Source organism: Vreelandella zhanjiangensis DSM 21076, from assembly GCF_000377665.1.
Lineage (GTDB): Bacteria > Pseudomonadota > Gammaproteobacteria > Pseudomonadales > Halomonadaceae > Vreelandella > Vreelandella zhanjiangensis.
On sequence record NZ_KB898653.1, the window covers coordinates 56,756 to 171,424 of the forward strand.

Sequence of the window (114,669 nt, forward strand, 5' to 3'; positions counted from 1 at the left end):
CCGCGGGGCGACTTATCAGGATCTTGTGTCATTGCCACCACCTTCCGGAAAGATTTTTGTATCGGTGTATGACTTTAGAGATCAAACCGGTCAATACCGACCCGCGCCTGCCAGCACGTTCTCAACAGCGGTTACTCAAGGTGCCGCGGCAATGTTAACCGGTGCGCTGGCCGACTCAGGCTGGTTTATTCCCCTTGAACGGGTAGGGTTGCAGAATCTGCTCACGGAGCGACGCATTATCCGTGCAGAGTTTGAGCGCTTTGGCCAACCTGATACGCTTCCTTCACTACGCGCGGCCTCGGTAATGTTGGAAGGCGGTATTATTGCCTATGAATCCAACGTGCGTACCGGAGGGGCTGGTGCTGAGTATTTTGGTATTGGCGCATCAGGGCAGTACCAGGTTGACCAAGTGACGGTTAACTTGCGTGCCGTTGAGATATCCACAGGCGAAGTACTGGCTAACGTTACTACAACAAAAACTATTTACTCCAAAGAAGTAAGAGCAGGCGTCTATCGATTTATTGATTTCCGACGCTTATTGGAAGCCGAAGTAGGCATCACCACCAATGAACCTGTCCAAATGGCGGTTATGTCGGCCATTGAATCCGCGGTTATTCACTTAGTGGCCCGTGGTGTTGAAAACAATCTTTGGAACCTTTCCAACGGCGTTAACTTCCAGGATACTATTTTATCCGAATATTTAAGCGCGCCGACCCCAATGCTATAAACAGCATCTCGATTTATAAATATTACGCCCTATAACGCAGTTTTTTAAAACATCAAGCGGCTATGCCTTAGGCATAGCCGCTTTTTTATTATTAAGTATAAATTGCCATTTAATAAGTATGAGCAGGCTCATCAATAAGGCGTATAAAAACATTAAAAAATGCGCCATCAAAATAACAAAACTACTGATAGCGTAAAACTTTAAATAGTCCAAACTCAACCCATGAAATAAAATTCACATTAGCATTTGAGAGTAAAAAATATGAAACGTAAATCAGCAGACGTTCAAAACTTACCGGTGCTACTCAAAAAACAATTAATGAACACTTTGCTATTAACGGCAGCACTCGTATCTTTTACTGGAAATGCTAATGCGGACGCAAATCGTATTGAACAGTACTTTAACCAAGTTGATACACAGGCCTATCAAGGTAACTACAGCGTTATTTCGCAGATAGGTAACAATAACCGAGCTGACGTTAAACAATCTTATTCCGCCGCTTATCAATCCGGTAACTTCTCAAATATCGCTCAACGCGGTAATGGGAATACTGCCTCAATTACGCAGGCTGGCGGTAAGAACTATGGCGTTATTCTTCAAGCCGGTAATCATCATATTGCAAATATCAATCAGTCTGGAAGTCAGCAAGAACTGGCAACGTATGTTTCTCAGACTGGATTAAGAAGCGATATACAAGTTTCACAATCGGGGAGTGGCTATCGCAACATAGGCATAGAGCAACAAGCATTCTCTGGCTATACACGACCAGTCACCGTCGAAACCTACTGAGCAATACTTCTTTTGTCTCAGTAACAACCAAAGCAAGCATAAAAGGATGGGGAAACACTAATGAAAACACAAATGACCGCTATCGCCGCCGCCGTTACTTTCGCTATGAGCACTGCTGCTTTTGCACAGTCTGCAGGTAGCGAATCAACGATCCTTCAGGATGGTTATAAAAACACCAACAACATCACTCAGTGGGGCTCGCAAACATCGCGTGTTTATCAAGAAGGCGGCTTTAACTCCACCACCGTATCACAGGATGACGTTGCAGGTGTTGCCACTACACGGCCTGGCTATAACAACTCAGCTATTGATCAGATCGGTGAAGGCAACTCAGCGGGCGTTACTCAGTTAGGCGCCTGGAACGACTCAACCGTCTATCAAGAAGGTGTTAACAACGCAGCCGCCGTCGACCAAGACGGTTCGAGAAACCTTTCTGTTACAACGCAGGTTGGTTATGGCAATGATGTCAGCGTGACCCAGGATGGCCGGTCTAACGATAGCTATGCCTACCAGCAAGGCTATAACAATACCGCGGCTGTTGACCAAGAAGGTTTTGAAAACCGTTCTGTAGCAACACAAACAGGTCGTTTCAATAACATCGACGTGGCTCAGGATGGCTGGTCTAACAATAGCTATGCCTATCAGCAAGGTGACAACAATACCGCGACCGTTAGTCAGGAAGGCTTCGCCAACAAATCCGTCGTTGAAGAAATTGGCGGCTTCAATAACGCAACCATTACTCAGATTGGCAGCAAGAACGATAGCTACGCTCACCTGAATGGTTACCATAACGTGGCTAACGTTAGCCAAAACGGTAACTCGCTGGAAAGCACCATTCTAGCCAGCGGCAACCACAATACCCATAACGTTACTCAGTCTGGCTATGCGCACGACTCCTATATCAATACTGTCGGCAACTATAACGACCATACCGTTGCCCAAAGCGGCGGTTTCTGGGGTGGCCAGCACACTTCCAGCATCGTGACCTACGGCAACGGCAACGTTAATACCGTAAGCCAAGGCCAATAAGCCATACGGCCTAGCTTCATCAAACCGCCCCATTCGGGGCGGTTTTTTTATACCTTCTATTTAGACAATCAACGAACGCCCACGGTTAACGTCCCACCTGCGCCTTGGGTGGATGAGCGCGAGCGGTTGCTGCCTTTCTGAATATCCACTTCCAGGCGCTGATGATCGCTTAACAGTTTAACGGTGCCCTCAAGCGCCGATCCGGTAAACGTATATTCAGTGGGTACCGTGCCACGCTCTTCGATATGCTCGATGGTTTGGCCGTTCTGGTTAATACGCCAGTGAGCAGAAAATATAGCACCTGGCGTGCCTTCCATCGTGATGTGGATATTATCCATTTCCTGCTCCTCGAAAGCGTGAGTACTCAAAGGCAAGCCGATGGCAAGTGCGGCGATCAAAGCCATCGGAATGGGCGTCATTATTGGCATGGTGGCGACCTCGCTAACCACAAAAGCCGCTCGGTATGAGCGGCTTTTGAAGTTTAGCAGGCGTTACGTTCTGTTACATTATGCTAAAGGCTTTTTCCGCCGCATTCAGCGTGAACTGAATATCTTCTGGCGTATGGGCACTCGACATAAATCCGGCTTCAAACGCGGAAGGGGCTAGATACACGCCGTGATCCAGCATTGCGCCGAAGAAACGGCGGAAGGCTTCAGGGTCGCAGGCGGTTGCCTGGGCAAAGTTATCCACTCGGCTTTGTGAGGTGAAAAAAATGCCGAACATCCCACCGGCCGACTGCGTCATCATGGGTACGCCAGCCGCGTTGGCACGCTCCTGCAAACCGTTGCACAGCGTCTCCACTCGCTGAGTGAGCGCATCATGAAAGCCGGGTACCTGAAGCTTGGTCAGAAGCGCAACCCCTGCCGCCATGGCTAGTGGGTTACCTGACAGTGTACCCGCCTGGTAGACCGGTCCCATCGGCGAGATGTTTTGCATGATGTCGCGCTTGCCGCCAAAGGCGCCTACCGGCATACCGCCACCCACGATTTTACCCAGGCAGGTTAAATCAGGAACAATTGAGTAATGTGCCTGCGCGCCACCCAAGGCAACTCGAAACCCGGTCATCACTTCGTCAAAAATCAGGATGCTGCCGTGCTCGTTACACACCCGACGCAGGGTTTCCAGAAAGCCCGGCTGGGGGGGAATACAGTTCATGTTGCCGGCGACAGGCTCAACGATGATGCAGGCAATCTGATCCCCGATTTCTGCAAAGCACTCTTCAACGCCTTCAATATCGTTATAAGACAGCGTAATGGTATGTTCGGCAAGCGACGCCGGAACGCCTGGCGAACTGGGTTCACCGTGGGTAAGCGCGCCTGAACCGGCTTTCACCAGCAGCGAATCTGAATGGCCGTGATAATTGCCTTCAAACTTGACGATTTTATCGCGCCCGGTAGTGCCTCGCGCCAGCCGAATGGCTGACATCGTCGCCTCGGTGCCGGAACTCGTCATACGCACCATTTCCATGGAGGGGATCATCTCGCAGATCAGATCCGCCATGGTGGTTTCAACCGCCGTGGGGGTACCAAACGAAAGACCGTTATCCAGGCGGGCGCGTACGGCAGCCAAAACGTCCTGATCAGCGTGACCGGTAATCATTGGCCCCCAGGAACCCACATAATCCACGTAGCGATTACCTTCCACATCAAACAGGTAGGCGCCTTGAGCGCGCTCCATAAACACCGGCGGACGATGCAGGCCTTTAAAAGCACGCACCGGTGAATTTACGCCACCTGGAATATGGCGGCTAGCAAGCTCAAATAGTTCAGCAGATGTGGTCATGACGTCCTCAATATTCGTGGCTTTGCGCTAATGAGATCAAAAGCGAACCGGTCGTGGCAAGCGGTTAGGCAAACACTGGCCACTGGGTGGCTGGTACCCATGAGACAAGCTCTCCCAGGTAAAGTGCTGGGCCTGCTCACAGGCGGTTGGTAAGCGCTCACCTACCGCTAAGCGTGCCGCAATCGCCGATGCCAACGTGCAGCCTGAGCCGTGAAACTGCTCGGGTAAACGCGGCCACTGCCATTGACGTGTGGTATCGGGTGAATGCAGCGTATGTACCACCTGCTGCTCATTGCCTGGAATAGGCTCGTCGGTCGCGGTAACTAATACTGCCTGGCAGCCTTGTGATAAAAGCGCGACGGCGCGCGCCGTATCATCCAATGGGTCAGTAATCTCTGGGACTAGCTGCGCCAGCTCGTAACGATTGGGCGTTAAGATATCCACAAGCGGTAGCAAGCGCTCACTATAGAGCTTTATCAACTGGGGTGTGGATAACTCAGTTCCACCCCCCGCTTTAAGCACCGGGTCGGCGACCACCGGAATACCGGGAAAACGGCGAATAATCTGCTCAGCCGCTCTCAATGTCGCTTCATCCGCCAATAAGCCTAGCTTAATGGCGGCTATTTGCATGCCGCTTAACGCTTCCGCCATGTGCCGCATCAAGACAGGGTCGGTCGGTACAACGTGAGTAACGTTGTGACAGTTCTGTACCGTCAAGGCAGTCGGGATAGTAACGGCCCAACCGCCACAGGCGGCAATGGTTTCACTGTCCGCCACCAAGCCTGCGCCCCCCGTGGGATCATGGCCTGCCAACACTAAAACAACCGGTGAAAGAGGCTGGCGCATCAAAAGGGTTTCACAACGGCGAGCAAAATAATCACGACGAGTGCAATCACTGGCGCTTCATTAAACCAGCGAAAGAACGTGTGGCTTTTCGTGCAACGATCCTGGGCGAACTGCTTTAAATAAATCAGGCAGACATGGTGATAAGCAATCAACAGCACAATAAACGTAAGCTTGACGTGCATCCATCCCTGGCTTAACCAGCCAGGCACCAAGTAAAGCATCCACCCGCCAAAAATCAGTACCAGTATCATCGAAGGCGTCATGATGCCGCGATACAGCTTGCGCTCCATGGTCTTGAAATACGCCATGGATTGCTCATCACCTTTATCGCGTGCCATTGCGTGATAGACATAAAGCCGCGGTAAATAAAATAGCGCGGCAAACCAGGTCACCATGGCCATCAAGTGCAAGGCCTTTACCCATAGGTACATTGTCTCTCCTTATACAGGTGGATCATTATCTTTCGGGTCGGCGTAGTAATAGTAACGCTCTATGGCGCCGCGGGTGATGATACCTGAAATCCGTTGCTGCTTTGGTCGATAACCATGCACAACATAAAGTGCTCCCAAGGCATCATCCTGGAGTTTTAAAAACGCCTCAGAAAGCGTCGCCTGCAGGCCAATTGGCGCAAGCTCCAGGCGCTGACCAGGAATTTCCAGCAAATCTACCAGCTCATCATCAGGTGGCGCTTTCCCGTCTAACGCTTCATCGTGCTCCAGCAGCCAGCGCGCCAGCGTTGCGGCTTTCAGGGCAAGCACGGTTTTTTCGTCACTTGAGCGCTCAATGATAAGCCAGACAGGATTGTTTTCCAGAAGCTTTCGCGCCTGGTCGGGCGTTATCATACGTTCTGTGCGCACCAGGCTGCGCTCCATCACTGCCGGTACCGATACGCGTGACAGCGCCTGCATCAGCGGCTGTTGCAGTGGGTGTAATCCATAACGCACGGCGCTGATAAAAAAGCCTTCGCAGCCAGTAAGCTGGCGCGACGTCAAGCAGGCAACGACAACCACCAGCATGCCCGGAAGTATAATATTGGAAGTATGGGTAAGCTCTAGCAGGGCCATTAGCGCTGCCAGCGGCGCCTGCAAAACGGCCCCCATCATAGCGGCCATGCCTAACATGGCGTAAATGCCCGGGTCCGCCGCTTTGTCGGGCCAGAGAAATCCTCCCAGCATGCCGCCTAAAGCACCGGTCGCGGCACCTATCACCAGCGTAGGCCCAATAATCCCGATGGGTACCCCGCCTGCAACAGTGAGCGCCGTAATCAATAGCTTGGCAATTATGAGCGCTATCAGTACATTGATTTCCAACTGATTATTCAGGGCAGCAGCCACGCTGTCATAGCCGATTCCCTGAATTTGCGGAAACCACCACGCCACTATCGCGGTCGACACTCCAACGGCGCCCAGACGAAGCCATAAAGGCAACGCTTGTAAGCGCTGATGACGCGAAATATGAATAAACAGCCCGGCCAGCAGGCCCACGACCAGCCCGAGGATGATCACCCAAGGCAAATTCATCAGCGAACCTAGCGCCATTTCAGGGATACGGAAAGCCGGTTCATTGCCGTAGACCACCTGAGCGACCAGTGCGCCCATGGTGGAGGCTAGAATCACCGGCATAAAGCTCATCAAGGTGTATTCCATCATCACCACTTCCATGGCAAAGATGACGCCGGCAACTGGCGTATTGAATGAGGCAGAGATTCCCGCGGCGGTACCACAGGCGACCAGTACACGCAGGCTGTTATTGGGTAAGCGAAGCTTGACCCCTAACCCGCTTGAAGCCGCTGCCCCCAGATGAATGGCCGGGCCCTCCCGGCCTGCAGAAAGCCCACCCAGAACCGATACCACGCCCACCCACCACTGGTTTAACCAGTTGCGAAGTGGAAAACGCCCCTGATGGTACGAAAGGCGTTCAATAACGTGGCCTACTCCCATTTTCTGGGCGGTAGCTTTTTGTCGGTAAAGCAGCACGCCAATCAAGCTGACTGCCACAAGCGGCAGCAGGGAACGTAACCAGGGGGGCAGCCCCTCGAACGCTTCTGGATTACCTCCCGGCATATAAAGTACGGCGCCCGCTTCAAGCAACAGCCGAAAGGCAACCATCACGGCGCCCGTAATCACCCCGGATGCTAACCCCAGTACGCACAGCTGTGGCAACGCATCGACATTGGCCAACTGGCGGCGAAAACTCTCTAGGGTAAAATCAGACCGGGAAAAACGCGCCACGACGACCTTCCTTTGCTCTTGTGTTGTAGTCCTCTTGTGTATCATAGCCGGATACACTTCGACAGCCTGCAGCAATCTGTTTAGGCTGTTAATAATTAACATGTCCCAAATGCGAAACTCGCAAGGAGCGATTTGTGATTAAGGTCGGCATTGTCGGCGGTACGGGTTACACCGGCGTTGAACTACTGCGGTTACTCGCCCAGCACCCTAACGTCAGCGTTGAAGCAATTACCTCACGCTCAGAAGCAGGGGTAAAAGTGTGCGATATGTACCCCAACCTGCGCGGCCACTACGACACGTTGGCCTTTAGCGAACCGGATGCTAAGCAGCTGGGCGCTCTGGATGCGGTATTTTTCGCTACTCCTCACGGCGTTGCCCACGCGTTAGCCGGTGAGCTTTTAGAAAAAGGCACGCGGATTATCGATTTATCCGCCGATTTCCGGCTGCGCGATGCTGACGTATGGAGCCAGTGGTACGGCCAGCCCCATGGCGCGCCTTCACTGCTTGAAGAGGCGGTCTACGGCTTGCCCGAAATGCACCGTGAACAAATCAAGACGGCGCGCTTGATTGCCGTTCCCGGCTGCTACCCAACCGCCGTACAGCTGGGCTACCTGCCGCTGCTGGAAGCGGGCCTGATTGATCCTCAGCAGTTGATTGCCGACTGTAAATCCGGCGTTACGGGTGCAGGACGCGGAGCCAAAGTGCCTTCGCTACTCGCGGAAGCCAGCGAGTCATTCAAAGCCTACGGCGCTTCAGGGCATCGTCACTTGCCTGAGATTCGCCAGGGCCTTAGTGATATGCAGGCAAGCCCAGTGGGCTTGACCTTTGTGCCGCATCTAACCCCCATGATTCGGGGCATTCATGCCACGCTTTATAGTCAGCTTACGACCACGGCAGATGATCTTCAGGCGCTTTTTGAGCAGCGCTATGCCAACGAACCCTTCGTTGACGTAATGCCTGCGGGTAGCCACCCCGAAACGCGTAGCGTAAAAGGCATCAATACCTGCCGCTTAGCCGTCCATCGTCCGGAAAACAGCAAAACGGTGGTGGTACTGTCAGTTATCGATAACCTGGTAAAAGGCGCCTCAGGTCAGGCCATCCAAAACCTCAACCTGATGTTTGGTTTCGATGAAACCATGGGCCTCACGGCCCCCGCGCTGATGCCTTAAACGCTAGAGCTCATGTCTTATGAGCTGGCGACCCTTGCAGAGGGCAACATCCGGTTGTCCTCTGTTGATATGCCAACACAATAGTTGACCATTTTGCTGGGAATTACCCATAATTACCCCCCAATGCCGATTATTCGTTCTTTAAGCTCGCGGGAGGTACCCATGAGCGGTGCAGAAGCTTTTGTTCCAACCCCTTTAATGTTGTCCGATAGTGCACGTAAGCGTATTAGTGCTCTGATGGATGAAGAAAACAATCCCGCTCTGAAACTGCGTGTCTACGTAACTGGCGGCGGCTGCTCAGGTTTTCAGTACGGATTCGATTTCGCTGATAATGTCGCCGAAGACGACACGCTCATCGAATTTGGCAAGGCCACCCTGGTGGTTGACCCTCTGTCCTACCAGTATCTGGTGGGCTCCACGGTGGATTACGAAGAAGGTCTGGCTGGCGCTCGTTTTCGTATTCAAAACCCCAATGCCACGACAACTTGCGGCTGCGGCGCCTCGTTTATGGTGTAGCAATCGCCTGCTTGCGTTGGTAGCAAGGGCTCCTCGTGACTTGACGCCTTGTCGGTTTCTCGCCAAGGTTGATAGGTCAACAACCGCTCATATGGCGTTATAAAGAGAGCGCAATCTCTTTAAAACGTTGCATAGAAGCTATAAAACACGGGGAAACAAATGAAATCCATACTAACGAAAACAGCGATTGCTTCCGCCATAGCCTTGGGTTTAAGCAGTGCTACTGTCGCCATGGCCCAAACGCCATCCGTCAATGTAGCGACCGACCCAAGCTTCGTTCCGTTTGAAATGATGGACCCAGAAACCGGTGAGATGATCGGTTTCGATATGGATATCATCAACGAAATCGCCGATCGGGCCGGTTTTGAAGTGAATCTGACCACCATGGAATTCTCCGGCATTATTCCGGCCGTACAGACCGGTAGCCAAGAGATAGCCATTGCCGGTATCACGATTACCGATGAACGCGCGCAAATTGTCGATTTCACAGACCCCTACTATGACTCCGGCCTGCAGATCATTGTCCGTGCTGATAACGAAGAGGTCTCCTCACTTGAGGACCTTCAGGATTTGACCATTGGCACCAAGATCGGCTCCACCAGTTACGACTTCCTGCAACAGGAACTGGGTGAAAACGCCGACATTACGCCTTACCCCGGCACTGCCGATATGTACATGGCGCTACTGGGTCGCAACGTTGACGCCGTGCTTTATGATGCCCCCAACGTTGCCTACTTCTCGCAAACCCGTGGCGAAGGCCGTACCAAAGTCGTTGGCCCCCTTTATGAAGGCCAGCAGTACGGCATCGTCTTTCATAAGGGCAGTGAATGGGTAGCACCGGCTAACGAAGCGCTAGCCGCCATGCGTGAAGACGGTACTTACGACGAAATCTACGCCAAGTGGTTCGGCGAAGCACCCAGCGAAGACTAAGTGGGCTGCTAATCGCATTTGTAATCACTCATCACAGGGCCGGGCGGCCATTCCCCCGGCCCTGTGCCGTTGTAATGTCGCTTTTTCCTTTTTGGAGATAACGCGTGGACTTCGATTTTCAGTTTGATTGGTCGGCAGCGTTTGCGTCGATCCCCTACCTGCTACCCGGCATCCCCTGGACGCTGCTGATTTCGTTTGGCGGTCTCGCCTTTGGCTTTTTTATCGGCATCTTCTTTGGCCTGCTGCGGATTAGCCCGATTCGCTGGTTACGCTGGCTTGCGATTTGTTATATAGAGATATTTCGCGGCACGCCTATTCTCGTGCAGGTGCTGTTTATCTTTTACGGTCTTCCCCAGCTGCTGGGTAGTCCCATCAATGCGCTGGTCGCAGGTATCGCGGCCATTGCGGTCAACTCGGGCGCGTATATTTCCGAAATCGTGCGCGGCGGTGTGCAGTCAATTGAGCGCGGCCAGCGTGAAGCCTCGCTGTCGCTCGGGCTTTCCCGCACCCAGGCATTTCGCTACGTGATCTGGCCACAGGCGTTTCGGCGCATGATTCCACCGCTGGGTAATCAGGGCATCATCAGTATCAAGGATACGTCACTGTTTTCCGTAATCGGGGTAGGCGAGCTGGTGCGTCAGGGGCAGATCTATATTGCCACGACGTTTACCGCCCTTGAGGTCTACTTTATGGTCGCGCTGATGTATCTGGCGATCACCTGGACCCTTTCCATTATTCTGCGCCAGCTTGAGAGCCGCGGCATTGCCGGCCAATAAGGACACGTACAATGACCGATACAATGTCACCTACAGTGCCACCCATTGTGCGTATGCAGAAGCTGAACAAACACTTTGGCAGCCTGCATGTACTCAATGATATTGACCTTGAGATTGTTCCTGGCGAAGTCGTTGTGGTGATTGGCGCCAGCGGGTCAGGTAAATCAACGCTGATTCGCTGTATTAATGGCCTGGAAGAGTTTCAATCAGGCACCTTAAGCGTTGATGGCAATACGCTGAAACCTGACGGTAAAAGCAGTAAAGCGCTGCAAACCATCCGTACGGAAGTCGGCATGGTGTTCCAGCAGTTCAATCTGTTTCCTCATCTAAGCGTTATCGACAATATCACCCTGGCGCCGATGAAAGTGCGTGGCTGGAGCCGAAGCGATGCGGTGGCTACCGCAAACCGCCTGCTTGATCGGGTGGGTATTGCCGACCAGGCGGATAAGTATCCCAGCCAGCTCTCAGGCGGCCAGCAACAGCGCGTAGCGCTTGCTCGAGCTCTGGCCATGGAACCCCGGCTAATGCTGTTTGACGAGCCTACCTCGGCGCTTGACCCCGAGATGATTGGTGAGGTACTCGATGCCATGCGCGAGCTTGCCAAAGAAGGTATGACCATGGTGATTGTTACCCATGAAATGGGCTTCGCACGCGAAGTGGCCGACCGGATTATCTTTATTCATAAAGGCGTTATTGCAGAGCAGGGAACGCCTGAACAGCTCTTTGATACCCCTCAGCATGAACGCACCCAATCGTTTCTAGCCCGGGTGCTCAAGCACTAAATCTGAATAAATTATCGACTCAAACGTGCTTTTTAATGGCCTGTCCTTGCGACAGGCCATTTTTTTGCCCTGTGGATAAACTTTTTATTTTAATTGTCCCTATGACGCTGTAACGCTGATAAACAGCGTTTCTCATCGCTTTACCATGTGGTTGAGTGACATGTTCACAGGTACGGTAACAAGCCCGGTATGGGTAGGTGGATAACCCGTGTTTTTGGCAGGCTGTGGGTAAGTAGCTATTTCATCCACAGGCGAGACACCGTTTCTACTCAGGCAATACGCTGCTTAACCACGTAAAGGTCAACATTTTAAGTACATGATACTAATAACTATAAGTTAGTTATGCACAGAAACTGTCCACACTAGTAGTTACAACATTAACAGAACTTCTCTTATTTTATTTTTATATTGTTATTAATAGAGGTCAGTTAATGAATTGAGGTGTGGAAAAACCTGACGGTTACCCACAGGGGGTTTATACTGCCCGGCTTATTGAACTACCGTGGCTATGTCGGAAAAAACTGACGACATTGGTCACATCATTCGTGCCAACAGGCGCAAGACGAGGTGTCTCTTGAATTACCCCGACCGCTTTGACGTGATTGTCATCGGCGGTGGCCATGCGGGAACCGAAGCCGCATTGGCCTCTGCTCGTATGGGCTGTCAGACCCTACTGCTCACTCACAACATCGAGACCTTGGGTCAGATGTCGTGTAACCCTGCCATTGGCGGCATTGGCAAAAGCCATTTGGTCAAAGAAATCGATGCGCTAGGCGGGGCGATGGGGCTTGCCACGGATTTGGGCGGTATTCAGTTTCGGGTGCTTAACGCTCGAAAAGGGCCTGCAGTGCGTGCCACACGTGCTCAAGCAGATCGTGTACGCTACAAAGCAGCGATCCGCGGTATGTTGGAAAACCAGCCAAACTTAACGATTTTTCAGCAAGCGGCTGGCGATCTGGTTGTGGATAACGACACGGTACGTGGCGTGGTTACCGAAACCGGCATTCGTTTTTATGCCGAATCGGTAGTGCTATCCACCGGGACGTTTTTAGGCGGTGTGATCCATATTGGTTTGGATCAGAGTCGCGGCGGCCGGGCAGGTGACCCGCCCTCGAACGCTCTGGCCGAGCGTCTACGTGCTTTACCGTTTCGCGTTGACCGGTTGAAAACCGGCACGCCACCGCGAATTGACGCCAAGAGCGTGGATTTTTCCCAGCTTGAAGAACAGCCAGGTGATACGCCAACGCCGATAATGTCGTATCTTGGCTCGCGGGACATGCATCCTCAGCAGGTCAGTTGCCATATTGCGCACACCAATGAGCGCACTCATGAAATCATTTTGGCAAACCTTGACCGCTCACCCATGTATTCCGGCGTGATCGAAGGGGTTGGCCCGCGCTACTGCCCGTCGATTGAAGACAAGGTTCACCGGTTTGCCGATAAATCCAGCCATCAGGTATTTATTGAGCCGGAAGGCCTGGATACTCACGAGCTCTACCCCAACGGTATCTCGACCTCGCTGCCGTTTGATGTGCAGCTGCAGGTGGTTCGCTCGATCAAAGGCTTGGAAAACGCGCATATTACGCGCCCTGGCTACGCCATTGAGTACGATTTCTTTGATCCGCGGGATCTGAAACACTCGCTGGAAACCAAATTTATCCACAACCTGTTTTTTGCCGGCCAGATTAACGGCACAACGGGTTACGAAGAAGCGGGCGCGCAAGGGCTTCTTGCCGGGCTAAACGCCGCACGCCGTGCCAAGCAGCTGGAAACCTGGTACCCACGCCGCGACGAAGCGTACCTTGGCGTGCTGGTGGATGATTTGATCACCATGGGTACCAAAGAGCCCTATCGCATGTTTACATCGCGGGCGGAATATCGCCTGTTGCTACGTGAAGATAACGCCGATTTACGTCTGACGGAAAAAGGCCGCGAACTCGGCTTGGTCGATGACAAGCGCTGGAGCGCGTTTAGTCAAAAGCGTGAAGCGATTGCGTTGGAAACGGCTCGTTTAGCCAGCACTTGGGTGCAACCAAGTAGCCCGGCCGCGGCAAAAATAGCCGAAAAAACCGGCAAGCCACTTTCACGGGAATACCGTTTGAGTGATCTTCTCAAACGCCCGGAGTTAAATTACGCGGACCTGGCCGATCTGCCGGGCCTGGAAAATGCGCTTATTCATGATGAAGCTGTGGCCGAGCAGGTGCAGATTCAGGCCAAGTACGACGGCTATATCGGACGCCAGCAGGATGAGATTGATAAGCTTAAGCGCCATGAAGCAATGCCGCTGCCTGCCGATCTGGATTATCAGCGGGTGGAAGGGCTTTCCAACGAGATTCGTCAGAAGCTGACCGATGTTCGGCCCGAGACGCTTGCCCAGGCGGCGCGTATTTCCGGCGTAACGCCGGCTGCCGTCTCTATCCTGCTGGTGCATCTTAAAAAGCGTCGCCTCATAGCATCACCCGAGGTAGCTAACGGATGAGTGGGTTAACGGGATTGCTGAATAGCCTGCCAGCAAGTGCTGCCAAGCGGTTAGACGATGGGTTAGCGCAGCTTGGTTTAACCGTCACGACGCACCAGCGCGAGCAGCTGTTGGGGTTTGTCGCGCTATTGCACAAGTGGAACAAGGCTTATAACCTCACGGCAGTCCGTGAGGTTGACGAGATGGTTTCGCGTCACGTGCTGGATAGCGCCGCCGTAGCACCCTATGTACAGGGCCCGGCGCTGCTTGATGTTGGTGCTGGACCTGGCCTTCCGGGTATCGTATTGGCCATTCTTAACCCGGCCTTAGCGGTTACCCTGGTGGACAGCAATGGCAAAAAAGTCCGTTTTCAGCGTCAAGCCATAATGGAGCTTGCCCTGGAAAACGTGACCGCGAGCCAGGCACGCGTGGAGCAGTTTAAAGACCAAGCGTTTGATCAAGTGATTTCCCGGGCGTTTGCAAGCTTAGTAGACTTTGTGACGTTGACCCGCGAGTTGCCTGCCGCCAATGGGCAGTGGCTGGCCATGAAAGGCCCCGGCGCTGACGACGAACTGCGAGAACTACCCAGCGGAATTAGGTTGCAAACGCGCCATCTGCTGAAAGTCCCTTTTGAAACGGCCGAGCGACAGCTGTTGATTCTGAACCCCAGGAAGGAGTTGAGTAAGTGAGCCAGATCATTGCCCTGACCAACCAAAAAGGCGGCGTGGGCAAGACCACCTCGGCCGTTAACCTGGCTGCCAGTCTTGCCGCGCTTGACCGTCGGGTACTGCTGGTGGATCTTGATCCGCAAGGTCACGCCAGTATGGGCAGTGGGATCGACAAGCACGAACTCGATAAAAGCGTCCTGGATGTCCTGCTGGGTGAAGCGACGGCTGCCGATACTATCGTGCGGCAACTACCGGTTCACTATGATGTTCTACCCGGAAACGGTGATCTGACCGCGGCTGAAGTCGAACTGCTGGATCTGGATAAGCGCGAAAGCTGCCTTACCACGGCACTGGCTTCAGTGGCCGATAATTACGATGTGGTACTGATCGACTGCCCGCCTTCGCTGAACATGCTCACCGTCAATGCACTCACGGCGGCGGACAGCGTGCTGATTCCGCTCCAGTGCGAGTTCTATGCGTTGGAAGGCCTCTCGGCGCTGCTGGATACCGTTGAGCAGATCAAGCAAAGCGTGAACCCTGACTTGGCGGTCGCTGGCATATTGCGCACCATGTACGATAAGCGCACAAGCCTAACGCGGGAAGTGGATAAGCAGCTGCGTGATTTCTTTGGCGATGCGCTGCTTAAAACGACGATCCCGCGCAATGTGAAAGTGGCAGAAGCGCCAAGTCACGGGGTGCCCGTCACGCAATATGCCCGCTTTTCACGGGGCAGCCAGGCGTACCGTGTACTGGCAAAAGAAATGATTCGTCGGTTATCGCTATAACGTATTGATAAGTACGAGGGAAAGCGAATGACGCGTAAACGCGCGCTAGGACGTGGCCTGGATGCCCTAATTGGTGCGGGCGCCCGTCGCCGTGACAGTTTAGAACTTACTGGAGGCTCCACTTTAGAGGCTCATGACGATGTTACTGTTGTGGCTGCAGCCACAGAGGTGGCACCTGAGCGTTTGGAGCGGCTGCCGCTTGGTCAGCTAACGCGCGGCAAATACCAGCCGCGGCGGGACATTCAGCCAGAAGCGCTTGAAGAGCTTGCCGATTCTATTCGTGCCCAGGGCGTAATGCAGCCTATTGTGGTGCGTCCGATCGGCGAAAACCGTTATGAGATTATTGCCGGTGAACGGCGTTGGCGCGCCGCCCAGCTAGCCGAGCTTGATGTGATCCCTGCGGTTATCCGTGAGGTGAGCGATGAAGTTGCCCTGGCGCTGGCGCTTATTGAAAACATTCAGCGCGAAAACCTTAACGCAATTGAGGAAGCGCTGGCGCTTAAACGCCTGGGTGATGAGTTCGAACTAACGCAACAGCAAATCGCTGACGCGGTAGGTAAGTCACGCACTCAGGTGGCCAACCTGCTACGTCTGCTGGCGCTGGATGGTGAGGTGCAAACGCTGCTCGAGCGCGGCGATCTGGATATGGGCCATGCCCGCGCGCTGCTTTCCTTGACCAGTGCGCAGCAGCGTCAGGTGGCTCATGAAGTGGTGAATAACGACCTGACCGTAAGGGCAACCGAAGCGCTGGTTAAAAAAGTCCAAACCAGCCAAAGCGTTCCTAAAACGCCCAGCCGAGCCAACAAAACATCTGACGTTGCGCGTCTGGAGACTCAGCTAGGCGAATTGCTCGGTGCGCCGGTATCCATTGATCACGGCAATAAAGGCAAAGGCAAGGTGACCATCCGCTATACAAGCCTTGATGAGCTGGATGGAATTCTGGCGCATATTAAGTAGCAGGTTAAATAGCAGGCTTATTAAAGAAAGCGTCTAAAAGCGGCTATTTTTCACCCTTTGGTAGCAAGTCTGTACCTAAACGCGTTAAATACGCGCAACTTCGGTTGAAGGTGTGATAGCGCTTCCCTATAATCGCGCAAGATTTGTGCAGGTTGCTTAGAACGTTAAGGGCAACTGTTCGCTAGCAGGGTGCTGGGCAATGGTACAACGTGTTGAAACCCAGCGACGGAAGGCTTACGTCATCCGGCTTACTACCGCACAGCTTATGGTAGCGCTTGTCGGAATATTGATGGCTTACCCAGTAGCGCGCATGCCGGGCGTCTTCTCCGTAGCAACAGGCGCTTTGGTGGCCTTGCTACCCCAGGCTTTTTTTATACAGCGAATGGGCATCCTGCACAGCAAGCGAACATCGCGAAGCGGTGTTGATTTATTTCGTGCCGAAGCAGGCAAGTTTGGTTTGACGGTGGCACTGTTTAGCGCAGTGTTTGTGGTAGCGCCCCCCTCAAACCCCGCTTTCTTCTTTAGTGCTTATGTGGCGGTCGTTCTGATGCATGGGCTAACGCCGTTGTTTATGCGCAGACATCGCACACTTGATTGAGGTGATATCTCTATGGCCGCAGGAAACGAAGTCTCGACGACTTATTATATCCAGCACCACTTGCAGAACCTGACCTTTGGACATCACCCGGTGAATGGTTGGTCGTTGGCTCACTCGTCTGAAGAAGCCGTTGAAATGGGTTTCTGGGCGATCCATCTGGATACCATGGGCTGGTCAATTGCCATGGGGCTGCTGTTTATCTGGATATTCCGTAAAGCAGGTAAAGCAGCAACAACCGGCGTGCCGGGTGGCCTGCAAAACGCCGTCGAAATGGTCGTTGAGTTCATTGAAAACCTTACACGCTCTACCTTCCATGGGCGTAACCCCCACATTGCTCCGCTGGCGCTGACGCTGTTCGTGTGGATACTGCTCATGAACTCGCTCAAGATCCTGCCGGTCGACTATGGCCCGGTACTGTTCAGCAAGCTCGGTGTGGATTACATGAAGATCGTGCCAACCACCGATGTGAACGCCACATTGGGCATGGCGCTGGGCGTTTTCGGCCTGATTCTTTACTACAACTTCAAGGTGAAAGGTGTTGGCGGTTTTGCTCGGGAGCTTTCCCTTACGCCGTTCAACCATTGGGCGCTGATCCCCTTTAACCTGGTGCTTGAAATTGTCTCCTTGCTGGTCAAGCCGTTCAGCCTGGCGATGCGTCTGTTCGGCAACATGTTCGCAGGCGAAGTAATCTTCATCCTGATCGCGATGCTGCCGTTCTGGGCCATCTGGGTACTGGATGTGCCGTGGGCGATCTTCCACATTCTGGTAGTAACACTACAGGCGTTTATTTTCACCGTATTGACGGTGGTGTACCTGAGCGCGGCTCACGAACACCACTAATGTGATTGATATCACGTGATAAGCACGTGATTTCAAAAACTAAGGTTTTAAAAACTAAGATTTCAAAAACCCGTTTCATTAACCCTCAACCCTTAACCAAAACTTAAACTCAGGAGCAACATCATGGAAATGGTTTATCTTTCTGCTGCTATCATCATCGGTCTAGGCGCACTGGCTACTGGTATTGGCTTCGCTATTTTGGGCGGCAAACTGCTTGAGTCTACTGCACGTCAGCCGGAGCTGGGTGACCAGCTGCAGACAAAAACCTTCATCATGGCAGGTCTGCTTGACGCTGTACCGATGATCGGTGTTGGTATTGCGATGTACCTGATCTTCGTTGTTGCCGGTTAATGATAGCTTTACCGGGCGGTTAACCGCTCGGTCTTGTTTGACACCGGTCGCCACGAACTTGTCAGAGGTACATCCCTGTGAATATCAACATGACGCTTATCGGGCAGACGATCGCCTTCGCGATCTTTGTCTGGTTTTGCATAAAGTACGTGTGGCCTCCGATCAGCAACGCGCTTAACGAGCGTCAGAAAAAAATTGCTGATGGCTTGGATGCAGCCAGCCGTGCTACCCGTGATCTTGAGCTAGCTCAAGAGCGGGCAGAACAGACGCTGCGTGAGAGCAAGGAACAAGCTTCTCAGATTCTTGAACAGGCCAACAAGCGCTCTGCTCAGATGATTGAAGAAGCCCGCGAGCAGGCCCGCGCTGAAGGCGAGCGCCTGACGGCGAACGCACGTTCTGAGATCGAGCTTGAAGTGAACCGCGCGAAAGAAGAGCTGCGTGCCCAGGTGTCTCATCTGGCAATCGTAGGCGCTGAGCGTGTTCTAGAAGCCTCCGTCGACGAGAAAGCGCATCGCGAGCTGCTTGATAAGCTAGCCGCTGAACTGTAAGGAGGTGAATCATGGCGGAATTACTTACCGTCGCTCGTCCTTACGCTAAGGCGGCGTTTGAACACGCACGTGATAATGACGCGCTTGATAGCTGGTCGCAGGCGCTAGGTTTTCTAGGCGCCGCTGTGGCTGATAGCGACGTTCGTCGTCTGCTGAGCAGTCCGAAAGTTGAGAACGAAAAGAAAGTTGCTCTGTTGGTGGATCTTTTTCCAGAACGGCAAAGCGACACGTTAACTCGTTTTTTGGACGCTTTGGCCGACCAGGGTCGCTTGATGTCACTGGCCTCAATTGCTGAGCAGTTCGAGCGCTTACGCGCAGAACATGAGCAGCGTGTTGAGGTAATGGTAACGTCAGCCTATAAGCTGACGGCCGCACAGCAGACCAAGCTCGCAAACGCGCTCAAGAAACGTCTGAATCGCGAAATCTCCATTACTACTCAGGTAGACAAGTCGCTTATTGGCGGTGTCATCCTGCGTGCCGGTGATACCGTCATTGACGGTTCGGTGCGTGGTCGATTGAACCGCCTTTCCGAAGCGCTGACCGCTTGAGTCTGAGGGACATGGCATGCAGCAACTGAATCCTTCCGAGATCAGCGACATCATCAAGCAGCGTATTGAAAAGCTTGACGTCGCATCTGAAGCCCGTAATCAGGGCACCATTGTTAGCGTTTCTGACGGTATCGTGAAAATTCACGGCCTCGAAGACGCAATGTTTGGTGAAATGATTGAATTTCCTAACAGCGTCTTTGGCATGGTACTTAACCTGGAGCGCGACTCCGTAGGTGCCGTTGTCCTGGGTGACTACCTGCTGCTTGAAGAAGGCATGACCGCGAAATGCACCGGTCGTATTCTTGAAGTGCCGGTAGGTCCTGAGCTGATTGGCCGCGTTGTCGATGCGCTGGGTAACCCCATCGATGGCAAAGGCGACATCAATGCCAAGATGACCGACGCCGTCGAAAAAGTGGCGCCGGGCGTTATTACCCGTCAGTCGGTTGATGAACCGATTCAAACGGGTCTGAAATCTATCGATGCCATGGTGCCAATCGGTCGTGGTCAGCGTGAGCTGATCATTGGTGACCGCCAGATTGGTAAATCGGCCATTGCTATCGATGCGATTATCAACCAGAAAGGCAAGGGCGTTACCTGTGTGTACGTGGCGATTGGTCAGAAGCAGTCGACCATTGCCAACATCGTGCGCAAGCTTGAAGAGCATGGCGCGATGGAACATACCATCGTCGTCGCTGCTGGTGCTGCCGATCCGGCACCCATGCAGTTCCTCTCCGCGTATTCCGGTTGCACCATGGGTGAGTACTTCCGTGACCGTGGCGAAGACGCGATGATCGTCTATGACGATCTCTCCAAGCAGGCTGTGGCTTACCGCCAGGTATCTCTGCTGCTGCGTCGTCCGCCGGGTCGTGAAGCCTACCCGGGTGACGTGTTCTATCTCCACTCGCGTCTTTTGGAGCGTGCGGCACGCGTCAACGTCGACTACGTCGAGAAATTCACCAATGGTGAAGTGACAGGCAAAACCGGTTCCTTGACCGCGCTGCCGATCATCGAAACCCAGGGTGGCGACGTGTCTGCGTTCGTTCCGACCAACGTGATCTCGATCACCGATGGTCAGATCTTCCTGGAAACCAACCTGTTTAACTCCGGTGTTCGTCCGGCGATTAACGCAGGCCTGTCGGTTTCCCGTGTTGGTGGTGCAGCGCAGACCAAGATCATCAAGAAGCTGGGTGGTAGCGTACGTCTGGCCCTGGCTCAGTATCGTGAACTGGCGGCGTTCTCGCAGTTTGCTTCTGACCTTGATGAAGCCACGCGCAAGCAGCTTGAACACGGTCAGCGTGTTACCGAGCTGATGAAGCAGAACCAGTACTCGCCGATGTCTGTGGCAGAAATGGCTCTCTCGCTGTATGCCGCCAATGAAGGCTACCTGGATGACGTGAGCGTCGACAAGGTGCTGGACTTCGAACGTGCCCTGCACGGTTACATGAAGTCCGAGCATGGCGATCTGCTCGACAAGATCAACCAGACCGGTGACTACAACGACGAGATTAAAGACGGCATGAAGTCGGGTCTCGAGAAGTTCAAGGCGACTCAGAGCTGGTAATGTCTGGCCCGCCTGCGGGCGGGCTTGCCTACTTTCTGAGAGCCACGAACGAAGGGTAGATCGCTATGGCAGCTGCAAAAGAGATACGCACCCAGATTGGGAGCATCAAAAATACGCAGAAGATCACCAGCGCCATGGAAATGGTGGCTGCATCGAAAATGCGTAAAGCACAAGATCTAATGAAGGCCAGCCAGCCTTACGCCAAGCAGATTCGTAACGTGGTAGGCCACCTGGCTAACGCCAATCCTGAGTACACGCACGACTATATGGTCGAGCGTAACGAGGTGAAGCGCGTTGGTTATATTGTGGTTTCCACTGACCGTGGGTTGTGTGGCGGGTTGAACGTCAACCTGTTCAAAGCCGTGGTGAAAGACGCCGTGGCCTGGAAACAGGAAGGCGCTGAGCTGGACTTCTGTGCCCTCGGCTCCAAGGCCGGTGCTTTCTTCCGTAACTATGGCGGCAACCTGATTGCAGCCAAGAGTGGCATGGGAGAGAAGCCGACCGTCGAGGGTTTGATCGGAAGTATCAAGGTCATGCTCGAAGCGTACGACGAAGGACGACTCGATCGCCTGTTCGTGGTGTATAACGAATTCGTTAACACCATGACCCAGAGGCCGGTGGTTCGTCAGCTTCTTCCGCTGTCGCCCGATATGGGTGTCGGTGAGCACGACGAAGAAGACGCCCGTCCCGGAAGTTGGGACTACCTGTATGAACCGGATGCCAAGGCGTTGCTTGATAGCCTGCTAGTTCGTTTCGTCGAATCACAGGTGTATCAGGCGGTAGTCGAAAACGGTGCTTGCGAACAGGCAGCCCGTATGATCGCTATGAAGAGTGCCACCGATAACGCAGGCAACCTGATTGATGATCTGGAGATGGTCTATAACAAGGCTCGCCAGGCTGCTATCACCCAGGAAATTTCCGAGATCGTCGGCGGCGCTTCAGCCGTATAACGCCTAGGAAGCCCGATATTCAAGTGGCTTCCGGCAGACAGGTTTCATTTGCAGGTTTTTGAGAGGAACCAAGATGAGCGGACGTATCGTACAGATCATCGGCGCGGTGATTGACGTAGAGTTTCCGCGGGACTCAGTGCCCAAGGTCTACGACGCGCTGAAGGTCTCCGAGAAAGAGACTATTCTCGAAGTCCAGCAGCAGCTGGGCGACGGCGTGGTTCGTGCTATTGCAATGGGCTCCACTGAGGGCTTGAAGCGTAGCATGGACGTGATCAATACCGGTGCCGCGATTTCCGTACCCGTGGGTAAGGAAACGCTGGGCCGTATCATGAACGTACTTGGCGAACCGATCGATGAAGCAGGACCGATCGGCGAGCAAGAGCGTATGCCGATTCACCGTAAAGCACCGAGTTATGCCGATCAGGCAGCTTCCAACGAGCTGCTGGAAACCGGTATCAAGGTTATCGACCTGGTCTGCCCGTTTGCCAAGGGTGGTAAAGTCGGCCTGTTCGGCGGCGCCGGTGTAGGTAAAACCGTTAACATGATGGAGCTTATCCGCAACATCGCCACCGAGCACAGCGGCTATTCCGTATTTGCCGGTGTTGGTGAGCGTACGCGTGAGGGTAACGACTTCTATCATGAAATGACCGAATCCAACGTTATCGATAAGGTATCGCTGGTTTATGGTCAGATGAACGAGCCGCCGGGAAACCGTCTGCGCGTAGCATTGACCGGTCTGACCATTGCTGAAAAATTCCGTGATGAAGGCCGTGACGTTCTACTGTTCGTCGATAACATTTACCGTTACACCCTGGCCGGTACCGAAGTATCGGCACTGCTTGGCCGTATGCCGTCAGCGGTAGGTTACCAGCCGACATTGGCCGAAGAGATGGGTGTTCTGCAGGAACGTATCACCTCAACTAAAACAGGCTCTATCACGTCTGTTCAGGCCGTATACGTACCGGCCGATGACTTGACGGATCCGTCGCCTGCGACCACCTTCGCGCACCTTGATGCGACCGTGGTACTGGCACGTTCTATCGCTGAGCTAGGTATCTATCCGGCCATCGATCCGCTGGATTCTACCTCGCGTCAGCTGGATCCGCTGGTTGTTGGTGAAGAGCACTACGCTACCGCTCGCGGTGTGCAGAACGTTCTTCAGCGCTACAAGGAACTCAAGGATATTATCGCTATTCTGGGTATGGACGAGCTGTCTGATGAAGACAAGCTGGCCGTTTCCCGGGCGCGTAAAATCCAGCGTTTCCTGTCGCAGCCGTTCTTCGTGGCTGAGGTCTTCACCGGTTCGCCCGGCAAGTATGTTTCACTGAAAGACACGATTAGTGGCTTCCAGGGCATTCTCGCCGGTGAATACGACGATATGCCGGAACAGGCCTTCTACATGGTTGGCTCCATCGACGAAGCGGTCGAAAAAGCTAACCAGATGAAGAAGTAATCCCGTCCATTAGGGGGATTCGCTATGGCGAATAGCTTCACTTGCAATATCGTCAGCGCTGAAGCATCTATCTTCTCAGGCACTGTTGAGCAGGTAGTGGCTTCCGGGATGATGGGTGACCTGGGCATCTTGCCAGGTCACGCTCCGCTGCTGACCGAGCTTCAGCCGGGTCCGATCCGTGTGATCCACGATGGCGGCAAGGAAGAAAACTTCTTTGTCTCAGGCGGCTTTATGGAAGTCCAGCCTGATGTCGTGACGATCCTGGCTGATGCGGCTGCGCGTGCCAGCGACCTCAATGAGGCCGCTGCTGAAGAAGCGCGCAAAGAAGCCCTGAAAGCCTTTAACGAGAAGTCAGCTGAGCTTGACTATACTCGTGCGGCGGCAGAACTTGCCGAAGCTGTTGCCCAGTTGCGTACGATTCAGCAACTGCGTAAAAAGGCGGGTAAAGGCTAAAAAAACGCACTTAGCGTTCATAAAACGCTCCTTGAACCCGTGTTAGGGTTTAAGGAGCGTTTTTTTTGTCTGGTAGAATGATGGTTGTCAGCAACGTAGGAGGATGGCGATGGCATTGAGTGATGAAACCTTGCAGGAACTAAAAGCCGAGCTGCTCGACGAGCTGGTCAAAGATGAACCCAGTAAGGAACTGCTTTCTGAACGATTAGCTGAAATTCGCTCCGCCGATATTGGTGAAGTGCTCGAAGAGCTGATTGAAGAAGACGAAGAGCTGCAGGCGGCGCTATCGATTCTGGATGTGCTTTCCACCGAGCGTGCGGCAAATGTACTGGGCTACCTGCCTGGAGAAAGCCAGCTTGAAGTCGTTGGCGAATTAGGCGATACCCAGGTACTCAAGCTATTAGAGGAAATGGGCTCTGATGAGCGGGCCGATTTATTTAACCTGCTGGGCGATGACCGACGCGAAGCGCTGTTGCGGCGTATGGCCCACCAGGAGCGTGAAGACCTCAAACGGTTAGCCAGCTACGAAGAAGGAACGGCCGGCGCCATTATGACCTCTGACTATGTCGCCATAGCCAGTGGCATGACGGTGTCTCAAGCGCTGATGCGCGTGCGTCAAACGGCCCCAGACGCTGAAACGGTGTATCAGCTGTATATATTGGACAGTGACGGTGAGTTGATTGGCACGATGTCACTGCGCCAGCTGATGGTTGCACGTCCTGGGGCGGTGGTTGATGACATCATGATCAAGGATGTGATCAGCACCACGGTGGATGAAGAGCAGGAAGAAGTGGCGCGTATCGTGGCGCGTTATGATTTGCTTGCACTACCGGTGATTGATAACGATGGCAGGATGGTGGGTATTGTTACCCACGATGACGCTATGGACGTTGCCGAGTCTGAGGCCACCGAGGATTTCCATAAAGGGATGTCGATCGGTCAGCTAGAAGATGGTGTAAGCCGTGTACGGCTGTGGAGCCTTTATCGCAAGCGGGTTTTTTGGCTGGTATTACTGGTATTTGCCAATCTGTTTTCCGGTGCGGGTATTGCCTACTTTGAAGATATTATTGCCGCCCAGGTGGCGCTGGTGTTCTTCCTGCCTTTATTGATTGGCAGCGGCGGTAACGCGGGTGCTCAGGCCGCTACGCTGATGGTACGCGGGATGGCAACCGGCGATGTAGGGGTTAAAGACTGGAGTAAAATGCTTGGGCGAGAACTGTTGGTCGCAGGCTCGTTAGGGCTCACCATGGCGATTGCCGTGACCCCGATCGGTATTTTACGCGGTGGCAATGAAGTGGCCATGATTGTGGCGCTAAGCATGGTAACGATCGTACTGTTTGGCAGTCTGATCGGGATGTGCTTACCCTTCGTGCTTGAGCGCTTCAAGGTCGACCCGGCCACCGCCTCCGCACCTTTGGTAACCACGTTGATCGATGCCACGGGCGTATTGATTTACTTCACCATTGCGACATCGATTCTCTCCCATACCTAGCGCTTGACGTGGGTACGGCCCTAGCGCCGTACCCAACCGCGGTTGATCAGCGGCGAAAACACCAGGTGATAGCAGCGCATGACAACGCGCTCATAAAGCGGCAGAACCAACCAGGCGCGACCAAGGCCGGTCAGTGCAGCCGCCACCGGTGCAAGCATCAACGCGCCTATCATGTCCTGAGGAAAGTGAATTCCCAGAAAGATTCTGGCCCAGGCGACCGGCAGGGCAAGTAATAACAGACAGTGCCCGATACGCCGGGTGGCATCAAAAAGAGTCAGGCTGAAAGCCATGGTCAGCATGATCGTCAGGTGGTTGCTGGGAAAGGCGGGCGTGGCCGCATGTACCTGAAGGTATTCGCCCACAGGCACCATGAAAGGACGTGGCATGGGCCACAGCACGCCGATGGCCCAGCTTGCCGCTAACGCCATCACCGTTGCAATGAATGCTTCCAGTAGCGGACGTTTAAGCGTTTCATCGCCGAACAGCCAGCCGATGATAAGAAGCGCCGGTACCAGCAAGATAATATCCGAGGCGCACCAGTGGGCAATCAGCACAAGCCAGGCAGGCGAGTCGGGGGGCGAATTGAGCAGTTCGAAAAGAGCCAGATTGAGCGCGTCCATGTCTTCCAGAGCATCATGGTTAATATAGAAGCAGGCTTTTTTGGCCCGCCGCGTACGCTTGCTTTAGTAAGCAGCGCGACGCTCTAGGACCGCGTTTATCGTTGATTGTTCTAAGATGCTCAACGCATTGAGCTACTGGCGGCTCGGGTGATGAACATGACCTCTACGTGGCCCAGCCATTCGATGTCACTGGCCAGGGCCTTCAGCTGGCTGGCCAGGCACTGGGGGGGCTGGTGAACCGCATCGTCAATGATCAGTGATACCGATACCTTGTCGTCCAGATAGTGCAGCTGCAGCTCATTCAGCGTGCGCCACACCGGATGTCGGTACCAACGCTCGTTAAGCGCAGCTTCTACTTCAGGGCGTAAGGGCAGGCCGGGCAAGCGGCTTGGATCGCCTTCTCCAGCATCATCTTCCGGGTCGACGTGGAAAATAACGTCGGTGAGCAGGGGGAATTCATGGCGCAGGCGGCGGCTGACTTCATTGCCGATTTCGTGGGCTTCAGACACGGTAATCTTGGGCCTAACCACCACATGCAGATCGACCATGACCCAGCCCGCCGATTGACGGGTACGCAGGTCGTGAACGCTATCTACTCCTGGCACGCTACAGGCAACGTCGTGCATCTGGTGTTGAATGTCCTCGGGTAGGGCGGTATCGACTAATTCTCGAGCTGACTCCCAGAGTAAATCCCAGCCCACTTTACCGACCAATAAACCCACCACGATAGCCGCTACCGCATCCAGCCAGCCCAGACCAAACTGAGCGCCAATCAGTGCAATGAGAACGACTGCCGTGGAGAGGGCATCGCTGCGCGAATGCCAGGCATTGGCTTCAAGTAAGCGCGACTGGATACGCTTGGCCACCCGCATGGTATAGCGAAATATCCACTCTTTGCTCAACAGCGCAATAAACGTAATGACAATGGCCCAAAGGCCAGGAGCGGTTACTTCTGCGCCACTGAATAAGCGGCTCAGGCTGGACCAGGCAATGCCGCCTGCGACGAAAATCAGCACGCTGCCCAGCAGTAATGTGGTCAAGGTTTCTATGCGGCCATGGCCATAATGGTGGTCATCGTCGGGCTCCTGACGACCATAATGAATAGCCGCCAGCACGAAGCCATCGGTCACCAGATCAGACAGTGAATGGATGCCATCGGCAATCAGTGCTGCCGACCCAACAAGAAACCCCACTGCCACTTTGACAATGCTAAGCAAGCCATCTAACCAGGCGCCGATGTAGGTGACGCGCTTGGCAATTTGACTATCTAGCTCGCGGCTGGGAACCACTGGCGTTTCAACGGTCTGAGTCATGTAATACCTGACGGGGGCGCACTTTCAATAAAATAGGATTGTAGCGCAAAGCATAGCTACCTCTTAAGCCCTTTACAGGGAAGTATTCACTAACGCGTAACGTCATACGACGGTGGCCATGGCGGACATTCGCCTGATGGAGGTGTATCCTTATGCGCCATTGTCATTCAATAAACGTTTTGATGTACAGGATGACCCATGGAGTGGTTACAAATACTGGTGCTTGCCGCGGTGCAAGGCCTGACTGAATTTTTGCCTGTTTCAAGCTCCGCGCATTTGATTTTAGTACCGGTACTTACCACATGGGAGGATCAAGGGCTCGCCTTTGACGTAGCGCTTCATGTGGGAAGCCTAACCGCGGTTATGGTTTATTTTCGTAATGAAATTCTGCAAATAGTGCGCAGCAGTTTAGCGGTCGTCAAAGGTGGTGCCATTAACGAGGATGCTCGGCTAGGCCTCTGGATCGTCGTCGCTACTTTGCCCGTCTGTATCATTGGCTTCTTGCTCCAGGACATTATTTCAACCTATATGCGCTCGACGCTGATCATTGGTATCAGCCTTATAGGATTCGGGTTATTGCTGGGTTATGCAGACTATTTTAAACGCGGCACTAAAAGTGAATATCAGATGGGCTGGAAAGAAGTGATGATTATTGGCTTCTCGCAGGCACTGGCTCTGATTCCCGGAACTTCACGCTCAGGCATCAGCATGACGGCGGCACTGATGGTGGGGATGAGCCGTGAAGGCGCTGCCCGCTTCTCCTTTTTACTCTCTATACCCGTTATCTTATTGGCCGGTGGGCTTGAGGCCATCAAGCTGTTACGTCAGCCTCAGGCTATCGACTGGCTGTCCCTGACGGCTGGCACGTTGCTATCGGGTGTGATCGCCTATTTGTGTATCCACTTTTTTCTGTTGGTGATTAAAAAAATAGGCATGCAGCCCTTTGTCGTTTATCGCGTACTGTTCGGTGCGTGGCTTATCTGGTTTTTCCACTTTTAGAGCAAGCTCATGATGTCATTACTCCCTGGATCGACACGGTTAATAGAAAAAGCAGCGCTGGCAATGGTGCTTTTGCTCTTGGTCGGCTGTTCAGAAAAGGATCGCCCGCTTGAATCGCCAGTACGTTTGGAAGGTGGCATATTTGGTACTTTCTATCAGGTATCCATTAGCGACCCCCTCACGCAAGGAGAGGCTGAGGCGCTGGAAGCCGGCTTCCTGGCAGAGCTTGAAAGCGTCGATGCGGCCATGTCGACCTATCGTGATGACTCTGAGCTAAGCGTATTTAACCAGGCACCGCTCAACGAGTGGCAGCCGCTTTCCAATGCGCTTATTGAAGTGCTGGCGATTAGCCGCTCAATCGCGGAAGCCAGCAGCGGTGCGTTTGATATCACCATCGGTGATCTGGTCAACCTATGGAGCTTTGGCCCTGAAGCGCGCCCTAAAGAGGTTCCTTCCGAGCAAATGCTCGCCCAGCGCTTGGCCCAAGTCGGCTTTGATGCTGTACAGGTGGATACCCAGGCCATGCAGGCGCGCCGTGAGCGCGATGTCTATGTAGATCTCTCCGGTGTCGCCAAAGGTCATGGCACCGATCGCGTAGCGGCGTATCTGGACCAGCAGGGCATAGAGGGTTATTTAATCAACCTGGGCGGGGATATGCTGGCACATGGCTACCGCGATGATAATGAAACGCCCTGGCGAGTGGGTATTGAAACCCCACAGGATGGCGCGCCTCAGGCACAGCATATTTTACCGCTGCATGACATGTCCGTTGCGACCTCAGGTGATTACCGCAATTATTTTGAGATGGACGGCAGGCGCTTTGCCCATACCATTGACCCGCGCACCGGTCAGCCGGTCACGCATAACCTTGCATCGGTATCGGTTTTTCACCCCTCCAACGCTTGGGCCGATGCCTGGGCGACGGCATTACTAGTCTTGGGTAGTGAGACCGGTATGGAAATGGCATTAGCCAATAATCTTAGTGTTTTGATGTTGATACGCGAGGGTGATCATTGGCAGAGTATCGTAAGCCCTGCCTTTGTAGATTATTTCGGTGAAGCGCTGGTCGATGAGCTAGGCATCGAGCAATGGACGGCCCCTAACGAGAAGCTAGAACAAGGTAACTAGGATGCAAAAAGAACTCGATGTTGTGATTCTCGCGGCGGGTAAAGGCACGCGAATGCGCTCACAAATGCCCAAGGTGCTCCACACTCTGGCGGGCAAACCCATGGTGACGCACGTGCTGGAGACGGCTGCGGGCTTGCGTCCAGAGCGTACCCACGTGGTCATCGGCCATGGCGCGGATCAGCTGCGTCAGGCATTGGCGGATGCAAACGTCACGTTTGCCGTACAGGAAGAGCAGAAGGGTACAGGACACGCGGCTGCTCAGGCAGTAAGCCAGCTTGGCAGCGGAACCGTTTTGATTCTTTATGGTGATGTGCCGCTCATCCAGCGCGAAACGCTGTCAGCGCTTTTGGCCCATGTCGATGAGCAGCATATGGGGCTTTTAACCGTCACCCTAGATGATCCAACAGGCTATGGCCGCATCGTGCGTAATGACGCAGGCGAGGCAGTGGCTATCGTTGAGCAAAAAGACGCCAGTGATGCCGAGCGCGCTATTTCTGAATGCAACACCGGCATTATGGCGATGACCAGTGACCAACTAAAACGCTGGCTACCCAAACTCTCCGCTGATAATGCACAGGGCGAGTACTATCTGACCGATGTTATCGCGATGGCTGCGGCAGAAGGTATCAAGGTATGCACCGAGCAGCCTGGCAGCGCCGTTGAAGTCGAGGGTGTGAATAATCGCGCGCAAATGGCGCGGCTGGAGCGTGCCTATCAAACGCACTTGGCTAATCATCTAATGGAGCAGGGCGTAGCTCTAGCGGACCCGGCAAGGCTGGATGTACGCGGTAGCTTAACCTGCGGTCACGACGTATTTATCGACGTGGGCTGTATTTTTGAAGGCAAGGTAGAGCTTGGTGAAGGCGTACGTGTGGGCCCTTACTGCGTCATCAAAAACAGCACTATCGGCGCCGAAAGCACCGTTGATAGCCATAGCGTGATTGATCATACGGTAGCTGCCGGACATAACCAGATCGGCCCCTACGCGCGGCTACGCCCCGGTACACGCCTGGCGGTCAATGCCAAGGTGGGTAATTTTGTGGAAACCAAAAATGCTGACGTTGGCGAAGGCAGCAAGATAAACCACTTAAGCTACGTGGGTGATGCACGCCTGGGGCGCAACGTTAATGTTGGCGCGGGTACGATTACCTGTAACTACGACGGCGCCAATAAGCACCATACCGAGATAGGCGACCACGTTTTTGTTGGCTCCAATAGCGCGTTGGTGGCACCGGTCACCATTGGTCGCGGGGCGACGGTGGGAGCAGGGTCGACCATTGCCAAAGATGTCAGTGAGCATGCCCTTGCGGTGACGCGTAGTAAGCAGCTGGAAAAAGCCGATTGGCCGCGGCCCGTCAAGACTGCCAAGTAAGGTATTCGTCCAACAATCGCTGGTTAATAAGTCCTAGGAGAACTGCTTATGTGTGGCATCGTCGCGGCGGTTGCGCAACGTAATGTGCAAGAAATACTGTTAGAAGGGCTTAAACGCCTGGAGTATCGCGGCTATGACTCATCCGGCATGACGGTGTTAGACGCTAAGAATGAACTCACGCGCCATCGTGCGCTAGGCAAGGTTGCAGCGCTTGAGCAAGCGCTGGAACAACAGACACTGCCGGGCACCTCGGGCATTGCACATACGCGCTGGGCAACCCACGGCAAACCCTCAGAAGCCAATGCCCATCCGCACCACAGTGGCCAGCAGGTGGCCGTCGTACATAACGGCATTATTGAAAACTACGAATATATTAAAGAGACCCTGCAAGCCAGCGGCTACACGTTTAGCTCAGAAACCGATACTGAAGTAATCGCTCACTTGCTTTCCGATAAGCTGCAAAGTGGTTTCAGCCTGTTTGACGCCACCCAGGAAATTGTCAATGGTCTGGGCGGCGCCTATGCCTTGGGGGTCATGAGCAACAAGGAACCGGGCGTAGTGGTGGGTGCTCGTCAGGGCAGTCCTCTGGTGGTGGGTGTGGGAATCGATGAGGCATTTTTAGCCTCAGACCCGCTCGCTTTGTTGCAGGTGACCGATCGGTTTATTTACCTGGAAGAGGGCGACCTGGTCGAACTGCGCGAGAAAGGCGTTATTCGCATCGTGGATCGTGACGGCCATTCGGTAACCCGGCCCGTACACATCTTCGAGCATGGCGATGGGGCTGCCAGTAAAGGCGACTATCGCCACTATATGCTCAAAGAAATCTATGAGCAGCCCACGGTCATTCAAGCCGTTCTGGAAGGTCGGCTGAGCGGCAACAGCGTACTGATCGAGAGCTTTGGCCCTGATGCCCAGGTGCTGTTCCAGAAAACGCGCCAAATACATATCATCGCCTGTGGCACCAGCTATCATGCGGCCATGGTGGCGCGCTACTGGCTTGAACGTTATGCCTGCGTACCGGTACAGGTTGAAGTGGCATCAGAATACCGTTATCGCCATCCGGTCGTAGCGGAAGGCAGCCTGTTTGTGACGCTTTCCCAGTCTGGTGAAACGGCCGATACGCTGGCGGCTCTTCGGTTTGCCAAAACCTTGGGCTACGTAGGCACACTGGCAATCTGCAACGTGCCGGGAAGCTCTTTGGTGCGCGAGTCCGACATGACGTTGATGACCCGTGCAGGCCCCGAAATCGGTGTTGCTTCGACTAAGGCCTTCACTACCCAGCTGGTCGCGCTCATGCTGCTGACCCTATCGGTCAGCAAGGCCAAAGGCCAGGAAGAGCACGTGGGTATTGTGGAAGCGCTACACACGCTTTCCAGCGTCTGTGAGCAGGTACTGGCGCTAGATGGCCAGATAGAAAAGCTTTCCCAAGCCTTCGCTGAAAAGCACCATGCGCTGTTTTTGGGCCGCGGTGCTCACTACCCGATTGCGCTGGAAGGTGCTCTCAAGCTGAAGGAAATTTCTTATATCCATGCTGAAGCCTACCCGGCAGGCGAGTTAAAGCATGGGCCGCTGGCGCTGGTGGATAGCGAGATGCCGGTGATTTCGGTTGCACCCAACGACGACCTGCTGGAGAAGCTAAAATCCAACCTGCAGGAAGTCCGTGCCCGCGGCGGTCAGCTGTTTGTATTTGCGGATGAAAACGTCGGTATTAAACCGCAAGACAATATTCAAGTGATTGAATTGCCGCATATCCACGAAGCTTTAGCGCCACTGCTGTATACCCTTCCCCTGCAGCTTTTGAGTTACCACGTAGCGGTACTCAAAGGCACCGATGTGGACCAACCGCGCAACCTGGCAAAAAGTGTCACGGTCGAGTAAACGCTGAGTAATAAAAGTTAAGGCGGTATGTTAAGATTGCGTTGTACAGGGTGTGGCAATAAGCCGCACCCTGTATGCGTTAGCTGCGTTGCAGCACTTAGTTAGTGTGCTTATCATCGTAGCGTTCTCTTTCCTCAATCTGCCAGGATCACGCTGTCATGAAACCACCAAACGCCCTTGCTGCCCGGCTCTCAGCTCGTCGGGCCGCTTGGTTGTTGATTGCTCTCTGCGCTGTTGTCTTTCCTTCCCTGTCTTACGCTGATGCTGGTCCACTTGATTTAACCCTCTCCTTTGCCGGTATTACCTGTGTTGCTATCTTCATACTTGCCTACGCCTTGGTAATGTCTGAAGAAATCCTGCATATGCGCAAATCAAAGCCTGTGCTGGTGGCTGCTGGCCTTATCTGGGCTATTGTTGCTTGGGTGTATGTGCAAGCGGGCATGCCGGAAGCGGCCGAAACCGCGTTTCGTGAGACGCTGCTGGAATATACTGAGCTGCTGCTGTTCTTGCTGGTCGCCATGACCTACATCAACGCGATGGAGGAGCGACGTACCTTTGATGCACTGCGTGCCTGGCTTGTGCGCAAGGGGTTCAGCTACCGCAGCCTTTTCTGGATCACCGGTTTTCTTGCGTTTGGTATTTCGGCCATTGCCAACAACATGACCACGGCCATGTTGATGTGTGCGGTGGTGCTCAAGGTAGCGGAAGGCGATAAAAAGTTTATCGGCTTATGCTGCGTTAACGTGGTGGTGGCCTCCAACGCAGGCGGTGCGTTTAGCCCATTTGGGGATATCACTACGCTGATGGTTTGGCAGGCCGGCCAAGTGCCGTTTGGCGGTTTTTTTGTACTGCTGCTGCCCGCGATCGTTAACTTCATAGTGCCCGCGGTGATCATGAATTTCTTCATCGTTAATCGCCAGCCTGCAGCACTTACTGAAACCGTTTGGCTCAAGCGGGGCGCACGGCGGATTATCGTGCTGTTTTTAATTACCGTTGCCATTTCGGTACTCTGCCACTCAGTTCTGCATCTGCCGCCGGCCATGGGCATGATGTTTGGCTTGGGATTACTTCAGTTCTTTGGCTACTATCTGCGCCGCAGCCTGCCACGTTCGCTGGAGCGCAAGCGGGAGCGCTATTCGCGCCGTGGCGACTGGAAGAAACTTGAGCAGCTAGGTAGCGTGGTACCGTTTGATATCTTTAGCCGTATTGCCCGTTCAGAGTGGGACACCCTGCTGTTTTTCTACGGGGTTGTGCTTAGCGTGGGCGGTCTTGGCTTTATGGGTTACTTAGCTCTGCTGTCTGAAACCCTTTACGGCGGCTGGAACCCGGTATGGGCTAACGTGGTGCTAGGGCTTATCTCCGCGGTAGTCGATAACATCCCGGTCATGTTTGCGGTGCTCTCCATGGCGCCGGATATGTCGGAAGGCAACTGGCTGCTGATTACCTTAACCGCTGGCGTAGGGGGCAGTCTGCTCTCAATGGGATCAGCGGCAGGCGTGGCCTTGATGGGCCAGGCGCGCGGTATCTATACGTTTGCGGTTCACCTGCGCTGGGTGCCGGCTATTTTGCTGGGCTATGCGGCAAGTATCGTGACACACCTGTGGATCAACGCGTCGCTTTTCTAAGTAATCAATTAGTACGGCATTAAAAACGCCCCTTACCGGTAACGGTAAGGGGCGTTTTAGTAATAAAGCTAACTGTCAGACCAACCTTAAAAGCGTTTCACTAAACGACAAGTTCAGTCTTACAGGTCGTGGCCGGTAATAACCTGACAGATATCCGCAAAGCTGCGTGCCATGGGTACCACGGTGTTCACTTCCTTGCCGACTGCGTTTTGAATATCGGTTGCTGAGATTAAGCCACGGATGGTCAGCTCATGCTGGGCATCGTACTGGGTAATCAGTAGGTGCTGTTCGGTCGCGTCTTCCATGATGAGCACGAGATCTTCAATTGTCAGGGCGGAAAGCTGCTCATACGTCATGGCGCTAAGTTTGTTCCAGGGCGTCATGATCATGTCAGCGGTAATCTCGTTACGATCAAGATTACGCTGCTGCATGGCCAGGTTAATGCGCCGTGTGCCGATCACTTCTTTAGACGTCAGAATACCGATGCAGTGGTCTTGTTTATCGGTGACGAATAAAAGACGCACACCGCTGTAGCGCATTTTAAGATGCGCTTCATCAATTGGGGTATCTGCCGCTACCGATTGGGGCTTCAAGCTTTGAAAATCGGTAAGTACTTCTATCGCTGAGCTTTCAGTCGTTAAACGCTTGGCGCTAGGAGATGTCAGGCGCGGTGTTGAGCTGAATTGAATTAATGATTTAGGTGAAAAAGCCACTTGGTTCATCAGGGTACTCCCGTTTTAAGTGGCCAACGGCTTTCTAACCATTGGCCTAGTACCTTCAGAGTCACAGCTAATTCTTATCAGAACCTTAAGGCGTGAAAACTATTCTGAGGGCCCGTGGCGTTTAAGCGTTACGTTAACGCGCAACCCGCCGCCTGGCGCGTCATCGAATGCCAGCGTACCGTCATGTTGGGCGACGACCCGTTCAACGATGGATAGGCCCAGCCCTGAGCCTGCACCAGGGCCTGCGCGATGAAAGCGCTCTGTTACCGCCTTACGCTCGCTTAGTGGAATTCCTGGCCCCTGGTCATCGACGATCAACGTGATGCTCTCCTCGGCAGCGTTAAGATATACCTGTATGGCACCCTGGGGCGGGGAGTGCTGTATGGCATTACCTACCAGATTCTGGATTAACGTACCCAGCGCGCCAGGCACCTCGTCCAATGTCCATTGAGCCGTTTCATCGGCTTCTAGCTGCAGCGTCTGTTGCTGTTGCCGAGCCAGGGGAAGCAGTTTGGCAAGCGCATCGCGAACCTCAAATAATGCGTCCACCGAGCGTAGAGGTGGGCTTTCCTCATCGGGGTCAAGGCGTGCCAAGGTGAGGAGCTGGCTGACCAAGTGCGTCGCCCGGGCGACCCCCTGGCGCAAGTAAACCAGCGATTCCTCACGGTCCAGCGGGCTTTCAGCGGTTAACGCGTTTTGAGCATGTAGATCAAGCACGGCAAGCGGGGTGCGCAGCTCATGCGCGGCATCGGCAATAAAGCGCTTTTCACGTTCACGCAGGCGCTGAATCCGCATCAATAACCGGTTAAGCGCGCCGGAAATAGTGGCCAGCTCATAAGGTAGTGGCGAGAGTTTAAGCGGCTGAAGGTTATGCGGATCCCGATTGCGAATCTGTTCCGCCATACGCGACAGCGGTGAAAGCCCCCAACCGATACTCCACCACAGCAGCGTGGCTAGAACGATCAAACCGATAAATTCAGGCAGCAGCGTGCGCAGCGCCACCCGCCTGACCAAGCTCAAACGTACGTCATCTCGTTCGGCAACGATCACCCGCCGCGTGCTCTCATCAAGCGGTAGCGTATAGGTTTGCCAGGTTTGTTCATGGTATTGCTGCCTGGAATAGCCTTTCTGGGCGGCGGCAAGAGGCACTAGCGGCGCATCGGCTGAGCGAAGCAGCAGCGTGTCTCCCTCCCAAAGCTGAAACACTAGTGCATCGGGGGTGCGCGGCTCGGTCTGTAAGGTATTTTCCACACTTTGCAGCAGCGCCTGCTGATAGGCGGGTGGAATCGGCGCCTGCATAAGCTCACCTAAAAGGTTGGCGTGCCGGGCGAGGCTAGCATCGTGTAGCTGCTGGATTTCATGGGTTGCATAGCGATAGCTGACCACGCTGATCACCATGATACTGAGCAGAAACAGCAGCAGCGTAAGGCCTAGCGTGCGCCGACGAATAGAGTTCACCGATCGCCTCCGTGCGGCGTTTTATCCATCACATAACCAATCCCGCGTAGCGTGCGGATCACTTCGGGAAATAGCTTGCGCCGCAAATGATGGATATGAACCTCAATGGCGTTGCTTTCCACATCCTCATCCCAGCCATAAATCAGGCTGGTCAGCGTATCTCGGGTAAACACCCGGTCAGGGTGGCCCATGAATTCTTGCAGCAGGGTAAATTCACGCCGCGAAAGGACAATTGTTTTGCCCTGATAGCTGACGCTCAGTGTTAAAGGATCCAACCGAATGCCCCTACACTCCAGATGGCTATCCAACTGCCCCTGGCTGCGGCGTAGCAGGGCGCGAAGGCGCGCCTTTAGCTCCTCCACTTCAAAGGGCTTGACCAGATAGTCGTCGGCCCCGGCATCAAGCCCGGCAATACGGTCGTTAATACCGTCGCGAGCGGTCAGCACCAAAATAGGGATCTGGCTTCCGTGGCGGCGCACGGCCTTGATAATTTGCAAGCCATCCAGGCCCGGCAAGCCTAAATCGAGTATCACGGCATCAAACGGCTCGGACTCTTTAAGTGCTATAAGAGCACTGTTGCCATTATCTAATTGATCAACCGTATAGTGCTCCGGCTTGAGCGCCAAGCGAATGCCCGAAGACAAGCTGGCATCATCTTCAACCAGCAATATGCGCATGGTGTCAGCTACTCCTGTAACGGCCCTGGTTAAGAAATAACAAAAGGTAGCATCGTTAGGGGGAGTCAGTCAGGATTAACGTCAACGCAAGCAATCCAATGGCGCTTTAATTAATGATAACACTGACTGCCTGCAGCACTTCTGTGGCTGTCTGTCCTTCAACGCATCGGCGTGAAGCGTTGCTGCACTTGGCGGCCGTCCATGAACCGGCACTACAGCCGATGCTGCAAACCGCCTTACAGTCGGCCAAGCAAGCCGCTGCCTGGGAGGGGCTATGGGTCTCTCAGCAACAGGGCCGTATTGATGGCGCTATCTGGGTACAGCTACTTGGCAATACCACGGCGCAGCTATGGCTTCCCCGCCAGCAAGGCCCCGTTGCGCAGGCGCTGTTACGTGTTGCTTATCGCTGGATAGCCGAGCAGGGGATAACGTTTTGCCATACGGTGTTACCGCCTAGCCATTATGCCTGGGAAGCAACGCTTCTCGCTCTCAACATGACGCGCTTGGCTGAGCTGCATTACCTGTCAGGTAGTATCATTTCCGGCCCGCTAATCGCACTCTCCGATAAGCCAGTTTCCATTCAGCTAAAGGCTTTTACAGAACTGGACGAATCGGCGCAAAAGGCGTTAATCGATGACGTTAGCCAGGAGTCTCTAGATTGCCCAGGCTTACGCGAAGCGTTGTCTTCTGAAGCCTTGCTGGCCGGTTTTTATCAAAAGGCGCCTCAAGCACCCCATCACTGGTATAGCGTTCACGTGGCAGGTCAATCGGTGGGCGTACTACTGCTCTCACCCCTTGACCGCTGCTGGGAGCTTTTATTAATGGGCGTGGTGCGTGAGTGGCGGGGCAAGGGCATCGGACGAGAAGTGTTACAGGCGGCCTTTCGCTTGGCAGCACAACAAGGCGCGACCGAGATGATGCTAACAGTTGATGCCCTCAATACGCCCGCCCTGCGCCTTTACCAGCGGGCAGGACTTGCCCGCTATGCTGAACAGCGGCTGCTTGCCTGGAAAGCGCCGCTTAGTCCTTAAAAACAAGTTCTTAAGAACAAGCCCTTAAGAACGAGCTCTTAAGAATCGATGTCCTCTATATTAGTAAAAGCAAAAGCGGGATACCTTAAATAGTTGATGAAGCTAATAAATTTAAGTAAGCCATTAGCAATATTAGCCAACGTTTTGATTTTTCTTCTATACTGGGGGCTACACTCAGGAATACTTTTCACTCATGGAGGAAAAAAATGAAAATTCTACTGTGGATTATTATCTTTATTTTTGCGGTCGGCCTGCTGACCTTAACGGGCGTTTTTAAGCTTATTTTCTAATTAAGTCTTGGCAAAGCTCATGTTTCACATGAGCTTTTTAGCTTGTGTAATTGTAAATCCTGTTCCTACCGCTCGCTTAGTCACCTGACGTTAACAACTGGCGCCATATTCACTAGAAACGAGGCATACTATTTTCTATTGGATGGGCGGTTATTAGTCGTGATTGAAAACGTTACGGGTATGGCGACTCACAAGGCAAGCCGTGGGTAGACTAAAGGGGGCTAGGTGAATTTTAAATACATTACATGCGTTATTACGGCTTTGGCGTTGTTGCCAGCCAGCACGATGGCTGATGACGAGGCGGCAGCCGAACGCCAAGCGTTGGCTAAACGGCTGGCACCCGTGGGGCAGCTATGCCTGGAAGGGCAGACGTGCACGTCTGCTGAGGAACCCTTGGCCGCGGTGGATGATTCCCCAACGGCTATCGAAGAGCCCAGTGTCGCCGAGGTGCCCGAGTACGACGGGGAAGCACTTTATGCCCAGGCGAGCTGCGGTGCCTGTCATGCGGCGGGCATTGCGGGCGCCCCGGCCACGGGCGACAAAGCCGCCTGGCCTGCGCGGCTCGCCAAAGGAACGGACGAGCTTTACGCCAGTGCGATTAACGGCCTTGGTGCCATGCCGCCCAAAGGGGGCCGGTTTAACTTTAGTGACGACGAAATTAAAGCAATCGTCGACTATATGATCAGCGAGGTCGAATAAGTTACCCACAGACAGTTTAATAAGTCTGCCTGTGGATAATTTATAGGTGGTTAGAAAGACTCCTACCTAGTGCGCGTCTTCAGCCTAATAACGTTAAGCTTAATCACCCTCAGCCCAATAAAGAGCGCAGCCCGGCAATTGCATCTTTGCCGCGCTCTTGTTTTTTATCCGGATCTTCCTTGTCAGCGCGGCCTTCCCATTCCAGATCTTCCGGGGGGAGTTCCTCTAAAAAGCGGCTGGGCTGACAGTCCATCAGCTCGCCATAGGCTTTGCGCTGGCGGGCAAGCGTAAGCGTTAACGTGCGCCGCGCGCGGGTAATGCCCACATAGGCCAGGCGGCGCTCTTCTTCTACCGTGCCCATTTCGATCGCGTTGCGGTGGGGCAGCAAGTCCTCTTCCCAGCCCATCAGATACACGTGAGGAAACTCAAGCCCCTTTGATGCGTGCATGGTAAGGAGCTGCACACGGTCAGAATCATCCTCTTCGGCCTGCTGCTCCAGAATATCGCGCAGTACCAGCCGGGAAATAGCGGCCTCTACGCTATCGGTTTCGGTAGCTTCGGAGGCAGTATCCTCTTCCGGATTTTCTTCTGAATTACGGTTAAGCGATTTTTCGAGCTGATCAATCAATATCCATACGTTGGCCATACGGCGCTCGGCGATCGTCGGCGCACTGGCGTTCTGATAAAGCCACGCCTCGTAATCCATATCGCGCAGCATGTCACGAATGGCCGCGATCGCATCGCCCTGGTCCATGCGCTTGCGCACACCATCGATAAAATGGGTAAAGCGCGACAGCCGCTCCACCGCGCGGTTGGGCAGTACTTGCTCCAGGCCCAGCTCATGACAAGCGGCGAACAGCGAAATCGAGCGCTCGGTGGCGTAGTTGGCAAGCTTCTCAACCGTGCCGGGCCCGACTTCACGGCGCGGCACATTGACGATACGTAGGAAGGCGTTGTCATCCGCCGGATTGATCAGCAGACGCAGGTAGGCCATGGCGTCCTTGATCTCGTTACGCGAGAAAAACGACGTGCCGCCGGAGAGCTTGTAGGGAATCTGGTAGTGCTGCAGCTTGAGCTCTAGGAGCCTGGCCTGAAAGTTACCCCGATAAAGTACCGCGAAATCCCGCCACTCGGCCTTCTCTTTGATGCGCCGGGTGAGCATTTCGCTGGCCACCCGCTCGGACTCCGCCTCTTCGTGGCGATTGACAATCACCCGGATCGGCGCGCCGTCGCCCATCTCCGACCAGAGTGTCTTATCGTAGACGTGGGGGTTGTTGGCTATCAGGGTATTGGCGGCGCGCAGAATGGTGGCGGTCGAGCGGTAGTTCTGCTCCAGCTTGATCACCTTGAGCCGCGGAAAATCCTCGCCCAGCGTCACCAGGTTCTCGGGACGCGCGCCGCGCCAGGCATAGATTGACTGATCGTCGTCGCCCACCACGGTAAAGGTCGAGCGCTCGGCCATCAGAAGCTTTACCAGCAGATACTGGGAGACGTTGGTGTCCTGATACTCATCCACCAGCATGTAGTGGATCTTGCGCCGCCAGCGCTCCAATGCCTCGGCATCGTTTTTGAGGAGTACCACGGGCAGCAGGATCAGATCATCGAAATCCACCGCGTTGTAGGCTTTCAGGTGGCGGTTATAGGCTTCATACACCCGCGCGGCGAAGTGTTCGTCGTCATCCGCTGCAAAAGAGAGCGCGTCACCCGGCAGCACCAGATCGTTTTTCCAAGTGGAAATCTTGCTCTGCACGGTGTTGATCTGCTCGGCATCGACCTGGGCATCCTTGTTCATCAGATCGCGTAGCAGCGCCTTGGCATCTTCTGGGTCAAACAGCGAAAATCCCGGCTTATAGCCCAGGGTCTTTAGCTCGCCGCGGATAATATTGAGCCCCAAGGTATGAAAGGTCGACACCGTCAGGCCATGGCCCTCTTTGCCCTTGAGCATCTGCCCGACACGCTCTTTCATTTCGCGAGCGGCTTTATTGGTGAACGTGACCGCGGCGATTCGGCGCGCGCTCATCCCACATTCTTGGACCAGATAGGCAATTTTAGTCGTGATAACGCTGGTTTTACCGGACCCGGCCCCTGCCAGCACCAAGCACGGGCCATCAATGTAGCGCACGGCTTCCTGCTGGCGCGGATTAAGGCCCTTGATGCGGGTTAAGATGCTTTGTGGGGTCGATGGCGTCATTAGGCACGTTATCCTTTGCGGTTTTTCATCTACAATCAGCCGTTTCTACGCGCACAACATGGATAGGCAGGTGGTGATGTTTGAAGTAGCGCTGTTTGAACCACGCATGGCGCCCAATACGGGTAACATCATGCGCTTGGTCGCCAATAATGGCTGTCGTTTGCACTTGATTGAGCCGCTCGGCTTTGATCTTGAAGAAAAAAAGCTGCGCCGCGCCGGGCTCGACTATCGTGACCTGGCCAATGTGACTCGTCATGCTGATTTTGCCGCGTTTCAAAAAGCCATGCCGGGGCGGCGAATCTGGGCAATTACCACCAAAGGCACGCGGCCCCACAGCGAGGCTGATTTTGCACCGGGAGATGTGCTGCTGTTTGGCTCTGAAACCGCCGGGCTTTCTGCTGAGGTGCATCAAGCGCTGCCAGACGCTCAAAAGCTGCGTATTCCCATGCAGCCCAATAACCGCAGCCTTAACCTTTCCAACGCGGTGGCTATTGTGAGCTATGAGGCGTGGCGCCAGCAAGGTTTTGCTGGCGCACTTGCCACCTGACTAGGCGGCAATGCCGTAGCGGTCGCGATAGGCGCGCACGGCTTCCGCGTAGGCGAGCATTTCACCACCGGCATGCTCTTCAAGGTAAGTGAGCACTTGCTCAAGGGTGACGATACTTACGACCGGCATGCCGTACTCAGACTGAACTTCCTGGATGGCACTTTGTTCGCCCTGACCACGTTCCTGGCGATCAAGGGCAATCATTACACCGCCGGCGCGGGCGCCGCTTTGCTCAATCAGACCCATGACCTCACGGATCGCAGTGCCCGCGGTAATTACATCGTCAATGATCAAAATATCGCCGGCAAGCGGCGCACCCACAATATTGCCGCCTTCGCCGTGGGTTTTGGCTTCCTTGCGATTAAAAGCGTAGGGCATATCCAGATCATGGTGGTCGGCAAGCGCTGCCGCGGTGACCGCCGCCAACGGAATACCTTTGTAGGCAGGACCAAACAGCACGTCGGCTTTCAAACCGCTGTCCACAATAGCCTGGGCATAAAAACGCCCTAGCTTGGCAAGTGCACGGCCCGTCTGGAACAAGCCTGCGTTGAAAAAGTAAGGACTCACTCGTCCTGATTTCAGCGTAAATTCACCAAACTTAAGAACGCCCTGCTCAATGGCAAAAGCAATGAATTCGCGCTGGTAGGTTTGTAAAGTGGTAGCCACGGCGTTCCTCATAAGGCAGTAGGGGTAAGTCGGCACGAAGGCAACAATAAAACACAGGTAAATAGCAAGAATTGGTTTGTCTATTTACCCAAACGTCTAAACGTCGGGTATCATACAGCAGCGACGCAAAAGGGACGATTTATGAAAATTGCCAGCATCAATGTTAATGGTATACGTGATGCCGTCGACCGTGGCTTCCTGGACTGGCTGGCTCAGCAGGACGCCGATGTGGTTTGCGTGCAGAACATCAAGGCAAAAAGTTTTGAATTGGATGATCATATTCTTTATCCGGAAGGCTATGAAGGCTATTTCCTGGATGCGGAAGAGGATGGTTTTTCCGGTGTTGGGCTTTACTGCCGTAAAATTCCCAAGGCGATCATGTATGGTCTGGGCTTTCCACAGTGTGATCACGAAGGGCGCTTTCTACAGGCGGATTATGACCGCTTCAGTATCGCTACCTTTCTGATGCCTGACGGAAGCGATCAGAAAGCCAAACAGGCGTTTATGGATCAGTACCAGGAATACCTGACGAAGATGTCGCGCAAACGGCGCGAGTACATCATCTGCGGTACCTGGAATATTGCCCATAAAACGGTTGATCTGGCCAACTGGTCTGATAACCAGCTGACGTCTGGTTTTCGCCCGGAAGAACGCGCCTGGATGGATCAGGTGCTCGGCCCAACAGGGTTTATCGACACCTTCCGCGAAATCAATCGCGATGCAGGTGAGTACACCTGGTGGCCGAAGCTTGACCAAGATGTACCGCGTAGCCGTCAGGAAGGCTGGCGGATCGACTATCAGTTAGTCGGCCCCAACTTCCGTCGTCACGTGGTCGACGCATGGATCGATAAAGAGGCGACTTTCTCCGAGTACGCCCCGCTAATTGTCGAGTACGATCTCGCCCTTTAAGCATCTTTCCCGCGTCGTCGTTACCAATGAGCCGACCCAGAGGTCGGCTCATTGCGTTGGCGATTAAAACGCTTACCCGCGAATACCCAGCGCTTCACGCTGGTGTTCACGCAGCTCGCTGCCCGCTTTTTCAGCTAGATCCAGCATGGCATTAAGCTCGGCACGGTTAAATGCACCCGCCTCTGCAGTGCCCTGTACTTCAATCAGCTCACCGCCTTCGGTCATGACCACGTTCAGGTCAGTATCCGCCTTGCTGTCCTCGGGATAGTCGAGATCCAGCACTGGCGCGCCTTTATAAATACCTACTGAAATCGCGCTCACCAGCTGCTTGAAGGGGTCGCTTTTGATTTTCTTCTCGCGCTGCAGGTAACGAATCGCGTCCACCAATGCTACGCAGCCACCGGTAATCGAGGCGGTACGGGTGCCGCCATCGGCCTGGATCACGTCGCAATCCACGGTAATCGTGAATTCGCCCATCTTTTTCAGGTCGACCGCCGCGCGCAGGCTACGCCCAATCAGACGCTGAATCTCCAGGGTGCGACCACCTTGCTTTCCACGTGTCGCCTCACGCCCGCTGCGCGAATGGGTGGCGCGCGGCAGCATGCCGTACTCGGCTGTTATCCAGCCCTGATTCTTGCCCCGCAGCCAACGCGGCACGCCCGCTTCGACGCTGGCATTGCACAGCACCTTGGTATCGCCAAACTCTACCAGCACGGAACCCTCGGCATGGCGGGTGTAATCGCGGGTCAAGCGAATTTCACGGAGCTGGTTGGCTTCGCGGCCACTGGGGCGAACAACATCAGGACGCATAGCACCTCACAATAAGCGCGTTATTAAGAAAAGGCCGCCATTGTACACGTCTTAACGTTCAAACCTGCGCTTATCGGGTAGACTGAGATAAATGCGTTTTTAACAGGATGAACCCATGGCCACTTCAAGTCGCGTACACAGCATGACCGCATTTGCCCGCACCGAGGAGGCCGCCCCTTGGGGCACGCTGCAAGTCGAAATTCGCTCTGTTAACCAGCGCTACCTGGAGCCCCATTTTCGCCTCCACGAAAGCCTGCGTGATCTTGAACCTGTTCTGCGTGAAACCCTGCGTACCCGCCTGGCACGAGGCAAAGTAGAGTGCAGCGTGCGCTTTGAAAGCGCTGAAACCGTGCAGGCCCCGGCGGTTAATACCACTCGCTTAGCCGCTATCGTTGAGGCACTCAATGCCGTGCAGCAGCAGGTGCCCAGCGCGCTGGCACCTACGGCGCTTGAGCTGCTAAATCAGCCGGGCGTAATGGAAACTCAGCACCTGGACCAGGATGCTATCAAAACGGCCGCCAAGGCGCTGTTTGACCAAGCGCTTAATGAGTTGATCGACGCCCGCGCCCGGGAAGGCGAAAAGCTCGCCGAGATGATCGCCACTCGGCTAACGGCGGTAAATGAGCAGGTCGCTACGGTTAAAAGCCTGCTGCCGCAGATTCTGGAACGCCAGCGCGCCCAGCTGCTGGAACGCCTGGAAATCGCCAAAACCGAACTCGACCCCCAACGCCTGGAAGCCGAGCTAGTGCTGGTCGCGCAAAAGGCCGATGTAGATGAAGAGCTCGATCGTTTAACCACCCACGTAGGTGAAGTCAGCCGTCAGCTCGCTGAAAAAGGCCCCAAAGGCCGCCGCCTGGATTTCCTGATGCAGGAACTTAACCGCGAAGCCAACACGCTCTCGTCCAAGTCCGTAGTGGCTGAAACGACCCGCTGCGCGGTGGAGCTGAAGGTGTTGATTGAGCAGATGCGCGAGCAGATTCAGAATATTGAGTAACGAATGTTTGCGCAATGTTTGTTAAAGTAACTGTTCTAGGGGGCTTACCGCTAATAGCGCTCATAGATCACCGTGAATTTAAGGCACACTACTGTTTGTTGCGCTTTTTATTCACCCATGTTGCTTTAAATAACGCTTGAGATCTGCACGCCATGCATGAGCATCATGCCTCCTACAGTTTTACGTTGGTGGCGCTATCGTTGGGTATTGCCACTATTGCGTCATTCACGGCACTGGATCTGGCGGGTCGTGTGCGGGCAAGTAAAGGCGTGGCGCGCCACCTCTGGCTCTTGGGCGGTGCTTTTGCCATGGGAACGGGCATTTGGGCGATGCATTTTATCGGCATGCTCGCCATGGAAATGGCGGCTAGCATAGCCTACGACATTACTTTGACGCTTTTATCGCTGATCGCGGCGATTCTCTCCTCAGCGCTGGCATTGGCCATTGTTCAGACAGGGCGGCTTTCCAGTCTCCGGTTGGCGCTTGGCTCTCTGGTCATGGGGAGCGGGATATGTCTGATGCACTATGTAGGGATGACCGCCATGCAAACTCAGGGCTCGCTGCGCTATCAGCCGAGCCTTTTTCTGGTGTCGGTGGTAATTGCCATTTCAGCCTCAGCGTTAGCGCTATGGCTCGCTTTCCAGCTCAATCCGACCAGCATTCGTCGACCACCATTATGGCAACGCGGCCTAGCGGCTCTGGTGATGGCCGTAGGCATCTCGGGTATGCACTACACCGGTATGGTGGCGGCTATCTACCCTGAAAACGGCATGTTGCCGGCGAACGGTGGTCTGTCTACTTATCCGCTCGCCATTACGGTAGCGTTGGTGTCGACCTGCATCATGCTTGCTGCTCTGATGATTTCGCTCTTCGATGCGCATATGTCGTCGCGCAATGCGCAGTTAGCGACTTCACTGCGTGAGGCCAATCTAGAGCTCAAGCACATGGTTTATCGCGATGCGCTGACGCAGTTGCCTAATCGACTGTTACTTGAGGAAAAACTTGATACACAGCTTGCGGCTCGTCTACCGGTGTTTGCGCTTTTCTTTGTCGATTTAGATCGCTTTAAGCATGTCAATGATTCACTGGGACATCATATTGGCGATAAGCTGATTCAACAGGCCGCCGCCCGGCTGCAAGCAGCGGTTCGCGAAATTGATACGGTCGCGCGCGTTGGCGGCGACGAGTTCATGGTGTTGTCGGGAGATAACACCAGCAGAGAGGAGGCCGCAGCACTGGCGAAGCGTATCGTCAGTACGCTGGATAAGTCTTTCTTGATTGCCAGCAGTGTCGTGAAGGTATCGTCTAGTGTAGGTATCAGCCTTTATCCCGAGCATGGCCAGGATAAACATGAACTGATGATTCACGCTGATGCCGCCATGTATAGCGCCAAACGGATGGGGCGCAATACGTTTCAGTTCTATGAGCCGGATATGGCGTCTCAGGAAGAGCGAAGCTTGCAGGTTGAAAGGCGCTTGCGCCTCGCCATTGGCACTGAGAGCTTGAGCCTTGCCTATCAGCCCAAGGTGGATGTCAAAACGGGACGCATCACCGGTGTAGAGGCGCTGCTGCGTTGGTACGATGAGGAGCTCGGTAACGTAACGCCGGATGAGATTATTCCCCTGGCAGAAGACACTGGGCTTATCTGGCCTATCGGCGAGTGGGTGCTTAACACCGCCTGCCGTTACGCTAAAGCGTGGGAAGATTCTACCGGCCAGGCCCTTCCCATGGCCGTCAATATCTCGGCGATGCAGCTCGATAATCGCCACTTTGTTGATATGGTCAAACGAGTGCTCAACGAGACCAGCTTGCCACCCAACCGCCTTGAGCTTGAGTTAACCGAGAGCGCTCTGGTGTTAAATCCGGATAGCGCGCTAGATACACTCAATGAGCTTAGTGATCTGGGGGTTGCACTCTCCATCGATGATTTTGGTACGGGCTACTCGAATTTGGCCCAGCTAAGGCGCTTTCCTATCAAGCGTTTGAAAATTGACCGTACCTTCATGTCCGATGCCGTCACTAACCTACAGGATGCTGCCATCGTCAAAGCCGTGGTAGCGCTGGCGCATAGTCTCGATTTACAGGTCGTGGCTGAAGGAATTGAGAACGAAGAACAGCTGGATTTAATCCGCCAACTGAAGAGTCATGAGTACCAGGGGTATCTGTGTAGTAAAGCGTTAACGGGTGAAGAGCTGACGAGCTTCTTTAAAAGTTACAAGCAAAAGCCAGCCTTGTGCTTGGATGTGTCATCTTAGGTGATGACAATAATATAAAGCTGCTTAGGGGCGCTATCGTCATTATCAGGTACCAGCGTAGGCGGCTGGTACGCGATGTGGGCTTCATATCACCTCTAATGCCAGAGGGGTTGGCAATTGAAGTGAGGGTGAGATAGGTTTATATCTGCGCACCGGACATCTTGAAAACCGGGTGCAAGCTTGCGGTCTCATGCCATTGCTGGTGAACCCCATACCCTGATTAATTGCGGCAGGCGTTTTTGTGTTGGGACTGATTGTTTTCTTGATAAGGCTTAAAAAGCTTTGATTGATGCTTTTATATTAACGTCATCTTTCAAGGTGGCTTCGGTTGATAGTGAAGCGGTTCATGAAGTCGGCTATTTACGGTACTTATCACTGTGAATCAGACAATATGTAGGTATTGTGAGTGTTGCTTTATTCCGGTGCCTGCTGTTGAAGCTGCTCAACAGCCTTCGCCCGCTCACGCTCCAACTCACGTTTGAGCTCTTCCTCGGAAGGCAAATACGGCAGATACTTCGCCGCAAACAGCTGCTTCTGATCAGCAAGTACTGAGTACTTCACCACGGCTTCGCTTTTCTCACTGCATAGCACCAAGCCGATGGTGGGGTTGTCATCGCTGCCTTTGCGCTGTTCATCGTATAGGCGCACGTAGGTATCCATCTGGCCGATATCCTGATGCTTGAGCTTACCGAGCTTTAAATCCACCAGCAAAAAGCACTTCAGTTTGAAGTTGTAGAACACCAAGTCGATGTAGAAGTCCTCATCATCAAAACGGAGGCGCTGCTGGCGCTCCACAAAGGCAAAGCCTTTGCCCAGCTCCAGTAAAAACTGCTGCAGGTTGCTGATAATCGCTTGCTCTAGCTGGCTTTCCTGGTAGGTTTTATCCTGCAGGTTGAGGAAATCCAGGATGTAAGGGTCGCGCAGGTAGTCCTTGGCGGTTTCCGCCAGCGGCTGGGTGTTTGCCTTTGCTTCCTGTTCTACCAGCGCCTTATCCTGACTGGCTAGCAGGCGCTCGTAGTAGAGGGCGCTAATCTGGCGCTCTAAAGCTCTCGCGCTCCAGCTTTGGTTGATGGTCTCTTGCAAATACCAGTCGCGGGCTTGGGCATTTTCCACCCGCAACAGGGTGCGGTAGTGGGTCCAGCTCAATTCGGTACGCACTGCGTTCCGTTTTGAATAGTTTTGATAAAACTGGCGCATATTACGTAGGTTGCGCACATCAAAGCCCTTACCCAGCCGTTCGGTTAGCTGTTTCGAAAGCTGCTGTAGCTGCTGCTTGCCGTATTCCGCACGGCTATTGCCTTGTTGCTCATGCTCGATAATCAAGCGGCCTATTTCCCAGTAGCTTTGCACCATGGCTGTGTTGACGGCTTGGCGCACCTGTCCGCGTGCTTGTTCTATCTGCTGGGTAATTGCGCTAACAAGGTCGCTAAAGGCCGCTGGGTTCTGCTCAGTCATAGGCTTAACCTCAGGCGTAATAAAAGATGGCAACTAGGTCGGCCTCAACAATAGCAAATTTTACCTGTGAAAATATAAGCGTAAGCCGCCGCTAAACTGACCGCTTGAAGAAGACATCAGCCGTTAAGCATTAGCCGATACGTAGATACGCACCCATCAATTTCCTAGAACGATCCAAAGAAAACTATTCGCTCCTCATCCTTTGGCTTAGGTTTTAAGCTAAAGGTAATCGTTAAGGAGTATTTTATGTCGGACTTATCCGTAAGCTCAGTTCGCCGCGTTATAGCGCTGCACCCGGCCCACCGTGATGATATCGGTGATTTAACCACTCGGCGGCCCCTGCCTGCGCGTCAGCTTGAGCAGCTTGATCCTTTTCTGTTTCTGAATCATCACGGCCCGCAGGTTTACCCGGCCAACAATCAAGGCTTGCCGTTTGGTCCGCACCCACACCGCGGCTTCGAGACGGTGACGTTTATTCTGGAAGGCTCGCTTGCTCATGCTGATAGCGCTAAGCACCAGAGCGTGATTCATAAAGGCGGCGTGCAGTGGATGACCGCGGGCAGCGGTATCGTGCATGCGGAAATTTCGCCGCCTGAGTTTTTACGTGACGGTGGCCCGCTGGAAATTCTGCAGCTGTGGATCAATCTGCCCGCGCGCCTGAAAATGAGCGAGCCGCGCTATGTGGGCTTACAGCAGGATTCAATCCCGGCGATTACGCTGCCGAGCGGCGCTGAGCTAAACCTGATCGCCGGGGAGTGGGGCGATACGCGCGGCCCTATCGAGTCGTTAACCAACGTGTTTATGTCGACACTTAAGCTGCCTGCCGGGTCGCGCGAGCAGTTGCCCGTTGCCTCAGGGCGGCAGGTGTTTCTGTATATCGTGAATGGCGACGTTACGGTGAGTGGTGAGCCTGCCAAGCCTCACCAACTGGTCGAGCTGGACCGGGATGGCGAGAGCATTGTGATTGAAGCCGCAAGCGACGCCCAGCTGCTGTTTGGTCATGGTGATGTCATCGACGAGCCGGTCTACTCCCACGGGCCGTTTGTGATGAATACCCGGGATGAGATCGTTCAGGCCGTCGAGGACTATCAGGCCGGAAAATTTGGTGGGCTGAGCGCTTAGTGGCTTTCGCCTTAAACCGGTTCGCCGCGATAGTAGTGCCACAAAAACAGCGAGCCCACGCTGCGCCAGGGCGCCCAGTGTTCCACAAGCTTTCGCGCCTGCTGGGGTGTGGGTTTGTCGTCAAGGCCCTTTAGGCGGCCTAATGCTACGCGCAGGGCAAGGTCGTCGGCGGGGAAGATGTCCGGGCGTTTGAGTGAGAACATCAGGTAGATTTCCGCACTCCAGCGCCCAAAGCCGCGCAGTTGGGTAATCGTGATAATCACTTCTTCATCGCTTAGATGCTCAAGCCCGTCGGCACTGAAGGTGCCTGCAAGTTCTGCTTCTGCAAGCCCCTTGGCGTACTCGATTTTGCGCCACGAGAGACCCGCATCGCGTAGTGCCTGACCTTCTGTGTCGATGACCGCCTTGGCGTGCAGCTCGGGCAGCAGGGTGTTCACCCGGCCCATAATCGCGCGGGCTGCTTCGGTGGAAAGCTGCTGACTAACGATGGTGGAGAAAAATGTCGCAAAGCCTTTGTCACGCACGCGTGGTGAAGGCGCACCCACCAGCGGAAGGGCGCGGGCGATATCCGGGTCAACCTTGGCTAACGCCTGCATGGCGTGTTCGATTGTTTCAGGGGTCATAAACGGCCTTCCTTATGTAGAACATCGATAGGCGTTGGTGTTTATTAAGCCTGCAAACCTGGGCGTGCTTCAATGGGTAGCTCGTTAAAGTGAAATATTCGCCTGCTAATATTTTGCTGAACATATTTATACTTTCGTCTAGTCTTGCGATCATTATCTGTTAGCCATTAGCAAGAGCAGCACGCTAGGCGTGCGTTGGGAGAAAAAATGCAAGAGTCGACCCAGGGGCTGGCGCGCAATCCGCGTCTGGCCGAATTCGCCTTGGCGCTAGGTGGGTTTGGTATCGGCACCAGTGAGTTTGTGATCATGGGGCTGATGAACCGCGTCGCGGGTGATCTGGCGGTCAGTGTGCCGCAGGTCGGCTACGCAATCAGCAGCTATGCGCTGGGCGTTGTGGTAGGGGCGCCGCTGATTTCCGCCCTGGCCGCGCGCGTGCCCAAGCGGGCGTTACTGATTGTTTTGATGCTGGTATTTGCCGTGGGCAATATTGCCAGTGCCATGGCGCCGGGGTTCTGGTCGTTTGTGGGGCTGCGCTTTATCGCGGGCCTGCCGCATGGCGCTTACTTTGGTGTGGCCGCGCTGGTTGCTGCGGGAGCCGTGCCGGTTGATCAGCGCGCCCGGGCCATTTCACGGGTCATGCTGGGCTTGACGACGGCCATCTTGATTGGCGCGCCGCTAGGCACCTGGGCGGGAAATCAGTTTGGCTGGCAGATCGCCTTTGTCGGTGTAGGCGTCATTGCCTTGCTGACAGCTATGTTGATTCGGCTATGGGTACCTGTACAACCCTTCGATGCACTGGCAAGCCCGTTGCGTGAGCTGTCGGCGCTGGTGAAACAGCGCGTGCTGGTGACGGTTGCGATTGCCTGCGTAGGATGTGGCGGCATGTTCTCGATTTTCAGCTACGTGATGCCGACATTGACGCAACAGGCGGGCATGAGCGAGGCACTGGGCCCGCTGGTGCTGGTGATTTTCGGCATTGGATCGATTATCGGTAATCTGGTCGGCGGGCGCATGGCTGACAAGAACCTGATGCGTGCTATTCCGCGCATCCTGATCTGGTGCGCCGTTATTCAGGGCGGGTACTACTTTGCCGCCGATTACGTCTGGTCAGGGCTCTTGTTTGTCGGCCTGGTGGGCACCTGTATGGCGCTTGCCCCGTCACTGCAAACCCGGTTAATGGATGTGGCGGGCAATGCTCAGACCATGGCGGCTTCGCTTAACCATGCGGCGTTCAACGGTGCTAATGCCTTGGGTGCCTGGCTTGCCGGGCTGGTGATCAGCGCAGGCTTTGACTGGTCGAGCACGGGGCCGGTTGGCACTGGTCTGGCGCTGTGTGGACTGGCTATTTTCTTCTTCGGAAAATGGCTTGAAAAACGTAGCCCTGAGCCGGTAGCCGCCCACGCCCGGTAGCGCGAAAGTGGCAAAATAGCCTAATCGTCTCTACTGTGTATAGGGTGCAACCCATAAGGAGGTGACCCCATGCATACTCAAATGACGAAAAAATCGCGTATTTTGACCCTCAGTGCTATTGCCGCATTAACGCTAGGCTTAGCAGGCTGCGGTACAACCACCGGTGAGCGTGCGGCCAGCGGCGCAGGTGTTGGCGCGGCGGTAGGCGCCGGGGCTGCGGCGGTAACCGGCGGCAGCATTGGTCAGGGTGCGGTGATCGGCGGCGGCGTTGGCGCAGCTACCGGTGCCGCGACCGACCGAGAAGATATCAGCCTGGATTAAGCGTTATATCCAGCACCGGCTATGATGCAACCGGTATGCAACCGCGTTAGCGAAATAGATGTTAACGAGATAGATGTTAACGACATAGCCTGAAGCCGCGCATGCCCATATGAAAATGATCGGCGTGCGCGGCGTTATAATCAGGCCCCAATACGTTACCAAACGTGCCGCAAGCCCCATCCCGCGCTGCCCGTAAAAATTCTCCAACGCTTCCTTCCTCATCCCAGTTATTGATCAGCGTAATGCGCTGTCCATTCTCGAATCGAAAGCCGATGACATCCAGCGCTTCAGCGGTCGCGTGTTCGCTGCGCCGGGCGTTTTCTCGGTGATAGATATTACGGCAGGCGAAGCTGCCCACGTGATCAACCTGGCGAACAGGGCTGCCCATTATTTCCTGGGCCGCAGGCTGTAACTCATGGCGTTCATACATCACCCAGGCAAGGGCCAGCGGGCAGGTGGCAACAAAGCTTTGGTTAAACCGTACGCTGCTGGACTGCATACGCACAACATTGGTGAGCGGGCAGCTTGCCGTGGGCGCGTAATCGGCAAGGGGTGTATAGCTAAGTTCGCCATCGGGCACGGTATCCAGCGCGGCCAGGCAGGCCTCTCTGTCACCGCTTAAACGTTTGATTTTCAGCTGAGTAATGGGAGTGATTGGGTCATCGACATAGAGAGGAGCCCACGGCGCCCAGTGGCGAGGGATTTCGATAATGCCTTTCTGTACGGCTACCCCAACGGCAATCAGCAATAATATAAACAGCGTGCTGCGCATCTAACCTCCTTGTGTATTCACGCAAACGCTACAGTCCACGCGGTGGGTGTGCGATACTGCGCACCTTTATAAACTTGTTGCTGGGCTACTTGTTTCGCCCACTATGTTTTTTAAGCCGTGTTTTTTAAACTAAGTTTTTTTAAACCATGTTTTCTTTTTCGCTAACTAGGGAAGCGCTTAATGTCCCAAGGTACGCTTTTTATTGTTTCGGCGCCGTCAGGTGCGGGCAAAACCAGCTTGGTTCGTGAGCTGATTGAAAGTCTTGATGGCATTCAGGTCTCGGTATCGCACACCACGCGTGCCAAGCGTGAGGGTGAGGTGGATGGTGTGAATTACCATTTCATCGACGTGCCGGATTTTGAGGCGATGATTAAGCGTGGCGATTTCTTTGAGTATGCCAAAGTCTTCGATAATTACTACGGCACGTCACGCAAGGCAGCGCAAACGCTGCTGGAGGCGGGGCAGGATGTGATCCTGGAAATCGACTGGCAGGGCGCGCAGCAGGTACGCGAGCAAATGCCGAACGCAGTATCCATTTTTATTCTGCCTCCGTCGCGCGATGAACTTGAGCGCCGCTTGGCGAGTCGCGGTACCGACGAGCATGCGGTAATCGCGCGGCGTATGCGCGATGCGGTTAGCGAGATGTCACACTTTAACGAGTATGATTATCTGGTGATTAACGATGACTTCACCACGGCGCTTCAAGAACTGCAGTCATTGGTGATCAGCCGTCGTTTAACGCTCGCCACTGTCAGCGAGCGGCACGCCCCGCTACTCGATGCGCTCTTGTCATAAGCGCCTAGCGTCGAGTAATCTATAAGGTCCTATCATCACACTTTTCGCTGGGTCGGTGACGTTATCCAACAACGTCGGCCCGGCGTTGTCATTACAGGAAGGCCCCCATGGCTCGCGTAACTGTTGAAGATTGTCTGGAAAATGTCGAAAACCGCTTCAAGCTGGTGATGATTTCCACCCAGCGTGCTCGTCAGCTGGCCCGCGGTTCGCGCGATGCCCAACTGGCCTGGGAAAATGACAAGCCCACCGTAATGGCGCTGCGTGAAATTGCTGCAGGTCTTGTCGATCACACCGTACTCGACGAGCCGGTTGAAGCACCTGTTCGCGCGCGCCCTGCTATGGCGCCCAGCGCTCAGATCGACGACTAAGGCTGAACGGATAGGGGCGCGGTAAATGTTCACCATTGATGACCTGGCCGATCGACTCGGCGGCTACTTACCCTCGGACGAGATCCAGCAGGTCAAACGCGCCTTTTACTACGCCGAGCAGGCCCATGACGGCCAGCGTCGGCGTTCAGGCGAGCCCTACGTTACCCACCCGCTGGCGGTCGCCAATATTCTGGCCAATATGCACATGGACCATCAAAGCCTGATGGCGGCCATGCTGCATGATGTCATCGAAGATACCGGCGTTTCCAAGAAAGCCCTGGCGGCCCAGTTTGGCAAGCCCGTGGCGGAGCTTGTCGATGGCGTTTCCAAGCTGACTCAAATCACTTTTGAAGATAAAGCCGTGGCTCAAGCGGAAAATTTTCAGAAGATGGTGTTGGCAATGTCGCGGGATATTCGCGTCATTATCGTCAAGCTTGCCGACCGGCTGCATAACATGCGCACCCTCGGCGCGCTCAGGCCGGATAAAAAACGCCGTATTGCCCGTGAAACGCTGGAGATATACGCGCGTATTGCTGGCCGGCTGGGTATTAATACGATCCGCATCGAGCTTGAAGATCTCTCCTTTCAGGCGATCCACCCCATGCGCTCAGAGCGCATCAAGCGGGCCGTAGCCAACGCGCGTGGCCATCGGCGCAGCGCCATGCGTGAAATTCAGGCATCGCTACAGCAAAGCCTGGATGACGAAGTGCTTCAAGGCACGGTGGTGGGACGGCAAAAGCATCTGCTGTCGATCTATAAGAAAATGCGCGACCAGCGTAAGCCGTTTGCAGAAATCATGGACGTGTTCGGGTTTCGTATCATTACCGAGGACGTGGCCAGCTGCTATCGCATCCTGGGCGTGGTGCATAACCTGTATAAGCCGGTACCGGGACGTTTTAAAGACTATATTGCCATCCCCAAGGCCAACGGCTACCAAAGCCTTCACACCACGCTGTTTGGGCCGCGCGGCATGCCGATCGAAGTCCAGATCCGCACCCGCGAAATGGAAGCCATGGCCAATAACGGCATCGCTGCCCATTGGCTTTATAAAGCAGGACAAACGACCCATCCGATTGCCGAAGGCAGCCACGCTCGGGCTCGCGCCTGGGTAAAAGGGCTTCTGGAAATGCAGCGCCATGCGGGTAACTCGTTGGAATTTATCGAACACGTCAAAAACGACCTGTTCCCCGACGATATCTACGTGTTTACCCCCAAGGGCGACATCATGGAGCTGCCTCAGGGCGCGACGGTGATCGACTTTGCCTACAGCGTACATACCGATATCGGCAATAACTGTATTGCCTGTCGTATCGACCGTCACTTGGCGCCGCTTTCAACGCGCCTGGAAAGCGGTCAGACGCTTGAGATCATTACCGCGCCCGGCGCACGCCCTAACCTTGCCTGGCTGAGTTTTGTATCCACCGCCAAGGCGCGCTCGGCCATTCGTCATGCCCTGAAGCATCAGCAGCAGACTGAAGCGATTACCCTGGGCCGTCGATTGCTTAATAAGGCGCTCACACCTTTTGAAACCAGCTTGGAAGAGCTTGATGAGAATCTGCTCAAGCTGGCGTTTAAAGAATTGGATGTGGCCTCCCAGGATGCGCTTCTAGAGTCGCTGGGATTAGGCAACCGTATGGCGCACGTAGTGGCCAGACGATTAGTCGATATCGCTCACGGCGGGCGTCACGATGCTAACTTTGCCGCGGTTGATAGCGGCAAAGCCGTGCTGATCAGCGGCGGTGAAGGCATGGTGATCAACTTTGCGCGCTGTTGCCATCCTCTACCCGGCGACCCGGTGCTTGGGCATCTCTCCATGGGCAAGGGGCTTGTCGTTCACCGCGCCGAGTGCCGCAATCTTATTGAGCATAAAAACGACCCGGACAAGCTGTTCACCCTGGAGTGGTCTGAAACCATTGATGAAGACTTCCCGGTGGCGCTGCGAATTGAAATTGAAAGCCGCCGTGGCCTTGTGGCCGAGCTTGCTGGCCTTGTCACCGATGCCGACGCCAATATTGAGCGTATCGGTATCGAAGAGCGCGATGCGCGTCTCTCTACGGTCAATCTAACCCTGTCTGTAAAAGGCCGCGTTCATCTGGCGCGCATTATAAAGCGTATCCGTAACTTGCCTAATGTAAGCAAAATTACGCGTATGACCAATTAAAGCCGCTATCCTGTCTGGCTGAATCGCTATCGCGCATCAGCCATGCCGTGCTATGGCGGCAAGTCATTACATTCTAATAAAAATATTATATAAATAAGCTAGTTAGATAATTAACGCTAAATAACTATTAATGTTAAAACTAATGCTAAGAACTCAGGAGCAAAACATCGTATGAGCAACAAAGCCGTTATTAATACCGATAAAGCCCCCGCCGCGATTGGCCCATACTCGCAGGCCATTAAAGCCGGTAATACGGTCTATCTTTCTGGTCAGATTCCGCTGGACCCAACCACCATGGAGTTGGTGTCCGAAGATTTTGAAGCGCAGGCGCGTCAGGTGTTTACCAACCTGAAAGCGGTATGCGAAGAGGCGATGGGATCGCTTAGCGATGTGGTTAAACTGAATTTGTATCTGGTCGATCTGGATAACTTCGCCATCGTCAATAAAGTGATGGAAGAGTTCTTCTCCACACCGTTCCCGGCCCGCGCCGCGGTGGGTGTGAAGGCGCTTCCCAAAGGCAGCCAGGTAGAAGCCGAAGCCGTTATGGTTATCGGTGATTAATACGCCGTAAAAAAACCGGCCAGACGCAATGGTTAGCGTCTGGCCGGTGTGTATCTAACGTTTACTTATCCAGCGTTTATGTATCTTTCACGCTGCTGTGCGCTTGTAGTGTTCAGGCTTTCTGAGGCTTTAAAAAGCCGCCCTCTTTGAGTATTTGTGCATATCCTTCACGGTAGCTTGGGTAGCTAAACTGGTAGCCAGTTTCGAGAATACGCTGGTTGTCACAGCGCTTGCTGGCCCGACGGCGCAGCGGCGACTGCATGGTATCGGTAGATTCCACCTTGAGCTGCTTACCAATCCAGGCCATCACGTTATGCATGGTGACCGGCTCGCAGTCGCTACCCAGGTACAGATTCGCAAGCGGCTGGCCGCTTTCCTGAATGCGGATCAAGTGGGCCAGAATACCGGTACAGTCGTCCCGGTGAATGCGGTTGGAGTAGATAACCGGCGTAACGGCGGCGATACGGCCTTCCGCTACCTGATGAATCAAGCGGTCGCGGCCTGGGCCATAAATCCCTGAAAAGCGCACAACGGTGCCGGGTAGCGGGTGATCAAACAGCATCTGTTCGGCTTCACACATCAACATGCCGGAGAAGCTGGTGGGGCCAGTGGGGCTCTCTTCGTTGACCTCTTCGCCTTCCTGCTGGCCATACACGCTGGTCGACGATACGAAGAAGACGCGGCGCGGCGGCTTTTCGTGCTGCTCCATCACGCTCAGCACCCGCTTCAGGCCTTCTGGGTAGGCACTTTGATAAGCGCTTTCTTCAAAGCGGTCAGCGCTTACGCTATAAATTACGTAGTCTGCCTGGGGAAGTGCAGATGCGTTGGTTTCATCAAGTTCGTTAAGGTCAAGCGCCAGGGGCTCAATGCCTGTGCCTTTTAATGCCGCTGTTTTACGACGTACGCCAATGACGCGATGTCCCTCATCAATTAACTCGCGCCCTAAGGTAATGCCAAGATCCCCACAACCGATAATCAGTACAGTTAGCTTCACCTTATCCACTCCTTTTGATAAAAATTCCCTATTGGATACAAAGTCCCTGCGAGATATGACATCGTCAGCAGGGTTTGCTTATCCTTTTCCGTCCCGCTGACTGCCATGATGTTAGTCACGAGCTGCTACGAGAGGATGCCCACTGGCGCCGTTATGACTTTAACAGAACTTCGCTACATCGTAACCCTTGCCCAAGAGCGCCACTTCGGTCGTGCGGCTGAACGCTGCCATGTATCGCAGCCAACGCTTTCTGTGGCGGTGAAAAAACTTGAAGAGGAACTGGATATACCGCTGTTTGAGCGCTCCAAGTCCACGATTCAGGTAACCCCACTTGGCGAGAAGATCATCGCTCAGGCCCAGCGTGTGCTGGAGCAAAGCCGGTTGATTTATGAAATGGCCAGTGCCGGTAAAGATCAGCTCTCGAATCCGCTACGCATCGGGGCTATTTACACCATCGGCCCGTATTTATTTCCGCACCTGATTCCCGCACTTGCCAATATTGCGCCGCAAATGCCGCTGTATATTGAAGAAGGTATGACCGGAACGTTACGTGCTAAGCTAAAAAACGGTGAGTTGGATGTCATTATTGTGGCGCTACCGTTTACTGAAACCGATATTGTGACCAAGCCTATTTACGAAGAGCAATTTGAAGTATTGATACCGGCAAACCATCGCTGGGTTGAGCGCGAGGCTATTCGTAAAGAGGAGTTGCTGGAAGAGCGCCTGCTGCTGTTAGGTGAAGGCCACTGCTTTAGGGACCAGATTCTTGAAGCGTGTCCGGCGATTACCCAAAAGCTTAATAACCCGAATAACACCTTGATTGCCGAGGGCGGGTCGCTGGAAACCATTCGCCATATGGTGGCGTCACGGCTAGGGATTACCGTATTGCCGCAGTCAGCATTAGGAACCGATCAATATGAAAATGCCATGCTTGAGAGCCGGCCCTTCGTCGACCCAGCCCCTTCACGGACGGTGGCGATCGCCTGGCGGGCCAGCTTCCCGCGCCCTAAAGCGATCGACGCCCTAGTGGATGCCATCAGCCAGTGCCAACAGCCTGCCCAAAAGGGTAAAGCGCACTCATGAGCGATCTTAACGGGCCCGTTACTGCGCTCAAAGGCGTCGGTGAAGCGTTAGCGCTCAAGCTTTCGCGGCTGGGCATTGAACACGTTAGTGATCTGCTTTTCCACCTGCCGCTGCGCTACCAGGACCGTACCCGGCTAACGCCGATCGGCCTGCTACGCGCCGGCCAGGAAGCCGTGATCGAAGGTGAGGTGACCGCCTCGGATGTCGTCAAGGGGCGGCGTAGAAGTTTGTTGATACGCCTGCGCGACGGCAGCGGTATTTTAAGCCTGCGTTTTTTTCACTTTTCGCCTGCTCAACAGCAGCAGCTACGCCCAGGCGTTTCGGTACGTGCGTTTGGTGAAGCGCGGGCCGGGGCCACCGGGCTTGAAATTTATCACCCCGAGTATCGCTTGAATACGGCAGGTGAAACGCCGGTCGATGAGTATTTTACCCCGATCTACCCCACCACTGAAGGCTTGAACCAAGCCCGCTTGCGGGCATTGACGCAGCAGGCGCTTGGCTTACTGGATAGCGCGCCTGAAGCGCTGCCCGATGTTATCCCTGACGCGCTGCGCCAGCGCTTTCACCTGCCTGGGCTCCACGCCTGCCTGCATTTACTGCATCAACCCCCGCCTGATGTGGATATTGACAAGCTTTCCAGCGGCCAGCATTCCGCCACGCGCCGCCTAGCGCTGGAAGAGCTTTTAGCGCATCAGCTTAGCCTGCGAGAAGTTCGCCTGCGTATCCAGGCCGACGGCGCGCCGGAGCTGCCTTCCGGGCGCGGCCTGCAGGCGCGTTTTTTAGCCCAGCTGCCGTTTGCCCTAACGGGTGCCCAGCAGCGCGTGCTTGAGGAAATTACCCTGGATTTAAGCCGTCCGGCGCCCATGCTGCGCCTGGTACAGGGCGATGTGGGGTCGGGAAAAACCGTGGTGGCCGCTATGGCCGCGCTAGCCGCGCTTTCCGGCAATTGCCAGGCTGCCATCATGGCGCCTACCGAAATCCTCGCAGAGCAGCACTACCGGGCGTTTAAAGCCTGGTTTGAACCACTGGGCATCGAAGTCGCTTGGCTTGCAGGCAAACTGAAGGGCAAAACCCGCCTGGACGCCAAGGCCGCGATTGCCGATGGCCGTGCGCGCATGGTGGTCGGCACCCACGCGCTGTTCCAGGATGACGTGCATTTTCAGTGCCTGGGGCTGGCGATTATCGATGAACAGCACCGCTTTGGTGTCCACCAGCGCTTGGCGCTGCGCGAAAAAGGCGAAGCGGGCGGGCTAACCCCGCACCAGCTGATCATGACCGCTACACCCATCCCGCGTACGCTTGCCATGAGCGCCTATGCGGACCTGGATGTTTCGGTCATCGATGAGCTTCCGCCAGGGCGTACCCCGGTTAAAACCGTGGTGGTAGCGGATGAGCGTCGCCCCGAAGTCGTCGAGCGGATTCGCAATGCCTGCAGCGATGGCCGCCAGGCTTATTGGGTATGTACGCTGATTGAAGAGTCCGAAGCGCTGCAGTGTCAGGCCGCGGAAGTCACCAGCCAGGAATTGACGCAAGCGCTGCCCGAGCTTGCCATCGGCCTGATTCATGGGCGCATGAAGGCCAGTGAAAAAGCTGAAGTGATGACCGCCTTTAAAGAGGGCGAGCTGGATCTGCTGGTCGCCACCACGGTGATTGAAGTGGGGGTGGATGTTCCCAATGCCAGCCTGATGATTATTGAAAACCCCGAGCGTCTGGGACTTTCCCAACTGCATCAGCTGCGCGGACGTGTCGGCCGGGGAAGTACGGAAAGCTTCTGCGTACTGCTTTATCATCCGCCGCTTTCCAAAAGCTCCCGCGAGCGCCTGAGCGTAATGCGTGAAACCACCGATGGTTTTCGTATTGCGGAAAAGGATCTGGAGATTCGCGGCCCGGGCGAGGTGCTGGGCACCCGGCAGACCGGCCTTGCGCAAATGAAGATTGCCGACCTGGAACGCGATGCCGACCTATTGGAGCGCGTGACCGCGCTTGCCTCCGAGCTGCAAAGCGAGCCGCAGATTACCGCAGTACTGGTGCGGCGTTGGCTAGGCGAGGCCGCAGGGCGCTACGGGCAGGTGTAGCGGCCTGCGGTGAAGTTTTACACCTTGGCACTAGCGCTGGTGGCATCTTCGATAGCGGCTGGCGTGCTGGTCAAGCGGTTGGCCGCTTCGCCCAGAGGCGCCAGCTGTTCGGCAATCAGGCGTAGCTGGCTTTGAATGGGCCGATACAGTGTCAGCGCGTTCTCTTCTCCATCTTCACGGTGAACGCTCTGCTCGTTTAGCTGCGCGAGTAGTTCGCTTGCCTGATCATCCAGCGGGGCGATGAACTGGCGTTTATCCAACTGCTCGGACAGTTGCCCCAGCAGTTCGCTGATACGCTTGGCAGAAGGCATCGACGCCGCGTCTTCTTCATCTTCCGCCAGACGATGGCGGTGGGCGCCCAGCGCTGAGAGATGGCTCAACAGCGTATTGGAAAGCACCAGAAAGCGCAGGCCATTATCCGCATCCTGTTTACGGTAGTGCCCCGGCTCATGGAGCATATTGGTCAGCAGCGTGGAGAGCGCGGCATCGGCGTTATGGGCGTTACGCCGAGCCAGGCGGTAAGCCAAATCATCCTGCTTGCCCTCTTCATACTGATGAACAATTTCATCCAGGTAGAGCCGGTGGCTGGTAATCGCCTTTGCGGCTTCACGGTAAAGCCGACGGCCCTGCCAGTCGGGCAGGATGAAAAACACCGCTAAGCCCGCAATCAGCGAACCAATCAAGGTATCGAACAGGCGTGGCCAGATCAGGTTAAAGCCATCGCCTACCTGGTTAAAACTGCATAGCACCAGCAATGTAATTGAGGCGGTGGCGATCACATAATGTCGTTCACGGTTGGCAAAGAAAGAAACGCCCGCCGCCACCGCGATGATGCTCTGAATACTGGGTTGGGGAAACAGGCTAATCGATACCCAACCCGCCGTTAGGCCAAGCACCGTGCCCAGAATGCGCTGAGAAAGAAAGCGCCGCGTGGTGGCAAAGTTAGGCCGACAAACAAACAAAGTGGTCAGCAGAATCCAGAAGCCCTGTTCCGGGTCCAGCCATTGCAGCAGGCCGTAACCTACCATCAGCGCTGTCGTGAGACGTACCGCGTGACGAAAGGTCGGCGAGCCCAGGGTGATATTAATCCGTACTCGCCGCCACGCTTCCAGCAGGCTGGAAGGCGAGCGGTCATAAAGCGCGATATCGCGACGGTCGTCGGTAGTATCCGGGTTATGCGCACTGGCAATCTGCGCTTCAAGCGTTGCGAGGTTGCTGGCGAGTGCGTTAAGCGGATGCAGCAGAGCGCGCCACTCGGGCTTGCCGCGTTCACTCAAATTATCGATGGAAGCTCTCAGGTCAGCCAATGCCTGTTCGCTCTGCTGGTGATCAAAGGGCCGGTTAAGCAGTAGCGATTTGGCCAACTGACGGCAGGCGCGGCCCTGCTGATCCAAAAGCCGCTGACAGCGAAACAGCACATCGTGATGGAAAAACGCTTCGGTGAGGGCGCTATAGGGGTAGTGGGTTGAGCTTGCCCGCTCGTGAATGTCCTGAGCGATAAAGTAGATGCGCAGATAGCGGTTAAGTTTTTGACTGCCGCGCTGGCCTTCCAGGCGACGAAAAATCATCTCTTTGGCCTGATTGAGTGCATCTACCACTTTACCGTTCTGGCGCGCCAACGCCACTCGGCGAGCCTCGACATCGGCGCCGCGTACTGGCTCAAACAGGGCCGATTTGAGTATCAAAAACTCGCCTAGTGCTTTATAGACTCGGGCCATGCTCTGCTTGACGGGCTGGCGGGAAAAAAGCGCGCACCAGATAACCGAAATAACCCCGTACCAGGCGGCGCCCGCTAACAGCAGCAGCTGGCGAGACGCCACGTCGGCATCCACGCCGCCGTGCTGCTCAATATTGATCATTGAGTAGATCGACAAAATCAGCGTGCCGGAGGCAATCGTGGCGTACCGCTGCCCGATAGCGCCCAGCATGATCAGAGTGAAGGTGGAGGTTCCCAGCCCTAGCGCAAATAGCCATGGCCAAGGGAAAAGCCACTGCACGATAAATGAGGCCGAGGTAAAACATATCAGCGTGACTAGCAGCGCCTGTAAGCGGCCCTGCCAGCTGTCATCGGTTTCGGAAAGGGCGCAGGCGATAATCCCTAAAAAAAGCGGGATAACCAGCGCTACATCGCCCATTATGCCGCTAAACAGTAGCGCTGCGCTGAACGCGATAAAAACGCGCAGACTATAAGCAAACTTATCGAGGGTCCAAAGACGCCGAAGCGGCAGTGAAATAGGCATAGATGCTCTTGTTGTGGGTCACTGTTAGACTTTAGTATAAACGCTAAGCTTGGTTCGTTGCTATGACTTGTGGCTTATCTTGGCGTGCGCCTAAGGCATTTCGACGACCCGTTTACCTAAATTATCCCCATTAAGTAAACCAATCAGCGCTGGCGCAACGCTATCCAGTCCGCCGGAAATTTTATCAAGCTTCCACGCGAGGCGTTTTTGAACGATAAGCGGCCGCATAAATTGTTGAAAGGCATCCCAGTAACGCAAGTAGTCGGGCACGACAAAAGGGTGACCCGCGACGTTTTTTTGCCTTAGCTGTGCAAAGTTATCAGGGCTTTTACGCGGATTAAGGGTCTGATACTGGCTTACTAACCCACACAGCACAATGCGTCCGTTAGTGGCCATTGAGTCAATCGCTGCCGTGAAGGCGCTCCCCCCGACATTTTCAAAGTTAAGCGTAATTCCAAAAGGCGCGGCGTCATGTAGCTGCTCGATATAATCCGGGCTGCGGTGGTTGAGTACGCTCTGAAAGCCTCTGTCATGCAGCCAGGCGCGCTTGTCGGCCCGCCCGGCCGTGACGATGACGTTTGCCCCCTGGCGCTGCGCAAGCTGCGCCGCGATAGAACCCACCGCGCCCGCGGCGGCGCTGACCAGCACGGTATCTTGAGCAGTAGGCTGCCCCAAGCGTTGCATACCTACCCAGGCGGTAAACCCTGTCATTCCCAATGGATGCAGGTAGGCTTCTGGATCGCTACCCTCCGGAACAGGGATCAGCTGCTGCCCGTCAGAAGCAACGATCTCCTGCATGGGAAGGTGACCTACGACGAAATCGCCGCGCTTGAAAGAAGGCCCGTTGCTGGCAATCACTTCGGCCAACGTCCAGCCGGACAACGGGCTACCGGCGGCCCAGCGCTCTATATAGTCGTACCCGGCTGGCTGCATACGTGTACGCATATACGGATCAACGCTGATATAGCGGGGTTTTAACAGTAACTGTGGCGTGTCGGGCAGGCTAATCAATGTCTTTTGGATATGCTCAGGGCGCAACTCTCCCGCAGGTAAGAGTGCAAGCCTTAAGCCTATGGTGGTTTTTGTAGATGCGGTCATGGCTATCCGTTCATTAAATTAATAGCGTTAACGTTACCGCGAATAAAAGCCCAAGGCGTATTTAAGGCGTGTTTAAAAAGTCGTGTTCATAACATTATGACGGGGAGATGATAGGCAAAGAGAGCAGGTGCCCGCCACCCAAGGGTGGCGGGTAACCGCTAGAAGTAGCGTTACAAGTACTTCAGCAGCTTTTGCAGCCTGTTCATATCGGCGGAGTCACCGACAAGGCGTACCTCGCCGTTGAGCATTCCGTCGAGGAAGGCCTGCTGCGTTGGTTTCCTGAGGATACGTAACGCGGCGTCTTGATCGCGAAAGCGTAACTCAAGATCCAAATCGACCGGCAAGCCTTTACCTGAAGTGATGCCTTTCGGTGTCATTCGGTAGTAACGGGCGACGGTTAAGTCTTCCGTGGCAATACCCCAGTCTAGGCCGCGCATTCGTTCAAGCTGTTCACGAAAGCGCGGCTTGCGGCGCAGGGCGCGTTTGAGCATAAAGCTCAGCAGCCACAGCGTCAGCTTGAGCTTCATTAGGAAACGGCGTCCTTAAGCGCTTTACCCGGCTTGAATGCCACGTTTTTGCTCGCCGGAATTTGTAGAGGAGCGCCCGTTTGTGGGTTTTTACCGGTGCGCGCTGCACGCTCACGAACGGTAAAGGTACCAAAACCAATCAAAGCCACATCTTCGCCTTTCGCGACGCTGTTGGTGATTTCATCCAGAATGACGTTCAGGACCTGGCCTGCTTTGTCTTTGGAGAGATCGGCACTTTCAGCGATGGCGGCAGCGAGTTCAGGTTTGCGCATAAGGAATTCCCCTCATTAAAATTAAGTATAAAGTGTAGCGGTGTTATTAAAAACGCCACCCAGGCTGGGTTAGCTTATCTAGCCTAGTCGTGAACGCGGTGAAAATCAGCCCAGTAGCGCAGGTGCGGCTCTGGAAAGCTCCACTTTCCGTCTCACGCAGCCCCCTGTCAACGCAAAACCGACTAAATTCCCGTCTTTATCTTCACCAAGCGCGCTCATGTCGCCCCCTTCGCCCTCAATTCGCCAGCGTTCGGGTGGGGTAAGCGGTGGGTAGGCCACCACCGGCAATAGCGGTGTTTTAACGATAACGGGCCAGGCGCCGAAGCTTACCGGGGTTGGCGTGCCGGAAAGCGTTGCCGCCAGCGCCTTGGCACAGGCTTGTAGCGGCTGGACATACATGGCGTTGATGCTGTCGATACAGGCAACGTCTCCCAAGGCATAGATATACGGATTTGAGGTGCGCAGGTAGCGGTCTACCTGAATACCCTGGTCAGAGACGGCAAGCCCTGCCGTTTTGGCTAACCCCGTTCTTGGGGCAAGGCCGGTGGCCAGTAAAACAATGTCAGCGTTGATGACCGCGTTATTATCCAGTGTCAGCCTGACGCTGCTGCCCTCGCCCACGTCGATATCCTTAAGCGTGCGGCCAAGCGCCAACTGGATACCTGCTTCGCCAAAGGCTTCGCCCAGTGCAACACCAAGCGGCTCAGGCAGGAGTCTGGGCAGCGGCGTGGCTTCCGGCGCAATCAGGCTTATCTGATGGCCGCCTGCGTGCAGGTCATTGGCGAATTCGCAGCCCACCAGACCCGCGCCGATAATGGCAATGCGCGCAGGACGCTCATGCAGAGCAGTGTAGAATCGCCGGTAGTCATCCAGATCGTTAATAACAAAAAAGTGCTGGGACACGCTTGCTGGAATGGCAAACGGTGCCCGGGGCTCGGCTCCGGTGGCAAGCACCAGGATATCGTAGGTCAGCGTTTGTCCATTGCTAAGTCTAAGCGTTTGGGTGTCTGCAGATACCTGCTCTACCGGGGTATAGGCCATGACCTGGATATTAAGCTCTTCAGCAAGGCCGGTGGCTGACTGCCTAGCCAGCTGGTCGGGCTTCAGCCCTTTCGCAAAGCCGGTCGAGAGAAGCGGTTTGCTGTAATCATCGCCGCTGTCGGCACTGACCAGCGTGATGCTGCGCTGATCGCCCAGACGGCGTAACGCTCGGGCAAGCCCAATGCCTGCCATTCCCGTGCCAATAATGATCAGCTCGGCGTGGGTGGTGGTGGAGTCAACCGTATGTGATGCAGGCATGCCATCCCCAAATAGTCAGTGCAACAAAAGCTAATAAGACCACCATGTTACACTACCCACTCTGTTTTTTTGCCAAGGAGCACTCGGTGGCGACTTCCTCTTTTCGGCAAGCACACGCTTTCCCTGTTTGGCAGCCCATGGCCGCGCTGCGCCCTGCCATGAGTGCTTCTTGGTGGCAGTGGGTGGCTTCTACCGATTCGTTAACCGCCCGCCTGATGGCAGCAGGGGGTGAAAAGCCGTTTCGTGTGCGGCTTTTACGCCAAGGCGTCGCCATGCCCCAGCCAGACGAGGCACAGGCCTTGGGGCTCGCGTTACGTCATTATGCCTGGCTACGTGAGGTGGCACTTTGCGTGAGCGATACGCCCTGGGTAGTGGCTCGCTCGGTGGCGCCTCTGACACAGTTACAGGGGCAGCATCTGGAGCAGTTGGGCGAGCGCTCGCTGGGTAGCTGGCTCTTTCGTCAGCCTGATTTGATCCGCGGCCCGCTTGAGGCCACCGCCTGTGCTCCACGCTTTGCTTACCCAACGGATGCCGAGAGCCTTTGGGGGCGGCGTTCCGTATTTCAGCATGCCGGGCTTTCACTGCTCGTGCAGGAGTACTTTTTATCCTCTATGGCTGATGATCTTCGCCTGCCTTCGCGGTAGGCTTGCTCGGCATCTCTTCTTTTCGTGAGGTAAGCATGGATCGTTCTTTGTTGCGGCCAACCGGGTGGGCGCGATTGGCAGATTTTTTACACTTGATGCGCCTGGACCGCCCCATTGGTACCTGGCTATTGATGTGGCCGACTCTATGGGCGCTCTGGGTGGCGGCGGAAGGTGTGCCGGGCCGTAACGTACTGCTTATTTTTGTGGCCGGTGTGTATGTAATGCGCGCCGCTGGCTGTGTGGTGAACGATTATGCCGACCGGCATTTTGATGGCCACGTAAAGCGCACCAAAAATCGCCCGCTGGCAACCGGACGTATCAGCGAAACCGAAGCCCAGCTGCTGTTTATCGGCCTAGTGGCGGTCGCGTTTATTTTAGTGTTGCTCACCAACTGGTTTACGGTGCTCTTATCGCTGGGTGGGGTCGTATTGGCGTTTATCTATCCGTTTATGAAGCGCTATACCCATTTTCCTCAGGTGGTGCTTGGGGCGGCTTTTTCCTGGGCGATCCCCATGGCGTTTGGCGCCGTATTAGGACATGTGCCGCTGGATGCCTGGCTGCTGTTTTTTGCCAACGTGCTCTGGACGGTGGCCTACGATACCCAGTACGCCATGGTTGATCGTGATGATGATTTGAAAATCGGCATTAAATCAACGGCAGTGCTTTTTGGTGACGCAGATCGTCTGATCATTGGCTTGTTGCAGATCGCCACGCTCGCGCTTTTGGCCTGGGTCGGCGTGCGCGTCGGGTTAGGCGGCTTTTTCTGGCTGGGACTTGCCGGTATGGCAGCGACATTTGTCCATCAGCAGCGCCTGATTCGCCATCGTGAGCGTGACCCGTGCTTCCAGGCATTTTTGAATAACCACTGGGCTGGGCTGCTCATTTTTGCAGGCATTGCGCTTAGCGAATGGCCGGTTGTGGGGTAAGCCTGCCCAGCGCGATTAATGCTTGTCATAGAAGTGTCATCAAGTCATGGTGTTATTGTCACTGAGATGTCATTGAATTTCCTTCTTTGAACACCGTGAGGCCCTGGGATGACCGCCAAGACCGTTTTGATTGTCGATGATGAAGCGTCTATTCGCGAGATGATCGCCGTAGCGCTGGAAATGGCGGACTATCGCGTGCTTGAAGCGGATAACGCCCAGGATGCCCACGCGCTGGTGGTTGATCATCAGCCCGATTTGCTACTGCTTGATTGGATGATGCCGGGCACCAGCGGTATTGAGCTGGCAAGGCGCTTGAAGCGTGAAGAAGCGACGGCTGAACTGCCCATTATTATGCTCACCGCCAAAGGCGAAGAGGATAATAAGATTCAGGGGCTTGAATCGGGTGCGGATGATTACATTACCAAACCTTTTTCACCGCGCGAGCTGGTAGCACGCCTGAAAGCCGTACTGCGTCGCGCCACGCCACGCGGCGTGGAAGACCCGATCGAAATTAACGGACTGCTGCTGGATCCGGTTAGCCACCGCGTTAGCGCTCACGGTAAGGCGCTTGAAATGGGGCCTACCGAATACCGCCTGCTGCAGTTCTTTATGACCCATCAGGAGCGGGCTTACACACGCAGCCAGCTGCTGGATCAGGTGTGGGGCGGCAATGTCTACGTTGAGGAGCGCACCGTGGATGTCCATATACGGCGCTTGCGTAAAGCATTGGGCGAAGTGCATCAGAACCTGATCCAGACGGTACGGGGTACCGGTTATCGCTTCTCTGCCCGGGTCTAATCGTGCGCCTGTGGAGCCGTGAACTGTGGCGCATTGCCTGGTTAGCGACCATTGGGGTTTGCCTGGGATGGCTATTGGGTTCGGCAGGGCTGGGGTTATCGGCCGGATTGGCCGTCTGCCTGTTCTACCATCTACGTCAGCTACGCGTGCTGTTTCAGTGGCTCACCCTCAATCCGCATAATGAACCGCCCGCAGCCAGTGGCATGTGGGGGGATCTGCTTGATCGTCTTTATCGCTATCAAAAAAGCCAGCGTATCACCCAGGGACGATTACGGGCGACGCTGGCACGTATTCAGGAATCCTCTGAGGCCATGCGTGACAGCGTAGTCATGCTTGACCGGCACGGCGATCTTGAGTGGTGGAACAGCGCCGCAACGAAGATGCTGGGCCTGCAGACGGCGCATGATCGTGGTCAGCACATTACCAATCTACTGCGTGATCCGGACTTTATCAGCTACTTCAATGCACGCAACTATAGCGAGCCGTTAACCCTGACCTCGCCGATTGATGAGCGTAGCGTCCTGCAATACCAGATTACTCTCTACGGTGACGATGAGCGCTTGGTCATGGCGCGGGATATCACCCGCTTACATCGTCTTGAGCAAATGCGCCGCGATTTCGTCGCTAATGTTTCCCACGAACTGCGCACCCCGTTGACCGTTCTTTTGGGCTATCTGGAAACCTATGGCGACCTGGCCGACCAGCTTCCGCCCCGCTTAGGCCGGGGCATTGAGAAGATGCAGGAACAGGCCCAGCGTATGCAGAATCTGGTAAATGACCTGCTGCTGTTATCGCGCTTGGAGATTGATCAGGGTGGCGAAGATCATCAGCCGCTATCTATTGAGCGCCTTCTGAATAGCGTTTGTCAGGATGCACTCGCTCTATCGCACCACCAGCATAGCGTGCGTGTCGAGATTGAAAACGATGCGGGGCTGATAGGTAGCGAACAGGAAATCCGTAGCGCCATTTCTAACCTGGCCTTTAATGGCGTGCGCTATACGCCGCCAGGCAGCCAGATTACCCTGCGCTGGATGGCGCTGTCGAACGGCGATGCCTGCATAGAAGTCGAGGATAATGGCCAGGGAATCGATCCCGTGCATATCCCCCGGCTAACCGAGCGTTTTTATCGCGTTGATAAAGGCCGTAGTACCACCACGGGCGGCACGGGGCTAGGACTTGCCATCGTCAAGCACGTATTGCTGCGCCACGATGCCCAGCTTCAAGTCGAGTCACATCCTGGAGAAGGTTCTCTATTCCGCTGTGTTTTCCCCGCCGTTCGATTAGCCGCACTTTAAAGCCAGTTTCCCTGCCTTTTAACAATACTTGTACAAATGTGTCACGCTGTCAGATAACTATGGTCAAAGGTTACTCATGTGCCATTTTTAGCCAGTATATGACCGGTTAAGTCGGTGAAGCAAAAGCTATTCTGGCACATCATTTTTTAAATAAATAATTGTTTTTTAACAAATATTTTTTTTATTGGCATTTTTGGCATCAGTTCTGCAATATACTGGGCAAGGAAGACTACCGCAGGAAATGGTAAGCCAGGATGGCGCTTCCTTGAAATTATGCGGTATCAAACAGCGATCTAGGAGACGGAATATGATGTCCAAGGAACTACTCAAGAAAGCTGGTATTTTAGGTGTAACGTTCGGTCTGATGGCAAGCCCTTTTGCGTTTGCTCAAGAGCCAGCTAACCCAAGCGGTAATATTTCTCCAGATGAGCAGCCGGTTGAATCTCAATCACACGGTTCTTCACAAGCAGGCTCGTCTGACTACGATCAAAACGATCTGATTCACGAAGAAGGCGATAACGCAGCGCATAACGATGGCGCAATGGGTTCCACGCACTCTGGCACTCATACCGAGAATGACGCAATGGGCTCTGGCCCGACTGGCGAAACCTCGGGTGGCGATACCTCTTTTGAGTCTGACGATTTACCTAAAGAGAACAGTTCAGTCACCACTGAACAGTAAGAGTTGTAATGATTTTATAGGCGCTCAGGATGAGCTAGCACGGGATAAGGATTTCCCACTGCATGGATGACCACTGATTCAAGGAATGAATCAAGCGACAATCAGAACGTTAGTCAGGGTAAATTCCAAGGTTGGAGTCCCGCAAAAGGATAGGAAGCTAGCGTTAGATATTGTCCATAGGTACAAGATCAAGACCCTGCCACGGCGGGGTCTAATCTTTTGTGGGAAAAAATATTGTGTTGAAAATGAAATTTGTTGCTCTGTTTTGACGTTTTAGATAACTGCCAGTCTGGTTGTGATGGGCTAATCACTTAGTTTTTTTAGAACCAAATGCCATGCGACTACACAGTGTGCCACTTTGGTTGAATAACAAAGACGCATGTGTCAGTATTGCGCAACATATTAGCGTGCTATCTATTTGTGCAGCGGTGTTTGGTGTGCAATGTTTGTTGAGCATATGACTGATATTTAAAACTAATATTTGTATATGACATTGTTGGCATCTTTGATGCAATAAAATAGATGAGAGCGATAGCCGTTAGATGATTAGCTAGGCATTAGCTATCAACCCTATAAGCGGTATTCATGTTATCAGGAGTAAGTCATGTTATTTAAAGCAATGGTAAAAAAAGTAGGTATCTTCAGTGTTTCTTTGGGCCTTATCGCAAGCCCGTTGGCATTTGCGCATAGCTCTATCGAGTTAAACAAAGATCGCGCTGTCGGTGAGATCTCTCACCAGTCGGAGTCCACCCGTACGTCTGAGTCAGCCACTTACTCTGCGAACGAGCTGAACCACGGTGACCGCGATCGTATGAACACTAACTACACGCCGACTAGCCATCAAGAGAGTGATCGTCAAAACACTAACTCGTACAAAGCGTCTGATTTGACGCGCGACGAAGGCGACAGCACTGATTGGTAAGCCTTTTCTACCCTAAGTTAATAAAAGCCTAGGGTAGTAAGCAATAAAGGTAGTAAGAAAAAATTAGTAAGCATAAAAAACCCCGCTCACGCGGGGTTTTTGCGTTTCAGAACTAACCACTTGGCTATGCAGGGCCTTGGTACGTCAGTTCGCGAGCCGTGCGGTAGTGTTGGTCCCACATCAATACGGCGCCTGCCACTGCGCCTGGAATCAAAAAGAGATTGGCCAGCGGTATCCAGGTGATCAGGGTTATCAAGCCGCCATAACTAAGGCTTTGCCACCAGCGCTTGGAAAGACGTTGACGCATATCCTTGAAGGCGACCTTATTATTATCCATGGGATAGTCTAAATAGGTAATGGCCATTACCCATGCTGAAAATAGCCCCCATAGCAGAGGCGCAAAAAGATTCAGTCCCGGAATCCAGCTGACAATAAACAGTGCAATGGCGCGCGGAGCGATATAGCCCAGCTTAATCAATTCGCGGCCTATGGCATCAATAGCCGTTTTTGCCAGGCCACGATCATCCAGCGGTACTCTTCCAGTGGCCTGAATTTCCACTTTCGCCGCTAGAAAGCCGTAAAAAGGCGCCGCGATAAGGTGAGTGATCAAGGTAAAGGTAAAGAACACCACGGCGAGCAAGCTAATCATGAAAAGCGGCCAGATCAGCCAGGAGAGCCAGTCAAGCCAGGTAGGTACCAAGCTCATCCAGTGATCCAGCCAGCCGGAAAAGCGATTGACCACAACGCCTAACATGGCGCCATAAACAAGGATATTGACGAGGATAGGCAGGAAAATATATCGCCGCAGACCCTTTTGATAGACCAGGCGCGTGCCCTGCTTAAGCGCTGTTATCGCATCCAACATGTCACTCATTCCTCATAAACGCAGACGTCCAGGCTGGTGTCAGCCCAGACGTATTGCAAGAGGAAATGCCTCGGGGGTCAAGGCTTTTTCGTTACCTTCTGATCGACGGTGCCCAGGTCGCTATGGCGAATATCGAGCCCTTTGACGAGATACACCACGTACTCCGCCAGGTTGTCGGCATGGTCACCAACGCGCTCCAGTGCGCGCAGTACCCACATAATGCTGAGTATTGAGCTAATCGAGCGTGAATCTTCCATCATGAAGGTCATTAGCGAGCGCATAGCACTGCCGTACTCATCATCGACCGACTCGTCTTCGCGCACAACCTGCATGGCCAGGTCGGTATCGAAACGGGCAAAGGCTGTCAGTGCATCGCGCAGCATTTTGCGTACGTGCTCGCTGATATGACGAACCTCGATCAACCCACGAACCGGGCTGCTGTTTTCGCTGAGCAGTAGCGCATTGCGGGCAATTTTACTCGCCTCATCGCCGATACGCTCAAGGTCCGAGGTCGCGCGGATCACGGCGAGCACCAAGCGTAAATCCGACGCTGCCGGCTGACGGCGTGCCAATACGCGGGTGCACTCTTCATCGATTTGCAACTGCAGATCGTTAACCTGGCGATCGTTGTCACGCACTTTTTCAGCTAAGCGGGTGTCACCTTCAAGCAACGCGTGGACGGCGTCTTGCACCTGCTTTTCCACCAGCCCGCCCATGGTCATCAGGTGGGTTTTCAACTCTTCCAGCTCTTGGTTGAACTGGCGTGAGATATGCTGGCTGTGGGTATCGCTCGTAATATCCATTGAGCACTCCTGCGATAGGGTCGGTTAGGCCTGGACTATTGTTTTCAAGTCATGCGGCCAGTGATGTAGTTTTCGGTGCGTTGTAAGCGCGGGTTAGTGAAGACTTGATCGGTAGGGCCATACTCAACAAGTTCGCCATTGTGTAAAAAAGCGGTGTAGTCGGATACCCGGGCGGCCTGCTGCATATTGTGGGTTACAAGAACAAGCGTAAGCTGCGATTTAAGATTACGGATCAATTCCTCGATCTTTAGCGTTGAAATCGGATCAAGCGCTGATGCTGGCTCATCGAGTAGCAGCACATCGGGCTGGACGGCTAGCGTCCGGGCGATCACCAAACGCTGCTGCTGGCCGCCTGAAAGCTGCCACGCTGAACGGTGCAGACGATCTTTTACCTCGTCCCACAGCGCCGCTGAGGTAAGTGCCCACTCGATGATGTCATCACGCTGCCGTTTGGGCAGGCGGTGTTGTAAACGCAAGCCAAAGGCCACGTTTTCATAAATCGACATGGGAAACGGGTTAGGGGTTTGAAACACCATCCCCACCCGGCGGCGCAGCTCGGTCACGTTCATCTGCGGGGCGTAGATATCCTGCCCTTCAAGCTGAATATGCCCACTATGCGCTACGCTCTCATTAAGATCGTGCAGCCGGTTAATGGCGCGCAGCAGGGTGGACTTACCACAGCCTGACGGACCAATAAATGCCGTTACCCGGTGGCGCGGTACGCTCAGCGTTAAGTCACGCAGGGCCGATTTCCCCGCATAAGTGAGGTTAAACTGGTCGATGCTCAGGGCGCAGTGTTCGGACGAAAAGTGCGTCACCGGCGCCTGAGAGGCAGTGGCTGAATCTAATGACGCTAGCATTCGCTTCCTCGTTGGCGCCTGAAATAATGACGCAGAAATATGGCAGTTAGATTAAGCACCAGCACAATGAGCACTAAAAGAAGTGCCGTGGCGTACACCAGTGGTATCGCGGCCTGCACATCCTCGCCATGAAAGGCGGTATCAAATAGATGATAGCCAAGATGCATGAACTTGCGCTCTAGATGTAAATAAGGGAATTCACCGTCCACGGGCATTTGTGGGGCCAGTTTGGCGACGCCCACAAGCATCAGCGGCGCCACTTCGCCGGCCGCACGGGCAACCGCGAGGATAACCCCGGTCAGCATGGCGGGTATGGCCATGGGCAGCACAATGCGCACCAGCATTTCCAGGCGCGTGGCGCCTAGCGCCACCGCCCCTTCTCGCTGGGCATCAGGAATACGTGCCAGCCCCTCTTCGGTCGCCACAATCACGACCGGTAGCGTTAACAATGCCAGGGTTAAAGATGCCCACAACAGGCCGCCGGTGCCAAAGGTAGGAGAGGGCAACGTATCGCTGAAAAACCAGCTATCGAGCGTGCCGCCAATACCGTATACGAAAACGCCCAGGCCAAAAACGCCGTACACAATCGACGGTACGCCGGCCAGGTTGCGTACCCCAATACGCACCAGGCGGGTTAAACGGTTCTGATGAGCGATTTCATTGAGATAGATGGCCGCCAGCACCCCAAAAGGGGTCACGATCACTGACATTAAAATGACCATCAGTACGGTGCCAAAAATAGCTGGCCAGACACCACCGCCCGTATTGGCGGCACGCGGACCCTGGCTCAAGAACTGCCAGACGTTACGGCTCCAGGTATGTATTTTCTGCCACCAGGACATGGCGTTAGGCGCCAGCGCCTGGCTGAAATTGCTCAGCGGTTGACGCAGCGTCTGACCATCGGAGGTTACCAGCAGAAGCTCGGCATCAGGCCGTTCCGCCTGGGGCAGGGCGAGCGCCTGAGTTAGATAACGCCATGCCTGGTCTTCACGGAGCAACTGCCCGCCCGTTTCCACACCGGCTAAGCGGCCGATAAAATCACCCCACGGGTTACGCTCCAGGCGAATCAGGTCGCTTGGTGTGCTGCGTGAGGCGATGTCGTCCAGATTTACCCAGCGCCAGCTGGCCCCGTCGATATCGCGGTTAGCCGTAAAATAAAGCCGCTCAAAGCCGTCTGCCTGGGGAAGCGGGGCCTCGCGGGTCGGCTGCCCTGCGACGCTATCGCCTGAGCGCAGGGTAATTTCTTCAAGCGTGGCGGGCCAAAAATGACCTAATCCGCGTACCACCAAAAGCGCTAACAAGGCCGCTAACATTAAAAGTGATAAAGCGACGCTAGCGGCACATAACCATGGCCAGAGTGCGTCCATCAGGCGTCGGCGAGGCGTATCTGAGAAGCGGCTCATTAATGGCGCCCCGCTTTATGATAACGGCGTCGCATGCGTGAACGGACTACCTCAGCCAGGGTATTAACCAAAAACGTAAAGATAAACAGCACCAGAGCAGCAAGTATCAAATGGTGGTAGGTAAGCCCGCCGGGCGAGGCTTCGGGAAGCTCAATGGCAATGGCAGCCGCCATGGAGCGCATGCCTTCAAAAGGGCTGACACTCAACAACGCCATGTTGCCGCTGGCCATCAGCACAATCATGGTTTCCCCGACAGCACGCCCCGCCCCAATCATTACCGCTGAGAAAATGCCGGGGCCTGCGGCCGGTAAGGCAACTTTCCAGAGCGCCTGCCAGCGGCTGGCGCCCAGTGCTTGGGCACCCTCCATTAAACTGGTCGGCACATCGGCTAAAGCATCCTCCGCCAGGGCGTAGATGCTGGGTATGACGGCAAATCCCATGGCGATGCCCACAATCAGCGCGTTGCGGGTGGCATAATCCATTCCCCAATGCTGCTCAAGCAGGCGGCGCAAGTCACCGCCTAACAAAAACTGCTCGAGCAGGGGCGCAAACCACAGCGCCAAAAGCACCATGCACACGAGCCAGGGCAAAAGCCACAGGCCAGCCCATGAAAGGGGCAGCCACTTACGCCAGCGCGATGCGGCCATGTGCCAGAGAACACCTGCCAAGCCCGCGCTGATAGGTAACCAGATTAACAGCGCCAGGGTGCTGGCCAGATGACGCTCTACCCAGGGGGCAAGCACTAAACCGGCAATAAACCCCACCACCACGCCGGGTATCGCTTCCATCATTTCAAGCGCTGGCTTAACGCGGCTGCGTAGGCGAGCCGACATAAATAGAGCCGAATACATCGCGGCTCCCAGGGCTATCGGCAGGGCAAATAGCATGGCAGCCAGAGCGGCTTTTAACGTTCCCCAGGCCAGCGGCGAGAGTTTGCTGAAGGCAAACGTTTGATCCCATGCCAGCAGAGGCAACGTTTCCCAAATGAGAAACACGCCGATCGCCAAAATCGCCAGCAATACACCAATGCCGCCGGCAGTAATCAGACCGGTGGCTATACGGTTTTTTAACTGGCGTAGCGGCTGGCGAGAAACAGCAGCGCGAGGTGGGGTCATATCAACATCATAAGAGAGCCGGGGCCGTCATGAAGAGGGTTTGCATGGTGAATTCTCCTTACTCTAAGTCATTTTTATGACAATTAGATGATAGTTACCTACCAGGTACGCTGAGCATCTATATCGTCATCGGGAAGCGGCACAAACCCCGCTGCGCGGGCAATGCGCTGGCCTTCCTCGGATAAAATAAGTGCTAGTAGTGCTTGATCAGCCGGAGGTAGCGAATCGCCGGGCGGTAAATTAACGTACAGGTACAGGTCGCGCGATAGCGGGTACTCGCTGCGCTGAATGGCCTGCTCGCTAGGCGCAATTTCAGCGCCTTCCTGAGTAATCAGGCTTAGCGCATGAACCATGGGCGTCAGGTGGTTATAGCCTGCATAGCCCATGGCGTTGGGGGATTCTCCCACCGAGGCAACCACCGCTGAGGAGCCAGGATGCTCGCTGATATCGGGCCTGAAATTGCCGCCGCAAAGCACTTCGGCCTGAAATAACCCGTGGGTGCCCGAGGCTAAATTACGTCCATGCAGGGCGATGCTTCCATACGGCCAGTCACGTGTGGTGGCCAATTCGTCCCAGCGTCTTATTGGAGCTTCGGCGCCACACGCCTGGTCCGTAGAGAAAATAGCGTCGGCCTGCTTACGCGTGATGGCTCCTAACGGGTTATGCCGGTGCACGACCAGAATCAGTGCGTCTTTCGCCACTCTGAGTTCCAGCGGCGGATAGCCATAGCGGTCGATAAACGCCTGACGTTCGCCAGCATACATTGGGCGTGACATAAGCCCCAGTCGGGTAGTACCTGCCGTTAATGCGGGCGGTACGCTGGCCGACCCCGTGGCTTGAAACTGCAAGTTAACCTCAGGGTAGCGGGCGGTGAGTGACTCGCCCCAGCGCAACATTAGCCCGGCCATGGTGTCAGAGCCAATAACGCCCAGCGTGCCGCTAATCGGTTGAGGTTGCCCCCAGACCGCTGATGCGCATAGCATTAGCGCCATGGCGAGCGTTAAACGCAGACGCGGCTTCTTGCCCGACGATAAACCGATACGCTTCAAACGTGTTTCCTCTTATGATTAACTAGCGTTTTTATATTGCAATGCAGCAATAGCACAACAATAACCTTATTAAGCGACCAACTAATGACACTTTTAGAAACCGACCTGGACGATGTCCCCGCGCCTCAAGGACAGCTCACCCTAAAATTACTGGCTTCTCGACAGGATACCAACCTTTACGGCGATATTTCGGGCGGGTGGCTGGTCAATCATATGGATCAGGCGGCAGAACTGGCGGCAGGGCGTGAAGCTGGCGGGCGAACATCGACAGTGGCGATTGAGTCGATGGATTTTTTAAGCCCGGTACGCGTTGGCTCGATGGTGAGTATTTATACCCAGGTAAAAGAGATTGGCCACAGCTCGCTTAAAATTGATGTGGAAGTCTGGGTGCGCCCGCCTCTGGGACGACGTCTTGAAGAGCGCCAAAAGGTGACCGAAGCGCGATTCGTGATGGTGGCACTGGACGACAATGGGCGTATTCGCGCCGTTCACAGCTGATATTCTGTCTAGCTATTATCCGTTTTAACCATCAGCCGTCCTAACGATCAGGGGCGCCGAAGCGCCCCTGGTTCATGCAAAGGTTTTTATCCAAACGTCATCAGTCGATAACGCTTAGCCGCCCACTTCATCGCGGCCTTTCAGGTAGGCATATTCGCCGATATCACTGAACGGACGAATAACCTTCTGGAAGGCAGAGTAGGACTCATAAACGCGACGTGAGTCTTCGTCGTTTTCGACCTGATTCTGAATCACTTGCTGCGATGACTCATAAAGGGCCTGGATCACATCTTCAGGGAACTCGCGCAGCTCAACACCGTGCTCATCCACCAGTGTTTCAAGTGCTTGGGCGTTGCGGAAGGCGAACTCGGTGTACATGGCCAGGTTGGAGGCGCGTGCTGCTTCGCGGATAACGTCCTGGAGATCTTCCGGCAGGGCGTTCCAGGCATCCAGGTTGATCATGGTCTCGACGGTAGCCGTTGGCTCGTTCCACACCGTGGTGTAGTAGTAGTCGGCGACCTGATGCAGACCAAACGCCATATCGTTGTAAGGCCCTACCCAGTCGGCAGCATCCAGCACGCCGGTTTGCAGCGAAGTGAAAATCTCAGACCCCGGCATGTTAACGGTGCTGACACCAATGCCGTTCATGGCTTCACCGGCAAGGCCTGGCAGGCGTAGTTTAAGCCCCTGCATATCGGCTAGCGAGTTGATCTCTTTTTTGAACCAGCCCGCCATCTGGGGGCCTGTGTTGCCCACGGCAAACGGTTTGAGATTATGCTTGGCATAAATCTCATCCCACAGCTCCTGGCCACCACCGTGATACAGCCACGCATTCATCTCGGTGGTGGTCATGCCGAAAGGCACGGCCGTAAAGAACTGTGAAGCGGCTAGCTTGCCGCGCCAGTAATAAGGCGTGGAGTGGCCGATTTCAGCCGTTCCGGCGGCAACCGCATCAAACACTTCCAGGGCGGGCACCAGCTCGCCTGCACCGTGAACGCGAATCTGCATACGGCCGTTGGAAAGCTGCTCGACGCGCTTGGCAAAATCGTTAGCACCGGTACCCAGCGCTGGGAAGTTTTTCGGCCAGGACGTAACCATGTCCCAGGTATAGGTCTCTTGCGCGTGGGCGCTGGTTACGAAAGGTGCGGCGGCGACACCGGCGGCACCCAGGCCGGCGGTTTTCAGGAATTGGCGGCGTTGCATGGCGGGCTTAACTCCGAGAAAGTATGATTTTTGTGTAATTGCACGTGAGCGCAAGTTTCCGCTCGTCAGTATGCGCTAATCCGGTTTTATTGGGCAACCTGCCGATTCATTTCCCTTAATGCGCGCGCTATAGCGGGATTAGTTTGGCAAACCCCAGCACTAGCCATTTAACGCCAACACCCTCAAAGCTGACCTGTACGCGTGCGCGGGCGCCTTCGCCCTCGGCGTTAAGAATCACCCCTTCGCCAAATACCGGGTGGCCTACGCGCTGACCCACATGCAGGGTCGGCAGGTCGCCATCGCCTTCAACACGCTGCTGAGCAAAGCTTGTGCGCGCCGCCGTCACCGGGCGCGAAATATGTCCGCGTAAGCGGACCTCTTCCAGCAGATGCGGGGGTAGTTCGCGCAAAAAGCGTGAGGGGCGGGGGAAGACTTCTTTGCCGTGCATGCGACGGGTTTCCGCATGGGTCAGGTAAAGCTTTTGCATGGCGCGGGTAACGCCCACGTAGCAAAGCCTGCGCTCCTCTTCGAGCCGCCCTGGCTCTTCAATCGACATTTTATGTGGGAACAGCCCCTCTTCGACGCCGGCAATAAATACTACCGGAAACTCCAGACCCTTGGCTGAGTGAAGCGTCATCAGCTGCACACTATCTTCGAACTCCTCGGCCTCATGGTCGCCCGCATTAAGCGCCGCTTCGGAAAGAAAGGCTTCAAGCGCGGCCATGCCTTCACCCGCCTCCGGCATTTCAAACGCATCGCCCTGGGTAAAGGCGCGGGCGGCGGTCACCAGTTCTTCAAGGTTTTCGACCCGTGCTTGGCCTTTTTCGCCGCGCTCGCTTTTATGGTGCTCAATCAGCCCGGTGTGCTCGTTGACGTGGTCGATAATCTCGTAAAGCGTAAGGCCCGCGGCATCGTTGTCGAGCTGTTCTATCAGGTTGGCGAAGTTCTGCACGGCGTTGCCCGCGCGGCCTTTCAGCGTGCCATCGCCTAACGCGTCGTGCAGCGCCTGCCACAGCGAGACGCTCCCGAGCCGGGCGCGGTGGCGCAGGATTTCGACGGTGCGGGTGCCAATACCGCGCGTGGGTACGTTGATAACACGCTCCAGTGAAGCGTCGTCATCGCGGTTGAGCAGCAGGCGTAGGTAGGCCAGGGCGTTCTTGATTTCCAGGCGCTCATAGAAGCGGTGTCCGCCGTAAATACGGTAGGGCATCCCCTGGCGGATCAGGGTTTCTTCCAATAGCCGCGACTGGGCGTTGGAGCGGTAAAGAATCGCGATATCGCGCCGGTTGAAGCCTTCGTCGACCTTTTCCTTGATGGTATCGACGATATAGCGCGCTTCTTCCAGATCGTTAAATCCGGCGTATACCGAAATGGGCTCGCCTTCGACGCCGTCGGTCCATAGGTTTTTACCCAGCCGCTCGCTGTTATGACTGATCAGCGCATTGGCGGCATCCAGAATGGCGCTGGTCGAGCGGTAGTTCTGCTCAAGGCGTACCGTATGGGTTTCCGGAAACTCTTCTTCAAAGCGGCGAATATTTTCGACCTTGGCCCCGCGCCAGCCGTAGATGGACTGATCATCGTCGCCGACGGCGGTCATGGGGGTCTGCATGCCGGTGAGCAGTTTGAGCCAGGCGTACTGCAGCGTATTGGTATCCTGAAACTCATCCACCAGCACGTGGCCAAAGCGCTCACGGTAGTGGTTTAAAAGCGCTGGATTATCGCGCAGAAGCTCCAGGCTTCTTAGCAGCAGCTCGCCGAAATCCACCAGGCCGCCGCGCTCGCAGGTCAGCTGGTAGCGCTCGTAAAGCTCGACCATCTGGGCCAGATAGGCATCGCCATCCACATTGACCTGATGTGGGCGCAGGCCTTCTTCCTTGCAGCCGCTGATAAACCCCTGCACCTGACGCGGCGGGAAGCGCTCATCGTCGATGGAGTAATCTTTAAGCAGGCGCTTGACCAGGCGAAGCTGGTCATCGGAATCGATAATCTGGAAGTTTTGCGGAAGCCGCGCATCCTGCCAGTGAGTCCGCAGCAGGCGGTGGGCAATCGAGTGGAACGTGCCCACCCAGACATGGCGTAACGAAATGCCCTGCAGCGCTTCAAGGCGCGTGCGCATTTCGCGGGCGGCTTTGTTGGTAAAGGTGACCGCCAGCAGCGCGTAGGGCGATAAGCCTTCTGCATGCATCAGCCAGGCGATCCGGTGCACCAGTACGCGGGTTTTACCGGAACCGGCACCGGCCAGCACGAGAAGGTTACCCTGCGGGGCACTGACTGCCTCACGCTGAGCGGTGTTGAGCTGATCGAGTATCGCCGTGACGTCGTCCATAAAAGCCGCTGCCGGATCGAAAATGGGCGCCTAGTTTAGCACAGCAAACACACTGGCTGTGTATACAGGCGTCGGCGACAAAAATTAGTTGTCTTCGGGGTAGCGCAGCGTATTCAGGCTTTTCTTCACGGCTTTAAGCTGTTCAGCCAGTTTGGGCCCACGGGTTTTGGCAACCCCCACGGCTAGTACATCGATCAACACCAGGTGGGCAATCCGCGAACTCAGCGGCGTGTAGATTTCGGTATCTTCATGAACGTCGATATACAGAGGCAGACTAACTTCTTCCGCCAAGGGCGAACCGCTGGGGCATAGCCCAATCACCGTGGCACCCGCTTCGCGGGCCAGACGCACGCTGGCCACCAGCGCTTTGGTGCGCCCCGTTTGTGAAATGGCCACCACCACGTCGCCCTCTTTAAGGGTCACGGCCGACATATTCTGCATATGCGGGTCAGCGTAGGCGGAGGTGGATATCTGCAAACGGAAAAACTTGTGCTGGGCATCAAAAGCGACTGCGCCTGAGGCGCCAAAACCGTAAAACTCGACCCGATTGGCCATGGCCAGCGCATTCACCGCGCGGCCCAAGGCGTCGTTATCCAGCCGGTCACGCACAGAAAGCAGCGTGCCGACGGTGGAGTCGAAAATGCTGTGGGAAAATTCAGCGACGGAGTCGCTATCGTTCATCGAGAACTGAGCAAACTGGCTGCCGGAGGCCAGCATTTGCGCTAACTGCAGCTTGAAATCCTGAAAGCCGTTACAGCCCAGGGCGCGGCAGAAGCGCACCACGGTGGGTTCGCTGACGCCTGCTTCCGTCGCGAGGTCCACAATCCGCATATGGATGACCTCATCAGGATTACGCAGAACAAACCGCGCTACCTTTTGTTCGGAGCGACGAAAGTGCTCCATGCGGCGTCTCATCTCATCGAACAGGGCGCGACTCACATTTAGCTCCTCGGTTATCCAGTGCGCTGATCTCACTACATGCGCTTTGCTGTATTAAACAGCATTTTCGACAGTATGCCTGAGTGACGGCATAAATGGGCAATGAAACGCCGACTTAGCCGTGCGTTTAAATGGCGTTAAGCAAATTCGTCAACTTTCGTCATCATTTTGTCAAGTAAGGTATAGTAAGAAGTGAAGTGCCGCACTGCATCATTTAACAGTCGTCACGGATGCAGGTGGACGAAGGCATATTCACCTGGAGGCACGTCGATTATGAGAAACGTCGAACGAATCACCTCGGTTAAGAGCGAACTGCTGGATATTTTTATGAGCATGGAGGTGGATGAACATGCTCAGCGTCAACGGAGTGCCGCTCAACGCAACTTACGAGCGCGTCGAGGGATTGAGCTACATCGGGAATTTCAGAAACTGTATCGGGATATCGCCCCCCTGCCGGAAGAAGATGAGCGGCAAGAAGGCGAATTGCACTAGCTTGATAGATCGTTAGCTATTGACTAGCGTGCGGCCCCACCGTTTGGCGGGGCACGCCATTTTAGTTTACTTAAATGAGACCCGTCAGGAAGACGACGATCACGCCGAGTGGCGCCACGTATTTGGCGAGTAGATTCCACAGCGTGAAATCGTAGATATCCAAACGCAGCTCCTTGCGCGCTTCTTCTTTATCCAGGCAGATCGAGAAGAAGATGATCGCGCCCAGACCCGTCAACGGCAGCAAGATTTTGCTGGTGAAGGTGTCGAGGAAGTCGAAGATATTGAGGCCGAAGAGCAGTACATCGGACCATACGTTAAACGACAGCAGCGCCGCCACGCCCAATACCCACACCGCAATACCGCTTACCAGCGTTGATCCTGTGCGGCTTAACGGGGTGCGCTCTTCCAGCGTTTCAACTACTGGCTCAAGCAGCGAAATAGCCGACGTCAGCGCGGCAAATGTCAGCAGCAGGAAGAACATCAAGCCTAAAATCGTGCCGCCCGACATATTGCCGAAGGCAAGGGGCAGCGTTACGAAAATCAGTCCTGGACCTTCACTGGCGCTTAAGCCATTGGCGAATACGATCGGGAAGATTGCCAGACCCGCGAGCAGGGCGATGGCCGTATCGAGGATAATAACGGTACGGGCAGTGCTGATCAGGTTGACGTCTTCACCAAGGTAAGAGCCATACGCCATCATGATGCCCATACCCAGCGAGAGCGTGAAGAAAGCCTGGCCCATCGCCGCCAGTACAACACCACCGTCTAGCGCTTCCCAGTCAGGGCTGAACATAAAGCTCAGCGCTTCACCGAAGTAGCCACTGGCCATGCCGTAGCCGACCAGAACTAACAGCAGCACCACCAGCGCAGGCATCAGAATACGTGACGCTGCCTCAAGCCCCTTGGTCACACCGCGTGCCACGATACCCACTACCAGCACCATGAACGCGCTATGCCAGAGCAGTAGCGTTGTAGGACTGCCCAGCAAATTAGTAAAGATAGCGCCAACCGCATCGGCGTCCTGGCCGTTAAACGTACCGATCACCGAACCTAGCGTATAGTTCAGCGACCAACCGCCGATGACGCTGTAGAAGGACAGAATCAGAAACGCGGCCAGAACGCCGCTGATACCAATGGTTGCCCAAGCCCGAGAGCGCCCGTGGCTGTTTGCCAGGTCGGCCATGGTGTTGATTGGATTCTTCTGGCCGCGACGGCCAATCATCCATTCCGCTACCAAAATCGGCAGACCTACCAGCGTGACACACGCCAGATAGACAAGCACGAAGGCGGCACCGCCACTTTCGCCTGTCATATAAGAGAAGCGCCAGATGTTCCCCAAGCCTACTGCCGATCCTGCGGCAGCCAGCACAAAGCCCATACGAGATGACCATTGTGCATGTGCAAGCTTTGCCATACATCACCTACTAGTTAGTTAAATTGTAATAAGCCGCTATGCGCCCCATTTACGCATGTTCGATAAGCCCAACCCTCTCGCTTATCGAAAGTATGCGCAATTTATCCGATCAGGAGGGCCCGTGCCAGTTAGGTTAAATTAACATTAGGTTAAAACAGTTGGTTTTGCGTCTCGCCGGGAAAGGCATTAAGCGGTGGCAGGCAGGTGAGTTCGCCCAGCGCATTGTAGAGCGTTCGGGCCATGTCAGGGGACTCGAGGTTGTCGGCAGTATGCACAAATAAGAAAGGGGTTTTCCCCTGACTTATCCACAGCTTTAGCTGGGCTTTCCAAGGCGCGAAGTAGCCCGTATTAATCGTTTTGTCAATATGGCCAATAAAGCGAATGACCGGAAAATTACCTGTGGAAAGCACGTGTAGCGGGAGTTTCGGCTTTTCCTGTTGGGCATGAGCAAGGCCCAAGTGGCCATTAGCCGGTGTAGAAAAGACCGGCCGCACGTCCAGCATCACCCGATTGGCACAATAAGTTATCAACAATTGGTTAAGGGCTTTTTCAGCCGCGCCTTTGTGGAAAAAGTCGGGGTGACGGACCTCGACGGCACATGGTAAATGCCCGGGCCAGCCCTTTAATAACGCTTCTAGTTGAGGAAGTTCGTTAGGGCCAAAGTCACGCGGTAATTGAACCATGGTAGGACCCAACCGGTCATGAAGCGGCGTCAACGCGGTTAGAAAACCCCACACATCGTCGAGATTGGTCAACCGCTGATCGTGAGTAACGCTTGCCGGCAGTTTAAAGCAGAAACGAAAGTGAGCAGGTGCCTGGCGAGCCCAGGCGGCAATCGTCTCCGCTTTCGGCGCGCCGCTATAAAACGTCGTATTGCCCTCTACGCTTGAGAACACGCTGGCATAGTCGCTCAGCAGATCACTCTTGGCGTGGCGAGCATAAAGGCTGCCTTGCCAGTCCTGATTCGCCCACATCGGCAGGCCAAGGTAGAGAGGAAGGGTCATGGGGCCACTAACCTTGATGCATTTATAAAGCGTACTAATGTAGCATGGGTTAAATGCTTTGACGTGACGAATAACTAACCGGTAGACAAGGAAACTGCATGACGACTACACCGCGTGTATTAGTACTCAATGGGCCTAATCTTAATTTGCTTGGCACTCGTCAGCCGGAAATCTACGGTAAGGAAACGCTTGATGACATCATCAACCGTTTACGCACCCAGGCGTTAATGGCTCAGTGGGAGCTTGCGGCATTGCAGAGTAACCATGTAGGGGAGCTCATTGATGCCATCCACGCCGCTCGATTAGACGGTACGCTGGCGATTATTATTAACCCTGCGGCCTACTCGCATACGTCAGTAGCGCTATTGGATGCTTTGAATACATTTGATGGGAAAGTAATTGAGGTCCACCTTTCCAATATTCATAAACGCGAGGCGTTCCGTCACCACTCCTATATATCTCAGCGTGCTGACGGCGTTATTGCCGGTTTAGGAAGCTTGGGCTATCAGGCTGCTTTAAACGCTATCGTGGCTACTCTAAAAATTGATTAAGCCGCTGGCTCCATAACGGATAAACCGGCGTGGAGCCATCAAATAAATAACTATTAATTAACGTTTAAGCGTATTTGAGCAGCTTTCTTTTGCATGATGGGCAGATAAACACCTAATAGCGTATCCATATCCACTCTAGCGGCATTGGTACTGACGTTAATCGCACCTATCAAGTGATGCTTGGCGTCGTATGCGGGCACCGCTAAAGAGCGTAAACCTGGATCAAGCTCCTGGTCTGCGACGGCATAACCCTGCTGCCTAGCCACTATTATCTGGTTTCTTAACTCATCGATATCAGTAATTGTTTTATCGGTATATCTTGTTAAATCAACCTTGGATAAGTAGCTTTCCAGCTCCTCATTGTCGAGTTGAGCGAGCAGTATACGACCCAACGAAGTATGCGCTGCTGGCAGTCGGGTACCCACCGAAAGCGTAATCGCCATCAAGCGATGCTTTGCAGCTGAACGCGCCACGTAAATAACATCCTCGCCATCTAACACACCCAAGGAAGAAGACTCGCCAATTTCATTTGTAATATCTTCCAAGTACTGTTGTATGACACCGCGATAATTATTGGCAGATAGAAAAGCATAGCCAAGGTGCAGCACGCGTGGTGCTAACTCAAAATAACGATGCTGTTTACGTACATATCCTAGTGAATGAAGTGTCAGCAGAAAGCGCCTTGCTTTTGCTCGATTCATTCCTGTTCGTGTCGCTACTTCGCTCAGGGTCATGCGAGGATGCTCAGAGTCAAAGGCACGGATTACCTCTAACCCGCTGGCAAGCGCTGTGACAAAATCCCGACTCTCGGGACCCAGAATATCTTCATGCATAGTTTTTCCTATCCATTCTGCCAATGCTTTGTATTAATCAGTAGCGATACTTTATCGTAATAATGTTCGTTATGCGAACAAGGGGCGGGCGTTTTCGTTTTTACGCAGGGCTATCGGTACCACTTTGCGCACTACTTTTGGTTGGGTACTACTAAAGTTGTGTTTTGTGTATAGGTCAGAACGAAGTAGTCTCTTTGTATGTGGTGCGAATACATGTACGTATCGCGAACAAAAATTAAGTAATCATAGGAATTTAATACAATGAAAAAAATTTTTAGCGCCACATGTATAGCTGCCTGCAGCGGTGCGTTGCTACTTGCTGCTTCGATTTCAACTGCCAGCGCCGCTGAGTGGCCTACGGGTGATGTCCGTCTGGTCGTGCCTTACGCGCCGGGTGGCACCACAGACGTGCTGTCACGTCGTGTCGCTGATTTGCTCAAGGACGCTTTGGACACCAACGTCATTGTCGAGAACCGTCCTGGTGCAGGCTCTACCATCGGCACTGGCCGCCTAGCCCGCGGCGGGCGTGATGCTGATCATACGCTTTTAATGGCATCACCGGGCCATACCATTGGTGCTGCAATTTACCCTGATCTTGCTTACGACCCGGTCGAAGATTTTGTCTTCATCCAAAATGTCATCGATATTCCCAACGTGATGGTAGTGCCTGCAAGCAGCCCTTACCAATCGGTTGTGGAGTTCATTGAAGCCGCACAGGACAAGAACATGGCGTTCAGCCATAGCGGTGTAGGCAGCTCGATTCACATGTCGGGTGAGCTGTTTAAAACGCTTACCGGCTCACAGATGACCGCGGTTCCTTTTGCGGGTAGCGGTGCGGCTTTACCAGCCCTGCTGGGCGGTGATGTCGACGTTTCCTTTGAAAATATGCCAACCGTGTATTCACATATTAAGTCTGGTGACTTGCGCGCCCTGGCCGTTACGTCGGCAGAGCGCTCGCCTTATCTGCCAGAAGTCCCCACGCTGTCTGAAATCGGCGAGCACAACCTTGACCAGTTTGTTACCACCGCTTGGTTTGGCTTGATTGCGCACAATTCCTTTCCCGAGGAAGGCTATGAAGCCATGCAGGCAGCACTGGACGAAGTTATGGAGCGCCAGGAGTTCCTCGACTTCGCAGAGCAGCTGGGTGCTCAACCAGGTCAGGTAGAAGGTGAAGAGTTTAAACAGTTTGTGATTGATGACCTTGCACGTTGGGAAGAAGTCGCTCAGCAGGCGGGTATTAGTCAATAACGACACCATGAAATAAGAAGGCGAAGGTTGAAACTAACCTTCGCCTTCTTTGCTTTCTTTAGCTTGTCCTCTTGGGGAGGCTGCCATGTCATCTTCCGGTTTAAGCAACGTGAAACAAATTAAAGATACCTTAGACGTTATTACCGGGGTCGTATTGCTACTGATCTCTTTAGTATTGGCTTTCTATTTGGTGCCTAACTATATTGGGGAGCCATCTATATTACAAAACCCCATGATGTCGCCTAGATGGCTTCCCAATATCGTTAGCTGGCTTATATTAGCCTTTTCGGTTCTATTGATTCTTCAAGGCATTTTAGTCTCAAGCGATACTGAAAATGACGAGCGAAAAATAGTTAAAGGCCCTTACCGGCGTTTTATTATCATGCTTATAGCGTTTTTGGTTTACGTACTCTTATTTGAGACATTAGGCGCTATTTTAACCGGTATATTGGCAACGGTTCTTTTATTCCTGGCTCATCCCGTGCGCGTATGGTGGGCTTATGGTTTTGCGCTGGCATTTCCGGTTGGCGTAACGCTGTTATTTGTCAATGTGATGAATGTACCTCTTCCTTTGATGCCTTATTAACTATTTCTCGTCAGCGTGCAGCCTTGGTGACATATGGAAAACCTTACTGAAGTTTTACAGTTATTTTTAAGTATTGATAATTTTATAGCGATCGCATTAGGCGTCGTTATTGGTGTTACGGTAGGCTCAATACCCGGCCTTACAGCTACAATGGCGGTGGCGCTTGCACTGCCGTTTACGTTCTCAATGCAGCCTGTGGCCGCTATTCTCCTGTTGGTAGGTATCTATAAAGGGGGAATGTATGGTGGTTCAATCACGGCAATCCTGATACGCACCCCAGGCTCTCCTGCATCGGCATGCACGTTGCTGGATGGCTACCCCATGGCCCAGCAAGGGAATGCTAAAAAAGCTTTAAAAGCAGCGCTTTTCTCATCCGTTATTGCCGATTTTATTTCCAATATTGCACTGATATTTTTCGCTGCTTACTTGGCGAAAATAGCCCTTAACTTCGGCGCACCAGAGTTCTTTTGGTTAATCTGTTTCTCACTGACCATTATTATTTCTTTAGCCAGTGGTTCTATGGTTAAAGGGCTTTTAGCAGCTTTGCTGGGTATTTTGCTGTCTCTGGTAGGTCTTGACTCGGTATTTGGTTCACAGCGCTTAACGTTTGGTAATTATAATTTAATGGATTCAATTTCATTTATTCCATTATTGATTGGTCTGTTTGCCATACCTGAAATCATCGAGTTCTATAGGAAAAAGGCAATACCGCATATTAAAGCTAAAGCCAGCGGCGTGGGCATGACCCTGGCCGAACTCAAGCGGTGCATGAAAAGTATTGTCCGAGGAAGTTTAATCGGTGTGATTATCGGTGCTATTCCGGGTACCGGAGCCACCGCTGCGGCGTTCATTTCCTATAGTGATGCCCGTCGCCGTTCCCCCAATAAAGCTAATTTTGGTAAAGGGGAAGTTGAAGGTGTGGCTGCCGCTGAAGCTGGTAACAACGGCGTGGCAGGGGCAACCTTGATTCCGCTGCTTTCACTGGGTATCCCCGGGGACGTGATTACGGCGATTATTTTGGGCGCCTTTATGGTACATGGCCTTACGCCTGGCCCAATCATGTTCCAGGAGAATCTGTCGCTCATCTATGCGCTGTTTCTAGGCATCATGTTCAGCTCGTTAATACTGCTGGTGGTCGGCAACGCGGCCATCAAGTATTTCTCGCTAATCGCAGATATTCCAAAGTCGATCCTTTTCCCTATCGTCCTGATGTTCTGCGTCTACGGTGCTTACGCAGTCAATAATATGACGTTTGATATATGGCTCATGCTGGCATTTGGCGTGGTGGGCTATCTGTTTAACCGCACGGGCATTCCGGCCGCTCCATTTCTGATCGGCTTTATTCTAGGACCCATGTTTGAAGACAACTTGAGACGCTCGCTTTTAATCAGTAACGGCGATATGTCGATTTTTGTTCGTGGCCCAATTACCTGGTTCTTTATTGCCATTACATTTGGGTCCATTGCCTTTGCGATATTCCGCTTTTTCAAGGACCGGAACGCAAAGCTTATAAGTAACTAATGACGCCTGCGCTTTCTCATAACGTAGATTAGCTTCGCTGATAGTGTGGATTAATAATAAGTAGGAGTGTGTTATGCCAGGGCCGTTAACGGGATTGCGTGTACTCGACTTAAGCCGGGTAATGGCTGGACCCTGGTGTACACAAATATTAGCCGATATGGGCGCTGAGGTTATCAAGGTCGAGCGCCCGGTATTAGGTGACGATACGCGGCACTGGGGGCCCCCTTGGCTATGCGACAGCGCGGGGCAATCCTCAGGTCAGTCGGCTTATTATCTGTCGGCGAATCGTGGCAAACACTCCATCACGGTGGATATCAGTTTACCGGAAGGGCAGGCGCTCATTCGGGAGCTGGCAGCTGACAGTGATATATTGGTCGAAAATTTCAAAAGCGGCGGGCTGGCTAATAAGGGATTGGATTATCCAAGCCTGGAAGCTATTAACCCTGCGCTGATTTACTGCTCCATCACTGGTTTCGGCCAGACAGGACCGATGGCGCATATGGCGGGCTACGATTATCTCATTCAGGCCCAGGCCGGGTTAATGAGTATCACCGGCGTGCCTGATGGGGCGCCGGGCGCAGGCCCGCAGCGGGTAGGTATGGCAGTTTCTGATTTGACGACGGGGATGAACGCGGTCATTGCTATTTTGGGCGCTTTGCATCATCGCCATCAAACCGGTGAAGGGCAGTACATTGACATGGCGCTATTGGATGTACAGGTCAGTTGGCTTGCCAACCAGGCGCTTAATTACTTCTGCAGCGGTAACATTCCTAAACGTACCGGTGAATACCACCCTAATCTGGTGCCCTACCAGCCTTTTCCGACCGCAGAAGGTGAGAAAGTCATTATCGCTATCGGTAACGACGGTCAGTTTCAACGCTTTTGCCAAGCAGTGGGCCAGCCTGAATTAGCGACCGATGTGCGCTTTAGCACCAATCCGATGCGGGTAAAGCATCGCCTAGAGCTTATTCCCCTGCTGGTGGATATCACTCGCCAACGCACCAGCCAGGAATGGATCATGTTACTGGCTGATATTGCGGTTCCCTGTGGTCCGATCCAGAGTATCGACCAGGTTTTTGAAGATCCTCAAGTTCAGGCACGAGGCATGCAAATCGAACAGGTGTCTTCCTATGGCAAGGTACCAGGCGTCGCTAACCCCATCAAATACTCAAAAACAAAGCTTGAGTACCAAAAAGCGCCGCCGTCGTTAGGTGAAGATACCGTTGATGTATTAACTAACGTATTAAATAAAACGCCTGAAGAAATAGAAACGTTACGCCTTCATCAAGCGATTTAATTAAGGATGATAGGGCGGTGTTAGCCTACCGTAACGCCGCCACATACAAAGAGCGTTTGCCCGGTGACAAAACTGCTGCGTGGGTCGCAAAAGAAGCTCACTGCGTTAGCTACGTCTTCTGGCTCGCCCATGCGCTGTAACGGAATATTATCGATAATACGTTTGGCCCGTTCAGAGTCTGGCGGATTGTTATCCCAAAAGGCCGAAGTAGCAATAGGCCCAGGCGCAACGCAGTTGACCGTAATACTATCCTGGGCAAGTTCAAGCGCCCAGGTTCTGGCCATTGATTGTACCGCTCCCTTAGTCGCACTATAGAGCGTTCGTGCTTCCTTACCCAAGACCACTCGGCTTGCGTTAAATACGATACGCCCATTCTTGCTGGCCCGCAGGCTTGGCAATAGTGCCTGGGTGCATATCAATGCCGGACGCACGTTGAGATGCATCAAGCGGTCAAAATCTTCAAGGCGGGTGTCATCGAGTAGGGCAGGCGCCACAATACCCACATTGTTTACCAGACAGCTGATGGTATATTTCTCATTTATTGAGTCCAATACCGCTTTTAGTGCGTCTATATCTGATAGATCAACTTGGTATGCATCTTCTTTAAGCGAAGCTATCGTAGGCTCCACGATATCAAGGACGATCACGCGATAGCCGTCTTGTTGAAGGCGCTCAGAAATGGCCTGCCCAATATTGCGAGCGCCTCCGGTTACTACCGCATACGGCGTTGACATATGGTCTCCCTTTAAAGTGAACGTTAAAATCTGTAGTGCTAATCAAAAATATTCGCTTAATTAACTATCGTCATCACGAATAGAAGACGGGTGGCGGCAAAGAGGCTTTACACTTATTTCCATATAAGGAAAGAGAGGGAGATTCGCAATAATATCTTGCAGCTCAGCATTATCATCAACATCAAAAATACTGATATTGGCGTAGCTACCTGCTATACGCCATAAATGGCGCCACTTTCCTTGCTGCTGCAAGGCTTGTGAGTAGGCCTTCTCTTTCGCTTTAATTTCTGCTGCCACTTCGTCTGGCATATCGATTGGCAGCTTAACGGTCATCTCAACGTGAAAAAGCATTTTTATCTCTTCTTTTAACCAGTGATTGCTAAATTTAAAAATAAACCGCTTTTAAAGAAAACATTGCTTATTTAAATAAGCTTTTCGCCAGCGAACAATTTTAATGTCTTCAAACAGGCCTGCTATATAGAACGGGTCTTGATGAATAAAGTCCTGAGCCTCTTCTCTTGTTTCAAGATCGACCAGGTAGAGCCCTCCCGAAGCGGTACTCGCATCGTCAGAAAGCTTGGCCCCACAGGCAAGTAGTAGAGCACTGTGAGCTTCCAAATAGGCGAGATGTTCCTCACGTATTTCAAGGCGTAATTCATGATGTTCTGGCTTATCAAACGTTTCAATCATGAATGGCATGGCAAACTCTCCTTAGCAGTCGATATGGGCTGGTTTATGCCGAGATATAGCCCCAAATCCAAATGGCAGAGCCGTATATAACGCCCAGATAACCCAGTATCAGCACCATATAACCCATGACATCGCGTAGTTTCAGACCTGAAATCGCCAGTACGGGCAGAATCCAGAACGGTTGAACCATATTGGTCCACTGGTCGCCAACCTGCACTGCCAGTGCGGTTGCTGCATGTGAAGCGCCTAGTGCTGTGGCTGCTTCTATCATGACGGGGCCTTGTACTGCCCACTGCCCACCGCCTGAAGGAGCTAGCAGATTGATCACCGCTCCACTCAGGAAAGACCAAATGGGTAATGTATTCGCACTCGAGATATCCACGAAAATATTGGCAAAGCTCACCATAAGACCAGAGCCTACCAGGATGCCCATGATGCCAGCATAGAAGGGATATTGAACAATAATGCCTGAGACGATACGAATGCCGTCATTAAGCGCTGCTAAATAATTGGCCGGGGAGGCAAACAGCAAGATACCCAAGAATAAAAAAGCAAAATTCACAGTGTTAAGGTTGAGTGATCCGCCACCAATCACATAAAGGGCTATATAAAGCATGCCCAGTAAGCCAATCCCGATACCCACAATACGGCTGTGATTAAGCTTATCCGCAATGGTCATTTCTTCATTAGCAGGTTTGCTGGGTAAGCTTGATTTAATAACCGATTCAGGGTTTATCTCAATAATCTCATTAGGGTTTTTGGGGTGTAGCCAAGCATTAAAAAGAGGCAGAGTACAGATGATAATCGCGCTGGTAATCAGGAGAACTGGTGAGAAAATAGTTTCTGATAATGGAATCAGCCCCATTTCATCCTGTAGAAAGTGACCTTCTGTTGCGATTAAAAGGGGAACGCTGCCTGAAAGTCCGATTCCATAAAGAGCAAAACCTGAATAAGCGGCGGCAATCACCAATGGGTAGTGCAGGCCCTTAACATTGACGGCCAGCTTCTGAGCGACGATGCCGCCAATAACTAACCCAAACCCCCAGTTAAGCCAGCTACCAATTGCACCGACCAGAGTCGCTACCACAATCGCCATAAACGGTGTTTTGACCCGGCTGGCAATGCGATCAAGCGAGCTATCGACTAAAGGGGTTTTAGCCAGAATATAACCTGCCAATAGAATGACGGTCATTTGCATACTGAAAGCGAGCAAACTCCAGAAACCGTCACCCCAATAACGCGTCGCCTCAAACGGAGACGTACCTTCCACAGTAATAGCCAATACAACGGTTAATCCTGTCAGCAGGATGGCAATAACCAAGGGGTCCGGCATGTAGCGACTGATAAGCCGAGTGAAAAAATTAGCCATACCATGCATGGCAGTTCTCCAGGAGTTAAGGTATTTTTTAAAAAGTGTACGCATTGCGTACTTATGTTCGATTTTGGTGGTTGATCATTATCCTTATCCCCAAGCACCACAATTCGACGATGGTCGCACGGCCAAAAGCAACAGCTTACTCAAGCTGATGTGCCGATAGCCGTGCAAATAGGCTGCCCCTATGAAGCAGCGCATAGCTCAGAAACAATTAACAAGAGGTCAAAGATATGGCTCATAACGTTGGGAGGGTGGTTATTGTCGGCGCTGGCACCATGGGCACAACACTCGCCAAGCTCGTATCCAGTAAGCAGTGGCCAGTACGCGTTATCGATACCAATCAAGCGGTTTTGGAACGTTGTCGTACGCAGTTAACTGCGGCTTTAAGCCCGCAGGTTATTGCTGACCATCATGTCGATTTTCAATCTCAGTGGGTAGCGGATGAAAGCGTTACGATCGTCATTGAGAGTGTGACTGAGAATCTTGAAATCAAGCAGCTGGTGCTTGCTCAAGCTGAAGCGCACTGCGGCAAAGACACATTAATCGTGACCAATACCTCGGGTCTTTCAATTGATGAGATTGGTCAGAAAATGCAGTATCCCGAACGGTTAGCTGGCGCGCATTTCTTCAATCCAGCGGACCTGATTCCTACAGTTGAGGTGGTGTCGGGTACCGCTACGTTAGAGAGTACAGTGGAGCGAACATGCCAATTTTTAACGCAGCTTGGCAAGCGTCCTGCCGTTATTCACAAGGCCGTGCCGGGGTTTGTCGCTAACCGGATCCAGCACGCCATTATGCGCGAGTGTCTTTCGTTGTTAGAAAAAGGTGTCGTCAATATAGAGGCGCTGGATGATATCGTGCAGTTTTCCATCGGCGTTCGTTTAGCGCTTAATGGTCCTTTACTGCAGCGTGATCTTAACGGCTTGGATACCCATCTTAATATTGCGCGTTATTTATATAGTGATTTGGAAGATACGCACTCTCCCTCTGCGTTGCTGGAAAGCTATGTGGAAAAAGGCTGGCTAGGGGCTAAGGCAGGCAAAGGTTTTTACGCCTGGAGTGACGAGAAAGTCGCGCAGCGATCAGCAAACGAGGGGAAACGATTAAGCCAGATTATCGATATAGCGCTCGCTAATGACAAGGAGGCCGACGAATGACCACGAAGAATAATCACCCCCGTTGGGAAAAACGCCCCCAGGGCTCAAATTGGGGTGAGTTTGGGCCTGATGATCAATTGGGAAGGGTTAATCTGCTGCAAGCTGAGCAAGTGCTAAAAGGGGTTAAGGAAGTAACAGCCGGGCGAACCTTTTGCCTTTCGCTTCCACTTGATCTGCCCGGCGGTAATGCGCTTAACCCGCGTCGCTACCCACCCCGGCTAGCGCCAACGCAGCTTAAAAAAGACCGCTACATTAATTTTCCCTTAGCAACGCATCATCCAGGCTTGCTTGACGTCATAAGTGACGATGAGGTGGTTTTATCGCTTCAGTACTCCTCTCAATGGGATTCGCTGGCGCATGTTGGCGCCTTATTTGATGCTGATAATGACGGCCATGCCGAGCGGTGTTACTACAATGGCTATCAGGCAGAGCGTGATATACAGCGTTTGGATAGCCCTGATGCTCACGCCTGTGCCTCTCATGCTGCTCGTTTAGGTATTGAAAATATGGCAGTACACGGTATGCAGGGGCGAGGGGTGTTAGTTGATTTGACGCGAGTATTTGGTCATAAGCGGACCATTGTTGGGTATACAGAGTTAATGCATGCATTAAGCGAGCTGGACGTAAGTATCGAGGTTGGCGATATGCTCGTTCTGCGCACCGGATTTGCAGAAGCCATCCTGCAAATGGATGGCTCCCCTGATATTGAGCAGTTAAAGCAAACCGGGGCCGTGCTCGATGGGACGGATGAAATGCTGCTGCAATGGATTAGCGATAGCGGTATTTCGGCCATTTGCGCCGATAACTATGCGGTCGAAAATACTGACCGGGCATTAGCGCCTACTGACTGCTGTAAATTACCCCTGCATCATCATTGCCTGTTTAAGCTTGGGCTACCTCTTGCAGAGCTTTGGTATTTAAAGCCTCTAGCAGACTGGTTACATGCTAATCACCGCTCACGCTTTTTGCTGACCGCACCACCCCTGCGCTTACCCGGCGCAATTGGCTCGCCCGTAACACCTATCGCGACGGTCTAATAATTATCAATGGCTTCATTCTGGATCTTGGCGAAGTGCCATTTACTGGTCTTGAGCGTACATGAGAATCGATTTTTCTGAACCTGTTATTTGGAGGCCTGTAGCTCATGCCTAGCGCGTTCTTAAAACACCCATTTATGAGTCAGCAAGCACTCAGTGAGTGCAATGACGAGGCCATGATACGCGCCATGTTGGCGTTTGAATTGGCTCTGGCAGAAGTCCAGGAAGCCAGTGGCGCCGTGCCACAAGGCGCAAGTCAACAAATGCGTGCCCAGCTTGAGAACGCGACATTTGATACCGCGGCGATCGCGGAAGGAATTGCCAGCGGCGGCAATGCCGCCATTCCGTTTGTTAAGCAGGGACGGTCGCTGCTGCCTGATGAGCTTAAGCGCTACTGGCATCTGGGGGCGACCAGCCAGGACGTCATCGATTCTGCGCTAATGCTGCTGTTAACCCCGCGTTTGCGTGCGTTGGATGATTTGTTAGTGCGCTGCCGCACGGCATCGCTTGCGCTAATGGATGCCCACATTGCCACCCCCATGGTAGGGCGCACGTTAATGCAGCAGGCGCTACCCATCACGTTTGGTGTCAAAGTTGCCCACTGGGCGATAGGGCTTGAGCAAAGTCGCTGCCGGTTGGCCGACATCGAGTTGCCCGTTCAGTTTGGCGGTGCGGTGGGGGTCCACTCTGGATGGGACGCCCAAGGGCTTGAGTGGATGGATGCGTTAGCTGAACGGCTGGGCTTGGCCGCATCGGTTTTACCCTGGCATACCGACCGCTACCCGATTCATAGCCTGGGCACAGCGTTAGACGCCGTTGCCGGGGCCGCCGAGAAAATAGTCCAGGACGTTGCCCTGCTCACGCAAACCGAAGTAGGCGAAGTGGCCGAGCCTTCGGCACCCGGGATGGGGGAGTCATCCTCCATGCCCCATAAGCGTAACCCGGTGCGTAGTGCGCTTATTCGCGGGGCGGCCAGACAAGTGCATGGTCACACTAGCGTGTTATTGAACGCCGCCGCACAGCCACTTGAGCGGGGCTTGGGCGAGTGGCATGCCGAATGGGCGCCGTTAATGGAAAGCGCTTTGTTGGTGGAAGGTGCGCTGGAGCAAATGGCAGTGCTTCTGGAAGGGCTTGAGGTATATCCCGATAACATGGCGCGCAACCTGACGGCCACCGGCGGCGGCATCATGGCCGAACCAGTGGCGCGTCTGTTAACGCCCTATCTGGGCGCTGACGCTGCCAAAGCGCTAAGTGCAGAAGCTGCCGAGATATCACGCCGAGATAAGCGGTCTTACGCCGATGTGCTTGCCGACCATGCCAAGGTAAAAGACCAGATTGACCCGGTTACGTTAAGAAAAACGTGTGACCCTGCTTTATACCTTGGTAGCAGCCAGCAGCAGGTGTTGCGCGCAAAACGCTGGCTGGTTAAATATTAAGTATTTGAAATAAAATAATTTTTTTATTTTATCGTCAAGTATGGCGACGATTGGCTGGAAAATTTCATCGTCTTTAGCCATTTGACCCACTTAGCATTCGGCAGTAATTTGTTCGTATTGCAAATCAATGTTCGTTTAACGAACAATAAGCATACACGTTCTGCAACGTTCAGCTAAGAGGCAACCTAATGGCCGAGTTTCTCAGCTTGCATGACGCGGTGGCGCGCTATGTACAAGACGGCGCCACCGTCGCTATGGAAGGCTTTACCCACCTGATTCCATTTGCCGCTGGTCACGAAGTGATCCGTCAGAAAAGGCGCGACCTGACGCTGATCCGCATGACCCCCGACATCATCTACGATCAGCTGATTGGCGCCGGCTGCGCCAAGAAAGTGATCTTCTCCTGGGGAGGTAACCCAGGTGTCGGGTCGTTGCATCGCCTGCGTGATGCCGTGGAGAAAGGCTGGCCGCACAAGATCGAGATTCTTGAGCACAGCCACGCGGCCATGGCGTGCGCCTTTGAAGCGGGCGCGGCTGGCCTGCCGCTGGCTGTTTTCCGCGGCTACATCGGCAGTGAATTGCCCAGCGTGAACGATCAAATCAAGTTCATTGAGTGCCCGTTTACCGGTGAGCGCTTAGCCGCCGTACCTTCTGTGCGCCCGGATGTTTCCATCGTTCACGCTCAGCGTGCGGATCGCCAGGGCAACGTGCTGGTGGAAGGAATTGTCGGCGTACAGAAAGAAGCCATACTCGCCGCCAAACATAGCATCGTCACGGTCGAAGAGATCGTCGATGATCTGAAAGCGCACCCCAACGCCTGCGTCATTCCAGGCTGGGCGATCAGCGCCATTGCGGTGGCAGAAAAAGGCGCGCTGCCTTCTTACACCCACGGCTATTACGGTCGCAGTAACCGTTTTTATAAAGAGTGGGATGCCATCGCCCGCAACCGCGACACCTTTACTCAGTGGCTCGATGAGAACGTCTTTAAGGGTGTTCAAAATCATGCAGGGGAGAACGTCTGATGAGTCTGGAATACACCTCTTCTGAAATGATGACCGTCACCGCGGCACGCGCGTTGGAAAACGGTACCACCTGCTTTGTGGGTATCGGCTTGCCCTCCGAAGCTGCCAACCTCGCGCGCCTTACCCATGCGCCGGACGTAGTCTTGATTTACGAATCCGGCACACTGCAAACCAAGCCCGATATTCTTCCGCTTTCCATTGGTGACGGCGAGCTGTGCGAGTCGGCGTTGACCACCGTGGCAGTGCCGGAAATGTTCCGCTACTGGCTGCAGGGCGGCAAAGTGAACGTGGGCTTTTTGGGCACAGCGCAGATCGACCGTTTCGCAAACCTGAATACCACGCTGATCGGCGATTACCGTGAGCCCAAGGTACGCCTGCCGGGCGGTGGCGGTGCACCGGAGATTGCTACCAACGCTGGCGAAGTGTTTATTACCCTGAAACATTCTCGACGGGCCTTCGTCAAAGACGTCGATTTTGTCACTACGCTAGGCTTTGGCCGTGACGGCAAAGGGCGCGATAACGTACCCAATATCGGTAAAGGCCCCACCCGGGTCATCACCGATTTATGCGTGATGAAGCCCGACCCTGAGACCAAAGAGCTCGTGGTGGTATCGCTTCATCCTGGCGTGACTCGCGAAGAGGTAATGGACGCGACCGGTTGGGAAGTGCGCTTTGCCGACCAGCTTGAGAGCACCCCTGAGCCCAGCGAAAAAGAGCTTGGGATCCTGCGCGAGCTGAAAGCCCGCACCGAACGTGCCCACACGGGCGAATAAGGAGTCGGTCATGACAAACGTTTATTTATGTCACCCGCGACGCACTGCCGTAGGCCGGTTTGGTGGCACGCTGGCAAGCGTGCGCCCGGACGATTTCGCCGCCACGATATTTAAAGCTGTGCTGGCGGATGCGCCGGATCTCGATCCTGCTGCAATTGAAGAAGTGTTTATGGGCTGTGCCAACCAGGCCGGTGAAGATAATCGCAACGTCGCGCGGATGTCGTCACTTCTGGCAGGCATCCCCACCTCGGTTCCTGGCACCACCATGAACCGCCTGTGCGGCTCGGGTATGGACGCGGTAGGTACGGCATTTCGGGCAATTAAAGCCGGTGAAATGGAGCTGGCGCTGGCCGGCGGCGTGGAATCCATGTCACGCGCGCCTTATGTGATGGGCAAAGCCGACAGCGCCTTCGCCCGCGGGCAGAAAATCGAAGACACCACCATTGGCTGGCGGTTTATCAATCCGCTGATGAAGAAAGCCTATGGGGTGGACTCCATGCCCGAGACGGCGGAGAACGTCGCCGAGCAGTTCAATATTTCCCGGGAAGATCAGGACGCTTTTGCATTGCGCTCTCAGCAGAAAGCCGCTGCCGCCCAACAGGCCGGCCGGTTTACCCAGGAAATCACCGCCATTGAGATTCCGCGCCGTAAGCAAGAGCCGCTGATCTTTGATACCGATGAGCACCCGCGGGAAACCACGCTGGAGAAACTCGCCGCTTTGCCGACACCCTTCCGCGATGGCGGCAGCATCACGGCAGGCAACGCCTCCGGCGTTAACGACGGCGCAGCCGCGATGCTGGTAGCAAGCGAAGCGGCCGTTCAGCAGCATGGCCTGACGCCCATGGCCAAGATTATCGGCATGGCAACGGCCGGGGTCGAGCCACGCATCATGGGTTACGGCCCGGTTCCCGCCGTGCAGAAACTGCTCAAGCGCACCGGTATTTCGCTGGATGAGATCGATGTGTTCGAGTTTAACGAGGCGTTTGCCGCCCAGGCGCTGGCCTGTATGCGCGATTTAGGCCTTGAAGACGACGACCCACGTGTTAACCCTAACGGCGGCGCGATTGCGCTGGGCCATCCGCTGGGCATGTCCGGCGCGCGGCTACTGCTAACCGCTGCCCATGAGCTGCAAAACAGCGGTAAACGCTACGCCCTGTGCACCATGTGTGTGGGCGTGGGCCAGGGTATTGCGACGCTGATCGAACGCGCTTAACGGAGATATCCATGGCATTTCATACCATCAACGGCCGCAGTGTGGCCTACCGGCTGCTGGGTGCTGCGGCGAATCCGCTTATCGTATTGGCTCATCCGCTAGGCATGAGCCAGGCCGTATGGGACGACGTTATTCCCGTGCTGCTGCCGCGCTATCGCGTACTCACCTGGGATTTACCCGGTCATGGCGCCAGCCAGGCAGTCACCGGCGAGCAGCTTACGCCCGCCAATCTAGCCGCCGAGGCCTTGGCGCTTGCCGAGCTTGCGGGCGCTGCGCGCTTTCATTTCGCCGGCACTTCGGTAGGTGGCGTGGTAGGTCAGCAGCTGATTGCTGAGCATAGCGAGCGTTTGCTCTCCGCCACGCTTACCAATACCGGCGCGGTCATCGGCACCCCGGAACTCTGGAACACCCGCGCAGGTCGCGTGCGTCAGGAAGGACTTGCGGCTATGTCACCAGAGATCGTGCCGCGCTGGTTTGCGCCCACGGCCTTTGAGGCAAGCCCCGCACTGAAAGCGGGCTGGTGCATTCAGATGGGCCGCGGCGACGATGAATCCTACGCTCAGCTGTGTGAAATGCTCGGCCGCGAGACGTTTACCGGCAAGCTCTCCAACAAGAACGTCAAGGTGCAGCTACTTGGCGGCAGTGAAGACCTGGCCACGCCGCCGACGACACTGGAAGCCTTGTCTGCCGAGCTTGACGGCGCACCGCTTGAGGTTTTTGACGGCGTAGGTCATGTGCCTTCAGTAGAAGCGCCTCAGCTAATCGCCGAGAAGCTGCTTGGCGTGCTGGCAACAGATTTGGGCGACGTGGCGAACCACGGCGTGGCCTACGCGACCGGCCTGGAAACTCGCAAGCAAGTGCTGGGCGAAGAGCATGTGGCACGTTCAACCGCTAACGCCAACAGCCTGGATACCCCCTTCCAACAGATGATTACCCGTCTGGCCTGGGGCGAGCTTTGGAGTAACGAGGATCTCACCCGCCGCGAGCGCAGCATGATTACCACCGGTATTCTGGCAGCTCTCGGCCGTGAAGAGCTGACGTTACACCTGAAAACCGCCAAGCGTATTGGCCTGACGGAAGCCGAACTTCGTCAGGTAATCATGCATGTGGCGATTTACGGCGGTGTACCGGCAGCCAACCATGCCTTTGCCTTGGCCAAAGAGCTGGGCTGGGGTGAATAATCGATCAGTTATCGACTGAACATTCATAATGCTTCCTGTATTAAATGGAGCCATGCCATGACGTCAGTTCAACTATTAATCGACGGCCAGCAGTGTCCTGCTTCAGATAGCGCCACCTTCAAACGCTGCAATCCGCTGAGCGGCGAAACAGTCTCACAAGTGGCAGCAGCCTCGCTTGACGATGTCAACCGGGCTATCGAAGCGGCTCACGGCGCTTTCAAGTCCTGGTCCCAGACAGGCCCCGGCGAGCGCCGGGCGAAGCTGACTAAAGCCGCCGATTTAATGGAGGCCCGCCAGCAAGAGTTTATTGATGCCATGGTCGATGAAACCGGTGCTACCCCAGGATGGGCAGGCTTTAATGTCATGGTGGCTGCCAACGTACTGCGTGAGTCGGCCGCCTTAACCACACAGATACAGGGCGATATTATCCCCTCCAATGTACCTGATAGCCTAGCCATGGGCATTCGCGTACCTTGCGGCGTGGTGGTGGGTATCGCCCCGTGGAACGCGCCTATCATTCTGGGCACACGGGCCATTGCCGCCCCCTTGGCGTGTGGTAACAGCGTTATTCTTAAAGCTTCTGAAATGTGCCCGAATACGCACGCGCTGATTGGGCAGGTGCTGCACGATGCGGGCCTGGGTAACGGCGTGGTTAACGTTATCCATAACCAGCCTGAGCAAGCCGCAAGCGTGGTGGGCGCATTGATTAAGCATCCGGCGGTTCGGCGTATCAACTTCACCGGCTCTACAACGGTTGGACGCATCATTGCAGAGAAAGCCGCCAAGCACCTTAAGCCCGTACTGTTAGAGCTGGGCGGCAAGGCGCCTTTTCTGGTGCTTGACGATGCCGATATTGACGCAGCGGTTGAAGCGGCCGCTTTCGGCGCCTTCTTCAATCAGGGGCAAATCTGCATGTCGACCGAGCGCTTGATCGTAGATGAAGCCGTTGCCGATGAGTTTGCCGAGAAGTTGGCGGCCAAAGCGAAGACACTGACCGCGGGAGATCCTCGTGCAGAAGGCAATGCGCTGGGAACGCTCATCAACCAGGAGTCTGGTCATAAGCTCAACGAGCTGATCGATGATGCCCTCAGCAATGGCGCCCGCTTAGGCTCGGGAGGAAAGGCCGAAGGTGTCGTGATGCAGCCAACGCTGGTGGATAACGTCACAAAGGCAATGCGGCTTTATTCGGAAGAGTCCTTTGGCCCTGTGGTCGCCATGATTCGCGTCAAGGGTGAAGAGGAGGCCATTCGCGTTGCCAATGATAGCGAGTACGGCCTTTCTGGCGCCGTGTTTACCCGCGATTGCGCACGCGGGCTGCGGGTTGCCGGGCGCATTGAAACTGGCATTTGCCATATCAATGCGCCAACGGTACATGACGAGCCGCAAATGCCGTTTGGCGGTGTAAAAAGTAGCGGTTACGGACGCTTCGGTGGCAAGGCGGTCATCGAGGAGTTCACGGACCTGCGCTGGATGACGCTGCAAACCGGCCCGCGTCACTATCCTATCTAGTGCGTATAGCGGGTTCAGAATGGCACTCCAGGGCGCCGTTCTGACAACAGGGCCGTGCCGAGGCCAAACAATCCCTAAACCTGCCGGATAAGTGCGCAGAGTAAATTTAACGATTTCCTTGTATGCGCTAATCAGCGAAGGTAGCGTCTTCTTTTTCGCTGATAATAGAAAGCCATGCTCAACGCCCGGATCAAATTACGCCACCTGATGGCGTTTCTCGAGGTTGCCAAGCGGCGCAGCTTTGCCCGCGCTGCTGAGGCGCTGGCGATTACCCAACCGGGGATCTCCAAGGCAATACGTGAGCTTGAGGAGATCCTGCACACGCCGCTTTTTGAGCGCACCTCGCAAGGGGTGTCGCTCACCCAGGCGGGCTTGACGCTGCTGCGCCATGCGGGGCCTGCCATGCGGGCGCTGGACGAAGGCGTCAGTGCCGTCGGTGATGCGCATCATGGTGGACGCTGGCTGCGCATAGGGGCACTGTCCACCGTCGAGAGCCGCCTGCTGCCTGTGGCGATACAGCGCTGGCACAGCGCTTCAACGGGCCAGCACGATACCAGCGTCTCGGTAGTAACCGGCGCCAGTGCTTATCTACTTTCGCGCTTGCGCCTGGGTGAGCTTGATATGGTGGTCGGGCGGATGACCGAGGCGCGGGAAATTGGCGATCTCTATTTTGAACATCTTTATTATGAGCCGCTGGTTATAGTGGCACGCAGCGGTCATCCGCTTGCCCAGGTAACGCCGGTAGCCGCGAGCCAGCTCATTGCCTACCCCTGGGCACTGCCGCCCCCGCAAACCACGCTGCGCCAACAGGTGGACAGCTTTTGTGTACGCCATGCCATCACGCTGCCACCGCTGTTGTTGGAGACCCTCTCGCTGCCGGTCAGCTACCGCTACACGCTGGAGAGCGACGCACTCTGGATAGCCCCGCGGGAAGCGGTGATCGAGGAGTTGGAGAGCGGCCTGCTCAAAGAGCTTGCACTGCCGTTTGAAGCGCAGGGTGGGTCTGTGGGCATCTGCACGAATGTGAGCATGACGAAGTCGCTGACCCGCGACGCATTTTGCGAAACGCTACGCCAAGTGGCGGCGGAGCGCATTATACCAAAGCCGTAAACATCATAACCTATAGGTTATGACTGGAAATGACTCTTCAATTGGCATGCATAAGGCAACGCGTCACACTTGACGAGTGACAGTGCAAAGGGGGCTAGCGCCGCCCGATGCTTACCTCGCCATAAAGAGCATTCGCCATGCAGCCTAAATATAATCGCTTTGTAACCCGTGACCGTAACTGGCATCCGCCCGCCTATGCCCCAGGCTATAAAACCTCCGTTGCGCGCTCGCCCCAGCAGGCGTTGATGAGCATGCAGCAGCCCACTGCTTCTGAGCTGACAGGGCCTGATTTCAGCCATCTGCGGGTGGGGCCCTATGATAACGACCTGTTGATGAACTTTACGCAAGGCGAAGGGCTGCCTCAGGGTGAACGGATCATCTTGTTTGGCCGCGTGGTAGACCAGTTTGGCAAGCCGGTACCCCATACGCTGGTAGAAATGTGGCAGGCCAATGCGGGCGGGCGCTATCGCCACAAGAAAGATGCTTACCTGGCACCGCTGGACCCTCATTTTGGTGGTGTGGGCCGCTGCTTGACTGACGATCAGGGCTTTTACCGTTTTCGGACCATCAAGCCAGGCCCCTATCCTTGGCCGAATGATGTGAATAGCTGGCGGCCGGCGCATATTCATGTCTCGGTCATGGGGCCGTCTATCTCTTCTCGGCTGATCACGCAGATGTACTTTGAGGGAGACCCTTTGATTCCGCTATGCCCCATCGTGCAAACACTGAAAGACCCCGAAGCCGTGGAAACGATGGTTGGCCGCCTGGATATGGCTAACAGCAGGCCGATGGATTGCCTGGCTTACCGTTTTAACATTGTGGTGCGTGGCGAGCTGCAAACCTTCTTTGAAAATCAATAAGGCAGGGGGATTGATGATGAAACAGCCTAACACCCAGCCGGTGAGCGAAATGATGCTGCGTGAAACCGCCTCGCAAACCGCCGGACCTTACGTGCATATTGGTTTGGCGCTGGCCGCGGCCGGTAACCCCGAGCGCGACGAAGAGATCTGGAGCGAAATGGCCAAGCCCGATGCCACGGGCGAGCATATCGAGATTGTGGGCACCGTGATTGATGGTAACGGTGATCTGGTGCGTGATGCCTTCCTGGAAGCGTGGCAGGCCGATGCCGAGGGGCACTATCAGGCAGATTATGATCTGCGCAAGCCGTTCAACAGCTTCGGAAGAACCGCCACGATAGCCGAGCAGGGCAGCGAGTGGTCGTTAAAGACCATCAAGCCGGGCGCCGTCGCACACCCTAACGGCAAGCTGATGGCGCCGCACATTAACCTGGCGATCTTTGCTCGTGGCGTGAATATCCACCTGCAAACGCGTCTCTATTTTGATGATGAGGTTGAGGCTAACCGCGAGTGCCCGGTGCTTTCGCGGGTTGAATCCGACAATCGTCGCCAGACGCTGATCGCCAAACGTGAAGAGGCCGACGGTATTACCCGCTACCGTTTTGATATTCGCTTGCAAGGGCCTGGGGAAACGATCTTTTTTGATTTCTAATCGTCATTTTTTCATTGAAACCGCTTGGCATTCGTCAGGCGGTTTTTAGGTATTAAATGCTTTTTAATGTTGTAAAAGTCTAATTGTAGGCCGTTCGTATGGCTTATTGATAAGTAATGACAATATTAATATTAGTAAATATTAATTTACTCAGTAAACACTGCTCGCTATTAGCCTTAAACATCGACCAATGTCGATTAGCTCTCTTTGCCTGAGTAGATTAACGTAGCCTATATGCCGAACTAGTGTTCGCTATAAAAACTAATAAAAATCCAATAAGTGTCAGGAGCCTCCCCATGAAAACCAAGTTTGCTTGTTGTGTCTTGGCTGCTTCTATTGCTGCCGTTGGAATGGCGTCAGCCCAGGCAGCAACCACATTACGCATGGCCCACTTCTGGCCCGGCGCTTCCGGCGTCAATGAAGATATTTTACAGGCTTGGGCAGATACCGTTGCCCAGGAGTCGAATGGCGATCTCAACGTTCAGATGTTCCCCTCAGGTACGTTAGCCAAGCCGGACTCCATCTATGAGGCGGCCGCCAACGGTATTGCTGATATTGGTGCCACGGCACAGGGCTACACCGCTGGGCGTTTTCCTCTTTCACAGATTGTAGAGCTACCGGGCATCGCAACCACGGCAACCCAAGGCGCCTGTGTACTGCAAACGCTTTATGAAGAAGGCCATCTGGACAGCGAATACGAAGATACGCGTCCGCTGTTTATGTTTACCACCGGGCCGGGCGGTATACACACCATAGATACGGATGTGCAAATGCCTGCTGACCTGGAGGGGCTGCGCATTCGTCGGCCAACCGCGGTGGCGGGTGAGATGCTTGAAAATATGGGCGCCACCCCGGTGGGTATGCCAGCACCGGATATCTATACCGCCATGCAGCGTGGCGTGATCGATGGCCTGAGCTTTCCGTGGGAAGGCTTGAAGGGCTTTCGCATCAACGAGCTGGTGAAATACCACACCGAAGTGCCGTTCTACACCCTGATCTTCGTGGCGACGATGAACCAGCGCGCTTATGAAAATCTGACGCCTGAGCAGCAAACGGTTATCGACAATAACTCTGGTATGAAATGGGCTGCAAAAGCGGGGGAAGTCTTTGATCGCCTGGATGTAGAAGGTAAGCAGGAGGCTGTCGACGCTGGACATACCATTCGTGAAATCGAAAACCCGTTACAGCATCCTGATTGGCAGGCACCGCTTGAAACAGGTATCGAAAACTACTTAACCGAGCTAGAAGCGCGCGGCTTAAGCCAAGCACGAGACGTGTATGCGGCAGCGCAAGCCGCCAGCGAGTCTTGTAGCGCTCAATAAAAAAGGTAGCGTGAATGCAGTCGTCTCTCTACAGGGCCAGCCATTGGCTGGCCCTCATTTGCCGTTTCGTTGCAGGTGTTGCGCTCATTGGCTTGCTAATGGTCACAATTGCCGATGTGAGCACGCGCTATCTTTCCAAGCTGACGGAAGGCGCTATATCCCTGCGTGTTTACGGGAGTGTCGAGCTGGTCAGCTATTTGATGCTGTTTGCATTACTCGCGGCCATGGCGGCCAACGTAGAGAAAAGCCAAGTGGTGGTAGAAGCCTTTTCGCACCGGCTGCCCCAGGCGATTAAAAATCGCCTGCAGGGCGTTTTTCTGCTCGGTTTCGTAGTGCTGGGGCTGGTTCTATTTGTCGGCCTGCTGGACTCGGCTGCTGCTGCTACGCGTCATGGGTCAACGACCCAGGATCTTCGATTACCCATGAGCCCCATCTATCATTTGGCGGCCATTCTAAGTTTGCTGCTTGGGTTGCGTAGCTTTATTCATGCGCTTCTCGGCGTTATCTATGCCAAGGGAGAGGAAGCGGCTCATGGGGAGTGAAGTCATCGGAGCTATTGGGCTCGGCCTGCTACTGGTACTCATGATTCTGCGCGTACCGGTGGCACTTACCATGCTGATTGTTGGTGTGGTGGGATTTGCCCAGATTATCAGCTGGGACGCCGCAATCGCCCAGTTAAAAACAGTACCGGTCGAGGTGCTCTCCAACTACAGCTTTAGTGCTGTCCCCATGTTTATCTTAATGGGCGTATTGGCTGCCCATTCGGGTATGGCCGGTAAGCTTTTCGATTCCACCCGGGTTATTTGCGGGGGCTGGAAAGGCGGTCTGGCTATTGCCGCAGTAGGGTCATGCGGTATCTTCTCGGCGATTTCCGGCTCGTCTCTTGCCACCGCCAGCACCATGACGCGGGTTGCGCTGCCCGAAATGGAGCGCTACGGCTATAACCGGGGCTTGGCGACAGGAGCGCTGGCGGCGGGCGGCACGTTAGGCATTATGATTCCCCCGAGTATCGCGCTGCTCATTTACGCCATTCTTACCGAGCAGTCGGTAGGCGATATGTTTATGGCAGGCCTGATTCCCGGCTTGCTGGGCTTGGTGATGTATTCCCTAACCGTAACGGTAGTGATGCATTTACGCCCCACGTTAGCGATTGCCGGCGAGCCGACATCGTGGAAGGAGAAGCTGGCTTCTATCTCGGGGCTGGTGCCTTTTTTGGGTGTTTTCCTGATAATGATCCTGGGCATTTACTTCGGTGTGTTTACGCCCACCGAAGGCGCCAGCGTCGGCGCTTTTGCGACGTTGCTGTATGCCGTGGTCAAGGGGATGCGTTTCAGCGGACTTTGGCGCAGCGTGCAGGAAACTTTAGCGCTTTCGGCGGTGGTGTTTTTTATGCTGGTGGGTGCTGAAACGCTGGGTTACTTCATTTCCGTATCGCGAATTTCATTCTCGATCAGCGATTTTCTTTATGGGCTGGATGTCGCCCCCATCGTGGTTGTGCTGTGCATTCTGCTGCTCTATTTCGTGCTGGGCATGTTCATGGACTCGATCGCCATGCTGGTGATTACCGTGCCCGTGGTCTTTCCGATTATTCAGGCGCTGGGCATCGACCCGGTTTGGTTCGGGATTATTACCGTGTTAACGGTCGAACTTGGATTGATTACCCCACCGGTAGGCATGAACGTTTTTGTTATCAAGGCGATGGCACCGCATGTGGGGCTGGGCGAGATATTTAAAGGTGTCGCTCCGTTTATTGTTTCGGACTTTTTGCGCCTTGCTCTGTTAATCATGTTTCCTGTGCTCTCCACTTACTTCTTACTCTAAAGGAGCACGTCATAAGGCGTCATCACGGCTAACGGTGTACACAATAAGCGCCGTTAGTCATGAATGTGTTTCAAAGCAACAGCTTGGGTTACATTTATATGCTCTGTTTGGCGTTGACGAAACTCGCGCGGCGCCATGGCGGTATTGCGCTTGAAAAAGCGTGTGAAGTAGGCCGGTTCAGAAAACCCCAGACTGTCGGCAATCTGGGCAATGGTCATATTGGTGTAAGTAAGCTGGCGCTTGGCTTCCAGAAGGATGCGTTCATGAAGCACTTGAAGCGCGCTACGGTCCACCAGTTTTCGACACAATAAATTGAGGTGGGCGCTGCTGATATCAAGCTGTTCAGCGAAGGTTTCAATGCTGGGCTGCTCTCGATAGCGCTGCTCGACCAGCGTTTGAAACTGCTCAAGATGCTGGCGGCCTTTCTCACGCCGCTGGGGGCTTAGGCGCTTGGCGCTGGCTTTGGCAGGCATGACCAAACGCTCAAGCTCAATCGTCAGCGCCTGGGTCAATGCTTCAAGCAACTGATTTCGACCCAATGCAGGCTGGCGATACTCCTGATCGATCTGAGCGACCAGCCGGGCAATGCGCGTTGTGCTTTGGGGTGGCGCCAGGCGATAAAAACCGGCCTTCTTTAACACTCTGCCGTCATTTAATGCGCTATGCAGATGATCCGCCAGTGGTTTTGCCAGGGTAATAATGTGGCCCTGTATATCCGATGAGAAGAGAAAACCATGAATCGTCATGGCGGGCACAACGATGGTTGCCATCCCCTCTAGCTGATGGCTGGTGCCTTCCAGCTCCAGCTCAACGCTTCCCTGACTGATAAATAGAATATGCACAAGGTCGGCATGGCGGTGGGGGCGAATGCGCCAGTCATGCAGGCGGCTGCGCTCCGGGATCGACTCGCAGTGCAGAAGGTCCGGGGTGGGCCAATGCTGCGTCTCACCGTAGAGCTTAAATACCGGAACAACGCTATTGGATGACATGGCTATCTCCGCTTTCAGCATGCGACTAAGGTTGAGGTGTGATGCGCTAAAAGTCCAAATAATGGCTCGTATACTGCCTTATTATGCCTAGTTTTTCATTGAAAAATACAAGAATAAAATATCGTCAATGATAATCACAAGGTGCCCCATGAACACTCAGGTCGCAATAATCGGCGCAGGCCCCTCTGGACTGCTGCTAGGCCAGCTACTACACCATCAGGGCATTGATAACGTGATTGTCGAGCGTCAATCGGGTGAGTATGTGCTGAGCCGTATCCGTGCCGGGGTGCTTGAGCAGGGCATGGTAGACCTGCTGCATGAAGCCGGTGTTCACCAGCGTATGGAGAAGGAAGGCCTGCCCCACGACGGTTTTGAGCTGGCGTTTGATAACCGCCGCGTACGTGTTGCGTTGGATGAGCTGACCGGCGGCAGCAGGGTCATGGTGTACGGCCAAACGGAAGTCACCCGCGATCTAATGACCGCACGTGAAGCTGCCGGTGCTACGACCATCTACGCAGCTGGCAACGTTCAGCCTCATGCGCTGGAAAGTGACCGCCCATATATTACGTTTGAAAAAGACGGCGAAACCGTGCGCCTGAACTGTGACTACATTGCCGGCTGCGATGGCTACCATGGCGTATCGCGTCAATCGATACCTAACGATCGTATCAAAGAGTTCGAGAAGGTGTATCCGTTTGGCTGGCTGGGTGTGCTTTCAGATACGCCGCCAGTCTCCGATGAATTGATTTACGCTCGTCACGAACGCGGCTTCAGCCTGTGCAGCATGCGCTCCGCTACCCGCAGCCGTTACTACCTGCAGGTTGCGCTGGATGAGAAGGTCGAAGATTGGTCAGACGAGCGCTTTTGGGAGGAGTTAAAGCGTCGCCTGCCGGAAGACGTCGCCCACAAGCTGGTGACCGGGCCGTCAATCGAGAAGAGCATTGCGCCGCTGCGTAGCTTTGTCGCCGAGCCAATGCAGTATGGTCGGCTATTTCTGGTCGGCGATGCAGCGCATATCGTACCGCCAACAGGGGCCAAAGGCCTCAACCTGGCGGCCAGCGACGTGAATACGCTCTATCGATTGATGGTCAAGGTCTACCAGGAAGGCCGCACGGATCTAATCGAGCGCTATTCGCCAACCTGCCTGAAGCGCATCTGGAAGGCCGAACGCTTTTCGTGGTGGATGACGTCCATGCTGCACACGTTTTCAGAACAGGAGGATTTCAATAGCCGCCTGCAGCTGGCTGAATTGGACTACGTGACAAGCTCAAAAGCAGGGCTTGCCACCATTGCCGAAAACTATGTGGGTTTGCCCTATGAGCCGCTTGAGTAATAATAGTGCCTTTCCATGCCGCAGCAGCGCAAAGCCCAAGCGAGGCTTGGGCTTTGCGTGGGAAGCAGCGGGGCTAAATAAAGCGCTGCGCTAGCACTCGATCGCGTTAACTGCCAGCCCGCCCTTGGACGTCTCCTTATACTTGTCCAGCATGTCTTTGCCGGTATCGCGCATGGTGCGGATAACTTTGTCTAAAGAGATAAAGTGGGTGCCGTCGCCGCGCAGCGCCATTTGGGCGGCGTTGATCGCCTTGACGGTGGCAATCGCGTTGCGCTCGATGCAGGGTACCTGAACCAGGCCGCCTACCGGGTCGCAAGTCAGGCCCAGGTTATGCTCCAGGCCGATTTCGGCGGCGTTTTCGACCTGCTCGGGCGTGGCGCCCATCACTTCAGCCAAGCCGGCGGCGGCCATGGCACACGCCGAACCCACCTCGCCCTGGCAGCCTACTTCGGCGCCGGAGATGGAGGCGTTTTTCTTGCACAGAATGCCGATCGCGCTGGCGGCAAGCAGGAAATCCACTACGTTACGCTCGCTGGCGCCCGCCTGAAACTTCATGTAGTAGTGCAGAACGGCGGGAATAATACCCGCGGCTCCATTGGTTGGGGCTGTTACCATGCGTCCGCCCGCAGCGTTCTCCTCGTTCACGGCGAGCGCAAAGATATTGACCCACTCCATGGCAGAGAAGGTCGTGGCAATCAGGCAGTCGTTCTGCTCAGCTGCTTGCAGACGCTGATGGAGCTGCCTAGCGCGACGTTTGACGTTAAGCCCGCCGGGTAGAACGCCTTCATGGGTCAGCCCGTTATTGATGCACTCACACATGACCTGCCAGATGCGCCAAAGCTCGCTTCTGACCTCTTCTTCCGGGCGCCATGTTTTCTCGTTTTCCATCATCAGGCGGCTGATGCTCATGTTTTCGCGCTTGCAGATGGCCAGAAGTTCTTCGGCACTGTTGAAATCGAAAGGGATCTCCGCCGTGTCCATGTCTTCAAGCTTGGCATCCACCTGGTTTTGATCGACCACAAAGCCACCGCCGACCGAGTAATAGGTGTTGGCAGTCAGCAGGCTGCCATCCTCGGCAAAGGCGCAAAGCTTCATGGCATTGGGGTGGTGGGGCAGGCTCTCTTCGTGAAAGATAATGTCCCGGTCCCATTCAAACGGGACGTCTTTCTGGCGACCCAGCGACAGGCAGCAGTTGTCTTTCAACGCCGCAATCGAGGGGTTGATAATCGAAGGGTCGATGGTGTCGGGGCGTTCGCCCAGCAAGCCCATGACAATGGCGTGGTCGGTTCCATGGCCAATGCCCGTGGCGGAAAGCGAGCCATAGAGGTGCACTTCCAGGCGGTTCACCTGGTCGAGCGTTTGGCTATCGCGCAGAACCGTCACAAACTTGAAGGCTGCCATCATGGGGCCAACCGTATGCGAACTGGATGGACCGACGCCAATCTTGAAAAGGTCGAAGACACTGATAGGCATGGAGGACCTCTGAATTGGAAATAAAAAGCCGGCTCACTGGACGTTGGACAGGACAAACGCGGATTGATGCCCCGTGATATACCCGTCGCGTCAAACAGTGAGCAGACTTGATGTTTGTTCCGCTGATGTAATGTAAACGTTAACTCGAAAGGCTAGTTGCCGAACACCACCGTGCGCCCGTTGTGCAGGAATACTCGTCGTTCAAGATGATAGCCAATCGCCCGAGCCAGCGTCAGGCACTCGATATCGCGTCCTTTGGCTACCAGATCCTCGGGGTAGTGGGCGTGGTCAACCGGCTCGACGCCCTGAGCAATGATCGGCCCTTCGTCCAGGTCGTTATTGATGTAGTGCGCGGTGGCGCCCACCAGTTTGACGCCCTTGTCGTAGGCCTGATGATAGGGTTTCGCGCCCTTGAAGCCGGGCAGCAGCGAGTGGTGGATATTGATCGCCCGTCCGTCCAGAAGCTCGCACATGCGCGGCGAGAGCACCTGCATGTAGCGCGCCAGGATTACCAGCTCCGCCCCGGTCTGCTCGATAATATCGAGCACTTGGGCCTCTTGCTCGGCTTTGGTATCGGGGGTGATAGGCAGATGATGGTAAGGCAGATCGTGCCAGCTCGCCAAGGATTCAAGGTCCGGGTGGTTGGAAATGATCGCCTTGATATCCAGCGCCAGCTGACCGGTCCGGTAGCGGTAAAGTAGGTCGTTCAGGCAGTGGTCCGCCTTGGATACGAGAATCACCGCCCCCGTGCGCTTGGCCGGCGCAGTCAGCTCAAACGTCATGTCGAAATCCGCGGCGCGCGGCAGGAAGTTTTCCTCAAATGCCTGCTCGTCGAACGCCTCAAGCTCGGGACGAAACTCCGCCCGAATAAAGAAACGCTCGCCCAGCCGATCATCAAACGAGTTAAGTTCGGTGATATAGCAGTGCTGCTCCTTTAAAAAGCGGGTAACCACATCGACCGTGCCCAAAATACTGGGGCATTGGGCGGCAAGTATCCAGGTATCCGTCATTCGGCTCATGGCGCTTCTCTTTCATCAGCTTAATCAGCAGTCGGGGCAGGCCGGCGTTACCGGCCTACCAGCTTATTATTGTGTGTCGATACCGTATTCCGC

Annotated in this window: 112 protein-coding genes (2 of these 112 only partly in view); 70 read left to right on the forward strand and 42 right to left on the reverse strand. The window is 54.3% G+C overall.

Annotated elements, in window-relative coordinates:
• From D467_RS0115315 to D467_RS0115330, 3 genes are all read left to right on the forward strand, one after another.
• A protein-coding gene (locus D467_RS0115315) for a CsgG/HfaB family protein (RefSeq protein ID WP_018918411.1) crosses the window boundary here: on the forward strand, positions 1–727 show its 3' portion. It extends 104 nt beyond the left edge of the window; only the last 727 of its 831 coding nucleotides appear in the window; the start codon falls outside the window, past its left edge; it ends in the stop codon at positions 725–727.
• Positions 728–988: 261 nt separating this feature from the next.
• Positions 989–1,516 (forward strand): hypothetical protein, encoded by a 528-nt coding sequence (locus D467_RS0115325; protein ID WP_018918413.1) that lies wholly within the window; start codon positions 989–991, stop codon positions 1,514–1,516.
• Positions 1,517–1,576: 60 nt separating this feature from the next.
• On the forward strand, positions 1,577–2,545 hold the full coding sequence (locus D467_RS0115330; RefSeq protein ID WP_026285797.1) for a Minor curlin subunit: 969 nt from the start codon (positions 1,577–1,579) through the stop codon (positions 2,543–2,545).
• A gap of 68 nt (positions 2,546–2,613) precedes the next feature.
• Here the strand turns inward: D467_RS0115330 and D467_RS0115335 are convergent, their stop codons facing one another.
• From D467_RS0115335 to D467_RS0115355, 5 genes are all read right to left on the reverse strand, one after another.
• Positions 2,614–2,973, reverse strand: coding sequence for a hypothetical protein (locus D467_RS0115335; protein ID WP_244147840.1), 360 nt, complete (start codon positions 2,971–2,973; stop codon positions 2,614–2,616).
• A 73-nt stretch (positions 2,974–3,046) separates the two neighbouring features.
• Positions 3,047–4,327 carry a glutamate-1-semialdehyde 2,1-aminomutase gene (gene hemL / locus D467_RS0115340; protein ID WP_018918416.1) on the reverse strand — a complete coding sequence of 427 codons (1,281 nt, stop codon included), beginning with the start codon at positions 4,325–4,327 and terminating at the stop codon, positions 3,047–3,049.
• 36 nt (positions 4,328–4,363) lie between these two features.
• Positions 4,364–5,173 (reverse strand): bifunctional hydroxymethylpyrimidine kinase/phosphomethylpyrimidine kinase, encoded by an 810-nt coding sequence (thiD, locus tag D467_RS0115345; RefSeq protein ID WP_018918417.1) that lies wholly within the window; start codon positions 5,171–5,173, stop codon positions 4,364–4,366.
• On the reverse strand, positions 5,173–5,604 hold the full coding sequence (gene hemJ, locus D467_RS0115350; protein WP_018918418.1) for a protoporphyrinogen oxidase HemJ: 432 nt from the start codon (positions 5,602–5,604) through the stop codon (positions 5,173–5,175). The genes thiD and hemJ overlap by 1 nt, the downstream gene beginning before the upstream one ends.
• 9 nt (positions 5,605–5,613) lie before the next feature.
• Positions 5,614–7,404, reverse strand: coding sequence for a chloride channel protein (locus tag D467_RS0115355; RefSeq protein WP_018918419.1), 1,791 nt, complete (start codon positions 7,402–7,404; stop codon positions 5,614–5,616).
• Between the two features lie 134 nt (positions 7,405–7,538).
• Here D467_RS0115355 and argC point away from each other — a divergent pair, with 134 nt between their 5' ends.
• From argC to mgtE, 19 genes are all read left to right on the forward strand, one after another.
• Entirely contained in the window at positions 7,539–8,573 is a 1,035-nt protein-coding gene (argC, locus tag D467_RS0115360) for an N-acetyl-gamma-glutamyl-phosphate reductase (RefSeq protein ID WP_018918420.1), read from the forward strand.
• A 162-nt stretch (positions 8,574–8,735) separates the two neighbouring features.
• Complete coding sequence (gene erpA, locus D467_RS0115365) at positions 8,736–9,089, forward strand: iron-sulfur cluster insertion protein ErpA (protein ID WP_018918421.1); 354 nt, start codon at positions 8,736–8,738, stop codon at positions 9,087–9,089.
• Positions 9,090–9,248: 159 nt separating this feature from the next.
• On the forward strand, positions 9,249–10,019 hold the full coding sequence (locus D467_RS0115370) for a transporter substrate-binding domain-containing protein (RefSeq protein WP_026285798.1): 771 nt from the start codon (positions 9,249–9,251) through the stop codon (positions 10,017–10,019).
• A gap of 104 nt (positions 10,020–10,123) precedes the next feature.
• Complete coding sequence (locus D467_RS0115375; protein WP_018918424.1) at positions 10,124–10,795, forward strand: amino acid ABC transporter permease; 672 nt, start codon at positions 10,124–10,126, stop codon at positions 10,793–10,795.
• 23 nt (positions 10,796–10,818) lie between these two features.
• A complete protein-coding gene (locus tag D467_RS0115380) occupies positions 10,819–11,577 on the forward strand; it encodes an ATP-binding cassette domain-containing protein (protein WP_026285799.1) in 759 nt (252 codons plus the stop codon).
• Positions 11,578–12,151: 574 nt separating this feature from the next.
• Positions 12,152–14,056, forward strand: coding sequence for a tRNA uridine-5-carboxymethylaminomethyl(34) synthesis enzyme MnmG (gene mnmG, locus D467_RS0115385; protein WP_018918426.1), 1,905 nt, complete (start codon positions 12,152–12,154; stop codon positions 14,054–14,056).
• Positions 14,053–14,724: a 16S rRNA (guanine(527)-N(7))-methyltransferase RsmG gene (rsmG, locus tag D467_RS0115390; RefSeq protein WP_018918427.1), complete on the forward strand. Its 672-nt coding sequence runs from the start codon at positions 14,053–14,055 to the stop codon at positions 14,722–14,724. The genes mnmG and rsmG overlap by 4 nt, the downstream gene beginning before the upstream one ends.
• Positions 14,721–15,488, forward strand: a complete 768-nt coding sequence (locus tag D467_RS0115395) for a ParA family protein (protein ID WP_018918428.1) — start codon at positions 14,721–14,723, stop codon at positions 15,486–15,488. The genes rsmG and D467_RS0115395 overlap by 4 nt, the downstream gene beginning before the upstream one ends.
• A gap of 27 nt (positions 15,489–15,515) precedes the next feature.
• A complete protein-coding gene (locus tag D467_RS0115400) occupies positions 15,516–16,445 on the forward strand; it encodes a ParB/RepB/Spo0J family partition protein (RefSeq protein ID WP_018918429.1) in 930 nt (309 codons plus the stop codon).
• Between the two features lie 199 nt (positions 16,446–16,644).
• Positions 16,645–17,043: an ATP synthase subunit I gene (locus tag D467_RS0115405; RefSeq protein WP_018918430.1), complete on the forward strand. Its 399-nt coding sequence runs from the start codon at positions 16,645–16,647 to the stop codon at positions 17,041–17,043.
• A gap of 12 nt (positions 17,044–17,055) precedes the next feature.
• Positions 17,056–17,883: a F0F1 ATP synthase subunit A gene (gene atpB / locus D467_RS0115410; protein WP_018918431.1), complete on the forward strand. Its 828-nt coding sequence runs from the start codon at positions 17,056–17,058 to the stop codon at positions 17,881–17,883.
• A 123-nt stretch (positions 17,884–18,006) separates the two neighbouring features.
• Complete coding sequence (gene atpE / locus D467_RS0115415; RefSeq protein WP_018918432.1) at positions 18,007–18,234, forward strand: F0F1 ATP synthase subunit C; 228 nt, start codon at positions 18,007–18,009, stop codon at positions 18,232–18,234.
• A 77-nt stretch (positions 18,235–18,311) separates the two neighbouring features.
• Positions 18,312–18,782: a F0F1 ATP synthase subunit B gene (locus D467_RS0115420; protein WP_018918433.1), complete on the forward strand. Its 471-nt coding sequence runs from the start codon at positions 18,312–18,314 to the stop codon at positions 18,780–18,782.
• 11 nt (positions 18,783–18,793) lie between these two features.
• Positions 18,794–19,330: a F0F1 ATP synthase subunit delta gene (locus D467_RS0115425; RefSeq protein ID WP_018918434.1), complete on the forward strand. Its 537-nt coding sequence runs from the start codon at positions 18,794–18,796 to the stop codon at positions 19,328–19,330.
• Between the two features lie 16 nt (positions 19,331–19,346).
• Complete coding sequence (atpA, locus tag D467_RS0115430) at positions 19,347–20,891, forward strand: F0F1 ATP synthase subunit alpha (RefSeq protein ID WP_018918435.1); 1,545 nt, start codon at positions 19,347–19,349, stop codon at positions 20,889–20,891.
• Between the two features lie 65 nt (positions 20,892–20,956).
• Entirely contained in the window at positions 20,957–21,841 is an 885-nt protein-coding gene (gene atpG / locus D467_RS0115435) for a F0F1 ATP synthase subunit gamma (RefSeq protein ID WP_018918436.1), read from the forward strand.
• Between the two features lie 73 nt (positions 21,842–21,914).
• Positions 21,915–23,294, forward strand: a complete 1,380-nt coding sequence (atpD, locus tag D467_RS0115440; RefSeq protein WP_018918437.1) for a F0F1 ATP synthase subunit beta — start codon at positions 21,915–21,917, stop codon at positions 23,292–23,294.
• A 24-nt stretch (positions 23,295–23,318) separates the two neighbouring features.
• Positions 23,319–23,747 carry a F0F1 ATP synthase subunit epsilon gene (locus D467_RS0115445; protein WP_018918438.1) on the forward strand — a complete coding sequence of 143 codons (429 nt, stop codon included), beginning with the start codon at positions 23,319–23,321 and terminating at the stop codon, positions 23,745–23,747.
• Positions 23,748–23,856: 109 nt separating this feature from the next.
• Positions 23,857–25,239 carry a magnesium transporter gene (gene mgtE, locus D467_RS0115450; protein ID WP_018918439.1) on the forward strand — a complete coding sequence of 461 codons (1,383 nt, stop codon included), beginning with the start codon at positions 23,857–23,859 and terminating at the stop codon, positions 25,237–25,239.
• 20 nt (positions 25,240–25,259) lie between these two features.
• Here mgtE and D467_RS0115455 read toward each other — a convergent pair whose 3' ends face one another.
• Complete coding sequence (locus D467_RS0115455; RefSeq protein ID WP_018918440.1) at positions 25,260–25,859, reverse strand: phosphatase PAP2 family protein; 600 nt, start codon at positions 25,857–25,859, stop codon at positions 25,260–25,262.
• 119 nt (positions 25,860–25,978) lie between these two features.
• Entirely contained in the window at positions 25,979–27,172 is a 1,194-nt protein-coding gene (locus tag D467_RS0115460; protein ID WP_018918441.1) for a cation diffusion facilitator family transporter, read from the reverse strand.
• Positions 27,173–27,370: 198 nt separating this feature from the next.
• Here D467_RS0115460 and D467_RS0115465 point away from each other — a divergent pair, with 198 nt between their 5' ends.
• The 5 genes from D467_RS0115465 to nhaD all read left to right on the forward strand — a co-directional run bounded on the left by D467_RS0115465 (position 27,371) and on the right by nhaD (position 34,174).
• Positions 27,371–28,171, forward strand: a complete 801-nt coding sequence (locus D467_RS0115465; protein WP_018918442.1) for an undecaprenyl-diphosphate phosphatase — start codon at positions 27,371–27,373, stop codon at positions 28,169–28,171.
• A 9-nt stretch (positions 28,172–28,180) separates the two neighbouring features.
• Positions 28,181–29,299, forward strand: coding sequence for an FAD:protein FMN transferase (locus D467_RS19320; RefSeq protein WP_040460589.1), 1,119 nt, complete (start codon positions 28,181–28,183; stop codon positions 29,297–29,299).
• 1 nt (position 29,300) lies between these two features.
• Positions 29,301–30,671, forward strand: coding sequence for a bifunctional UDP-N-acetylglucosamine diphosphorylase/glucosamine-1-phosphate N-acetyltransferase GlmU (glmU, locus tag D467_RS0115475; RefSeq protein ID WP_018918444.1), 1,371 nt, complete (start codon positions 29,301–29,303; stop codon positions 30,669–30,671).
• Positions 30,672–30,719: 48 nt separating this feature from the next.
• Entirely contained in the window at positions 30,720–32,549 is a 1,830-nt protein-coding gene (gene glmS / locus D467_RS0115480; RefSeq protein WP_018918445.1) for a glutamine--fructose-6-phosphate transaminase (isomerizing), read from the forward strand.
• Positions 32,550–32,707: 158 nt separating this feature from the next.
• Entirely contained in the window at positions 32,708–34,174 is a 1,467-nt protein-coding gene (nhaD, locus tag D467_RS0115485; RefSeq protein WP_018918446.1) for a sodium:proton antiporter NhaD, read from the forward strand.
• A 119-nt stretch (positions 34,175–34,293) separates the two neighbouring features.
• On the opposite strand, the gene D467_RS0115490 is transcribed toward nhaD, so the two are convergent.
• The 3 genes from D467_RS0115490 to D467_RS0115500 all read right to left on the reverse strand — a co-directional run bounded on the left by D467_RS0115490 (position 34,294) and on the right by D467_RS0115500 (position 37,031).
• Positions 34,294–34,896 (reverse strand): CBS domain-containing protein, encoded by a 603-nt coding sequence (locus D467_RS0115490; RefSeq protein WP_018918447.1) that lies wholly within the window; start codon positions 34,894–34,896, stop codon positions 34,294–34,296.
• Positions 34,897–34,995: 99 nt separating this feature from the next.
• Positions 34,996–36,354 carry an ATP-binding protein gene (locus D467_RS0115495; protein ID WP_018918448.1) on the reverse strand — a complete coding sequence of 453 codons (1,359 nt, stop codon included), beginning with the start codon at positions 36,352–36,354 and terminating at the stop codon, positions 34,996–34,998.
• Complete coding sequence (locus tag D467_RS0115500) at positions 36,351–37,031, reverse strand: response regulator (protein WP_018918449.1); 681 nt, start codon at positions 37,029–37,031, stop codon at positions 36,351–36,353. The genes D467_RS0115495 and D467_RS0115500 overlap by 4 nt, the downstream gene beginning before the upstream one ends.
• A gap of 113 nt (positions 37,032–37,144) precedes the next feature.
• On the opposite strand from D467_RS0115500, the gene D467_RS0115505 reads away from it, so the two are divergent.
• Together D467_RS0115505 and D467_RS0115515 are read left to right on the forward strand one after the other, a co-directional pair.
• The gene (locus tag D467_RS0115505) at positions 37,145–38,062 is read left to right on the forward strand and encodes a GNAT family N-acetyltransferase (RefSeq protein ID WP_018918450.1); all 918 of its coding nucleotides are present in this window, start codon (positions 37,145–37,147) and stop codon (positions 38,060–38,062) included.
• Positions 38,063–38,577: 515 nt separating this feature from the next.
• Entirely contained in the window at positions 38,578–39,051 is a 474-nt protein-coding gene (locus D467_RS0115515) for a c-type cytochrome (RefSeq protein ID WP_018918452.1), read from the forward strand.
• Positions 39,052–39,160: 109 nt separating this feature from the next.
• Here D467_RS0115515 and rep read toward each other — a convergent pair whose 3' ends face one another.
• Positions 39,161–41,242 carry a DNA helicase Rep gene (gene rep / locus D467_RS0115520; protein ID WP_018918453.1) on the reverse strand — a complete coding sequence of 694 codons (2,082 nt, stop codon included), beginning with the start codon at positions 41,240–41,242 and terminating at the stop codon, positions 39,161–39,163.
• 76 nt (positions 41,243–41,318) lie between these two features.
• Between rep and D467_RS0115525 the strand changes: the two genes are divergently transcribed.
• On the forward strand, positions 41,319–41,789 hold the full coding sequence (locus D467_RS0115525) for a tRNA (cytidine(34)-2'-O)-methyltransferase (RefSeq protein WP_018918454.1): 471 nt from the start codon (positions 41,319–41,321) through the stop codon (positions 41,787–41,789).
• Here the strand turns inward: D467_RS0115525 and pyrE are convergent, their stop codons facing one another.
• On the reverse strand, positions 41,790–42,455 hold the full coding sequence (gene pyrE, locus D467_RS0115530) for an orotate phosphoribosyltransferase (protein WP_018918455.1): 666 nt from the start codon (positions 42,453–42,455) through the stop codon (positions 41,790–41,792). It abuts the gene before it with no gap.
• Between the two features lie 141 nt (positions 42,456–42,596).
• On the opposite strand from pyrE, the gene D467_RS0115535 reads away from it, so the two are divergent.
• The gene (locus D467_RS0115535; protein ID WP_018918456.1) at positions 42,597–43,364 is read left to right on the forward strand and encodes an exodeoxyribonuclease III; all 768 of its coding nucleotides are present in this window, start codon (positions 42,597–42,599) and stop codon (positions 43,362–43,364) included.
• A 72-nt stretch (positions 43,365–43,436) separates the two neighbouring features.
• On the opposite strand, the gene rph is transcribed toward D467_RS0115535, so the two are convergent.
• Complete coding sequence (rph, locus tag D467_RS0115540; RefSeq protein WP_018918457.1) at positions 43,437–44,174, reverse strand: ribonuclease PH; 738 nt, start codon at positions 44,172–44,174, stop codon at positions 43,437–43,439.
• 115 nt (positions 44,175–44,289) lie between these two features.
• On the opposite strand from rph, the gene D467_RS0115545 reads away from it, so the two are divergent.
• Positions 44,290–45,168, forward strand: a complete 879-nt coding sequence (locus D467_RS0115545) for a YicC/YloC family endoribonuclease (protein ID WP_018918458.1) — start codon at positions 44,290–44,292, stop codon at positions 45,166–45,168.
• A gap of 152 nt (positions 45,169–45,320) precedes the next feature.
• Complete coding sequence (locus D467_RS0115550) at positions 45,321–47,423, forward strand: putative bifunctional diguanylate cyclase/phosphodiesterase (protein ID WP_018918459.1); 2,103 nt, start codon at positions 45,321–45,323, stop codon at positions 47,421–47,423.
• 414 nt (positions 47,424–47,837) lie between these two features.
• Here the strand turns inward: D467_RS0115550 and D467_RS0115555 are convergent, their stop codons facing one another.
• Positions 47,838–48,878 carry a PDDEXK nuclease domain-containing protein gene (locus tag D467_RS0115555; RefSeq protein ID WP_018918460.1) on the reverse strand — a complete coding sequence of 347 codons (1,041 nt, stop codon included), beginning with the start codon at positions 48,876–48,878 and terminating at the stop codon, positions 47,838–47,840.
• Between the two features lie 246 nt (positions 48,879–49,124).
• On the opposite strand from D467_RS0115555, the gene D467_RS0115560 reads away from it, so the two are divergent.
• Entirely contained in the window at positions 49,125–50,000 is an 876-nt protein-coding gene (locus D467_RS0115560; RefSeq protein WP_018918461.1) for a pirin family protein, read from the forward strand.
• Positions 50,001–50,011: 11 nt separating this feature from the next.
• Here the strand turns inward: D467_RS0115560 and D467_RS0115565 are convergent, their stop codons facing one another.
• Positions 50,012–50,623 carry a DNA-3-methyladenine glycosylase family protein gene (locus D467_RS0115565; protein ID WP_018918462.1) on the reverse strand — a complete coding sequence of 204 codons (612 nt, stop codon included), beginning with the start codon at positions 50,621–50,623 and terminating at the stop codon, positions 50,012–50,014.
• A gap of 207 nt (positions 50,624–50,830) precedes the next feature.
• Between D467_RS0115565 and D467_RS0115570 the strand changes: the two genes are divergently transcribed.
• Together D467_RS0115570 and D467_RS0115575 are read left to right on the forward strand one after the other, a co-directional pair.
• Positions 50,831–52,033 (forward strand): MFS transporter, encoded by a 1,203-nt coding sequence (locus D467_RS0115570; RefSeq protein WP_018918463.1) that lies wholly within the window; start codon positions 50,831–50,833, stop codon positions 52,031–52,033.
• A 69-nt stretch (positions 52,034–52,102) separates the two neighbouring features.
• Positions 52,103–52,354 carry a YMGG-like glycine zipper-containing protein gene (locus D467_RS0115575; protein WP_018918464.1) on the forward strand — a complete coding sequence of 84 codons (252 nt, stop codon included), beginning with the start codon at positions 52,103–52,105 and terminating at the stop codon, positions 52,352–52,354.
• Positions 52,355–52,430: 76 nt separating this feature from the next.
• Here D467_RS0115575 and D467_RS0115580 read toward each other — a convergent pair whose 3' ends face one another.
• Positions 52,431–53,126, reverse strand: a complete 696-nt coding sequence (locus D467_RS0115580; protein ID WP_018918465.1) for an extensin-like domain-containing protein — start codon at positions 53,124–53,126, stop codon at positions 52,431–52,433.
• Between the two features lie 180 nt (positions 53,127–53,306).
• Here D467_RS0115580 and gmk point away from each other — a divergent pair, with 180 nt between their 5' ends.
• From gmk to ridA, 4 genes are all read left to right on the forward strand, one after another.
• A complete protein-coding gene (gmk, locus tag D467_RS0115585) occupies positions 53,307–53,921 on the forward strand; it encodes a guanylate kinase (RefSeq protein ID WP_018918466.1) in 615 nt (204 codons plus the stop codon).
• Positions 53,922–54,028: 107 nt separating this feature from the next.
• A complete protein-coding gene (rpoZ, locus tag D467_RS0115590) occupies positions 54,029–54,289 on the forward strand; it encodes a DNA-directed RNA polymerase subunit omega (protein ID WP_018918467.1) in 261 nt (86 codons plus the stop codon).
• A 25-nt stretch (positions 54,290–54,314) separates the two neighbouring features.
• The gene (locus tag D467_RS0115595; protein WP_018918468.1) at positions 54,315–56,450 is read left to right on the forward strand and encodes a RelA/SpoT family protein; all 2,136 of its coding nucleotides are present in this window, start codon (positions 54,315–54,317) and stop codon (positions 56,448–56,450) included.
• A gap of 171 nt (positions 56,451–56,621) precedes the next feature.
• On the forward strand, positions 56,622–57,011 hold the full coding sequence (gene ridA, locus D467_RS0115600; protein WP_018918469.1) for a deaminase RidA: 390 nt from the start codon (positions 56,622–56,624) through the stop codon (positions 57,009–57,011).
• Positions 57,012–57,123: 112 nt separating this feature from the next.
• Here the strand turns inward: ridA and D467_RS0115605 are convergent, their stop codons facing one another.
• Positions 57,124–58,005: an SDR family oxidoreductase gene (locus tag D467_RS0115605; protein ID WP_018918470.1), complete on the reverse strand. Its 882-nt coding sequence runs from the start codon at positions 58,003–58,005 to the stop codon at positions 57,124–57,126.
• Positions 58,006–58,158: 153 nt separating this feature from the next.
• Here D467_RS0115605 and D467_RS0115610 point away from each other — a divergent pair, with 153 nt between their 5' ends.
• Together D467_RS0115610 and recG are read left to right on the forward strand one after the other, a co-directional pair.
• Positions 58,159–59,088 (forward strand): hydrogen peroxide-inducible genes activator, encoded by a 930-nt coding sequence (locus tag D467_RS0115610; protein WP_018918471.1) that lies wholly within the window; start codon positions 58,159–58,161, stop codon positions 59,086–59,088.
• Positions 59,085–61,163, forward strand: coding sequence for an ATP-dependent DNA helicase RecG (recG, locus tag D467_RS0115615; protein ID WP_018918472.1), 2,079 nt, complete (start codon positions 59,085–59,087; stop codon positions 61,161–61,163). Before D467_RS0115610 ends, recG begins: the two co-directional genes overlap by 4 nt.
• A 17-nt stretch (positions 61,164–61,180) precedes the next feature.
• Here recG and yccS read toward each other — a convergent pair whose 3' ends face one another.
• The 5 genes from yccS to D467_RS0115640 all read right to left on the reverse strand — a co-directional run bounded on the left by yccS (position 61,181) and on the right by D467_RS0115640 (position 66,599).
• Entirely contained in the window at positions 61,181–63,403 is a 2,223-nt protein-coding gene (gene yccS / locus D467_RS0115620) for a YccS family putative transporter (protein WP_018918473.1), read from the reverse strand.
• 90 nt (positions 63,404–63,493) lie between these two features.
• On the reverse strand, positions 63,494–64,501 hold the full coding sequence (locus D467_RS19325) for an MDR family NADP-dependent oxidoreductase (protein WP_018918474.1): 1,008 nt from the start codon (positions 64,499–64,501) through the stop codon (positions 63,494–63,496).
• Positions 64,502–64,671: 170 nt separating this feature from the next.
• Entirely contained in the window at positions 64,672–65,028 is a 357-nt protein-coding gene (locus tag D467_RS0115630) for a hypothetical protein (protein WP_018918475.1), read from the reverse strand.
• Positions 65,028–65,300: an HU family DNA-binding protein gene (locus tag D467_RS0115635; protein ID WP_018918476.1), complete on the reverse strand. Its 273-nt coding sequence runs from the start codon at positions 65,298–65,300 to the stop codon at positions 65,028–65,030. Before D467_RS0115635 ends, D467_RS0115630 begins: the two co-directional genes overlap by 1 nt.
• 105 nt (positions 65,301–65,405) lie before the next feature.
• On the reverse strand, positions 65,406–66,599 hold the full coding sequence (locus tag D467_RS0115640; RefSeq protein WP_018918477.1) for an NAD(P)/FAD-dependent oxidoreductase: 1,194 nt from the start codon (positions 66,597–66,599) through the stop codon (positions 65,406–65,408).
• Positions 66,600–66,685: 86 nt separating this feature from the next.
• Between D467_RS0115640 and D467_RS0115645 the strand changes: the two genes are divergently transcribed.
• From D467_RS0115645 to D467_RS19330, 6 genes are all read left to right on the forward strand, one after another.
• Positions 66,686–67,243: a chorismate--pyruvate lyase family protein gene (locus D467_RS0115645; protein WP_018918478.1), complete on the forward strand. Its 558-nt coding sequence runs from the start codon at positions 66,686–66,688 to the stop codon at positions 67,241–67,243.
• 35 nt (positions 67,244–67,278) lie between these two features.
• Entirely contained in the window at positions 67,279–68,169 is an 891-nt protein-coding gene (gene ubiA, locus D467_RS0115650) for a 4-hydroxybenzoate octaprenyltransferase (RefSeq protein ID WP_018918479.1), read from the forward strand.
• Between the two features lie 108 nt (positions 68,170–68,277).
• Entirely contained in the window at positions 68,278–68,967 is a 690-nt protein-coding gene (gene phoB / locus D467_RS0115655; protein WP_018918480.1) for a phosphate regulon transcriptional regulator PhoB, read from the forward strand.
• A gap of 2 nt (positions 68,968–68,969) precedes the next feature.
• A complete protein-coding gene (phoR, locus tag D467_RS0115660) occupies positions 68,970–70,262 on the forward strand; it encodes a phosphate regulon sensor histidine kinase PhoR (protein ID WP_018918481.1) in 1,293 nt (430 codons plus the stop codon).
• A 307-nt stretch (positions 70,263–70,569) separates the two neighbouring features.
• Complete coding sequence (locus D467_RS0115665; RefSeq protein WP_018918482.1) at positions 70,570–70,944, forward strand: hypothetical protein; 375 nt, start codon at positions 70,570–70,572, stop codon at positions 70,942–70,944.
• Between the two features lie 604 nt (positions 70,945–71,548).
• Entirely contained in the window at positions 71,549–71,866 is a 318-nt protein-coding gene (locus tag D467_RS19330) for a hypothetical protein (RefSeq protein ID WP_018918483.1), read from the forward strand.
• Between the two features lie 124 nt (positions 71,867–71,990).
• On the opposite strand, the gene cysZ is transcribed toward D467_RS19330, so the two are convergent.
• From cysZ to D467_RS0115700, 6 genes are all read right to left on the reverse strand, one after another.
• Positions 71,991–72,731, reverse strand: a complete 741-nt coding sequence (gene cysZ / locus D467_RS0115675; RefSeq protein WP_018918484.1) for a sulfate transporter CysZ — start codon at positions 72,729–72,731, stop codon at positions 71,991–71,993.
• 77 nt (positions 72,732–72,808) lie between these two features.
• Positions 72,809–73,534: a phosphate signaling complex protein PhoU gene (phoU, locus tag D467_RS0115680; protein ID WP_018918485.1), complete on the reverse strand. Its 726-nt coding sequence runs from the start codon at positions 73,532–73,534 to the stop codon at positions 72,809–72,811.
• 44 nt (positions 73,535–73,578) lie between these two features.
• The gene (gene pstB, locus D467_RS0115685; protein WP_018918486.1) at positions 73,579–74,394 is read right to left on the reverse strand and encodes a phosphate ABC transporter ATP-binding protein PstB; all 816 of its coding nucleotides are present in this window, start codon (positions 74,392–74,394) and stop codon (positions 73,579–73,581) included.
• The gene (gene pstA / locus D467_RS0115690) at positions 74,388–75,797 is read right to left on the reverse strand and encodes a phosphate ABC transporter permease PstA (protein WP_018918487.1); all 1,410 of its coding nucleotides are present in this window, start codon (positions 75,795–75,797) and stop codon (positions 74,388–74,390) included. Before pstA ends, pstB begins: the two co-directional genes overlap by 7 nt.
• Positions 75,797–76,912, reverse strand: coding sequence for an ABC transporter permease subunit (locus tag D467_RS0115695; protein WP_018918488.1), 1,116 nt, complete (start codon positions 76,910–76,912; stop codon positions 75,797–75,799). The genes pstA and D467_RS0115695 overlap by 1 nt, the downstream gene beginning before the upstream one ends.
• A gap of 98 nt (positions 76,913–77,010) precedes the next feature.
• A complete protein-coding gene (locus D467_RS0115700; RefSeq protein WP_018918489.1) occupies positions 77,011–77,961 on the reverse strand; it encodes a substrate-binding domain-containing protein in 951 nt (316 codons plus the stop codon).
• An 84-nt stretch (positions 77,962–78,045) separates the two neighbouring features.
• On the opposite strand from D467_RS0115700, the gene D467_RS0115705 reads away from it, so the two are divergent.
• Complete coding sequence (locus D467_RS0115705) at positions 78,046–78,459, forward strand: acyl-CoA thioesterase (RefSeq protein WP_018918490.1); 414 nt, start codon at positions 78,046–78,048, stop codon at positions 78,457–78,459.
• Positions 78,460–78,573: 114 nt separating this feature from the next.
• Here D467_RS0115705 and D467_RS0115710 read toward each other — a convergent pair whose 3' ends face one another.
• The 3 genes from D467_RS0115710 to hexR all read right to left on the reverse strand — a co-directional run bounded on the left by D467_RS0115710 (position 78,574) and on the right by hexR (position 82,927).
• Complete coding sequence (locus tag D467_RS0115710) at positions 78,574–79,662, reverse strand: TRAP transporter substrate-binding protein (RefSeq protein WP_018918491.1); 1,089 nt, start codon at positions 79,660–79,662, stop codon at positions 78,574–78,576.
• A gap of 127 nt (positions 79,663–79,789) precedes the next feature.
• The gene (gene uvrD, locus D467_RS0115715; protein WP_018918492.1) at positions 79,790–81,988 is read right to left on the reverse strand and encodes a DNA helicase II; all 2,199 of its coding nucleotides are present in this window, start codon (positions 81,986–81,988) and stop codon (positions 79,790–79,792) included.
• 84 nt (positions 81,989–82,072) lie between these two features.
• Positions 82,073–82,927, reverse strand: coding sequence for a transcriptional regulator HexR (gene hexR / locus D467_RS0115720; RefSeq protein ID WP_018918493.1), 855 nt, complete (start codon positions 82,925–82,927; stop codon positions 82,073–82,075).
• A gap of 273 nt (positions 82,928–83,200) precedes the next feature.
• Between hexR and D467_RS0115725 the strand changes: the two genes are divergently transcribed.
• Complete coding sequence (locus tag D467_RS0115725) at positions 83,201–83,419, forward strand: PA3496 family putative envelope integrity protein (protein WP_018918494.1); 219 nt, start codon at positions 83,201–83,203, stop codon at positions 83,417–83,419.
• A 70-nt stretch (positions 83,420–83,489) separates the two neighbouring features.
• On the opposite strand, the gene D467_RS0115730 is transcribed toward D467_RS0115725, so the two are convergent.
• Together D467_RS0115730 and D467_RS0115735 are read right to left on the reverse strand one after the other, a co-directional pair.
• Positions 83,490–84,833: a sodium-dependent transporter gene (locus D467_RS0115730; protein ID WP_018918495.1), complete on the reverse strand. Its 1,344-nt coding sequence runs from the start codon at positions 84,831–84,833 to the stop codon at positions 83,490–83,492.
• 149 nt (positions 84,834–84,982) lie between these two features.
• Complete coding sequence (locus tag D467_RS0115735) at positions 84,983–85,837, reverse strand: DUF72 domain-containing protein (protein ID WP_018918496.1); 855 nt, start codon at positions 85,835–85,837, stop codon at positions 84,983–84,985.
• Positions 85,838–85,935: 98 nt separating this feature from the next.
• On the opposite strand from D467_RS0115735, the gene aroQ reads away from it, so the two are divergent.
• On the forward strand, positions 85,936–86,388 hold the full coding sequence (gene aroQ / locus D467_RS0115740; RefSeq protein ID WP_018918497.1) for a type II 3-dehydroquinate dehydratase: 453 nt from the start codon (positions 85,936–85,938) through the stop codon (positions 86,386–86,388).
• A gap of 53 nt (positions 86,389–86,441) precedes the next feature.
• Here the strand turns inward: aroQ and D467_RS0115745 are convergent, their stop codons facing one another.
• Positions 86,442–87,221, reverse strand: a complete 780-nt coding sequence (locus D467_RS0115745) for an IclR family transcriptional regulator domain-containing protein (RefSeq protein WP_018918498.1) — start codon at positions 87,219–87,221, stop codon at positions 86,442–86,444.
• Between the two features lie 261 nt (positions 87,222–87,482).
• Between D467_RS0115745 and D467_RS0115750 the strand changes: the two genes are divergently transcribed.
• The 4 genes from D467_RS0115750 (at position 87,483) to D467_RS0115765 (ending at position 91,873) form a co-directional block, all read left to right on the forward strand.
• Complete coding sequence (locus D467_RS0115750; protein WP_018918499.1) at positions 87,483–88,469, forward strand: Bug family tripartite tricarboxylate transporter substrate binding protein; 987 nt, start codon at positions 87,483–87,485, stop codon at positions 88,467–88,469.
• 85 nt (positions 88,470–88,554) lie between these two features.
• The gene (locus D467_RS0115755; protein WP_018918500.1) at positions 88,555–89,055 is read left to right on the forward strand and encodes a tripartite tricarboxylate transporter TctB family protein; all 501 of its coding nucleotides are present in this window, start codon (positions 88,555–88,557) and stop codon (positions 89,053–89,055) included.
• A 33-nt stretch (positions 89,056–89,088) separates the two neighbouring features.
• Positions 89,089–90,576 carry a tripartite tricarboxylate transporter permease gene (locus tag D467_RS0115760; RefSeq protein ID WP_018918501.1) on the forward strand — a complete coding sequence of 496 codons (1,488 nt, stop codon included), beginning with the start codon at positions 89,089–89,091 and terminating at the stop codon, positions 90,574–90,576.
• Positions 90,577–90,649: 73 nt separating this feature from the next.
• Positions 90,650–91,873 carry a CaiB/BaiF CoA transferase family protein gene (locus D467_RS0115765; protein WP_018918502.1) on the forward strand — a complete coding sequence of 408 codons (1,224 nt, stop codon included), beginning with the start codon at positions 90,650–90,652 and terminating at the stop codon, positions 91,871–91,873.
• A gap of 20 nt (positions 91,874–91,893) precedes the next feature.
• On the opposite strand, the gene D467_RS0115770 is transcribed toward D467_RS0115765, so the two are convergent.
• Genes D467_RS0115770 through D467_RS0115785 form a run of 4 tightly spaced genes read right to left on the reverse strand, consistent with a single transcriptional unit; the run spans position 91,894 to position 94,675 of the window.
• The gene (locus D467_RS0115770; protein WP_018918503.1) at positions 91,894–92,607 is read right to left on the reverse strand and encodes an SDR family NAD(P)-dependent oxidoreductase; all 714 of its coding nucleotides are present in this window, start codon (positions 92,605–92,607) and stop codon (positions 91,894–91,896) included.
• Between the two features lie 60 nt (positions 92,608–92,667).
• Entirely contained in the window at positions 92,668–92,958 is a 291-nt protein-coding gene (catC, locus tag D467_RS0115775) for a muconolactone Delta-isomerase (protein ID WP_018918504.1), read from the reverse strand.
• Between the two features lie 51 nt (positions 92,959–93,009).
• Positions 93,010–93,306: a YciI family protein gene (locus tag D467_RS0115780; RefSeq protein ID WP_018918505.1), complete on the reverse strand. Its 297-nt coding sequence runs from the start codon at positions 93,304–93,306 to the stop codon at positions 93,010–93,012.
• 34 nt (positions 93,307–93,340) lie between these two features.
• Positions 93,341–94,675 (reverse strand): short-chain fatty acid transporter, encoded by a 1,335-nt coding sequence (locus D467_RS0115785; protein WP_018918506.1) that lies wholly within the window; start codon positions 94,673–94,675, stop codon positions 93,341–93,343.
• A gap of 227 nt (positions 94,676–94,902) precedes the next feature.
• Between D467_RS0115785 and D467_RS0115790 the strand changes: the two genes are divergently transcribed.
• The 14 genes from D467_RS0115790 (at position 94,903) to D467_RS0115855 (ending at position 109,762) form a co-directional block, all read left to right on the forward strand.
• Positions 94,903–95,829: a 3-hydroxyacyl-CoA dehydrogenase NAD-binding domain-containing protein gene (locus tag D467_RS0115790; RefSeq protein WP_018918507.1), complete on the forward strand. Its 927-nt coding sequence runs from the start codon at positions 94,903–94,905 to the stop codon at positions 95,827–95,829.
• A complete protein-coding gene (locus D467_RS0115795; protein ID WP_018918508.1) occupies positions 95,826–96,866 on the forward strand; it encodes a cyclase family protein in 1,041 nt (346 codons plus the stop codon). The genes D467_RS0115790 and D467_RS0115795 overlap by 4 nt, the downstream gene beginning before the upstream one ends.
• 137 nt (positions 96,867–97,003) lie before the next feature.
• Positions 97,004–98,302 carry a class-II fumarase/aspartase family protein gene (locus D467_RS0115800; protein ID WP_244147841.1) on the forward strand — a complete coding sequence of 433 codons (1,299 nt, stop codon included), beginning with the start codon at positions 97,004–97,006 and terminating at the stop codon, positions 98,300–98,302.
• Positions 98,303–98,490: 188 nt separating this feature from the next.
• Positions 98,491–99,324 carry a CoA transferase subunit A gene (locus D467_RS0115805; RefSeq protein WP_018918510.1) on the forward strand — a complete coding sequence of 278 codons (834 nt, stop codon included), beginning with the start codon at positions 98,491–98,493 and terminating at the stop codon, positions 99,322–99,324.
• Complete coding sequence (locus D467_RS0115810; protein ID WP_018918511.1) at positions 99,324–100,097, forward strand: CoA-transferase subunit beta; 774 nt, start codon at positions 99,324–99,326, stop codon at positions 100,095–100,097. The genes D467_RS0115805 and D467_RS0115810 overlap by 1 nt, the downstream gene beginning before the upstream one ends.
• A 10-nt stretch (positions 100,098–100,107) precedes the next feature.
• On the forward strand, positions 100,108–101,310 hold the full coding sequence (gene pcaF, locus D467_RS0115815) for a 3-oxoadipyl-CoA thiolase (RefSeq protein WP_018918512.1): 1,203 nt from the start codon (positions 100,108–100,110) through the stop codon (positions 101,308–101,310).
• Between the two features lie 11 nt (positions 101,311–101,321).
• On the forward strand, positions 101,322–102,491 hold the full coding sequence (locus D467_RS0115820) for an alpha/beta fold hydrolase (protein ID WP_018918513.1): 1,170 nt from the start codon (positions 101,322–101,324) through the stop codon (positions 102,489–102,491).
• A 57-nt stretch (positions 102,492–102,548) separates the two neighbouring features.
• Positions 102,549–104,000 carry an aldehyde dehydrogenase gene (locus D467_RS0115825; RefSeq protein WP_018918514.1) on the forward strand — a complete coding sequence of 484 codons (1,452 nt, stop codon included), beginning with the start codon at positions 102,549–102,551 and terminating at the stop codon, positions 103,998–104,000.
• A 174-nt stretch (positions 104,001–104,174) separates the two neighbouring features.
• The gene (gene pcaQ, locus D467_RS0115830; protein WP_018918515.1) at positions 104,175–105,110 is read left to right on the forward strand and encodes a pca operon transcription factor PcaQ; all 936 of its coding nucleotides are present in this window, start codon (positions 104,175–104,177) and stop codon (positions 105,108–105,110) included.
• A gap of 137 nt (positions 105,111–105,247) precedes the next feature.
• Complete coding sequence (gene pcaH, locus D467_RS0115835) at positions 105,248–105,970, forward strand: protocatechuate 3,4-dioxygenase subunit beta (RefSeq protein ID WP_018918516.1); 723 nt, start codon at positions 105,248–105,250, stop codon at positions 105,968–105,970.
• 16 nt (positions 105,971–105,986) lie between these two features.
• A complete protein-coding gene (gene pcaG / locus D467_RS0115840; protein ID WP_026285802.1) occupies positions 105,987–106,619 on the forward strand; it encodes a protocatechuate 3,4-dioxygenase subunit alpha in 633 nt (210 codons plus the stop codon).
• Positions 106,620–106,915: 296 nt separating this feature from the next.
• Positions 106,916–107,941, forward strand: coding sequence for a TRAP transporter substrate-binding protein (locus tag D467_RS0115845; RefSeq protein ID WP_018918518.1), 1,026 nt, complete (start codon positions 106,916–106,918; stop codon positions 107,939–107,941).
• Positions 107,942–107,955: 14 nt separating this feature from the next.
• Positions 107,956–108,483: a TRAP transporter small permease subunit gene (locus tag D467_RS0115850; RefSeq protein WP_018918519.1), complete on the forward strand. Its 528-nt coding sequence runs from the start codon at positions 107,956–107,958 to the stop codon at positions 108,481–108,483.
• Positions 108,473–109,762 carry a TRAP transporter large permease gene (locus D467_RS0115855; protein ID WP_018918520.1) on the forward strand — a complete coding sequence of 430 codons (1,290 nt, stop codon included), beginning with the start codon at positions 108,473–108,475 and terminating at the stop codon, positions 109,760–109,762. The genes D467_RS0115850 and D467_RS0115855 overlap by 11 nt, the downstream gene beginning before the upstream one ends.
• Before the next feature lie 53 nt (positions 109,763–109,815).
• Here D467_RS0115855 and D467_RS19335 read toward each other — a convergent pair whose 3' ends face one another.
• The gene (locus tag D467_RS19335) at positions 109,816–110,751 is read right to left on the reverse strand and encodes a helix-turn-helix domain-containing protein (RefSeq protein ID WP_018918521.1); all 936 of its coding nucleotides are present in this window, start codon (positions 110,749–110,751) and stop codon (positions 109,816–109,818) included.
• A 148-nt stretch (positions 110,752–110,899) separates the two neighbouring features.
• Between D467_RS19335 and pobA the strand changes: the two genes are divergently transcribed.
• A complete protein-coding gene (gene pobA / locus D467_RS0115865; protein WP_018918522.1) occupies positions 110,900–112,084 on the forward strand; it encodes a 4-hydroxybenzoate 3-monooxygenase in 1,185 nt (394 codons plus the stop codon).
• 90 nt (positions 112,085–112,174) lie between these two features.
• Here pobA and D467_RS0115870 read toward each other — a convergent pair whose 3' ends face one another.
• The 3 genes from D467_RS0115870 to D467_RS0115880 form a co-directional block, all read right to left on the reverse strand.
• Positions 112,175–113,557, reverse strand: coding sequence for an L-serine ammonia-lyase (locus tag D467_RS0115870; protein WP_018918523.1), 1,383 nt, complete (start codon positions 113,555–113,557; stop codon positions 112,175–112,177).
• 152 nt (positions 113,558–113,709) lie between these two features.
• Positions 113,710–114,576, reverse strand: coding sequence for a formyltetrahydrofolate deformylase (gene purU / locus D467_RS0115875; protein ID WP_018918524.1), 867 nt, complete (start codon positions 114,574–114,576; stop codon positions 113,710–113,712).
• Positions 114,577–114,642: 66 nt separating this feature from the next.
• Positions 114,643–114,669 carry the 3' end of a sarcosine oxidase subunit gamma gene (locus D467_RS0115880; protein ID WP_018918525.1) on the reverse strand. The gene runs 606 nt beyond the window's last position, so only the last 27 of its 633 coding nucleotides appear in the window; the start codon falls outside the window, past its right edge; it ends in the stop codon at positions 114,643–114,645.

Coding starts and splice junctions, on each gene's coding strand:
- rpoZ (WP_018918467.1), top strand. CDS start 54,029: ATGGCTCGCGTAACTGTTGAAGATTGTCTGGAAAATGTCGAAAACCGC.
- D467_RS0115850 (WP_018918519.1), top strand. CDS start 107,956: ATGCAGTCGTCTCTCTACAGGGCCAGCCATTGGCTGGCCCTCATTTGC.
- D467_RS0115425 (WP_018918434.1), top strand. CDS start 18,794: ATGGCGGAATTACTTACCGTCGCTCGTCCTTACGCTAAGGCGGCGTTT.
- ridA (WP_018918469.1), top strand. CDS start 56,622: ATGAGCAACAAAGCCGTTATTAATACCGATAAAGCCCCCGCCGCGATT.
- D467_RS0115825 (WP_018918514.1), top strand. CDS start 102,549: ATGACGTCAGTTCAACTATTAATCGACGGCCAGCAGTGTCCTGCTTCA.
- D467_RS0115465 (WP_018918442.1), top strand. CDS start 27,371: ATGGAGTGGTTACAAATACTGGTGCTTGCCGCGGTGCAAGGCCTGACT.
- D467_RS0115695 (WP_018918488.1), bottom strand. CDS start 76,912: ATGACCCCACCTCGCGCTGCTGTTTCTCGCCAGCCGCTACGCCAGTTA.
- D467_RS0115565 (WP_018918462.1), bottom strand. CDS start 50,623: ATGACCCCTGAAACAATCGAACACGCCATGCAGGCGTTAGCCAAGGTT.
- phoU (WP_018918485.1), bottom strand. CDS start 73,534: ATGGATATTACGAGCGATACCCACAGCCAGCATATCTCACGCCAGTTC.
- D467_RS0115325 (WP_018918413.1), top strand. CDS start 989: ATGAAACGTAAATCAGCAGACGTTCAAAACTTACCGGTGCTACTCAAA.
- D467_RS0115500 (WP_018918449.1), bottom strand. CDS start 37,031: ATGCGCATATTGCTGGTTGAAGATGATGCCAGCTTGTCTTCGGGCATT.
- D467_RS0115525 (WP_018918454.1), top strand. CDS start 41,319: ATGTTTGAAGTAGCGCTGTTTGAACCACGCATGGCGCCCAATACGGGT.
- catC (WP_018918504.1), bottom strand. CDS start 92,958: ATGCTTTTTCACGTTGAGATGACCGTTAAGCTGCCAATCGATATGCCA.
- glmU (WP_018918444.1), top strand. CDS start 29,301: ATGCAAAAAGAACTCGATGTTGTGATTCTCGCGGCGGGTAAAGGCACG.
- D467_RS0115755 (WP_018918500.1), top strand. CDS start 88,555: ATGTCATCTTCCGGTTTAAGCAACGTGAAACAAATTAAAGATACCTTA.
- D467_RS0115855 (WP_018918520.1), top strand. CDS start 108,473: ATGGGGAGTGAAGTCATCGGAGCTATTGGGCTCGGCCTGCTACTGGTA.
- D467_RS0115445 (WP_018918438.1), top strand. CDS start 23,319: ATGGCGAATAGCTTCACTTGCAATATCGTCAGCGCTGAAGCATCTATC.
- D467_RS0115455 (WP_018918440.1), bottom strand. CDS start 25,859: ATGGACGCGCTCAATCTGGCTCTTTTCGAACTGCTCAATTCGCCCCCC.
- cysZ (WP_018918484.1), bottom strand. CDS start 72,731: ATGTTGGATGCGATAACAGCGCTTAAGCAGGGCACGCGCCTGGTCTAT.
- erpA (WP_018918421.1), top strand. CDS start 8,736: ATGAGCGGTGCAGAAGCTTTTGTTCCAACCCCTTTAATGTTGTCCGAT.
- ubiA (WP_018918479.1), top strand. CDS start 67,279: ATGGATCGTTCTTTGTTGCGGCCAACCGGGTGGGCGCGATTGGCAGAT.
- D467_RS0115795 (WP_018918508.1), top strand. CDS start 95,826: ATGACCACGAAGAATAATCACCCCCGTTGGGAAAAACGCCCCCAGGGC.
- D467_RS0115505 (WP_018918450.1), top strand. CDS start 37,145: ATGATAACACTGACTGCCTGCAGCACTTCTGTGGCTGTCTGTCCTTCA.
- D467_RS0115535 (WP_018918456.1), top strand. CDS start 42,597: ATGAAAATTGCCAGCATCAATGTTAATGGTATACGTGATGCCGTCGAC.
- D467_RS0115705 (WP_018918490.1), top strand. CDS start 78,046: ATGACACTTTTAGAAACCGACCTGGACGATGTCCCCGCGCCTCAAGGA.
- D467_RS19330 (WP_018918483.1), top strand. CDS start 71,549: ATGTTATTTAAAGCAATGGTAAAAAAAGTAGGTATCTTCAGTGTTTCT.
- gmk (WP_018918466.1), top strand. CDS start 53,307: ATGTCCCAAGGTACGCTTTTTATTGTTTCGGCGCCGTCAGGTGCGGGC.
- D467_RS0115545 (WP_018918458.1), top strand. CDS start 44,290: ATGGCCACTTCAAGTCGCGTACACAGCATGACCGCATTTGCCCGCACC.
- D467_RS0115770 (WP_018918503.1), bottom strand. CDS start 92,607: ATGTCAACGCCGTATGCGGTAGTAACCGGAGGCGCTCGCAATATTGGG.
- D467_RS0115725 (WP_018918494.1), top strand. CDS start 83,201: ATGAGAAACGTCGAACGAATCACCTCGGTTAAGAGCGAACTGCTGGAT.
- D467_RS0115635 (WP_018918476.1), bottom strand. CDS start 65,300: ATGCGCAAACCTGAACTCGCTGCCGCCATCGCTGAAAGTGCCGATCTC.
- D467_RS0115845 (WP_018918518.1), top strand. CDS start 106,916: ATGAAAACCAAGTTTGCTTGTTGTGTCTTGGCTGCTTCTATTGCTGCC.
- D467_RS0115810 (WP_018918511.1), top strand. CDS start 99,324: ATGAGTCTGGAATACACCTCTTCTGAAATGATGACCGTCACCGCGGCA.
- D467_RS0115790 (WP_018918507.1), top strand. CDS start 94,903: ATGGCTCATAACGTTGGGAGGGTGGTTATTGTCGGCGCTGGCACCATG.
- D467_RS0115575 (WP_018918464.1), top strand. CDS start 52,103: ATGCATACTCAAATGACGAAAAAATCGCGTATTTTGACCCTCAGTGCT.
- pcaG (WP_026285802.1), top strand. CDS start 105,987: ATGAAACAGCCTAACACCCAGCCGGTGAGCGAAATGATGCTGCGTGAA.
- D467_RS0115335 (WP_244147840.1), bottom strand. CDS start 2,973: ATGCCAATAATGACGCCCATTCCGATGGCTTTGATCGCCGCACTTGCC.
- D467_RS0115610 (WP_018918471.1), top strand. CDS start 58,159: ATGACTTTAACAGAACTTCGCTACATCGTAACCCTTGCCCAAGAGCGC.
- D467_RS0115870 (WP_018918523.1), bottom strand. CDS start 113,557: ATGCCTATCAGTGTCTTCGACCTTTTCAAGATTGGCGTCGGTCCATCC.
- phoB (WP_018918480.1), top strand. CDS start 68,278: ATGACCGCCAAGACCGTTTTGATTGTCGATGATGAAGCGTCTATTCGC.
- D467_RS0115630 (WP_018918475.1), bottom strand. CDS start 65,028: ATGAAGCTCAAGCTGACGCTGTGGCTGCTGAGCTTTATGCTCAAACGC.
- nhaD (WP_018918446.1), top strand. CDS start 32,708: ATGAAACCACCAAACGCCCTTGCTGCCCGGCTCTCAGCTCGTCGGGCC.
- hemL (WP_018918416.1), bottom strand. CDS start 4,327: ATGACCACATCTGCTGAACTATTTGAGCTTGCTAGCCGCCATATTCCA.
- D467_RS0115805 (WP_018918510.1), top strand. CDS start 98,491: ATGGCCGAGTTTCTCAGCTTGCATGACGCGGTGGCGCGCTATGTACAA.
- D467_RS0115800 (WP_244147841.1), top strand. CDS start 97,004: ATGAGTCAGCAAGCACTCAGTGAGTGCAATGACGAGGCCATGATACGC.
- rsmG (WP_018918427.1), top strand. CDS start 14,053: ATGAGTGGGTTAACGGGATTGCTGAATAGCCTGCCAGCAAGTGCTGCC.
- D467_RS0115460 (WP_018918441.1), bottom strand. CDS start 27,172: ATGACTCAGACCGTTGAAACGCCAGTGGTTCCCAGCCGCGAGCTAGAT.
- D467_RS0115735 (WP_018918496.1), bottom strand. CDS start 85,837: ATGACCCTTCCTCTCTACCTTGGCCTGCCGATGTGGGCGAATCAGGAC.
- D467_RS0115570 (WP_018918463.1), top strand. CDS start 50,831: ATGCAAGAGTCGACCCAGGGGCTGGCGCGCAATCCGCGTCTGGCCGAA.
- D467_RS0115710 (WP_018918491.1), bottom strand. CDS start 79,662: ATGCAACGCCGCCAATTCCTGAAAACCGCCGGCCTGGGTGCCGCCGGT.
- rph (WP_018918457.1), bottom strand. CDS start 44,174: ATGCGTCCTGATGTTGTTCGCCCCAGTGGCCGCGAAGCCAACCAGCTC.
- D467_RS19335 (WP_018918521.1), bottom strand. CDS start 110,751: ATGTCATCCAATAGCGTTGTTCCGGTATTTAAGCTCTACGGTGAGACG.
- D467_RS0115555 (WP_018918460.1), bottom strand. CDS start 48,878: ATGACTGAGCAGAACCCAGCGGCCTTTAGCGACCTTGTTAGCGCAATT.
- D467_RS0115490 (WP_018918447.1), bottom strand. CDS start 34,896: ATGAACCAAGTGGCTTTTTCACCTAAATCATTAATTCAATTCAGCTCA.
- atpA (WP_018918435.1), top strand. CDS start 19,347: ATGCAGCAACTGAATCCTTCCGAGATCAGCGACATCATCAAGCAGCGT.
- rep (WP_018918453.1), bottom strand. CDS start 41,242: ATGACGCCATCGACCCCACAAAGCATCTTAACCCGCATCAAGGGCCTT.
- aroQ (WP_018918497.1), top strand. CDS start 85,936: ATGACGACTACACCGCGTGTATTAGTACTCAATGGGCCTAATCTTAAT.
- D467_RS0115405 (WP_018918430.1), top strand. CDS start 16,645: ATGGTACAACGTGTTGAAACCCAGCGACGGAAGGCTTACGTCATCCGG.
- D467_RS19320 (WP_040460589.1), top strand. CDS start 28,181: ATGATGTCATTACTCCCTGGATCGACACGGTTAATAGAAAAAGCAGCG.
- D467_RS0115730 (WP_018918495.1), bottom strand. CDS start 84,833: ATGGCAAAGCTTGCACATGCACAATGGTCATCTCGTATGGGCTTTGTG.
- glmS (WP_018918445.1), top strand. CDS start 30,720: ATGTGTGGCATCGTCGCGGCGGTTGCGCAACGTAATGTGCAAGAAATA.
- pstA (WP_018918487.1), bottom strand. CDS start 75,797: ATGAGCCGCTTCTCAGATACGCCTCGCCGACGCCTGATGGACGCACTC.
- D467_RS0115380 (WP_026285799.1), top strand. CDS start 10,819: ATGTCACCTACAGTGCCACCCATTGTGCGTATGCAGAAGCTGAACAAA.
- recG (WP_018918472.1), top strand. CDS start 59,085: ATGAGCGATCTTAACGGGCCCGTTACTGCGCTCAAAGGCGTCGGTGAA.
- pcaH (WP_018918516.1), top strand. CDS start 105,248: ATGCAGCCTAAATATAATCGCTTTGTAACCCGTGACCGTAACTGGCAT.
- mgtE (WP_018918439.1), top strand. CDS start 23,857: ATGGCATTGAGTGATGAAACCTTGCAGGAACTAAAAGCCGAGCTGCTC.
- yccS (WP_018918473.1), bottom strand. CDS start 63,403: ATGCCTATTTCACTGCCGCTTCGGCGTCTTTGGACCCTCGATAAGTTT.
- thiD (WP_018918417.1), bottom strand. CDS start 5,173: ATGCGCCAGCCTCTTTCACCGGTTGTTTTAGTGTTGGCAGGCCATGAT.
- D467_RS0115550 (WP_018918459.1), top strand. CDS start 45,321: ATGCATGAGCATCATGCCTCCTACAGTTTTACGTTGGTGGCGCTATCG.
- atpD (WP_018918437.1), top strand. CDS start 21,915: ATGAGCGGACGTATCGTACAGATCATCGGCGCGGTGATTGACGTAGAG.
- pcaF (WP_018918512.1), top strand. CDS start 100,108: ATGACAAACGTTTATTTATGTCACCCGCGACGCACTGCCGTAGGCCGG.
- pcaQ (WP_018918515.1), top strand. CDS start 104,175: ATGCTCAACGCCCGGATCAAATTACGCCACCTGATGGCGTTTCTCGAG.
- D467_RS0115330 (WP_026285797.1), top strand. CDS start 1,577: ATGAAAACACAAATGACCGCTATCGCCGCCGCCGTTACTTTCGCTATG.
- atpB (WP_018918431.1), top strand. CDS start 17,056: ATGGCCGCAGGAAACGAAGTCTCGACGACTTATTATATCCAGCACCAC.
- D467_RS0115665 (WP_018918482.1), top strand. CDS start 70,570: ATGATGTCCAAGGAACTACTCAAGAAAGCTGGTATTTTAGGTGTAACG.
- purU (WP_018918524.1), bottom strand. CDS start 114,576: ATGAGCCGAATGACGGATACCTGGATACTTGCCGCCCAATGCCCCAGT.
- D467_RS0115785 (WP_018918506.1), bottom strand. CDS start 94,675: ATGCATGGTATGGCTAATTTTTTCACTCGGCTTATCAGTCGCTACATG.
- D467_RS19325 (WP_018918474.1), bottom strand. CDS start 64,501: ATGACCGCATCTACAAAAACCACCATAGGCTTAAGGCTTGCACTCTTA.
- atpG (WP_018918436.1), top strand. CDS start 20,957: ATGGCAGCTGCAAAAGAGATACGCACCCAGATTGGGAGCATCAAAAAT.
- D467_RS0115595 (WP_018918468.1), top strand. CDS start 54,315: ATGTTCACCATTGATGACCTGGCCGATCGACTCGGCGGCTACTTACCC.
- D467_RS0115640 (WP_018918477.1), bottom strand. CDS start 66,599: ATGCCTGCATCACATACGGTTGACTCCACCACCACCCACGCCGAGCTG.
- D467_RS0115760 (WP_018918501.1), top strand. CDS start 89,089: ATGGAAAACCTTACTGAAGTTTTACAGTTATTTTTAAGTATTGATAAT.
- D467_RS0115560 (WP_018918461.1), top strand. CDS start 49,125: ATGTCGGACTTATCCGTAAGCTCAGTTCGCCGCGTTATAGCGCTGCAC.
- D467_RS0115745 (WP_018918498.1), bottom strand. CDS start 87,221: ATGCATGAAGATATTCTGGGTCCCGAGAGTCGGGATTTTGTCACAGCG.
- D467_RS0115780 (WP_018918505.1), bottom strand. CDS start 93,306: ATGCCATTCATGATTGAAACGTTTGATAAGCCAGAACATCATGAATTA.
- pobA (WP_018918522.1), top strand. CDS start 110,900: ATGAACACTCAGGTCGCAATAATCGGCGCAGGCCCCTCTGGACTGCTG.
- D467_RS0115400 (WP_018918429.1), top strand. CDS start 15,516: ATGACGCGTAAACGCGCGCTAGGACGTGGCCTGGATGCCCTAATTGGT.
- pstB (WP_018918486.1), bottom strand. CDS start 74,394: ATGCTAGCGTCATTAGATTCAGCCACTGCCTCTCAGGCGCCGGTGACG.
- uvrD (WP_018918492.1), bottom strand. CDS start 81,988: ATGGACGACGTCACGGCGATACTCGATCAGCTCAACACCGCTCAGCGT.
- atpE (WP_018918432.1), top strand. CDS start 18,007: ATGGAAATGGTTTATCTTTCTGCTGCTATCATCATCGGTCTAGGCGCA.
- D467_RS0115750 (WP_018918499.1), top strand. CDS start 87,483: ATGAAAAAAATTTTTAGCGCCACATGTATAGCTGCCTGCAGCGGTGCG.
- D467_RS0115580 (WP_018918465.1), bottom strand. CDS start 53,126: ATGCGCAGCACGCTGTTTATATTATTGCTGATTGCCGTTGGGGTAGCC.
- D467_RS0115370 (WP_026285798.1), top strand. CDS start 9,249: ATGAAATCCATACTAACGAAAACAGCGATTGCTTCCGCCATAGCCTTG.
- D467_RS0115765 (WP_018918502.1), top strand. CDS start 90,650: ATGCCAGGGCCGTTAACGGGATTGCGTGTACTCGACTTAAGCCGGGTA.
- hemJ (WP_018918418.1), bottom strand. CDS start 5,604: ATGTACCTATGGGTAAAGGCCTTGCACTTGATGGCCATGGTGACCTGG.
- D467_RS0115820 (WP_018918513.1), top strand. CDS start 101,322: ATGGCATTTCATACCATCAACGGCCGCAGTGTGGCCTACCGGCTGCTG.